The sequence below is a fragment of the Streptomyces sp. NPDC006739 genome (assembly GCF_042869815.1).
Classification (GTDB): domain Bacteria; phylum Actinomycetota; class Actinomycetes; order Streptomycetales; family Streptomycetaceae; genus Streptomyces.
This window is the reverse complement of the sequence record NZ_JBIAGM010000007.1, coordinates 1-113,701: the sequence shown is the minus strand read 5'-3', so window position 1 is coordinate 113,701 and position 113,701 is coordinate 1. Positions and strand designations below refer to the sequence as shown.

Below are 113,701 nucleotides of genomic sequence, written 5' to 3'. Positions count from 1 at the left end.
GGACCTCGACCGAGTGTGCCGCCAGCGCGATGGCGGCTCCCAGGCCGGCCAGCCCGAGGCCCGCCAGGTACACCTTCTTCCGGCCGTGTACGTCGCCGAAGACCCCGGCGGTCAGGATGAGAGCGGCCATGGGGAGCACGAAGGCCGAGGACACCCAGGCCAGTTGGGAGGTCGAGGCGTGCAGGGCGCGCTGGATGGCGGGCAGGCTCACCGACACGGTGGTCACGGGCAGATAGGCCACGAACACCCCGAGGCAGGCCATGAAGAGCGTGGCCCCCCGCCTTTCCCGTGGCGCGTTCACCGGTGGCGTGACGTTCACAGAGCTCTCCCTCGTGGCACGGTGTTGCCGCACTCGACCTGACCGACGACACCTTCCGGTCACACCGCCGCCCGATCCAGCCACAGCCTGCGGATCCCGGAAATCCGACATCAGGACCGTCTGTGGGCCGGATTTCCGACAGTGGGACGGACATCCGTGCTGTCGTAGGCCGTGCACAGCGGTATGTGCCCGGACATTGCGGGCGTCTCCACCGCCATGGCGGCACCGACCGGCTTTCATCCGGCGCACGAGCCGCTACGCTGCCAACAGCCCCCGCTCGAAACGTTGTTCAAGAATCCCGGGACTTGAGGAACCCGCAGGCTGTGAAGTCCCTCTGTAGGAGTGACGCCGTGCAGTGCCCGCGTCCTCGGCCGTCCCGACGCCGAAGGCGGGCGGAGGGGAAGGACGGAACGTGCGTAACCGGGAGACGGCGGAAGCCGTGCCCAGGGACGGGGCGCGGATCGGCCGGATCGGCCGCTATCCGCTGCGATGGCACCACGCGCTGCTGACGCTGTGGACGGCCGTCTGGTTCTTCGTGGCCGAACGCCATGGGGCCGTGTCCTGGCACTACCTTCGGCACGGGCAGGAGCTGCTGTTCAGCCGGGAGGCCGGCGGCGGTCTCGCGCTCTACGCCAACCACCCCGAACTGCAGATCGGCCCGGTCAGCTTCCTGGTCGCCGGGCTGTTCGCACCGTTCCCGCTCGAGGTGGGCGAGAAACTCGCCGACGCGTTCATGTCCGGTCTGGGCATGTACATGCTGGTCTTGGTCGGACGTGCCGCCGCCGACCACTACCGGGGCACCGGCCTCAACCACCGTCGCCTGCAGCAGCGCGTGCTGATCGCCGGGTCGGCCTTCATCCCCATGTGGGTGGAGGTCTCGGTCCGTTTCGCGCACCTCGACGACGTCCTGGCACTGTTCTTCACCACGCTCGCCGTGCGTGCGCTGGTCCGCGGCAACGCCACCGCCGTGGGCGTCTTCCTGGCCCTGGCGGTGGACTCCAAGCCCTGGGCGGTCGGCTTCCTGCCGCTCCTGCTGGCACTGCCGCGTCCGGCGCGCCTGCGCTCCGCCGCCTGGGTCTTCGGACTGGTGGCCGCCGCCTGGCTGCCCTTCTACCTCACCCACCTGCAGACGTTCGCCGCCGCCCGCTTCACCATCCCCAACCAGCCCGCGTCCTCCCTGCGCTGGTTCGGGGTGAACGATCCGTCCACCCCCGCGTGGGACCGGCCGGCCCAGATGTCCCTCGGCATGGCCCTGGGAGCGCTGGCCGTACGCCGGAACCGCTGGCCGGCGGTCGTCCTGCTCGCCGCCGACGCCCGCATCGTGCTGGACCCGAGCGTGTACACGTACTACAACGCCTCGGTACTCCTCGGCACCCTGATCTGGGACTCCATCGGCCAGCGCCGGCTGGTCCCGTGGGTCAGCTGGATCGCCCTGATCTCCCTGTACGGCAGCGCCCTGTTCATCCCCTCCGACTCCACCCGGGGCGTCATCCGCCTCGCCTTCGCGGTGGGCTCCGCCGCCTACGTCCTGTGGTCGCCCCAACGCACGCCCCGCAACAAGCGCGGCGGCAGCCAGCGACCGGAGGATCCGCCGCCGTTCCCGGAGCGGGGCGAGTGGGACACCATGCGGCTGCCCCGCCAGCGGCCGGCACCCGCGCCGGGGCTGCCCACGCCGGACCACCCCTGACACTCAGCCGGTGGTCGGCCCCTTCCGGAAGCGGGCGGCCCGCCTCGCGCCGGACGGGGCGTGCCGTGGCGGGGCGTGCCGTGGCGGGGCGCGCCGTGGCGGGGCGCGCCGTGGCGGGGCGCGCCGTGGCGGGGCGCGCCGTGGCGGGGCGCGCCGTGGCGGGGCGCGCCGTGGCGGGGCGTGCCGTGGCGGGCTAGGCGCACGCCTGCCACTGCTTGGGGGACATGCCGTAGGTGTCGCGGAACACCCGGCTGAAATGCGACGCGCTGCGAAAACCCCAGCGCCGTGCCACGGCCGCCACGGTCAGTCCGCGGTGTGACGTGCGGCCCAGATCGTGCCGGCAGAGTTCCAGCCTGCGCTGTCGCACCCACTGGCTCACCGTGGTGCCCTCGCTCTCGAAGAGCTTGTGCAGGTGGCGGACGGAGATGTGGTGGGCGACCGCGATCGACCGGGGTGAGAGGTCCGGATCCATCAGGTGCTCGTCGACGAAGGCCCGGATCCGGGCGGGCAGCCCCGTGCCCGCCCCCGACGCGTCGGTAGCCGTACGGCCGGTCTCCCGGGTCTCCCCGGTCTGTCCGCTCTCGCGGGTCTCTTCCGCCAGGAGTTCCATGACCAGCACGGCGAGCATGTCCACCGCGCCCTGTGCCAGCCGGTCGCCGGTCCTCGGCCCGTGGAACTCCTCCTCGGCGGCGAGCGCGGACAGCAGCACCGAGACCAGTGCGCCCACGCCCGTGTCGCCGCGCACCAAGACCCCCGCGAGACGGCGCAGATCGGAGTCCGGCACGCCCAGGCGGCGTTTGGACACACGGAAGACCGTCACCTCGCGGTCATCGTCGGACCGGACCCCCTGGGGCCGGTCGGGGTCGCAGAAGACCAGGTCGCCGGGCGCAGGTGAGACCTCGGTCCCGTGCCCCGGGATCGCGGCCGTTGCGCGCACGTGCAGGCTCAGATAGAGGAACTCCGGGTGGCCCTCGTCCGGAAGCCGGGAGAGTACGCGCAGGGCACGGGTGTCGGTGGAGATGCTGCCGCTCCTCCTGTGCGGGACCTGCCGCCGAGGGCGGCCTGACTCCCCGCACCCTGCCAAGCGGTCGGCCCAGGACGCATCAGTATGTTGACGGTCCTTCTCCGGCCAGAGCGTCCCGGAGGAACCGGCCGCCCTGTCTGATCGCCGCCACCGTCGGCGGGCTGTCCCGCAGCGGGCCGAGGGACGCGAAGTCGTGCACCGTCCCCAGGTAGCGGGCGGCGACCACCGGGACTCCGGCCCGGCGCAGCAGTCGGGCGTACTGCTCGCCCTCGTCCCGTACGACGTCCGCCTCCGCCGTCACGATCAGCGCGGGCGGCAGCCCCGCGAGGTCGGCCGTGGTCGCCCGCAGCGGCGCTGCCGTGGGCTCGGCCAGTTCGCGGGCCTCGTCGCTGTACTGGTGCCAGTACCAGTCCACGGCCTCCCCGGTCAGCAGGTAGCCGGAGTCGAACTCGTCCCGTGAGGGGGTGTCGGCGTGCGGGTCGGTCATCGGGTAGTACAGCAGCTGGGCACGGATGCGCGGGCCGCCGCGCTGTTTGGCCATCATGGTGAGCGCCGTGGCCATGGTCGCGCCGGCGCAGTCGCCCGCCAGGGCCAGTCTGCGGCCGTCCAGGTCCAGGGCCTCGGCCTCCTCGCACACGGACGTCAGGACGGCGTACGACTCCTCCAGCGCGACCGGGTAGCGGGCCTCGGGGGTGCGGGTGTACTCGGGCACCACGAAGGCGGCGCCGCTCACGGCCGTCAGGTCGTGAATCAGGCGGGCGTGGGTCCGGGCGTCGCCCAGCATCCACCGTCCGCCGTGCAGGTACACGACAACCGGAAGGGGGCCGGCCGGCCGGGCCGGCCGGAACAACCAGAAGCCGACGAGCCCACGAGGGCCCACGGGCGCCACCCGGAACTCGGCCTCCAGGGTGAAGTCGTCGGCCGTGTGGCCCTGGATCTCCAGCAGCGCCTCCCGTCCGTCGGCCGGCCCGAGCTGGTGCAGATACGGCGGCGCGGCGGAGGCGTCGACGAGCCGGCGCACGAGGGCATCGAGGACGACGGCGGGGCGGCTCGGCTCGCCCCTGCCTCTTGCGGGGTCGGAATTCAACGGCTCACGTGTCCTTCCATCGGCACGGTCGATCACAGTTCGTCGAACAGATCGCGAAGCTGGTTGCGGCTGCTGATCCCCAGCTTCGGATACACGTTGTAGAGGTGCGAGCTGATGGTGCGCGGGGAGAGCATCAGCTGCTCCGCGATCTCCCTGTTGCGCAGTCCTCGGGCCGCGAGCCTGACGATCTGGCGCTGCTGGGCGGTCAGTTCCGCCAGCGGGTCGGCCGGGGCGGGGGTGGCTGCCACGCCGCTCGCCCGCAGTTCGGCGCGGGCCTGCTCGGCCAGGCCGGACGCCCCGAGCCGGGTGAACGACTCCAGCGCGGTGGCCAGCAGGGGGCGTGCCTCCAGGGGGCGTCGACGTCTGCGCAGCCACTGCGCGTAGTGGAGCCTTGCCTGGGCCCGGGCCAGGGGCCACTGATCTCCGACCGGGTTGACCGTGGCGAGCCGGAAGTGGTGCTCGGCGTCCTTGGGTTCGCCGACCAGAGCGGCGGCGTGGTGCATCAGCAGTGTCATCCGGGTCGTCGGCCGCGGCCCCACAACGGCGCGCACCGCCGGCAGGACGTGTGCCGCCTCGTCCTGTCGGCCCGTCCGCTGGGCGGCGGCGGCCAGATCCGCGATCGACCGGGGGGACAGGAAGTAGTGCACGGGTGTGCCGTCGTCGTCGAAGAGCGACCGGAACTGCCGGAAGGCGGTGTCGAAGTCGCCGGCCGACGCGGCGGCGGCACCGGCGGCCCTGAGGATGCGTGCGTGCGTGGCGCGGTTCTCCTCCAGGGCGACCGCCGTCCAGGCCGGGTCGGCCGTCAGGCCGGCGGTGCCGCCGCGCAGGGCCCGGAGGGTCACCCGCAGCGCCTCGACGTCGATCTGCACGTGCCTCAGCGCGTGGACCGCCGCCAGCGCCGCGATCCGCTCCAGGTGCTCGTCGGCCTCCGCCCACCGGCCGGTGTCGATCAGCGCCGCCGCCATCGCCGTGAGCGTCGGCGCGGCCGGCCCCATGGCGCCGTATGCCCTGAGCAGCGCGTACACCTGGCGGAACGTTTCCACGCAGAGGTCGGACTCGTCGGCGTACCAGGCCAGTCCGCCGATGGCGAGGGTCCGGGTCATCCCGGCCATGCCGGTCGCCGGCTGCGGCGTGCCGGGGTTTCGGCGCAGGTCCCGCAACAGCTCGGCGGCGCCGGTCGGCCGGACCGCGGCGAGGGTGACGGCCCGCACGGCGGCCCAGCTGTCGCTCGTCGCCAACTCGGAGTAGGGCGTGGGCCTCGTGTCGCGGTAGCCGTCCCCCGCCTCGTCCAGCAGGCCGGCGACCGGCCGCCGGACCTCGGGCAGACCCGACTGGTACGCGACTGCCCCCAGCGCGCTGACCAGGGCGAACATCGTCATTCCGGAGGTGGGAGGGGTCGGCTCGACGGCGCTCGTCAGCACGCGGAAGCCCTGACGCTGGTAACCGGAGAGCGACAGGGCCATGCCGGCGCCGCAGGCCGCCATGCCCAGCAGGTCCCGGTCCTCGGTCAGCGCGGTGACCTTGTCGTACAGCTCGCTGACCCAGGAGGGGTCGGCGGCGTTGGTGGCGGCGTGCAGCGCCTTCACGTACCTACGGGCCCGGTCGGCGGTCGCGGGGCTGCACTCGGCGGAGCGTTGCAGGGCCTGGGCCGCCGCGTGGAAGCCGCCGCGCCGCTCGGCGAGTTCGGCGGTGTCCTCCAGGGCCGCCGCCACGGACTCGTCGTGTCCCACACAGGCGGCGGCCAGGTGCCAGGCGCGTCGGGCCGGGTCGTCCGTGAGGGCCGCCGCCAGATCCCGGTGCGCCTGTTGCCGCAGGTGGGCGGGTGCCGCGTGGTAGGAGCCGGTGCGGGCCAGCGGATGCCGGAAGAGCACCCGGCCGTCCATGACGGCCACCAGGCCGGCCTCCTCGGCCGGGGCCCAGGCCGAGAGATCGGGCCCCGCGCCGGCGGCGGTCATGATCGTGGCGAGGTCCTCGTGCTGCGACGCCGCCGCGTACAGGATCAGCCGCCGGGTCGTCGGCGGCAGGCCGCGCAGCCGGGCGGCGTACATCTCCTGGATGCGCTCCGTCCTCGGCGACTCGCCGCCCGGTGACGCGTCCGCACCGTCCGCTCCGGGCGTGCGGCACAGTTCGATGATGGCCAGCGGGTTTCCGCCGGCCTGCCGCAGCACTTCGATCCTGCTCCGGCCGGTGGGCGCGTGCGGCTGGGCGTCGGCGAGTTCGGCCGCGGCTCGTTCGGTCAACGGCCCCAGCAGCACCGTCGGCAGGTCCGCCGGGACGCCGGCGGGGGCCGTGTGCCCGCGGGCGGTCAACAGCGCGGACATGTCCTGGGCGGTGATCCGGCGCAGTACGAAGGCCAGCACGTCGAGGGAGTCCCGGTCGACGTGCTGCACGTCGTCCAGGGTGAGCAGGAGGCGCCGCCGGTCCGCGACCTCGCCCAGCAGCGTCAGGACGGCCATGCGCAGCAGTGTGGGGTGGGCCGGTTCCCCGGCCGGAGCGATGCCGAAAGCCGTCTCGAGTGCCGTGCGCAGATGGCCGGGCAGCCCGGTTGCCCGGGGCAGCACGGGAAGGAGCAACTGGTGCAGGGAGGCGAAGGACTGCCGTGACTCGGCCTGGGTGCCCTGGGACGCCAGGACGAGCGTGCCTGCGTCCCTCGCGTGGCCGGCGGCGACCGCCAGCAGACTCGACTTGCCCGTCCCCGCCTCGCCGAGCAGGAGCAGCGTCGGTGGTTCGGCGCGGCCCTCGACGACCGCCAGGAGACGGGCGGCCTCCGCCTGACGGCCCACCAGGCCGCCGGGGTCACGCCTCATGCCGCCGCTCCCCCCTTGCCGTGTGCACCGTGTACGCCTTGCCAGGTGCGCGCGCCCTGCCCAGCACAGTGCGAGGCGGATGGCCCCATCCTGTCATCCGCCTCAGCGGTCGTTCCGGCGTACCGGCGAGTCCGCCGCCGGGTCTGGTCGTTACTTGCCCAGGAACGCGAGGAGCGCGGTGTTGACTTCCTCCGCGTGGGTCCACAGCAGGCCGTGCGGGGCGCCTTCGATCTCCACGTAGTCGGCGGACGGGAGGGCCTTGTGGAACGGCCGCGCGGTTCCCTCGACGGGCAGGATCCGGTCCCCGGTACCGTGCAGGATCAGGGCGGGCACGTCGATGGCCGGGATGTCGGCGCGGAAGTCGGTGTACCAGGTGGACGGCGCGGCCGCCGCGGCGAAGAAGCCACCGCTCGCCGCGACGTTCCAGCTGTTGCGGACCGCCTCCTCGCTGATCCTGGTGCCGAGGTTCTCGTCGAGGTTGTAGAAGTCCTTGTAGAAGTCGGTGTAGTACGCGTACCGGTCGGCCTTGACGGCCGCGACCACGCCGTCGAAGAACTCCTTGGGCGCGACCCCGTCCGGGTTGTCGTCGGTCTTGAGCAGGCAAGGCTCCAGGGAGGCCAGGAAGGCGACCTTCGAGACGCGGGCGGAGCCGTGGGCGGACACGTACCGGGCGACCTCGCCGGTGCCCATGGAGAAGCCGACCAGGACGGCGTCCCGCAGGTCGAGGGTCTCCATCACGGTGTTGAGATCGGCCGCGAAGGTGTCGTAGTCGAACCCGGTCGTCGGCCGGCTGGACTGCCCGAAACCGCGGCGGTCGTAGGTGATCACCCGGTAGCCCGCGTCGAGCAGTACGGCGCTCTGCCGCTCCCAGGAGTGGCCGTCGAGCGGGAAGCCGTGGATGAGCACGACCGGCTGCCCGGTTCCGTGGTCCTCGTAGTAGAGGTCGATGGAGGTCGAGTTTTCCTGACCCACGGTGATGTACGGCAAGGATGGTTCCTTAGTTCGCAGTGACTGGCGTGCGCGGCCCGATGCCCGGGGCGTCACGCGTTGGGACGACGGTAGGGAGAGACCCGCCCCGCCTGTTGTCCGAGAGCGCACCTCTTCTTGACGCGAAGTGCCAGAAGCCCGACGCCGTGAGGGGCCATCGGCCAGGCGACCGGCGCCGGTTTCCGGCACATCGTCCGGGCTGCCGACGCCGTACCCCGCCGGCGTCGCACGACGGGTGGCCGGCCAGCTCTTCGGCACGGACGGCTCCTGGTGGGGCGGGGCGGGCCGGGAGATCTGGATCGCGGTCGCCGTCACCGTCGTGGTCGGCTTCGGGGTGCTGTTCTCGGGTGTGGTCAGCTCCGTGCTCGCCGGGGCGTCGACCGCGCTGCTGCTGGCCCTCGTCCTGCCGGTGACCACGCCCGCTCCCCTGGCCCGGCTGCCCGAGCGGCTGGCCGGCGCGGGCCTCGCCGCGGCGGTGGCGACGGTCGCGGTCCTGGTGCTGTGGCCGCGTCCCACCGCCGACCCGCTCAGCTCCCCGGCCGCACGGTCTGCCGGGCGGCAGCGGCGCAACTGCTCGCCGACGCGTCCTTCCTGGCGGACGCCGAGGGCGGCGAGAGCACCGGTGGGACGGGCGTCCGCGCCTTCCGGCGGACCGCCCACGAGGCCACCGCCGCGGCGGTGGCCCCGCGCGCCGCGTTCGACGCCACTCCGTACCGGCCCACCGGGCTGTCCACCGGCTCGCGTGCCCTCGTCCGGCTGGTCGACGAGCTGACCTGGCTCAGCGACGTCGTGGCCGACAGTTCCGTGCCGACGGACGGTGACCGTCCCCGCTGCGATCCCGGGGCCCCGGAGGGACCGTGGAAAAACACCTCGCCCTCGTCAACATTGATAACAACGATGCTCAAGATGACCTGTCGAGATCCGATGTATGCGGAACCGGTGGGCCGTCGGCCAACGCCGTGAGGAGGCCTTCCGCCAGACGTTCCACCACATGCTCCGCCGCCTCTTCGGGTGGTGTCGCGGCGCGGATGACGGCCCGCAGCTGGGATCCCGGGAAGGTGTCGGCGTACGCCTGGCCGTCGTCCGTGGCATACGCGTGCGCCAGCGCGGGGCCGAGTGCCTCGGCGTGGGCCTCGGCGAAGGCGGTCGCGTTGGCGTCGCTGCTCAGCCGTGCGTACGCGTGGCCGTACGCCTCGGCGTCGGCCGGCGAGAAGCCGTTGGCGAGGGCGTGGTCACGGGCGTTCAGGTGCGCTTCGGTGTACGCGCCCGCCCGGTCGTAGGCGGCGCCGTAGACACGGAGCAGGGCCGGGGCGAGCACGGCGCTCCAGGTCTCCCCGGCCACCGGTGTGCCCAGGGCCGCCGTACGGTGCAGGTCGCCGAGGGGTTCGAAGGCGCCGGGGTCGTCGTCCCGCACCTGCTCGGCGAGGAGCGGCAGGACGGTACGGCAGTGCCAGGTGTGGAGTACGGCCAGGCCGGCCACCGGCGCCCGGGTGCCGAGCAGACCGTACAGGCGGCGGGCCCAGTCGTCCCCGGCGTCCGGTGGCAGCCGCTCGTGGAGGGCGGCGGCGAGGTCCCCGAGCCAGGCCGGCGTGGGCGGGGCGGCGGGGCACGCCTCCGGGTCGGCGGCCGTGGTCGTCGTTGTCGTGGGCGTCATTGTCGTGGTCGTGGTCGTGGTCGTGCGGCGGGTCACCGGGGCGCCTTCGTTTCCGTCGCGGCCGACGGGATCAGGCCTGCAACCGGCTGCCGTTGACGGCCACGCGGCGGCCGTGCCGGGTGTGCGGGAAGTAGTCCCAGATGGCGTGGTGCTGCACGCTGCGGTTGTCCCAGAACACCAGGGTGCGCGGCTGCCAGCGGACCCGGCAGTGCAGCAGCGGGGTACGGGCTATGTGCCCGTACAGCATGCCGAGCAGGGCGTCGCTCTCGGCGCGGGACAGCTGGGTGATGTGCGAGGTGTAGGGGGCGTTGACGAACAGCAGCCGCCGGCCGGTCTGCGGGTGCCGGACCACGACGGGGTGTTCGGTGCGCGGGACGTCGTACTCGGGCGGCGGGGTCTGCCCGGCGGCCGTCCAGGGCAGGGCACCGTCATGGAGGGCGGTCAGTCCGTGCAGAAACTCCCTCATCGCCGGGGAGAGCAGGTCGTAGGCGAGATGCATGTTCGCGAACAGGGTGTCTCCGCCGCCCCCTTCCGGGACCGTCGTGAGGTACAGCATCGACCCGAGGGAGGGTTCGGCGTCCGCGGTGCCGTCGGCGTGCCAGCCGTTGCCGGCGACCTCCCGTGACTCCCCGGTCGCCTTGATCTCCAGGATGTGCGGGTCGGATCCCTCGGCGGCGAGCGCGACGGGGTGCAGTTCGCCGAAGACGCCCGCGAACCGCTTGTGTTCCTCGGGGGTGATGTCCTGGTCGCGGAAGACCAGGACGTGGTGGGTGTGGAAGGCGTGGGTGAGTTCCTTCTCCTGCTGGGGAGTCAGTTCCCTGGACAGGTCCAGGCCCGAGACCTCGGCGCCCAGCAGCGGGGTGATCGGGGTGACGGTGATGGTGTCGTAGGGCTCGGCGGGCCGGGTGGTGAGCCGTTCGACGGCCTGCAGTGCGTAGTCCTCCATGAGGGGCCTCCTTGGTTGGGGTGGAACGGGGGGCTGGTGGAGCCGGCGGAGCGGTTGGGCTACGGATCACAGTCCGCGGTCGAGGAGTTCGGCCACCACCAGGCGGCCGAAGGCGAGGTTTCCGTGGATGGTGTCGTCGGTCTGGCTGAAGGCGGGCCGTTGCAGACCCGAGGCGTCGGTGACCCGGGCGCGCAGGTCGACGATCTCGACACCGCGCGCGGCGAGTTCGGCCCGGATCACCTCCTGGGCGGCGAAGAAGACCTGCGCGTCGGACATGCCGGGCACCCGCTGCGGGGGCAGGGGGGCCAGCACCCGCAGGCCGAGGGCGGCCGTGTGGTCGTAGAAGGCGAGGGCTCCGCGGACGGTGGCCCTGACGAGGCCGGCGAAGAGGCCGCTGCGCAGGAACTCCTCCGGGAGGGTGCCGTGGGTGTCGCGGTGGACGTCCCAGTTCTGGCGGGTGGCGACCGTGTGGGCGCTCAGGCCGAAGGTGCACACCAGCGGCACCGGCAGCCCGGCGAGCGCGGCCACCTCCAGGGCGTCGAGGAACTCCCGGTACAGCCGCTGCGCTTCGGGGCTACGGAAGGTGATCTCCCCGTTCCCAGTGCTTTCGGTGCCTCCGGTGCCTCCGGTGCCTCTGGTGCCTTCGGTGCCTCCGGTGCCTCCGGTGTCGAAGAACGGCCCGAGGAAGTCGCGGCCCGAGCCCACCGGACCGCCCACGAAGGGCAGGTCGGCGGCCTGGGCGGCCCGTCCCACACAGCCGGCGTGGGAGTCACCGAGCAGGAGGAAGCGGGCGGTGGTCCGGGTGCGGGTTGTAGTAGTCGAGCACGGCGTCGTCACACCAGTGGTCCTCTCCGCCGGCGACGAGGGTCGGGTGGGCGGCCGGTGCCACCGGGGCGGACCGGCCGTGCAGGGCGTCGAAGAAGTGCCGCATCACGAAGGCGACCCCGTCGGGGCTGACGGTGCGCAGGTTGGGTTCGTAGAAGGCGGCCCGGTAGGGGAAGCCGGTGACGATCTCGTACGACGGGAAGTAGTCGACCTGTTCGCACTCGTCGGCGAGCTGTCCCGCCGCCGCGCGCAGCACCGACTTGGAGTGGGTCGTGGCGACCAGGGCGTGGCGTGCGGTGGCGGTGGCGGTGAGCGGCACCGGTGACACCGTCAGGACGGTCCGCAGCCGGGAGTTGACGCCCCGCGCCATGTCGAGCACCGCCGCCAGATCACGCCGCACCTGTGCCACCGTGTGGTTGTGCAGGACGTGCCGGTCCGGGTCATAGGTACCGCGGACGGTGCCGGGGCACATCGGCAGTACGGTGCCGTACCGGATGTCGTGCCAGGCCTCGGTCAGGCCGAGGGTGAAGACGAGGACGTCGGCCTTGGCGAGGGCGGTACGGATGGCGGCGAGGGTGGTCTCGCGGGCCTGTGCCAGTGCGTCGGGCGAGCCGAAGCCGTTCGGTTCCACGGTGGGCCGGTAGGGGTCGTGGCAGCGTCCGTCCTGCTGCCAGATCTCCTCGGGCGGCTTCTCCTCGCCGAGAGCCCAGGCCACCCACTGGCGCAGCGCCGCCGCGGTGTAGACGTTCCCGGTGCGGAAGGAGAAACGGCCGTAGCCGCGGGCCGAGCGCTCGGCCGGGCTCAGCCCGGGCGGGGCCGGCTCCGCGTCGTACCAGTGCATGCCCTCCTCCAGCAGGGCCCGGCCGATGTGGCGGGCGAAGCAGGAGCCGGCGGTGATGACCGGGTCGTCCGGCCCGATCGCGAACTTCGGCGTCCACAGGTCCGCGATGTCCAGCGCGTCGGGTTCGGCGACCGCGGTGCGCCAGAAGGACCGCGCGGGCAGCCGCGTGTACGGGTGCTGCACGAGGGTGACCTCCTCAGGACTGCCGGGCGGGACTGGGCACACGCTGTTGGACGGCCCCGGAGGGGCGGGGCCGGCCGGACGCGCGGGCGTCGGCGAGGTCGTCCGCCAGGGCGGCGGCGATCCGCTGGACGTGGGGCGCCGCGACGAGTTCGTAGTGGGTGGCGTCGACGCGGTGCACCGGGAAGGGCGGGGGCAGATGGGCGTCCCAGGCGTCGGGCGCGGTCGGCTCCGGGGCCAGGACGGCCGGGTCGTCGACGGGTCGCTCGGCGAGCCACACGGCGGCGGGCGTCCGGGTGAGCCGGGGCAGCCGGTGTTCGGCCATGGCGGCGAGGTTGGCGCGGCAGCAGCGCGCCAGGCGTTCGGCGTAGCTGCGGCCCGGCTCGGTGAGGCGGTCGGCGCCGTTGCCGCTCAGTTCGCGGGCGAAGACCGCGTCGACCTGCCGCTCGTCATAGGCGGCGAGCCGGGCCCCGGCGCCGGGCGGGGGCGGGTCGAGGAGGTACAGGGCGTGCGCGGGCCGGTCGTCCCGTTCGGCGAGGGCCGCCATCGACAGGGCCGTCCAGGCCCCGAACGACCAGCCCGCCAGGCGCAGTCGGCAGCCCGGGGCGGGGAACGCGTCGCGTACCGCTGCCAGGTAGTGGGCGGCACGGTCGGCGATCGACCGGGCCGGCGGTCCCGGGTCGCGCAGCGCCGGGTCGGCGATCAGACAGACCGTCAGGTCGCCGGGCAGCGCCGAGACCAGCGGCCGGTAGGCCTGGATGTCGCCGCCGACCGGATGGACCAGGCACAGCACGTCCCGCCCCGGTCCGCGCTGCCACACCTCGACGTCCACGGTGACGGCGCCCGCGGAGGGCGCGGTGCCGGTGCCGAGGTGACCGAGGATCTCGGCGAGGCTCACGCGATGGCTGAGCCGGGACAGGTCGATGTCGGTGCCGTACCGGCGTTTCACCTCCTCCAGGAGTTCGAGGACGGTCAGCGAGTCCGCGCCCAGGTCGTACAGCGATGCCGTGGGGTGGACGGCGTCCACGCCGAGCAGGTCCCCCACGACCGTGGCGAGGTCTGTGGCGAGGTCGGGGGCGGGGCCGGTGGCTACCGGGGCCGGGGCCGGGGCCGGGGCCGGGACGGGCCGGGAGGCGGGCTCCTGTGCCGGCTCGTAGAAGTAGCCGGCCTCCGGCAGCGGCGTCGTGCTGACCATCAGGTGCGGCAACTGCAGGTGCAGAGCCCGTTCGAACACGTCCGCGCCGTCCTCGGGGGTGAGCGCGACCGTCAGGTGTTCCTGGTGGCGGGTGTCGGCGCCCAGGGCGTGCCGCGCCATGCCGACGTCCCGCCAGACGTCCCAGCCGATGCTCATCCGGACGGTCGGGTCGTCCGCGCCGGGGGGCGCGTAGTGGGCGAAGGCGTCCAGGCAGGCGTTGGCGGCCGCGTAGTCGTACTGGCCGACGCCGCCGTAGTGGGCCGACATCGACGAGCAGTAGAGGACATGGCCGGGACGGTGCTCGGCGATCAGCCGCTCGGCCAGCAGGGCGCCGCGCAGCTTGGCCGTCGTGGCCCGGCGGGCGGTGGCGGTGTCCCGTCCCGCGAGGAGCCCGCCCGCGGCCGTTCCCACGGCGTGCACGATCGCGGTCAGGCCGTCGAGGTGCGGGGCCAGCCGCTCGGCGATGTCGTGGGGATCCTCGGTGGCGAGGTCGGCGGGGACCAGGGTGACGCGGTCCGGGTACGCCCGGAGTGCCTCCGGTGTCCCGGTTCCCCGGGCGACCAGGACCACGCGGTTGCCGGGGTGGTGCAGCAGCAGGCGTGCGGCCAGGGTGCTGCCGATTCCGCCGGTGCCGCCGAGGACGAGGTGGATTCCGGGTGCGGCCGGCCGGGTCGGGGGTGCGGCGTCGGTTGCGGGTACCGGGTGGACGACGCGGTGCCACCAGAAGCCGTCGCGCAGGGCGAGCGCGGGTTCGGTGAGGCCGTCGTCGAGCAGCAGCTCGGGCAGGTGCGCCGCCCAGGCGGCGGGGTCGGGGCCGGGCAGATCGGCCCAGCGCGGTCGTACGCCGAGTTCCTGCCGGGGGGTGGAGACCGCCGCGGCCAGCAGAGCCGCCTCGGGCCTGTGGACGGTTCCGGTGACCGGTTGCGCCTGGTGGGACAGCAGCCACAGGCGCGGCCGGGTCTCCTCCGGGAGGTCGGCGAGCGCCCTGCTCAGGGCGGCGACCGTGTCGAGGCAGGCCCACTGGGCGCTCTCCAGCGTGGCCGTGCCGACGCTGCCGGTCAGGGTCAGCGGCAGCGCGTGCAGCCAGTCGACTCCGGCGCCCGCCGCGTCGGCGACCACCAGCGCCAGGAGCGCCGAGAGGTGCTCGGGGTCGCCGGGATCAGCCTCGTACCGGTCGTCGTCGAGCCGGGTGAAGGTGCTCCCGGTCCGCACCCGCACCACCCGGGCGTAGTGGAGCTCCAGGAACCGCCACGCGTCGGCGGGCCGGTCGGCCCCGGTGACGACCACCGCGGTACGGCGCGGCTCGGGGGTGGCGGTGCGGGCCCGGCGCAGGCGCGTCCATTGCGGCTGGTGCAGCCATTGGGTGGCCGGCAGCCGTCGCGGGCGGTCGGTGCGGGTCCGTACCTGCGGTCGGGGCGCGCGGGGAAAGTCGTACTCGGCGGTGTCGAAGGCGGGCGGCGGGAAGTCCCAGGGGGCGGGTGCGGGGCCCTCGGGCCAGACGAGGGTGTGTCCGGCCGTCCAGGCCTCGGCGAGCACGTGCGGATCGCGGCCGGACACCGGGAGTCGGGGTTGTCCGGGCGATGGTGTCGTCGCGGTGGCCGAGCGCAGCCAGGCCACGGCCGACGCGGCGTCCGGGCAGACCGCCGCCGCCCGGTGGGCGAGGGTGGGACGGCCCGCCTGCAGATGGCGCAGCACCTGCGGATAGCACTCGGGGTGGGCGCTCAGGTAGTCGGCGATGCGGTGGCCGTCGGCGCGCAGGGCGGCGGCGGAGTGCGCGGACAGGACCAGGCACGGCACCGGCTGCGGCGCGGTGGCGGCCCCGGCGGGCGCGGTGTCCGGTCGTTCCAGCAGCAGATGGGCGTTGGTGCCGCCGATGCCGAAGCTGCTGACGGCGGCCACCCGTGGCACGTCCCGCGGCCATGGCTCGGCCTCGGCCGGTATCCGGAACGGTCCGTCGTCGATCTCCGGGTTGAGCCGGTCGAAGTCCGCGGTGGGCGGGACGGTCCCGTGGTGTACGGCGAGCGCGGCCCGCACCAGGCCGACGACGCCGGCGGCGGCGCCCAGGTGCCCGATCTGGCTCTTCACGGAGGACAGCGCCACGCGCGCGTCGTCCGCCAGCCCGTAGGCCTGGCGCAGCGCCGCCGCCTCCACCGGATCCCCGAGACGGGTGCCGGTGCCGTGCGCCTCGACGTATCCGAGGTCGGCGCCGTCGCGGCCGCTGCGCCGCAGGGCGGCGCGGATCGCGGCGCGTTGCCCGGCGAGCGCGGGCGCGCTGTAACCGAGCTTGTCGGAGCCGTCGTTGTTGAGGCCCGAGCCCGTGATGACGGCGTAGACGGTGTTCCCGTCCCGGCGGGCGGCCGAGAGGGGCTTGAGGACGACCGTGCCGCTGCCGCTGGCTCCGACGGTGCCGGCGGCGTCCGCGCTGAAGGGGCGGCAGTGCCCGTCCGGGGAGAAGATGTGCTGCGGCCGGTAGGTGTATCCGTCGCTCAGTGTGGTGTCGACGAGAACGCCGCCGACCAGCATGACGTCCGCGTCGCCCTGCCGCAGCAGGCCGGTGGCGACGTGTACGGCGACGAGGGAGCTGGAGCACGCCGACTGCACGGTGAAGGCGGGGCCGGTGAGCCCGAGGTGGTAGGCGGCCTTGGTGGCCAGGAAGTCCTTCTCGTGGTGGAGGGCCAGCCGGAAGGCGTCGGGCAGCGCGGCGGGGTCGGCGTCGCGCAGCATGCTCTGGAAGTAGGTGTTCTCACCGCAGGCGGCGAGGAGTCCCACCCGGTGGGTGGCCGGGTCGCCGATTCCGGCGTGGGCGAGTGCCTCGACGCAGTTCATCAGCAGGTGCCGTTGCTGGGGGTCCATCAGCCGGGCGTCGTGCGGACTGATCGTGAAGCGTCCGGGGTCGAAGTGGAGCGGGCCGCGCAGTTGGCTGCGGGCCCCGACCCGGCCGTCGGTGGCGGGGAAGTGCTCGATGCCGCGGCGGCCGGAGGTGACCAGGTCCCAGAACCCGGCCAGGTCGTCGGCGCCCGGGAGCCGTACGGCCATGCCGATGACGGCGATGGGCTCCTCGCGGCGCGGGTCTTCCGGTCGTGGCGCCGGTACGGCGTGCCCGGTCGCCGCCCGGTCGGGCACCGGGGACGCGGGCGGGGCCGGGCTGTCGGCGTCACGCCTCTCCAGGAGGCGGCTCAGGGCACGCAGGGTGACGTGCTCGAACAAGTCCGGTACGGCGAACGGCAGATCGCCCTCGCCGGCGCACCTGAGCTGGAAGCGCATCAGGTCGAGGCTCGTGGCGCCCGCGTCGAAGAACCGCTGCTCCACGGTGATCGCCTTGCCGGTCACCGACTCGAACAGCGCGGTCAGCCGTCCCTCGAGCGGCGAGAGGGCCGCTGTCGGCGATGCGGCCCGGCGCAGGTCGTTGCCGGGTGCGGTGAGCGCCGCCCGGCGGTCCAGCTTGCCGCTCGGGGTGCGCGGCAGCGTGGTCAGCCGGCGGAAGCGGCCGATGCGCACGTAGGCGGGCAGCAGACGGGAGAGCCGGTCCGTGAGGTCCGCGGGATCGGGGTCCTCGCCCCGGCACTCCAGGCAGGCCACCAGGTGGCCGTCCGCCACCGCCGCGACCGCGTTGGTGACGCCGGGGCACCGCAGCAGGGCGGCCTCGACCTGCCCCAGTTCCAGCCGGTGCCCGCCCAGTTTGACCTGGGTGTCGTCGCGGCCGGCGTAGTGCAGCAGGCCCTGGATGTCGAAGTAGGCCAGGTCGCCGGTGCGGTAGAGGGTCCCCAGCTCCGGGTCGTCGGTGAAGCGTTCGCGGTGCGCCTGGTCGCCGCCGAGGTAGCAGCGGGCTGCCATGGGGCCGCCGATCAGCAGTTCGCCGGTGACGCCGGGCGGAACGGGGTGGCCGCCCGGATCGACGACGCGCAGGACGGCGTTCGCCACCGGGTGGCCGATGGCCGGGCGCAGCGGCCAGGCGGCGGGGTCGCCGTGCAGGGCGAGGGCGCTGACGACATGGGTCTCGGTGGGACCGTAGTGGTTGAACAGCCGGGCACCGGGGAGATGGGCGAACCAGCGGCGGATGGCGTCGGTGCACACCAACTGCTCCCCAGCGGTGACCACTTCGCGCAGCCTGGACGGGTACCGGCCGCCGCGCACGCCGTGCTCGGCGAGCAGCTGCAGGGCCACGTACGGCAGGAAGATCCGTTCGGTTCCCCCGGCCTCCAACTGCTCCAGCAGGAGCGGCATGTCCTGCCGCCAGTCGGGGCGCAGCAGGCGCAGCAGGCCGCCCGAGCACAGGGTGGTGAGGATCTCCTGGAAGGAGACGTCGAAGGACAGCATGGAGAACTGCTGGGTGACTGCGGGCGCGCCGAGGCCGCCGTCGGTCCGCTGCCAGGTCAGCAGGTTGCACAGGGTGCTGTCGGGGACCTGGACGCCCTTGGGGGTGCCGGTGGAGCCGGAGGTGAACAGGGTGTAGAGCGGTCGCAGGCCCTGGTGTGCGGGGGTGGCCGGGGTGGGTGTGGGCGCGTCGGTGAGGGTGACGGTGTGCCGGGGCAGGGACGGTGGCGCGATCGCGTCGAGGAGGTCGTCGTCCCCCGCTGCCAGCAGCACGCACAGCGGGGCGGTCTGCTCGAGCACGTGCCGCAGCAGGAGCGTGGGGTAGGCGGGGTCGAGGGGGACGAGGGTCAGGTTGAGGCGGGCCGCCGCCAGCAGGGCCACCACGTGCTCGACGGAGGGCTGGAGGTAGAGCGCCACGGCCGCCGGGGCGGCGGGATCGGAGGGCAGCGGGTGCCGGGTGCGCAGCGCGGTGGCCAACTGGGCGGCCTGTGCGTCGAGTTCGGCGTAGGTCAGGGTGGAGGTGCCGTCGGTGACGGCCGGTGCGTCGGGGGTGCGTGTCACCTGCCGGGCGAAGCCCTCGGCGACGGTGGCGAAGTCGGGTGTCCGCGCGGGGCCCCGGCCGGGGTCGGGCAGGCCCCGGCGGTAGGGGCCGACCAGGTCGTGCAGGGTGATGTCGCCGCCGTCCGTCAGCTGGTCGAGTGCCTGGCGGAAGAGACGGGCCGCGGCCTCGGCACGCTCGGCGCCGATGTCGTCGCGGTACTCCCACAGGCAGTCGAAGCCGGATTCGTGCTCCACCACCGACAGCGTCAGGGCACACTTCGCGCCGGACGGGGCCGTCCACACCGGCCGCACCGCGCAGCCCGGCAGACGCAGCGCCGAGAACTCGGTGTTCTCCAGCACGAACAGGAAGTCGAACAACGGGGTCCGCTCGCGCAGGGCGGGGTCCGCGAGGACGTCGGCGAGGGCCACCTCCTGCTCCTCCAGTACGGCACGGACGGCGTCGGAGTGCGTGGCGAGGTGGGTGTCCAGCGATGCGTGCGGCCGCATCGGCAGGTCCAGGAGGACCGTGTTGGCGAACATGCCGACGGTGTCGGCGAACTCGGGCCGGGGCCGGTTCGCCACGGGCGTCGCCACCAGCGGGCGGCTCTGGCCGGTCACGCCGTACACGCTCGCGGCGAACGCGGACACCAGCAGCTGGAACCTCGTCAGTCCGCGCCGCGCGGCGTGCCGGTCAAGGGCGGCCCGGCGGACCAGGTCGAGCGAGGTGTGCAGCAGCCGCACGCGGCGGCGGTCCGCGCCCTCGGGGGCCGGCAGCGGGGGTGAGGACGGTTCGCCCTCACGGCCGTAGTGCGAGCGCAGTCGCGCGCGACGGCGTGCGTAGGCGGGGCTCGCGTGCCAGTCGCGCTGCCAGCGGGCGAAGTCCAGCGGCGTGGTGGACGGCGGGGCGCCGGCCAGGGCCCGCCCGTCGCGTACGGCGGCGTAGGCGTCGGTGAGGTCGCTGAAGAGGAGGTTGAGGGACCAGCCGTCCACGGCGACGTGGTGCAGGTGCAGCAGGAGCAGTCCGCCGTCGTCGCGGGCCACCCAGGCGGCCCGCAGCATCCGCGCGTCCCCGAGGTCGAAGCGGTGGTCGAAGAAGCGGTCGGCGGTGTCCTGCCAGTCCTCGCCGGCCCGGGCTTCGAAGGGTTCCCACGGGTCGTAGGGGCCGTCGGTGCGCTGGAGCAGGCCGTGCGGGGCCGGGACCAGCCGGGTGCGCAGAGCGGCGTGGCGCTCCACCACCGTGCGCAGCGCGCCCCGCAGGGCCGCCGAGTCCACCGGGCCCTCGATCCGGAAGGCGAGCGGCACGGCGTAGGAGCGGTCGTCGGGGTCGCGCTGGTGCAGCAGCCACAGGCGTTCCTGCTCGCTGGTGGCGGGCGCGGCCGGCTCGTCGTCGCCGACGGGTACGGGCGGGTGTTCGCCGACGGTCGCGGCCGGGGCGTGGACGGCGTCCGCGAGAGTGCCGAAGTCGGCCCTGAGCACCAGGTCCTGGGGCAGGTCGACGGCGTAGCGGCTGAGGATCTCGAAGCGGAAGCGCAGTGCCTTCAGCGAGTCGCCGCCGCTCGGGATCCAGCGGTCCTCGGGGCGCAGGCCGGTGACGGCGAGGATGTCCTCGGCGACCTCCAGGACGCGCCGACGCTCGCCGCTGAGGTGCGCCTGGTGGCGGTGCGTGGGCCGCCACGGGGTGCCGGCGTCGCGCAGAAGGGCGGCCTGGTCGACCTTGCCGTTGGCGTTCAGCGGCAGCTCGGCGACCAGGTAGCTGTGGTGCGGGCGCATGTACGGCGGCAGGGCGGCGGCGAGATGGCGGTCGTAGGCGTCGAAGTCGAGGGCGGGGCCGGGGCGGGCGTCGGTGTCGGAGTCGGTGTCGGTGTCGGGTGGGAGCTCGTCGCCCAGGACGAGGAAGGCCAGCAGTTCGTTGTGGCCGGCCTCGTCGCGGCGGGTGCACACATGTGCCTGGCGTACGGCGGGCTGCGCCAGGATCTGCCGTTCCACCTCGCCCGGTTCGATGCGGAAGCCGCGCACCTTGACCTGGCGGTCGGCCCGGCCGACGTAGCTCACGCGGCCCTCGGCGTCCCGTCGCACCAGGTCGCCGGTGCGGTACCAGCGGCGTTCGCCGCCCTGGTCCGCCAGCGTGACGAAGGCACGCTCCGTCTGCTCGGGCAGGTTGCGGTAACCGCGGGCCAACGCGGGCCCGGACAGCAGCAGTTCGGCGACCTCGCCGGGCTCCGCGGCGCGGCCGTCCGCGGTGCGCAGCAGCACCCCGGTGCCCGGCAGCGCGGTGCCGAGGGGAACGGTGTCACCGGCGAAGTCCCGGGGGATGGGGTGGCACAGGGCGAAGGTGGTGGCCTCCGTCGGCCCGTAGACGTTGTGCAGGACGGTGCGGGAGCCCGGGTTGGCCTCGTACCAGCGGCGGATGAGCCGCGCGTTGAGCGGTTCGCCGCCGACCAGGACCTGCTCGGTGGTGGCGAAGCAGTCGGGTACCTTCTCGACGACGGCGTGGAACAGGGCGGCCGTGATGAACAGGGTGTCCACCCGGCCCTCGCGCAGCGTGTCGGCGAGCTTGCGCGGGCTGTGCACCTCGGTGTCGTCGAGGACGACGCACACGCCGCCGGTCAGCAGCGGAACCCACACCTCGAAGCTCAGCGCGTCGAACGCCGGGTTGGACAACGAGGCGTAGCGGGCGCCGGGCCGCAGGCCGAGATAGCCGGGCCCGGCCAGTCGCAGCACTCCTTCGTCGGTGACCTCGACGCCCTTGGGCCGGCCCGTGCTGCCGGAGGTGTAGAAGACGAAGCCCGTGCCGGTGTCACCGACGGGCTCCGGCGCGTCGGCGAGCCGGTCCGGTCCGTCGACGGGTCGCCCGCCGACCGGTCGCCCGTCACCAGGGCCTTCCGGGCTCAGCAGCCGGTCCGCCTCCAACGCGTATACGTGGGCGGGCAGTTGGGGCCGGTACTCGCCGTCGTGGACTACGGCGACGGCGCCGGAGTCGTCGAGGATGTGCCGCTGTCGTGCGGGCGGACTGAGCCGGTCGAGGGGGACGACGGTGGCTCCGGCGCGGCGGATGCCGAGCATGACGCAGACCAGGCGCCAGGAGCGGGGCAGGCAGACGGCGACCGCCTGGCCGGGACGCACTCCGTTCGCGCGCAGCCGGGCGGCCACCCGGCCGCCGGCCGCTTCCAGTTCGGCGTAATCGAGCAGCCGTGTGCCGTCCTCGACCGCCGGGGCGGACGGGGTACGGCGGGTCTGGTCCAGGACGGCGGCGGCCAGCGGGGACACGCTGGTGCCGGCCGGTTCCGAAGTCCCGGCCGGTCGCCGGGAGTCGCCGTGGGCGGGTCGGAGGTCCATCACGCCTCCCGGGCCGGCGTGGTGACGGCGGTGGCGTCCGAGGGGCGCGGCGGCAGGCCGTGACGGGCGAGTTCGGCGCTGAGCAGGGCGCCGACGTGGGCCGCTTCGGCTCCCTCCAGGATCTCCCAGTGGTCGCACTCCATCGTCTCGACGCGGAAGTCACCGAGCGCACGGCGTCGCCAGAAGGCGCGGACCTCCTCGTGGAAGGGGGTGTCGGTGCCGTCCGGCACGGCCTGGGCGAGGACCAGACGCGCCGGGGAGGCGGCGGGAACGTGCTCCCGGGCCGTGAGGCGGTTGTGGTTGTAGAGGCGGAAGTAGCGCTCGACCTGCGCTTCGTCGATGCCGGGGTACATCCCGTTGAACCTCACGAGTTTGTCGCGGAACTCGGCCTCGTCCACGGCGGTGATCGCCGTTCGCGCGGACGCGTCGTCGGTGGCCTGGGTGTCGAGGAGGACGACGCTGACGTCACGGCGTCCGGCGGCGGCGAGGAGACGTCCCATCTCGTGGGCGACGAGACCGCCGTAGGACAGGCCGGTGAGGACCAGCGGTCCCTCGCCGAGCGGTTCGAGGAGGCGCAGGTACGTCTCGGCCATGGCCTCGACGGTCGGCAGGACCTCCTCGCCGGGGTTCACACCCGGCGACTGGATGCCGTACAGGCCGACCCGCTCGGGCAGGAAACCGGCCAGCGGCAGGTAGCAGAAGGCGGTGCCGCCGCCCGGGTGGACGCAGACCACCCGCGGTCCCCGGCCGGCGCGGAACTCGATGACACTGCCCGGGGCGCGGGGGGCGCCGTCCTCGCGCAGCAGCGCGGCGAGCGACTCGATGGTGGGCCGCAGCATGACCTCGGCCACCGGAAACGGCCGGTCGAAGGCCTCGGTGACGGCGTGGGCCAGTTTGATGGCCGACAGGGAGGTACCGCCGATGTCGAAGAAGTTGTCGCTGATCCCGATGTCCGGGTGGAGCAGGATCCGGTGCCAGATCCGGTACAGGGCGTGTTCGACGTGGTCGCGCGGGCTGGCGGTGTTGACCTGGGTGGAGGTCTGCTCGTGGGCGAGGCGCAGCAGCGCCGCGCGGTCGAGTTTGCCACTGCGGTTGAGCGGCAGCGCCTCCAGATCGACGAAGACGGCCGGGATCATGTAGTCGGGGAGCCGGCGGGCGAGCGCGCCGCGCCAGTCGTGGGCGGTGCGGGCCGGTGCCGCGCCCCGGCCGACGCCCGCCACCAGACGGGGCTGGCCCGCCGCGTCGCGGTCGGCGAGCACCACGGCCTCGCGGACTCCGGGCACCGCCATGAGCGCCGCCTCGACCTCCGCAGGTTCGATGCGGAAGCCGCGGAGTTTGACCTGGTCGTCCGCGCGCCCCACATAGTGGGCGGCGCCGTCCGGCTGCCGCCGGGCGAGGTCTCCGGTGCGGTAGATCCGTTCGCCGGGCACGAACGGGTCCGGCAGGAAGCGCTCCTTGGTCAGGTCGGGCCGGCCCAGATAGCCGCGGGCCAGGGAGGCTCCGCCGAGGTAGACCTCGCCCACCACACCGGGCGGGACGGGCTGCATCCGGCCGTCGAGCACGTACAGGCGGGTGCCGGGCAGCGGGCGCCCGATGGGGCACGGCCGCTCCAGCGGAGCGGGATCGTAGTGGGCGGTGCTGTACAGGGTGGCCTCCGTGGGACCGTAGCCGAAGCAGATCCGCAGGCCGGGCAGGTGCTGGGTCATGCGGTGCAGGGCGGCTTCGGTGAGCGACTCGACCCCGGTCAGGAGCTTGCGCAGCGGCAGCCCGCGCAGCCGCCGGGCGGGGTCCTCGTCGATCCATCTCACGTACGCGGGCGGCAGGAACGCCTGCGTCACCCGGTGCTCGCGCATCCAGGCCAGCAGCGCGTCGGGGTCGCCGCGCAGGTCCTCGGGGACGATGTGCAGCACGCCGCCGGTGGTCAGGGGCAGGAGCAGTTCGTGGATCGAGGCGTCGAACCCGATGCTGGACCAGGCGGAGCCGGCCTCGCCGGGGGCCGCGTCCATGCGGGCGTGCCACGCGCCGAAGAGGTTGAGGACGCTGCGGTGTTCCACGGCGACGCCCTTGGGCCGTCCGGTGGAGCCGGATGTGAAGATCACATAGGCCAGCCGGTCCGGGGAGTGGCCGACGTCGGCGGGCGGCTGCTCCCGCTCGGTCGCCTCCGCCTCCACCACGTCGAGGCCGAGCCAGCCCTCGGCGCGGTCGACGGGGTCGTGGTCGCTCAGTACGAGGGGGCAGCCGGCGTCCTCGACCATGCCGACGAGGCGTTCGAGGGGCTGTCCGGGGTCGAGCGGCAGATAGGCGGCGCCCGCCTTGAGGATGCCCAGGATGCCCACGGGCAGCTCGCAGGAGCGTCTCGCGTGCAGTCCCACGACATCACCGGGGCGGACGGACCGGGCGACGAGTGCGTGAGCGAGCCGGTTGGCACGGCGTTCGAGCGTCGCGTAGTCCAACGAGCGGTCCCGGTCGACGACGGCGGTCTGCCCGGGGCGCTCGCGGACCTGCGCCTCGAAGAGTCCGACGAGTCCTTCGGCGGAGCGCAGGGCCAGGGAGAGGGGGTCGGCGAGGCGGTGGGGCGAGGCGGGGTCGCCGGTGGATCCCGGACCGGTCGGCATCACCGCTCCGGCCGGCTCCGTGGCGTCCCCGTCCCGTATCAGGCGTCGGCGTTCTTCCTGGTCCATCAGTTCCAGGGTCCGGATGTCGCGGTCGGGGTGCCGGGCCATGTCGGTGAGCAGGCACCGGAGATGGTCCGTCCACCGCTGGGCCGTGGCGGGGTCGAGGAGGGCCGTCGCGTAGTCCAGGTGCCCGGTGATACGGCCCTCGGACTCGGTGACCGACACGGCGAGGTCGAACTTGGCCGGGGCGTGGGCGATCGGGAGCGGCCGGGCCTCCACGCCGGGCAGGTGCAGCACGTCCCGCCGGTCGGGCACCCAGGCCAGCATGGTCTGGAACAAAGGCGTGTGGGAGGCGCTGCGGGGCGGGTTGACCAGTTCCACGATGCGCTCGAAGGGCAGGTCCTGGTGGGTGAGGGCGTCCCGGACGACGGCCCGGGTACGGGCGAGGGCCTCGGCCGCGGTGAGGGACCCGGCCAGATCGACGCGCAGCGGCAGCGAGTTGACGAGGAAGCCGATGAGACCGGACGCTCCCGGGCCGCGCCGGTTGGCGACCGGACTGCCGACAACGATGTCTTCCTGCCCCGAGAGACGGGACAGCAGGATCGCCCAGCCGGTCAGGACGGCCACGAAGAGGGTCGCGCCGTGCTGCCGTGCCAGGCCGCGCAGGGCGGTCGTGACCTCGGCGTCCAGCGCGAACCCGACCCGTCCGCCGTCGAACCGCTGCTCCGCCGGCCGCGGCCGGTCGGTCGGCAGTTCCAGGACCGGCGGCGCGTCACGCAGCGCCTGCCCCCAGTAATCCTCCTGGGCAGCGAGGGCACCGCCGAGGACGGCTTCCCGCTGGGCCCGCGCGTGATCCCCGTACTGCGTCGGCAGGTCCCGCAGCGGGTTGGCTCCGCCGGTCAGTAACGCCTCGTAGAGCAGGCCGGCTTCCTTCATCATGACGTTCATCGAGGCGCCGTCGTAAATACTGTGATGGAACGTCAGCAGCAGCACATGGCGCCCGGGGGCCGTGGCCAGCAGCCGGCCCCGGCCGAGCGGCCCGGTCGCCAGGTCGAACGGGCGCTCCGCTTCGTCGAGTTGCCGGGCGGCCACGCGTGCGTCGGGATCGGCGACTGCGGTGAGGTCCTCGAAGGTCAGGGAAAAGCCCGCTCCCGGCGGGTCGATGTGCTGACACACCCCCTCCTCGCCCGCCACCAACCGTGTCCTCAGGGCTTCGTGACGGTCGGTCAGCGCGTCGAAGGTGCGTGACAGCACGTCCCGGTCGAGCGGGCCGGCGAGCGAGAAGGCGATGGTCTCGTTGTACGTGGCGTTCGCGCCCCGCAGTTGACTGAGGAACCACAGTCGCTGCTGGGCGAACGAGGCGGGGATGGCACGTGAAGTGGGGACAGGGTGGGGGGTGCTCTGCACCGGCAGTACCTGGCCTTCCCGTCGGTGTGGAACTGGGGAGCATCGGTGCGTGGCAGTCCGGGATCACCGAACTGCCAAGGGTCCAGGAGATTCGTCCGCGGATGTGCCGCGTGGGTTTATGGAAACGCCTCGAATGGGGCGGCCGATATCGACGCGGTCCTCGCATTCGAGAGAACAGAAAAGCGCTCGGTCAATTACCTGGTGTGGTCAATTACCTGGTGACAACGTTCTCTTACGTGCTCCGGAGCCCCATCGGGGCCTCCGTGACACGTCTGTGATCATCAATCACCCGCTCCGAACAAGTCAACACTTGACTTTCCCCGGCCCATGCCGCAGGGACCCCGGAATTCCGATGGGCCATCGCCACATGCCCCCATTCGAGCCGCATGCCCAGGAGAATCCGCTGAACATCCCTTATGGGAAGAAAAGACGGCGCTACGGTCGACGGCATGGACGGTGATCGCGGAAGGTGGGGCCGGTGTCTGCTCGGCGGGGCGGTGTTCGCCGTCTGCATGACCGGCACCACGTTGCCTACGCCCCTCTACGGCCTCTATCAGGAGAAGTTCGGGTTCTCCGAGCTGACGGTGACCGTCGTCTACGCCGTGTACGCCTTCGGGGTCATCGGCGTCCTGCTGGCGGCCGGCGACGCCTCGGACGTCGTGGGCAGGCGGCCGGTGCTGCTGGCGGGCCTCGGCATGGCGGCGGCGAGCGCGGTCTGCTTCCTGTGCGCGGCCGGGCTGGGCTGGCTGTACGCGGGGCGGCTGCTGTCGGGGCTGTCGGCCGGTCTGTTCACCGGGGCCGCCACCGCGTACGTGATGGATCTGGCACCGCCCGGCGGCGGCTCCCGGGCCACGTTCGTCGCGACGGCCGCCAACATGGGCGGTCTGGGCTGCGGTCCGCTGCTCGCCGGACTGCTCGCGCAGTACGCGGCCTGGCCGCTGCGTCTGCCGTTCGCCGTGCACCTCGTCCTGGTGGCGGGTTCGGCCGCCGTGGTGGTGCGGCTTCCGGAGACCGTACGGCAGCCGCGGCCGCTGAGCGCCGTACGGCCGCGACGGCCCGGCCTGCCCCGGCAGGTGCGGGCGGTGTTCGCGCCCGCCGCGATCGCCTCGTTCGTCGGGTTCGCGCTGTTCGGCGTGTTCACCTCGGTCAGCCCGGCGTTCCTCGCCCAGTCCGTGCACGTGGACAACCGGGCCGTGAGCGGGCTCGTCGTCGCGCTGGCCTTCTTCTCCTCGACCGCCGGACAGCTCGCCGCCGGCCGGATCGGCGTGACGCGGTCACTGCCGTGGGGCTGCGCCGCGCTGTTCGCGGGGCTGGCACTGCTCGCGGGCGCCCTGCGGTGGGACCTGCTGCCCCTGGTGGTACTGAGCGCGCTCGTCGGCGGGTTCGGGCAGGGGCTGGCGTTTCGCGGGGCGCTGTCCGCGGTGGCCGGGGCGTCCCCCGCCGACCGGCGCGCGGCGGTGATCTCCACCCTGTTCGTGGTGGCGTACGGGGGTATCTCGGTGCCGGTGATCGGGGTGGGGCTCCTGACCGGCCCGCTCGGTCTGGAGGGTGCGGGGCTGGCGTTCATCGTGTGCATGGCCGCCCTGGTCTCGGCCGCGGCCGTCTACCTGGTGCGGCGGCCGGTGCGGGCGAGGGCGTGAGGGGTACGAGCCCCCAGGGATCACGCCCTCGCCGCGGGTGACCGTCCGCCGGGACGGCCCCGACCGCGTCAGCCGGTGGCGCAGTTCGCCCCGTTGAGGGTGAAGGCGGTCGGGGCGGTGTTCGTGGAGCCCCTGTTCGCGATGAAGCCGACGGTGACCGAGCCGCCGGCGGGTATGCCGGTGGTGTAGGAGGCCGGAGTGACGCTCACCGAGCCGCCGTTCTGCTGCGGGGTGCCGCCCCACATGTTCGTGACGGTCTGGCCGTCGGCGAAGGCGAAGGCGAGCGTCCAGCCGTTGACGGCGGTGGTGCCGCCGTTGCCGATGGTCAGCTCGCCCTGGAAGCCACCGGGCCACTCCCCCACCACGCGGTACCCGACGGAGCAGGTCGCGGTGGCGCCCTTGGCCGTGGTGACGGTCACCGTGGCGGAGCGGGACGAGCGGTTGCCGGCCGCGTCACGGGCGTGGACGGCGAAGGTGTACGCGGTGTCGGCGGTCAGACCGGTCACGGTGACGGAGTTGGTGGTGGAGGTGGCGACCCTGCTCTCGGAGCCCTGGTCGACCCGGACGAGGTCGTAGCCGGCCACACCGACGTCGTCGGTCGCGGCCGTCCAGGTGAGGGTGGCGGAGGAGGCGGTCACGGACGTGGCGCTCGGGGTGCCCGGCGTGCTCGGCGCCTGGCTGTCGGTCGAGCCTGCGCCGCCGTAGACGGTGGCTTCCTTGGCGGTCCGCGCGATGCCGTCGGCGCCGTCGAAGACCCGCTGTCCCCACGAACTGAGCCGAGTGGGATCGAAGTCCGACGCCAGGTCGAGGACCGGATCGGTGTTGCCGCTCCAAGACCAGGCGAGGTAGCCGAGTCCGAGCTGATCGGCGCTCGCCATCATGGTGTCCTCGTCCGGGTCGCCGTACTGGTCGGCGGGGCCGCCGAACTCGCCGATGACGAGGGGCAGTTTCGCGTCGACGAAGGTGTGCAGATAGTCGGTGACCTTCTGGGCGGTGTTGAAGACGCTGTACATGTGGATCGAGAAGAGCAGGTTCCCGGTGGGGTCGGCGGCGTACACCGACCGGGCGTTGTCGCGCATGACGCCCTGCCAGTCCTGACCCCAGTTGGGCGCGTCCACCATCAGGGTGTGGTCGAGTCCGGCGGCGCGCAGTTTCCTGACGGCCGCGATCGTCGGGTCGGTCCAGCCGGCCGGGTTCGTGTTGCCCCACGGCTCGTTGCCGAGGTTGATGACGACGTACCTCTCCTGACCGGCGAGCACGTCCTTCAGGCCGATCCAGTAGTCGGCCGCCTCGTCGAGGGTGCCGGCCGCGCTGTCCTCGCCGTAGCCGGTGGTGTCGTGCACCTCCAGGACACAGATGAGCCGGTCGGCCTTGCACTGGGCGATGACGTCTGCCACGTCCGCCGCGCTGTTCGCGGCCCAGCGGTGGCCGTCGGCCAGCACCACCCGCACCGTGTTGGCGCCCAGCGCCTTGATGTCGGCCAGCGACTGCCTGGTCCGGCCCGGGTACCAGGTGTGGGCGGCGTTGACACCGCGCATCACGAAGTCGCTGCCGTCGCCCTCCACCAGACGCCCGTCGTTGATGTGAAGGCCGGTGGCCGACGCCCTGGGCGACTGCGCGTGGGCGACGGAGGGGAACAGCGCACCGACGAGGACGAGCCCGAGCAGGCTCGCCAGCGCGGTCAGCAGACGGGCCGGCGGGCGCTTTCGTGTCGTGCTTCTCGTTGTTCTCACTGCGGCTCCAGGGTGAGCGCCGAAAAGGTGCGGGAAGGTGAAGCTGCAACGGATGGGAGCGCTCCCATGAACTCATTATGTCAAGGACGCGTCAAGTAGGGGGTGAAGTCCGGCTCGCGGCGCGTGGCCCTGCGGCGCACCGGGCCACCCCGGGCATACCATCGGTCCGGCAACGATGCCCACTCCCAGGGGAGTTGACGGTGCACGGATCGCATGGTTCAAGGGTCCTGCGAGGCGCCGCCGCGATCGCGGCGGCCCTCCTCCTGTGTGCCGGGTTCGCCCCGGCCGCGTCCGCCGCCGGCCGGGGCGGGGTCAACCCGGTCGCCGTCCGGCTCGACACCTACTGGACACCGGCCCGCATGGCGGCGGCCCTGCCCGCCGACACCGCCAAGGGCGTCGAAGCCGCGCCGTCGGCCGCCCCCGCCGTGGACGGGCCACGGCCGGGCGAGTACATCCCGCCCAGCACAAGCTTCGACGGAATGCCGCAGGCCGGCACCTTCTTCTGGACCGACGCCACCGGAACCGGGCGCACCTGCAGTGGCTCGGTGGTCCGCAGTCCCGGCCATGACCTGGTGCTCAGCGCGGGCCACTGCCTGAAGGCCTACTCGGGCACCTCGCCGCGCCGCGACCTGGCCTTCGTGCCGCAGTACCACGACGGGCTCAAGCCCTTCGGGATCTTCCCGGTCCGCGACAACGGCGTGTACGTCCCGCAGCAGTACTACGACCTGGGTGAACACGCGGGCGCCGCCTACGACTTCGGCTTCGCCGTCACCGAACCCAACGAGGACGGCACCCTGCTCCAGGACGCCACCGGCGGGGTACGGCTGCTCACCGGGACGGGGTACTACCACGCCCCGGTGCGGATGATCGGCTACCCCTCGGGAGCGGCGAAGCCGCTGGAGTGCTGGAGCTGGACCACCCGGTGGGACAGCGACGACCCCGCCGACCCGGGCACGTTCCCGCGCATCGCCTGCGACGGCTTCGTGGGCGGGACCAGCGGCGGCCCGCTGCTGGTGCCCTGGCCGGGCGGCTGGGCGGTGATCGGCGTCATCGGCGGCTACCACACCGGGGGCGACACCCCGCAGATCTCCTACAGCGCCTACTTCGGCTCGGCCACCCGCGCCCTCTACTACGACGCGGTCACCGGCGCTACGCCCGCGGGCCCCGGCGGATCGGGCCAGAACTGACGGACGCGTCGGGTGGCGCGGGCCGGTGAGTCACCAGGGCAGCGGGCCGTTGACGTCGAAGTAGCCGCCGGTCGGACCGTCGGGGCCGATCTGCGCCATGCGCACCACGACCTCGGCACCCTGCTCGACCGTCTGCGTGCCCGTGTTGCCGTTGAGGTCCGTCCTGGTGAAGCCGGGCTCGACGGAGTTGATCCGCATGGCAGGGAAAGCCTTCGCGTACTGCACGGTGAGCATGTTCACCGCGGTCTTGGACGTCGGGTAGGCGACGCCCGGATAGAAGTGAGCGAAGTGGTCCGGGTCGGAGAGGTTGGTCAGCGATGCCAGGCCGCTGCTGACGTTGACCACGACCGGAGTGGCCGAGCGCTGCAGCAGTGGCAGGAAGGCGCGGGTGACACGGACGAGACCAAAGACGTTCGTCTCGAAGGTGTTCCGCATCTGGTCGGCCGTCACGGTCGCGGCCGTGGGCACGCCGTTGTCCTCGTCCCTGGTCTCGATCCCGGCGTTGTTGATCAGGACGTCGAGGCCGCCGTCGGCCTCCACGGTCTTGGCCGCCGCCTCGACGGTCGTGTCGTCGGTGACGTCGAGGAGGACGAACCGCGCGCCCAGCCGCTCGGCGGCCCGGCGTCCCCGCGCGGCGTCCCGGGCGCCCACGTAGACGGTGTGACCCGCGGCGATGAGCCGGCGGGCGGTCTCGTGACCGATGCCCTTGTTGGCTCCGGTGATCAGTATCACCCTCGGGGTCATCGGGGTCATCGGGGTCATCGCCGTTTTCGCGGCCGTCGTGGTGTCCGTGTTCTCCGTGTTCTCCGTGGTCTTTGTTGTCTTCGCCGTCTTCGTTGTCGTCATGCCGCCAGACTCCGGCGTGGCGGCACGATCAGCCAGGAGACCCTTCTTCCTGGGACCACGGGTACCAGGAAGAAGCGCCGCCGACGGTGTTCACTGGGGGCATGACGGCGACGGAACTCGGACGGTCCCTGCGGCGCTGGCGCGATCGGGTCTCCCCCGGAGCGGCCGGACTGCCCGTCGGCGGCGCGCGGCGCGCGGCCGGGCTGCGTCGCGAGGAGCTGGCACTGCTGGCCGGGATCTCGGTCGACTACGTCACCCGTCTCGAACAGGGCCGGGCGGCCAACCCCTCCGGTCAGGTCGTCGAGGCCCTGGCCCGGGCGCTCAGGCTGTCGGCGGACGAGCGGGCGTATCTGTTCCGGCTGGCCGGACTGGTCCCGCCGGGCCCCGAGATGGTGCCCGGGTACATCACGCCCAGCGTCCAGCGGCTGCTGGACCGGCTGGTGGACACCCCCGTCGGCGTCTCCGACGCGGCCATGACGCTGCTGCTGGCCAATCCGATGCACGCGGCGCTGATGGGCGACCTGTCCGGTCGGCGCGGCTTCGAACGCAACGGCGTGTGGCGCAACTTCCTCGGCGCGCCCACCCGGGTCAGGCACACCCCGGAGGAACGGCGCGCCTTCGAGGTCGGCATGGTCGCCGAGCTGCGCGCGACCGCCGCCCGCTACCCGTCCGACCGCCAACTCGTACGCATGATCGCGGAGTTGCGCGCCCACAGCGAGCGGTTCGCCCAACTGTGGGACGCGGGTGTCGTCGGCCGGCTGGAGGCCTCGCGCAAGACCATCGACCATCCGCAGGTGGGCCTGCTCACGCTGGACTGCGATGCGCTCCTGGTGGAGGGCAGCGACCTGCACATCCTCGTCTACTCGGCCGAACCGGGCACCGAGGCCGCCGAGAAGCTGGAGCTGATCTCGGTGCTCGGCACCCAGAGCCTGGTCGAGTGACGGCCGGCGAGGCCCGGCCCGGCCCGGCAGCGTGCATCCGGCAGGCGGCCGAAGCACCGGTCCGTGCACCGGTCCGTCTCCTCAGGACGCCGAGTCCTTCGTCCCCTTCGCCTCCTCGTAGGCCTCGACGGGGGTCATCCGCACGCCGTTCAGCTTCACGGTCTTGTAAGGGCTGACCTTCGCACAGCCCTTGGCCTTGTCGGCGGTCTGGGCGTGGGCGTTCGACACGGCGGCGTGCGTGTCCGCGGGTGCGGCGGAGGACGCGCCGCCGGAGAAGGTCGTTCCACTGGGCCAGTCGGCGCCGATGACGAGGGTGAGTCCGCTCGTGCTGCCCTGCGTGAGGTGCGAGGCGGGAAGTCCGAGGGCGGCGGCCACCGTTCCGGCCTCCGCCTTCTGGCCGGGGCCGTAGCTGAGCGTGGTGGTCGTCGCCTGCTGTGGGGCGTTGGCCGTGGTGGTGCCGGAGCCGAAGCCCTTGGCGATGAGCGCGGAGGCGACGGCCGAGGCTCGTCCACCGGTGGCGGTGCCGTTCTCGACCCGTACGGCGATCTGCGCGGCCGGCACCGAGGCCGGCGCGGACGTCGGCGCGGACGGGGCGGCGGCTGCCTTCTTCCCCCCGCCTCCCGCGCTCAGCGACTGGTCCTGGGCGATGGCGGCGAACAGCGACTTCGCGGTGGCCGCGGGGACGAGACGGTCGGAGTTCTGCGGATCGGGCGCGGTCTGCATGGTGGTGAACGTCGTCCGGTTGGCCGGGACCTTGTTCAGGTCGTCCGCCAGACCGACGAGCTTGCCGACGCTGCCCAGGCCGGTGTCCACGGTCAGCGCCTTGGTGGCCGCGTCGGCCAGCGAGTAGACCTTGGTCGGATCGGCCAGCGTGCCCGCGCTCTTGAACTTGCGGATCAGGGCACTGAGGAATATGTGCTGCGAGAGGGTCCGGCCCAGGTCACTGCCGTCGCCGAAGCCGTGCCGGGAACGCACGAACTCCAGCGCCGCGTCGCCCTGGAGGGTGTGGGTGCCCTTGGCCAGCTTCAGGTGCGAGTAGGTGTCGTAGACGTTGTCGCTGACGCACACCGACACCCCGCCCACGGCGTCGGACATCTTCACCACGCCGGAGAAGTCGAGCATCAGGAAGTGGTCGATGGGTATCCCGGTGAGCCGGTGGACGGTGGAGACCTGGCAGGCGGCACCGTACTGCAGCGCGCTGTTGATCTGCCCGTAGTAGCCGGACGTCGACTGACCGCTGTCCGGGTCCTTGCAGGCGGGGATCTGGGTCATGGTGTCGCGGGGCACGCTCATCACCGTGGCGTTGGAGCGGTCGGCGGAGACGTGCAGGACCATCTCCACGTCCGCGTTGTGCCCGGCCGACGAACTCGCCGCGCCGCAGCCCCCGCCGAGCTTGCAGTCGGCCGCGTTGTTCCGTCCGTCGGAACCGATCACCAGGATGTTGATCGGCGTACGGCCGAAGGAATCCGCCTTCTCCTGGCCCCCGTCACCGATGGCGACGCTCTTGATGTTGCCGTTCAGGTGCTCGTAGAGCCAGGCGCCGGCCCCCGCAGTGACCAGGATCAGGGCCGAGACGGTGAGCAGGGCGGTACGGGCCAGTCGTCTGCGCCGGGTGAACGGCTTGGCCCTGCGGCCCGAGCGGCGTCCCTGAGTCCGCGTCGCCTGCCGTGCCGCCGCCCGGCCGCCCGGTGCGGGGACGGACGCGGCGTCGGCCGCCACGCGCTGGCGCGGCACAGAAGAGGAACGTTTATGCGTGGCCGCCTGTCCGGGAGTCTCGCCCCGGGGGTCGCTCATCTCCCACTCCCTACGCTGTCGCCGGCGCCAACCGCCGGCACGACGACCAGGCAGCAGGGAAACGACCCGTACGCCGGGACGCGCCCTTCGGTTGGATGATTGCGCAATATAACAACTGTTGCTGAGACGGCCGTAAACCTCAGGTGCCCCAAGGGCCGCAGCGGCCGCCGTTCCCTTGCGAAACGGAAGCCCCGCCCGTGGCAGGCCGATGCGCCGCGCGAACCTGAGGCGCTCGGGCCCGGGTGCGGGCCGAGCACGAAGAACGGCAGCGGTCACCATGTCGGTCACCGCCACCGTGGTCAGCGCCCCGAGCGCCGGGTATGCCCAGCCGCTCGTGGCGGGCGCCGGGCCCCGCTCAGCGGACGGTGCTGTCCTCCGAGACCGGGCGGGCCGAGGCGGTGTCGCCCGGGGCGCCCTGGATGACGCGCGCGGCCGCCGCTTCGGCGGGGGACGCGGCCTCGGACGAGGACGCGCTGTCGGCCTGGGCGGTGGGAGTCTGCCCGGCTCCGTCCTCCTTCATGGCCTTGGCCTCGCTCTTGAGGATGCGCATGGACTTACCCAGCGCGCGGGCGCTGTCCGGCAGCTTCTTCGACCCGAACAGCACGATGATGACGATCGCCAGAACCAGCAGGTGCCAGGGTTCCAGTCCGTTGCGCAGCATCGCGCCCACCCTTCCTTCGCCATGCGGCGCTGCCCGCTCGGCGCGGGTCGCCGTCATTCATGATTGCTACGTTGCGCAACTGTACAACCGCGCGGGCCCGAAGTGGGCCGGCCGAGGGGTATGAAGCTACGGCCTGAGAGACAAAAAGCGTATGGCCTACGACATAAGAAGGCCATGAGCTGAGAGGTAACTGAGAGGTTGCTGTGCCAGCCTGACGCGCCCCAGACCTCCTCAGGAGCGCCTCGATGAGTTTGATCAACGGCCTGCCCGCCCATGTCCTGCTGGTTCATGTGGTGGTCGTGCTGATACCCCTGACCGCGTTGGCCCTGGTGGCCGCCGCGCTGTGGCCGCGCGCCGCCCGGCGGCTGGGTGTGCTGCTGCCGCTGCTGGCCTTCGTCGCCCTGGTCAGCGTGCCGCTCACCACCCAGGCGGGCGAGTGGCTGGAACGGCATGTGGAGGACTCCGCCCTGGTGCGCCGGCACACCGACCTGGGCGACGGGCTGCTGCCCTGGGCGCTGGGTCTGTTCGTACTGGCGGCGGTGGTGTGGTGGGCCGCCCGACGGGGTCCGGTGGAACCGGGACAGGGTGGCGGGCGCTGGTCCGCCCTTCCGGTACGGATCGTCCTCGGCGTGCTGTCGCTGGCCGTCGCGGCGGGAGCGGTCGTCGACGTGTACCGGATCGGCGACTCCGGAGCGAAGGCCGCCTGGCACGACGCCTACTCCAAGACGGCACAGGGGTCACAGGGCGGCTCCTGACCCACCGCGGCCTCCGCACGGCCGGCTTCTCCGGCCTGGGCGCGACCATGCGCCCGGGCCGTCCGGCCGGTCACTTGCCCGGCGGCTCCGCCCTCTCCCGGCCCCCGCCGCACCGTGCGCCGCCCGTCCCGGGCCGAAGGGCCCCTCGCCGGGCCCGAGCAACCCGCGGTGCCGACGTGGTCCCGCTGCCGCCGGCAGGTCCCTGTGCTCAGCCCCTGCCCCCGCTGAAGTTCCGCCACTCCGGTCCGACCCGCTTCCACTCCTCGTCCCATTCGGCCAGCCGTCGCCGGACGAGCCCGGTGCGGACCAGCCATCCGCCGGCCCAGACCGCCGTGCCGGCCAGGGAGGCGACGAGGACACCGGTCAGCACCGCCTGCAGTGCCGCCTCCCCCTCCCCGGCCGGATGGGGAACCACCTGGCCGGTGCGGTCCGTCCACACCGTCAGCCGGGTGCCGACCGGGACTCCCGGCAGGACCTTCGCCCGGCCCTGGTGCACGGAGCCGTCCGCGTCCGTCCAGCGCACGGTGGCCCACACCCGGCCGTCGTCGTACCCGGTCCCGGCCGGCGCGGTCCTCTGCGCGCCGTCGGCCAGCACGGCGGACACGGCGTGCACCTGGGCCCGCCGCGCGTCGAACGCCGAGTCGGTGACCTGCCCCGCGAGCACACCCGCGAAGGCTCCGCCGAGGAGGGCGAGGACCCAGGCGGCGAGCACGACCCAGGCCTCCACGATGTCGCTGTGCCGCCTGAGCGGGTTGCGCCGCCATCGCCACAGCCCCAGGCGGGTCGGTGTCCCGCTCGTGGTGGGAGGTGTCTTCGGCATCGTCGCCGCCTCCTCTCGCAGGCCGTCGGCAGGCCGTCAGGCGCGAGCCGGCCGCTTCGGGTCCGGTCGGCGCCCCGGTCCGCGCGAGCGGAACGGCGATCGGCACGTGCACGGTGTCCTGGACGCGGCCGTCAAGCGTGACCACTCCATCGTGCACCTCCACCGGCGCCCGCGCCGCCCGCGCGCCGTACCGCTTCCACGACGACACTGATTCGGCGCCTCCCTCGTCGGCAGCGGGATGCGCCACTCCAGTCTCGCGCCGCCGCCGTCCGGCCCGGACACCTGGAGGTGCCCGCCCAGTCGCTCCGCCCGCTCGGCCATGTTGCGCAGCCCGCTGCGCCGGCCGCCGGGCGGGATCCCGACGCCGTCGTCCCGGACCGTCAGGCAGGCGGTGCGGCCGTCGGTCGTCAGGGCCACCTCCGCCCGCCCGGCGTGCGCGTGCCGGGCGATGTCGGTGAGCGCCTCGGAGAGGACGGCCACGACGTGCTCGGCGACTTCCCGCGGCCCATCGGTGTCCGGCAGACCCTCATGCGCAGGCTCGGCCAGCTCCCTCGCGATCGCGGCCTGCGCGGCGAAACCCTGGAGCATCTCGGTCTCCCGCTGCGAGAACGCCGGCCGGCCGACCTCGCGCGCCGGCAGGACCACGCCGCGGGTGCCGCCCTCCCCGGTGCCGATGGGGACGGCGACGGCGGGGCCGAGTCCGCCGAAGCGCGGGGGTTTCGGGGAGATCCGTGCGTCGTGGGCGACATCGTCGCTGGTCACCGGGGCGGCGGCGGTGTACGCCAGACCCATCAGGCTCTCCTGCACGGGCAGCACCAGCCCCTGGTGTGCCTCCGAGTCCACACCGACGGCGATCTCGACGGTGAGCGCCTTCGTCTCCTCCATGGGGATGGCGACCGCCGCCAGCGCCGAACCCGCGATCTCCCGGGCCCTTTCGGCGATCAGGCCCAGGGCCGTGGAACGCTCGCTGCCCGACATCAGGCTGTGGGTGATCTCCGCGTTCGCCCGCAGCCAGCGTTCGCGCAGCCGGGAGTCCTCGTACAGGCGCGCGTTGTCGATGGCCACGCCGGCGGCCACGGCCAGCGTCGCGAGGACCGACTCGTCCTCCTCGTCGAACCCCGCCCCGCCCCGCGGCGTACCCGCCGATCCTGCGGGCGGCCTCCGGCCTCCTCACACCGGTGCCGGGCGGCCGCGTTCGGGCCGATCGGCCCTACCGCGCGACCCGGGGCCCTGCTTCGCTCGTCCCATGTCCGAGAACCACACGCGGGCGGTTCCCTCCGTTGCGCAGGACATGGCCGACGGCGCGACCGTGGTGGCCCTGCACGGCGACATCGATCTGCTGGCCGTGATCGCGCTGGTACAACGGCTCGACGCGCTCACCGCGTACCCCCAACCCGATCTGGTGCTGGACCTGCGGTCGGTCGCCTTCATCGACTGCGCCGGCCTGGGGCTGCTGTGCCGGGCGCGCAACCGGGTACTGGCCCGGCGGGGCCGGCTGCGGCTCATCGCCACCAGCGCGGGCTTCCTGCGCATGCTGCGGGCGACGGGCCTGTGGGGCGTCTTCGAGGTGCATCCGCGGCTCCCCTGACGCACCGGCGGGGCGCACCGGTGGGCGTGCCCCGACCGACGTGCGGAAAGCCTTGCCCTAGGATCCGATGCCCATGGGGGGATCCGATGGTGGCCGGTGGCGTCCGGCCCGTACCGTTGTCGCGGTTTCGGTCACGGTGGTCGCGCTGGCCGCGCTGTCCTTCACGCTCCTGGTCCTTCCGGGGCTTGTGGTCGACCATGACCTCGCCGGTGCACGGCTCGCCGCCGCCGACCGGCTGAACGCCGTGAACAACGTGCGCACCACGCTGCTTCAGACGATCGGTGGCGCGGTCGTGCTGTTCGGCGCCTATGCGACCTGGCGTCAACTGCGCGTCAGCCAGGACGGGTTGACCGCCACCCGGGAAGGCCACGTCACCGATCGCTTCAGCCGGGCCGTGGAACAGCTCGGCGCCGACAAGCTGGACGTGCGGATCGGCGGCATCTACGCGTTGTGGAGGATCGCCGACCATTCCGACCGCGACCACGAAGCAGTCGTCTCGATCATGGCGGCCTACCTCCGGACGCACCTGCCCTGGCCGCCGCTGGAGCCAGGAGCCCCGGCCGCGGATACTCCCGTCAACTCGGTGCGCCCCCTGGAGACCCGGGCCGCGGACGCTCAGACGGCGCTCACCTGCCTCGGAGTCCTCGGCAAGGAACGGGCCCCCGGCTGGCTCAACATCAGCTTCACCGACCTGCGCCGCGCCGACTGCGACGGACTGTGGCTGACCGGTGTCAACCTCGACGGCACATGCCTGGAAGCCGCGAGCGTGTACCAGGTCAACCTCGGCGGAGCCTCACTGATCACCGCCAACCTGCGGCACGCCGAACTCGGCACCTCCGTACTCCACCGGACCCGTTGTGTCGAAGCCGATCTGCGTGGCGCCCGCATGGTCAGGGCCGACCTGCGCGAAGCGGACTTCTCCCGTGCGGACCTGCGAGAGGCGAACCTGCGCAAAACCCGCGCCATGGGCGCCGTGTTCCTGCACGCGGACCTGCGAATGGCCGACCTCCGGGGCTGTGACCTCACTGGTGCCGACCTGCGCCGGGCGAACCTGGAAGGCGCGCTGGGGAGCGACCTCACCGTGTGGCCGGCCGGCTTCGACGCCGGGGCCGCGGGTGTTGTCGTCACCGAGGACCCCGGTGCCGAACCGGACATCCTGCTGCCGGCCGCCGCGATCACGGCTCCGGTTCCTGCCCTGCGATCGGACCTGACGCCCGATCCGACGAACTGACTCCGTCGGGGGCGCGGCAACGGGAGGCGCTGCGGCTCGCGGACGACGGGCCTGGTCACGGGGCCCCGTCCCCCGTCCGCTGTGCGTCGTCCCTCGTCAGTCGAGGTGGTGAACCGGCCGGGTCTCGGCACGGCGTCGTTCGAAGCGGTTGCGGGGCACGGCCGACGTCGGCGTACGCGCGAGTCCGGCAACGGCGCGCCACACCGCCCCAGCTCTGATGGAACTCTCAGTTCAGGGGCGGTCGGCCGGCCGCGGCGAGCGGCGCGCCCGCCTCGACGAGCGGTACGGCGCCTCAGGTCACCGGATCGAGGAAGGTCAGCACCGAGGCGTCCTCCTCGATCAGCGGGGTGAGCGCGGCGTTGAACGGCCCGCCGTACGGAGCCTTCAGGTGGGCCTGGAAGGCGTCCTCGTCCCGGTACACCTCGAAGATCCAGTAGGCGCGCGGGTGGGCCGCCTTGGTGTAGACGTCGAAGGCGAGGTTGCCGTCCTCCTCGCGCACCTTCTCGGCGTAGTCCAGCAGCAGGCGGGCCACCTCGTCCTCCGCGCCCTCACGGGCGGTGAACTCGGCGAGCAGGGTCTTGTTCACGGTGTGGTGTCCTTCGTGAGCGCTTCTCGGTGAGGAGAGGCCGACGATGTCATCGTTGACATCGAGTGGCCCGATCATGGGGCAGTTACGGGCCGCACGTCAACGGCCGGGATGCCGGCCGCCCCCAGGGGCGGCTCAGCCGGCCGTCATACCGGGTCGGCCGCGACGAGCTGTGTCACCTGGCTCTGCCACGGCGGGTTGGGACCCGCGACCGAGCAGGTCAGGGCGGCGACATGGGCGGCGAAGCGGCAGGCCTCCGCGACGTCGTCGAGGCGCAGTCCGGTCAGCCGGCCGCCGAGGAGGCCGCGGGCGCCGAGGTGGTGCAGCAGTCCGGCGGTGAAGGAGTCCCCGGCCCCGACCGTGTCGACGACCCTCGTCGGCACGGCGGGCACCCGCACCCGTTCACCGTCCAGCGAGGCCAGGGCGCCGCCGGCGCCGCGCGTGATCACGACGAGCCGCGCACCGGCCGCGTGCCAGACGTCGCACGCCTGCTCGGGCGAGGTGTCCGGCAGCAGGAGCTCCAGGTCGTCCTCGCTCAGACGCAGCACGTCGGCGAGGGCGCACCAGTGCGCCAGCCGGGCGCGGTAGACCTCGGGGTGGACGAGCAGCGGCCGGACGTTGGGGTCGATGCTGACGGTCGCGTGCGGGGCGGCCGCCGCCAGGAAGTCCTCCACCACCGCCGCGCCGGGTTCCCGGACCAGCGCCAGGGAGCCGGTGTGCACACAGGCGGTGCCGGACAGGTCGACCTGTGCCAGCTCGCCGGCCGTCCACTGCCAGTCGGCGGTGTTCTGGGCGTGGAAGGAGAACGCGGCCTGCCCATGGGCGTCCAGTTCCGCCACGGCCAGCGTGCTGGGCTCGGCGGCCCGCACAGCGTGGGACAGGTCCACTCCCGACGCCTCCAGGTGGGCGCGGAACAGGCGGCCGAACACATCGCCGGACAGCCGCGCGAGGAAGCGGGCCGGGGTGCCGAGCCGGGCCAGCGCCACCGCCGTGTTCGCGGGTCCGCCACCGGGCAGCACGCGCAGGGCGAGTTCGTTCGAGGCGTTCGCGGGTTCGGTGAACGCGTCCGCGACGCACTCGCCGAGGACGGTGATCTGACGCGGGCTCATGGGCTGCTCTTCTCTGACGGACGGACGGGCAGGGGCCGGGCGCGTCGCGAGGGGCCGTCGGACGGCCGCGCGGGTGGGTGGCCGGGCGTTGCCGATTTGTGACGGGCGCAGGGCATTGACGTTTCCGGGAGACGGAGTCCATCATCCTCGCCATGCAGTGTCAACGATGACATAAGTCAACGATGACATCCCGGGACGGCATGCTCCGATGCCGGCCACGCCGCTCGTAATCCCGCAGGAGTCGTTCATGCCTCGCACCCCTCGTCTGCCCCTCGCCCTCCTCAGGGTCGCCGCTTGCACGGGCGTCGCCGCCCTCACCCTGACGGCCTGCGGATCCGGCTCCGGATCGGGTTCCTCCAGCACCGGTTCGGGCAGCATCAAGGTCGGTCTGATCACCAAGACCGACACCAACCCGTTCTTCGTGAAGATGAAGGAGGGCGCGGAGAAGGCCGCCAAGGCGGACGGCGCCCAACTGGTGACGGCCGCGGGCAAGTTCGACGGTGACAACGCCGGTCAGGTGACGGCCATCGAGAACATGGTCGCCTCCGGCGTGAAGGGCATCCTGATCACCCCGAGCGACTCCAAGGCCATCGTGCCCGCGGTCGCCAAGGCCCGTGCCAAGGGCGTCCTGGTGATCGCCCTGGACACGCCGACCGAGCCGCAGAGCGCGGTCGACGCCCTCTTCGCCACCAACAACTTCAACGCCGGCCAGCTGATCGGCGAGTACGCCAAGGCCGCCATGAAGGGCAAGACCGCGAAGATAGCCACCCTCGACCTGGCGCCCGGCGTCTCGGTGGGCGTGCAGCGGCACAACGGCTTCCTGAAGGGCTTCGGTGCCACCGACAAGGACGTCGTGTGCGCCCAGGACACCGGTGGCGACCAGGCCAAGGGCCAGACCGCGATGGAGAACTGCCTGCAGAAGTCGCCCGACATCAACCTCCTCTACACGATCAACGAACCGGCCGCCCTCGGCGCGTACACCGCGCTGAAGGCCAAGGGCCGGGAGAAGGACGTGCTGATCGTCTCCGTCGACGGCGGCTGCACCGGCACCCAGGCCGTCAAGGACGGCAAGATCGCCGCCACGTCCCAGCAGTACCCGCTGAAGATGGCCGCCGAGGGCGTCAAGGCCGTCGTCACGTACGCCAAGGACGGCAAGAAGGCGTCCGGTTACACCGACACCGGCGTCAACCTGATCACCGACAAGGCGCAGGCCGGCGTCACGTCCAAGGACACCGGCTTCGGCCTGCAGAACTGCTGGGGCTGAGCCGCCCCGCAGGACCGTACGACACCGCCTCTTCCTTGAGCGGGGCGGCCGGCCCCTCCTCCCCGACCCGGGACGGCCGCCCTCTCGTCCTCTTGTTCTCCGGCACCGACGGACAAGACTTCTGTCTTCCGACAAGGACTTCGCATGACAGCCACGACCACGCCGTACGCCGAGCTCAAAGCGCCGACCACGGCCCGCAGACTGCTCACGGCACCGACCACCGGCCCGCTGGTCGCCCTTCTTCTGGCCTGTGCCTTCTTCTCCCTCTCGACCGACCAGTTCCTCACCGGCGGGAACTTCTCGCTGATCGTGCAGCAGGTCATGGTCGTCGGCACCCTCGCCATCGGACAGACCCTGATCATCCTCACGGCCGGCATCGACCTGTCGTGCGGCGCCGTGATGGCGTTCGGCAGCATCGTGATCGCCAAGATGGCCGCCCAGGGTTCCCTGCCGCCGCTCCTCGCCATCGCCCTGGGCCTGGTCGTCTGCGGCGGCTTCGGGCTGCTCAACGGATTCCTGGTGCAGAAAGTCCCGCTGCCGCCGTTCATCGTCACCCTCGGCATGCTCAACGTGGCCTTCGCGCTGACCCACATCTACTCCAACGAGCAGACCATCACCAGCCTGCCCGGCCCGCTGACCGCCCTCGGGCAGACCTTCCCGCTCGGCCACACCGACATCACCTACGGCTCCCTGGTCACCATCGCGCTGTTCCTGCTGCTCGCCTACTCGCTGAGCAGCACCGGCTGGGGCCGGCACGTCTACGCACTCGGCAACAGCCAGGAAGCGGCGCGGCTGAACGGCATCCGCACCTCCCGGCTGACCATCGGCATCTACACCGTGGCCGGCGTCCTCTACGGCATCGCCGCCCTGCTGCTGATCTCCCGCACCGGGGTCGGTGACCCGCAGGCCGGGCAGACCGAGAACCTCGACAGCATCACCGCCGTGGTCCTCGGCGGCACCAGCCTCTTCGGCGGACGCGGTTCGGTGCTGGGCACCTTCATCGGCGTCCTCATCGTGGGCGTCTTCCGCAACGGTCTGCAGCTCATGGGTGTCGCCTCCATCTACCAGACCCTGATCACCGGTGTCCTGGTGATCCTCGCGGTGACCGTCGACCAGATCTCCCGGAAGAAGGCACGATGACCGCCACCTCCTCCCCCGCCCCCGTGCTGCAGGCCCGTGGCCTGGTCAAGCGCTACGGCCAGGTCACCGCCATCGACGGCGCCGACTTCGATCTGCTGCCCGGTGAGGTCCTCGCCGTCATCGGCGACAACGGGGCCGGAAAGACCAGCCTCATCAAGGCGTTGACCGGCGCGATCGTCCCCGACGCGGGCGAGATCCGGCTGAACGGCGAGGCGATCACCTTCTCCGGTCCGCAGAGCGCCCGCGCGCACGGCATCGAGACGGTCTACCAGGACCTCGCGGTGGCCGCCTCCATGGACATCGCCTCGAACGTGTTCCTCGGACGCGAACTGCGCCGCCCCGGAGTCCTCGGCAGCGTCTTCCGGATGCTGGACAAGAAGCGCATGCGCCAGGAGGCCGCCGAACACATGGCCGACCTCAAGATCGGCCTGCGTTCGCTGACCCAGTCGGTCGAGACGCTCTCCGGCGGACAGCGGCAGGCCGTCGCGGTCGCCCGGTCCGTCGCCTGGGCCCGCTCCGTCGTCGTCATGGACGAACCCACCGCCGCCCTCGGCGTGAAGGAGTCCGGCCAGGTGCTGGACCTCATCCGCCGCGTCCGCGACAAGGGCATGCCGGTCGTCCTGATCAGCCACAACATGCCGCACGTCTTCGAGATCGCCGACCGGATCCACGTCCACCGGCTGGGCAGGCGGGCGGCGCTCATCAAGCCGTCCGACTACTCCATGGCGGAGGTCGTCGCCATCATGACCGGCGCGCTCGCCGTGGACGAGGCCGGAGATACTGTCGTAGCGGATTCCGAGGCGGCCAAGGCCGCCGGGGTCCAGGCCAACTGACGACACGACTGAAGCACTCACAGGTTCCGGCCGAGGCCGCGGCCGGAACCGACGAGCACAGGAGACCGTTCCTCCATGGCAGCCAGCCGCCGCCCCACCCTGGCCGACGTCGCCCGCGAAGTGGGCGTGAGCGCCAAGACCGTCTCCCGCGTCCTCAACGAGGACGGACCCGCCTCGGCCCGGACCCGCGAACAGGTCCTCGCCGCCGTGGCCAAGCTCGGCTTCCAGCCGAACCTCATGGCCCGCAACATCCGCGTCGGCGGACCCGACACCACCATCGGACTGGTCATCCCGGACCTCGGCAACCCCTTCTTCGGAGCGGTGGCCAGCAGCATCGAGGACACGGTCCGCGACCGCGGCCTGACCCTGCTCATGGGCTCCTCCGCCGACGACCCGGGCCGCGAGCGGGCCCTGACGGACAAGTTCCTGGCCCGGCGGGTCAGCGTCCTGATGGTCGTGCCGTCCGTCGGCGCCGACCACTCGCACCTCAAGCCGCACCGCGCCGCGGGCCTGCCGGTCGTCTTCCTCGACCGTCCGGGGGTGGGCCTGGCCACCGACAGCGTCGTCAGCTCCAACCGCGCGGGCGCCCACGACGGCGTCGCCCATCTGATCGCGCACCACCACCGCCGCATCGGGTTCATCGGTGACCTTCCCACCAGGCTCTACACCCGCCGCGAGCGTCTGGCGGGCTATCGCGCGGCCCTCCAGGAGGCGGGCCTGCCCTCGGACCGCTCCCTGATCACCAACGCCCACGACCAGCACGGGGCCTCCGCCGCCACCGCCCAGCTGCTGGGCCTGGCGGATCCGCCCACCGCCCTGTTCGCCGGCAACAACATCGTCGCGCTGGGCATAGTGACCGAACTCGCCCGCAGCGGACGCAAGGACGTCGCGGTCGTCGCCTTCGACGACGTGGCCCTCGCGGAGGCGCTCGAACCGGCCCTGACGGTCGTCGCCCAGGACCCCGAGGAGATCGGCCGGACGGCGGCGACCACCGCCCTGGCACGCCTGGACGGCGACACCTCCCGCGCCCGCACCAGCACCGTCCCCACACGTCTGATCGTCCGGGGCTCGGGCGAACGCCCCGCCCCGGCGCCGCAGGAGGCCACTCAGTACTAAAAGAAGGGAAACGCTCGCGAAACAATGAGGCGGGACTCTTCCCTCGAAACAGCCCCTGCGGGAAGAGGGAAGCATCGTGACGGACATCGTCGAACAAGAGAAGCCGACGGCAGCGGGCGGCCGGACCTACAACGGGTGGGCGAAGAACGACACCCTGGAGGACTACTCGCTGCGCTACGCGCCCAAGTCCTTCCGCCGCTGGACGCCCTACGTGGTCGCCACCACCGCGCTGGGCGGCATCGCCTACCTGGCCGACTTCGCCATCGGCGGATCGATCGCGATCTCCAACGGCTTCTCCAGCGCGATGGTCGCGATCCTCACGGCGGCGGTCGTCATCTTCCTCACCGGTATACCGATCTCGTACTACTCGGCGAAGTACTCCATCGACATGGACCTGCTGACCCGGGGAGCGGGCTTCGGCTATCTCGGCTCGACGCTCACCTCTGTCATCTACGCCAGCTTCACCTTCATCTTCTTCGCCCTCGAAGGCTCCATCATGGCCCAGGCCCTGGACCTGGGCCTGCACATCCCCCTCGCCGTCGGCTACCTCCTCTGCTCACTGATCATCCTGCCGCTGGTGATCTACGGGATGACCGCCCTGTCGAAGATGCAGGTGTGGACCCAGCCCGTCTGGCTGGTGCTGATGGTCGCGCCGTTCGTGTCCGTCGCGATCCAGGAGCCGCACAAGTTCTCGCAGTTCACGCATTTCGCGGGCAACTCACCGACCGGTTCGGGCATCAGCATGCTCGGGGTGGGCGCGGGCGCCGGTGTGGCGCTGTCGCTGATCGCGCAGATCGGTGAGCAGGTCGACTACCTGCGCTTCATGCCCGACAAGACCCCCGAGAACGCCCGGAAGTGGTGGGGCGCGGTGCTGAGCGCCGGCCCCGGCTGGGTGGTCCTCGGCGCGGCGAAGCAGATCGGCGGGGCGTTCCTCGCCTTCTACATCGCCGGCAGTGTGGGCCTGGCCAAGGCCAACGAGCCCATCCAGCAGTACGTGCACGGTTTCAAGACGTTCGCCGCGCCGGTCGCGCTGGGTCTGGCCACCTTCTTCGTGATCCTGTCCCAGATAAAGATCAACTCGACCAACGCGTACTCGGGTTCGCTGTCCTGGTCGAACTTCTTCTCCCGGCTGACGCACCGTCATCCCGGTCGCGTGGTCTACATCTTCCTCAACGTCGGTATCGCCCTGGCCCTGATGGAGGGCGGTGTCTTCGGCTTCCTCAACACGGTGCTCGGCTTCTACTCCAACGTGGCCATCGCCTGGATCGGCGCGGTCGTCGCCGACCTGGTCGTCAACAAGCCGCTGAAGCTCAGCCCGTCGTACATCGAGTTCAAGCGGGCGCACCTGTACCACTTCAACCCGGTCGGCTTCGGCTCGATGCTGATCGCGTCGGCGGTCTCGATCGCCGCGTACTTCGAGGCGTTCGGCGCCTACGGCAAGGCGTACTCCCCCTTCATCGCGCTGTTCCTGGCGATGGTGCTCTCGCCGTTGTTCGCGGTGCTCACCAAGGGCAGGTACTACATCGCCCGCGTCGACGACCTCACCGAACCGCTGCTCGGCGCGGACGGCCTGCCCTCGGCGGCCGTCCTGACCTGCTCGGTGTGCGCGACCGGGTTCGAGCGCCCCGACATGGCCAACTGCCCCTTCCACCAGGGCGCGGTGTGCTCGCTGTGCTGCAGCCTGGAGAAGGACTGCCACGACTCGTGCAAGAGCGCTGCGGCCGCCGGTCCGGTCGACGTCCCCATGCCCACCGTGCGCACGGCCGGCTGACCCCCGGCCCCCGCCCTCTCCTCGCGCCACCCGGCCCGCGTCCTGTGACGCGGGCCGGTCTCATTGAGCCGATGCCGGGCCGTACCCTACTCAGCAGCCCCGTTAACTGCGATGATGTTTGTCGTATACGGCGTTCCGTAATAGTGAATGCGAGTAGGAATCATGGTGCAGTCCGTTCAGCGCGCGGCCCACATCCTGCGGGAGCTGGCGGCCTCGGGACGCCTCGGCGTCACCGACCTCGCCGAGCGGCTCGGCGTCTCCAAACCCGCCGTGTACGCGCTGCTGCGCAGCCTGGAGGCCGAGGGGCTGGTGCGCCAGGACAAGGACAACCGCAAGTACCTCCTGGGGTCGGCGCTGCTGCGCCTGGGCAACGCCTACCTGGAGACGCACGAGTTGCGTTCGCGTTCGGTGCCGTGGGCGGAGACCCTCGCGGAGCGCACCGGTGAGGCGGTGTGGGTCGCGGTGCTCGACGACGACCGGTACGCGCTCGTCGTGCACCACGCCTTCCGGCAGGGCAGCGGGGCGCAGATCCTGGAGCTGGGCGCGAGCATTCCGTGGAACACCAGCGCGCTCGGCAAGGCCCTCGTCGCGTTCCTGCCGAAGCTGCGTCAGAAGGAGCTGCTGGAGGGCGACCTGGCCCAGCTGACGGGCCAGAGTCTGGTGGATCCGGTCGGGCTGGCGGACCAGCTGGAGGAGACCCGGCAGCTCGGGTACGCGCTGGACGACCAGGAGAGCGCGCTGGGCGAGGCCGCCATCGCCTCGCCGGTGTTCGACCGGGCGGGCAGCCCGGCGGGCGCCATCGGCGTCGTCGGTCCCGTCGAGCGGCTGCTGACCGAACCGGCCCGGCAGCGGCACGCGGTGGCCGTACGGGAGGTGGCCACCCTGCTCTCCCGCGAGCTGGGGGCCGGCCGGGGTGTCGCCTGGCGCGTCTCCGACTGACGTCCCGGGCGCGGCACGTGAAAGCCCCGCGCCGGATCCCGGGGATCCGGCGCGGGGCTTCGCCTCGAAGGCCGAAAGGGCGTCAGCCCTGCGCGCCGAGCAGGCGCACGACGTCCACGACCCGGTGCGAGAAGCCGGACTCGTTGTCGTACCAGCCGAAGACCTTCACATGGCGGCCCTCGCCCGTGACCGTGGTCAGCTGGGAGTCGAAGACGCAGGACGCCGGGTCGCCGACGATGTCGGTGGAGACGAGCGGGGCGTCCGTGTACCGCAGGACTCCGGCCAGCGGCCCGGCCGCCGCCTCGGCGAAGAGCTGGTTGACCTCTTCGGCCGTGGTCGGCCGTCCCACGTACGCCGACAGGTCGGTCAGCGAGCCGACCGGTACCGGCACGCGCAGCGACAGGCCCGCGAGCCGGCCGTTCAGCTCGGGCAGGACCAGGCCGATGGCGGTGGCCGCGCCGGTCGACGTGGGCACGATGTTGAGCGCGGCGGAGCGGGCCCGGCGGGGGTCCCGGTGCGGGCCGTCCTGGAGGTTCTGGTCCTGGGTGTAGGCGTGCACTGTGGTCATCAACCCGTGCTCCACACCGAGCCCTTCGTGCAGCACCTTGACGAGGGGCGCCAGGCAGTTGGTGGTGCAGGAGGCGTTGGAGACGATGTGGTGCACCGCCGGGTCGTAGCTCGTGTGGTTGATGCCGTACGCGAGGGTGAGGTCCTCGTTCTTGGCGGGTGCCGAGATGAGGACCTTGCGGGCGCCGGCCTCGATGTGCGCGGCGGCCTTCTTGGCGTCGGTGAAGATACCGGTCGACTCCACGACCACGTCGACGCCCAGTTCGGCCCACGGGAGCCTGCCGGGGTCGCGCTCCGCGTAGACGGCGATCTTACGGCCGTCCACCACGAGGGAGTCGCCCTCGGCGGCCACCTCGGCGGCCAGGCGGCCCATGGTGCTGTCGTAGCTGAGCAGATGGGCGAGTGTGTCGGCGCCGGTGAGGTCGTTCACCGCCACGATCTCCAAGTCGGCTCCCTCGGCGAGCGCGGCCCGCAGGAAGCCGCGGCCGATGCGGCCGAACCCGTTGATGGCGACCTTGGTGCTCATGTGTCTTCCTTCTCTTGGCCGTGTGCCGGTGACGTGGTTACTTGCGTGCCGTGAGCAGGACGCCGGCTCCGCCGAGGACGAGGCCGACGATGGCCGAGGTGCTCAGCGTCTGGCCGATGACCACCCAGGCCAGCAGGGCGGTGACGGCCGGCGTGAGGAAGAAGAGCGTGCCCACGCGGGTCGCGTCCTGCTTCTTGAGCATGAAGTTGAGCAGCAGGAACGTACCCACCGAGTTGATCAGCACGATCCAGGCCAGCGAGCCGCCGAATCCGGTCCAGTTGGTGACCTTCGGGTTCTCCAGGGTGAGGGTCATCACCAGCATCACCGGCGCGCTGGCGAGGAAGTGCACCGCGGTGCTGCTGCGCACGTCCGCGCCCTTGGTGAAGCGCTTCTGGTAGACCGTACCCACACTCAGCCCGAGCAGGCCCACGAAGGACAGCACGATGGCGGTGGTGGAGAAGTGCAGGGCGCCGGCCACCGCGAGCGCCACACCGGCGCCGCCGACGGCGAAGCCGAGCCACTGCTGCCGGCTGATCTTCTCGCCCGCGAAGAATCCCGCCAGCAGGGCGATGAGTACGGGGTTGAATCCCTGGATCAGGGCGACGACACCGCCGGGCAGGCCCGCCCCGATGGCCGTGTAGAAGGCGCCGAACTGCACCGCCTGCATCAGCAGACCGGTGACGATCACATGTGCCAGCAGCCGCCCCTTGGGCCACGGCGCCTTGGTCACCAGCGCGACGCCGGTGAGCAGGACGCCCGCGAGCGCGAAGCGGGAGAAGGTGAGCAGGAGCGGCGGTGCGGCGTCGGTGCCGATCACCGCGGCGATGAACGCGCTGCTCCACAGGACCACGAAGACGGACGGGATCATCGCGGAGGCCCACGCCGGGGTCTCGGCTCGCTCCGCCGGAGTCGACGGCACTAAGGCCTCCCGCTCGGCGAGTTTCAGGTCGTCGCGTTCCATCACAGGGACCCCTCACTCAGAAGTAACCAGTCAATCAGGTTATGTAGATACCCTACAGAGCTCCCGGGCAACCGGTCAATGCGGTTACCCTTGGCGTATGGACTTCGCATTCGTCAGCGGCAGCGCGGCCCTTGACTTCGTCGGTACGGTGCAAGGCCGGCGCGACGGGGCACTGGACCTGCTCACCACTCCCACCGACCTCTCCGACTGGGCCGTCGCCTCGGGCATGCTCGACGCGCCGACCCCCGCCACCCGGGCGGACCTCAGGACCGCCGTCCACCTGCGCGAGGCGGCCTACCGGCTGGTGCTCGCCTCGGCCGCCGGATCGCTCTTCGACCCCGAGGACTGCGCCCTCGTCAACCGCGCCGCGGCCCGCACCCCGGTCCGCCCCGAGCTGCGGCCGGACGGCACGGTCGCCCGGCACGGCACCATCGCCTCCGTGCTCTCGGCGCTGGCCCGCGACACCGTCGTGCTGCTCACCGAACCGCCCGGCCAGGTCAAGGAGTGCGCGGCCGCGCACTGCACCCGCCTGTACGTCGACCGGTCCCATCGCGGCTCGCGACGCTGGTGCGACATGGCGCGCTGCGGCAACCGCGCCAAGGCGGCGGGCTACCGCTCCCGGCACGCCTGACCGGTCACTCCACCTGGACCGGCCGCTCCCAGACCACCAGACCGACGCACCCCTTGGGACTGCGCGGCGCGTGCACGCTGTCCGGCGGCATGACGAGCAGACTGCCGGCCGGATAGGTGCCGTCGTCCGTCTCCAGCTCACCGCTGAGCACGAGGATCAGCTCGTAGCCGGGGTGCCGGTGGGCGGGGGCCTGGGCGCCCGGCAGATAGCGCATGACCGCCGCCGCCGGGCCGTCCTCACCGGTCTCCCGCACGGTGTAGAGCGGGTGCATCTCGGCGTCGGAGCGCCCGTCGGACCGGACCGGCCGGAAGACCAGTTCCCGCTCGGTGAAGGACGCGCCGGGTATCCCGGTGAACAGGGTGGGCAGCAGTTCGGCCACGGCGGCCGCGGCCTGGGGGGTCGTGGTCATGGTGTTCCCTTCGGTTCGGTGTCGTAGGGGGTGGGCGGAGGCGGCGGTCCGGTTCAGTCGCCGACCCGGCCGGCCACGCCGTCCACCCAGCGGTCCGCGAAGCCGTCCGCGGTGGCCCGGTCCCGGAAGGCGTAGGTCTTCAGCAGCCAGCGCGAGCGGGACCGTTCGGGGTCGTTGACCTCGATCAGCTCCCGGCTGTGCAGGCCGTTCTGGTTGGCGAAGACCAGCAGGTCGCCCTCGAGGATGCGATGGCGCTTCTTCTCCGCCCGGGTGAGCGCGTTCTTCAGTTCGATCAGCGCGTCCTTGGCCGCGCCCGGGGCGTCCGGGGCGACGGTGGTGTGCGTGTCCAGGTAGCGGATGCCGTAGTCCCCCTGGAAGACGGCGTGCTTCTCCGAGAGGCCCAGGTCGCGGTTGTTGTCCCGGGAGACCACGTCGAAGGGGGTGACGAAGTGCCGCTCGCCCAGGAGGCGCAGGGTGTCCGCGGGCAGCGCGGCGCGCAGGGTGCGGGCCTCCACCAGACTGGTGCAGGTGTACTCCTGCACCGGGCAGCGCATGCCCAGCAGACTGATGTAGTCGGCGCGCACGGGATGGGCGGTGCGGTCGTTGTGGTACACCAGCTCGCCGTCGCTGTAACCGGTCTGCTGCCCGTGGTACCTGCTGATGGAGTAGACGTCGGTGAAGAAGTCCCCGCGGAACCGGGTCGCGTAGGACATCAGCGGGGTCCGGGTCAGCTGGGCCATGAGTTCCAGGAACCCCTCGCCGACGAAGGTCCGCTTGCGGGCGTACTTGTCCGCCTGCGGGTCGTCGTGCCCCAGCTCGGGCAGGTCCTTGTCCACCGGGCAGTTGCGCAGGACGTGGGTGTCCGAGACGCCCCGCTCGCGCTCCTCCCGGATCCGCTCCGCCGCCTCGGCCAGCGAGGCGGGCACCCGGCCGTCGGCGGCCCGTCGTACGGCCGTGGAGAACGCCCGGTAGTCGGCGTACGGGCTGGTGTCGACGGCTTCGAGCGCGCCGTACAGCTCGTCCCTCTCCCGGTCGCCGATCACGTGAAACGGCTGCATCGCCCTACGCCTTCCCTTCGATGTCGTCGGCCGTGCCGGCCGTGCCGTCCTCGGTCCGTCCCAACGCCTCGTCCACCGTGGTGACTTCGGCGGTGCGGCGGATCAGGGTCAGCGCCGCCTCGTGCAGTTCGGGGCCGGAGGTGGCGGTGGCGTCCTCCAGCACCTCCACGCGGAAGTCCCGGTCGTGTGCCTCGCGGGCGGTGGAGAGGATGACGAGGTCCGTGGTCACCCCCGTCAGCAGCAGCGTGTCGACGCCGTAGGAGCGCAGGATCAGCTCCAGGTGCGTGCCGAGGAACGGGTTGACCCGGCGTTTGGCGACGACCGGCTCATCGGCGGCCGGCTTGACGGCCTCGTGCACCTCGGTCCCCCAGGTCCCCAGGATCAGCCGGTCGCCGTCGGCCGCCTCGGTGAACAGGGGTGACGTCGGGGGCCAGTCGGCCAGCCCCGGCGAGAAGCCGACCACCACGTACACCACCGGCACACCGGTCCGGCGGGCGCGCTCGACGGCGCGCCGGGCGTGCTCCAGCACCCCCCTGCTCTCGATCTGGCCGAGGCAGACGTCGGTGTACCTGCCCTCGGGGTGGGCGACCTCGTTGATCAGGTCGAGGACCAGCAGGGCGGGCCGGCGGGTCATGCCGCGCTCCTCGTCCGGGGCAGCAGCGGCCGGCGGGCCCGCTCGTGCGCGCTGATCTCCGCTTCGTGGGCGAGGGTGTCGGCGATGACGTCGGCGCCGCGCAGCAGCCGCTGCCGGGCGCCCGGGTGCACGCGGAACTCCTCGGTCCGGTCGGCGTACCGCACCTGCTGCCGCTCCAGGTCCACGGTCACGGGTGTGGTCGGGTCGGCCTCGGTCAGCTCCCACAGCCGTTCCACGGCCTCGGCCGGCAGTTGGACCGGCAGCAGGCCGCGCATGAGGGCGTTCTCGCGGAAGATGTCCCCGAAGCGCGGGGCGAGCACGGCGCGGAATCCGGATTTCTGCAGTGCCCAGACGGCGGACTCCCGGGAGGAGCCGGTGCCGAACTCGTTGCCCGCGACGAGCACGGTCGCGCCCTGGTACTGGGGCAGGTTGGCCGCGAACGAGGGATCGTCGCGCCAGTCCGCGAACAGCCCGTTGCCGTGTCCGGTGAGGCTGAAGTAGGGGACGTAGCGGGCGGGGATGATCTGGTCGGTGTCGACGTCGCTGCGCCGCAGCGGCAGGGCCGTACCGGTGTGCACGGTGAACTGGATCATGGTCTTCGCGGGTCTCCCGGAGAGGTCGTGGTCGGCGGTCTGCGGTCGTGGGGCCGCGGGGGCGCGGGTCGCTACAGGTCTGCGGGGGCGGTGATCCGGCCGGTGACGGCGCTGGCCGCCGCCACCGCCGGGGAGGCGATGTGGGTGCGTGAGCGCTTGCCCTGCCGGCCCTCGAAGTTGCGGTTGCTGGTGGACACGGCGCGCTGTCCGGGCCGCAGCCGGTCCTCGTTGAGGCCGCAGCACATCGAGCAGCCCGCGATGGGCCGGAAGTCCGCGCCGGCGCCGGTGAAGACCCGGTCGAGTCCCTCGGCCACGGCCTGGCGGTGCACGGCGGCGGAACCGGGCACGACGAGCATGCGCACCCCGTCGGCGACCCGGTGGCCGCGCAGCACCTCGGCCGCCGCGCGCAGGTCCTCGATACGGCCGTTGGTGCAGGAGCCGACGAAGACGGTGTCGATCCCGATGTCCTGGATCCGGCTGCCCGGGCGCAGGTCCATGTAGGTCAGCGCGCGTTCGGCGGCGGCGCGTTCGGCGGGGGCGGCGAAGTCGTCCGGGTCCGGCACCCTGGCGTCGACGGGCGCGCTCTGCGCCGGGTTGGTCCCCCAGGAGACGTACGGCCGCACCATCGAGGCGTCGAGGGTCACCTCCTTGTCGAACCTCGCGTCCGGGTCGGTGCGCAGGGACTGCCAGTACGCCCTCTCCGCGTCGAAGTCGGCACCCTCGGGCATGCCGGGGCGGGTGCGCAGATAGGCGTAGGTGGTGTCGTCGGGGCCGACGAGGCCGGCCTTGGAGCCCGCCTCCACCGACATGTTGCACAGCGTCATCCGGCCTTCCATGGACAGCGCCTCGACCGCCGGGCCCCGGTACTCGATGACGTGGCCCTGGCCGCCGCCGGTGCCGATGCGCGCGATCAGCGCCATCACCAGGTCCTTGGGGGTGGCGTCGGCCGGCAGGGCGCCCGTGACGGTGACCGCCATGTCCTTGGGTCGGCGCGTCCACAGGGTCTGGGTCGCCAGGACGTGTTCGACCTGGCTGGTGCCGATGCCGAACGCGAGGGCCCCGAACGCGCCCAGGGTGGTGGTGTGCGAGTCGCAGCACACCACCGTCATCCCGGGCCGGACCAGACCCTGTTCCGGCCCGATGACGTGCACGATGCCGTGTCCGTCGTCCCCGCGCCGCCGCACCGGGATACCGAAGGCGGCACAGTTCTCCCGCAGTTGGGCGGCCTGGCGGCGGCCCGCCGGGTCGCCGAACCCGTCGCCCAGGGAGGTGGTGGGCACGTTGTGGTCCTCGGTGCCCAGGGTCAGGTCGGGACGGCGCACGGCACGCCCCTCGGCCCGCAGGCCGTCGAATGCCCGGGGGGTGTTCACCTCGTGGAGCAGGTGCAGGTCGACATAGAGCAGGTCGTCGCCCCCGGCTCCGCCCCGGTGGACCGAGTGACCGGCCCACACCTTCTGCGCAAGCGTTGATCCCATGTCCGGAAGGCTCCTGCACACGGTCCGCCCGCCGCATCGGCCGATGGTGGAGGCCTCCTCTCCCGGTGCACGGCGCTCCTCCATCGGGGCAACCGGGACGTGTCCGGGCCCGGAGTCCTCCCTCGGCGGAAGACGGGCCGGCCGAGGCGGCCCAGGATGGGCGCGCGTTTCGCCTCTGTCCGGCCCTGCCACCAGCACCTGCGGAGTGGACCTTGAACCGACATCCCGTCAGCCGGCGCCCCCGATGCGCCGGGACACCGCCCGCCACCGTGCGCCCCGCCCCGGCGGGCGCCCCGCCGGCACCACCGGTGCCGCTCCTGCGCGGCTCCACCCAGGTGGACGCGGACGATCCGCGCCCGATCGTGCGGGCGACCGCCGAACCGCTCCAGCGGCGTCCGCACGGCGCCGCCGCACTCCGTCCCGGCCCGGCGGCCGGCACCGCCGTCGGCACCACCCGCCCCGAAGGAGCCTGACCTTGTCCTCGACGTACCCTCCCCCGCCCCCTGTGGACGAGACCGACGCAGCACTGCCGGGGGAACTCGAGGCGTGGCCGCACACGACCGCGCACCAGCAGCCCCGGTGGAGCGACCCGCTGCGGGCGGCGACCGTCCGGGCCGAACTGGCCCGGATGCCCGGCCTGGTGACCTGGCAGGAGGTGGAGGTGCTGCGGATGCTGCTGGCCCGGGCCGCCACCGGGGAGTACCAGGTGATCCAGGCCGGCGACTGCGCCGAGGACCCCGCCGAGTGCACGTCGTCGGCGGTGGCCCGCAAGGCCGGGCTCCTCGACGCGCTGGCCGGGATCATGACGGTGAACACCGGCAAGCCGGTCATCCGGATCGGCCGGCTGGCCGGACAGTTCGCCAAGCCGCGCAGTTCCCCGACCGAACGGGTCGACGGCGTCGAGCTCCCCGTGTACCGGGGGCATCTGGTGAACGGCCCGGAACCGGATCCGCGGGCCCGGCAGCCGCGTGCCGAGCGGATGCTGGACTGCTACCGGGCGGCGCGTCGCACCACCGCGTTCCTGCGCGGGCGCACGAGCGGCTGGGACGCGCCGACCGGGGCGTCGGTGTGGACCAGCCACGAGGCCCTGGTGCTCGACTACGAGCTGCCCTTCGTGCGGCGCACGCCCGCCGGGCAGATGGTCCTGACCTCCACGCATCTGCCGTGGATCGGTGAGCGCACCCGTCAGCCGGACGCGGCGCACGCCCGGATCCTCGCCCAGGTCGCCAACCCGCTGGCCTGCAAGGTGGGGCCGGACACCGGGCCCGACGACCTGCTGCGCCTGTGCGAGCTGCTGGACCCGGACCGCGAGCCCGGCCGGCTCACCCTGATCTCCCGGATGGGTACGGCCCGGGTGGCGTCGGCGCTGCCCGGCCTGGTCGGGGCGGTGCGCGCGGCCGGGCACCCGGCGGCCTGGCTGTGCGACCCGATGCACGGCAACACGCTCATGGCCGGCTCGGGCCACAAGACCCGGATCGTGTCGATGCTGATCGAGGAGGTGGTGGGTTTCCAGGAGGCCGTCCGGGGGGCCGGCGCGGTGGCCGCGGGGCTGCATCTGGAGACGACGCCGGACCCGGTGACCGAGTGCGCCTGGGGGGCCGAGGACGTGGACCGGGTGGCGGAACGCTACACCTCGCTGTGCGATCCACGGCTCAATCCGACGCAGGCGTTCACCGTCGCGGGCGCCTGGGGCGCGCCCAGTACGCCGGATCCAAAACAGAGTTAGTTATTGCTGAACTCGGTTCCGGAATATTAGTCTTTCGTAGGGTCCCCTTACCGGGTCCAGGTCGCAGACTCTGACGAAGGGCGTACACCATGTCTCTGGAGCGTGATCTCTTCGGTGTCTTACAGGCTCCCGATGACAGGGCACGTGTGCTGGTCGCCGACCACGACCCCATTTCGCGGCACGTCCTGACCCGAGTCCTCGCCGCCTCGGGCCAGTTGGACGTGGTCGGCAATGTGAACAACCACCAGCCGATCCGTCAGTGGCCCCTCGACCAGGTCGACGTGGTCGTCCTCGCGGTCGCGGCCCGCGAGGACGCCACCGGGCTGATCCGGCATCTGAAGGCGCGACAGGTGCGGGTGCTGGTGATCGGCACCGGCTGGACGCAGCGGCGTCTCGACGCGGCCTTCACGGCCGGTGCGACCGGCTGCCTGGTGAAGACGGTCCGGGTCTCCGGACTCGCCGCGGCGATCCGCGCGGTGATGTCCGGACACTCGGTGCTGTCGCCGGAGCTGCACTCGCTGTACGCCCGCCGGACGCCCGCCGCGCCCAGTCCGGCGCCGGCCGGCTCCGAGCACATGCTGCACTCGCTCACCTCGCGGGAGCGGGAGGTGCTGTGGAGCCTGGCGGCGGGCATGTCGACGGCCGAGACCGCGGTGCGGCTGAGAGTGTCGCCCGCCACCGTCAAGAGTCATGTCTCGCACGTGCTGACCAAGTTGGGCGCCCGCAACCGGCTGGAGGCGGTGCTGCTGTTCCAGCGGGCGTGGGGGGTGGACGGCGGGGAAGCCCTTCCCGGCCTGCCCCGGACCGCCTGAGGAACGCCGGACGCCGGCCGTTCCTCCGGGGATCCCCCGGGGGAAGGGCCGGCGTCCGGCGTGTCCCGTCAGTTCCCCCGCGCCCCCGCGTCCGCCGCCCACCCCCCGGCCAGCCGTGTCAGGCGCTCGGCGGCGGCCTCCAGCACCTCCCGGGACGCGGCGAACGACAGTCGTACGTACCCCTCGCCGCCCGGACCGAAAGCGGAGCCCGGGGCGACGGTGACGGCGGCCTCGTCCAGCAGCCGCTGGGCGAAGGCGGCCGACGTGAGACCCGTGCCCCGGACGTCGGCGAACGCGTAGAACGCGCCTTCGGGCAGGGCACAGGTGACGCCGGGCAGGGCGTTGAGCGCCGCGACCGTCATCTCCCGGCGGACCGCGTACTCCTTCAGCATGGCGGCGACGTCGTCGGCCGTCCGGGTCAGCGCCGCCACTCCCGCGCGTTGCACGAAGGAGGTGGCACAACTGACCGTGTGTTCCTGGACCTTGAGGGCCTGGGCGATCAGCGGCTCGGGGCCGGCCAGGTAACCGAGCCGCCAGCCCGTCATCGCGTACGCCTTGGAGAAGCCGTTGACGGTCAGCGTGCGCTCGGCCGCGCCGGGCAGGCTCGCCAGGCTCAGATGGGCGCCGCCGTCGTACACGATCTTCTCGTAGATCTCGTCCACCACGAGCGCGAGGTCGTGCTCGACCGCGAACGCCACGATCTCCTCGGCCTCCTCGCGGTCCAGCACGTGCCCGGTCGGGTTGGCCGGGGTGTTGACGAGCAGGACCCGGGTGCGGCCGGTGACCCGCTCCTCCAGCATCCGCCGGGACATCCGGAAGCCGTCGTCCGCCCGGAGTTCGGCGGCCACCGCGCGGGCGCCGATCAGCCCTGCCATCGCCGGGTAGCTGACCCAGGCGGGGGTGGGCACGATCACCTCGTCGCCCGGGTCGAGCAGCGTCATCAGCGCGGTGAACAGGGCCTGCTTGGCCGAGGGGGTGACGATGACGCCCCGCTCCGGGTCGACCGCGACCCCGTTCTCCGCGGCCAGCTTGCCGGCGACGGCCTCCAGGAGTTCGGGGACCCCGCGGCTCGGGGTGTAGTGGGTTTCGCCGTCACGCAGCGCGGTGACGGCCGCGGTGACGACGGGCGAGGGGGTGGCGAAGTCGGGTTCCCCGCCGCTGAGGTCCAGCACCTCGACACCCTCGCGCCGAAGCCGCTGGACCGTCTCCAGCAGGGCGACGGTCGCGGACCGCTCTACGCCCGCGAACCGCTGTGCCACGCGCACGCTCATCCTGCCTGCCTCTCTGGCGATCGTTCGCCGGTCGCTTCCCCGCCCGGACCGACCAGTTCGGGGGTGCGCGCCGGGGGTGTCCCGGCCCGTGTGACCGCGCGCAGGGCGTGCGCGGCGATGGCGTCGGCGTCGTGCACGAAGTCGCTCCACATCCCCGGCCTGCTGCTGCCGACCTGCATGAACCACCGGGTGTGCTCGGTGGGGATGCCGAGGACGTACAGGCCGTCGTCGGCGACGCCCGCGCCGTCGACGGGATGGAACGGGCTGCGTGTCACGGCGACCCCGCCCGTGTCGTAGACCTCGCCGCCGACGCCGTTGACGTAGCTCGCCCACACACCGCGCCCGCGCAGACGCGCGGTCAGCGGGCTGAGGTCACGGCGCAGGTCGGGCTCGGGGACCCGGGCGTCGATCAGCGTGGTGACCTCGACGGCGGAGCGGGGCACCTGGGGCGAGGAGACCAGGAAGCGGCCGGCCGCGGGATCGGTGTCGAACCGGGTGGCGGGTCCGACGACGCGCAGCAGTCCGCACTCGACGAGGGCGAGGACCTGCCGCAGTCGCACGCGCGGCGGTCCCGCCGCGAGGAACGACGCCCTCGGCACGTACCAGCCGAGGAAGTCCTCGCGTTGCGAGCGCGCGGTCAGTCCCGAGAAGTCGACCAGGTCGCGGATGACCCAGCGGGTGTCCCGCATGACGTCCAGCGCGGCCTTCAGGGGTGAGTCGACGTTCCCCTCGGCGGCGTGCGCCAGGTCCCGCTCGATCTCGGCGCGCAGCGCCCGTCCGAAGTCCGCCGGGCCGGTGAAGGCGCGGTGCGCGAACGGCCGGGCCAGCGCGTCGAGGTCGAGGGCCGACGGGGAGCGCAGGCCAAACCGTTCGGCGGCGGCCGTGACATCGGGCGTGCCGCGCTCGGCGGCGGCCACCACGTGCGCGTGGAACTGCCGGGCGACGTCGTCGCCGAGGTCGCGTCGCAGGGCCGTGCCGTGGTGGACCAGCTCGATCTCCGCCCGCAGCCAGGGGAAGACGTCGCCCTTGAAGTCGAGCGGCCCGCGCGGGGCGTGCGCGCGCACCCGGTCGGGGGTGAACAGCGCGGGACGGTAGGAGTAGCGGGGAGGCTTCTGGTTGCGGCCCCGGGCGGGCAGTGGCATCCCGCTGCGGGAGCCGGCCACGATCACGGGTTCGGCGCCGCTGGGGTGGTAGGCGAGGGTGCCGTCCGCACGCTCGGCGAAGCGGCCTCCCCGGCCCAGGGTGAGGGCGGCCATCACGTCGTAGAACGACAGACCGAGGCCGATGACGCCCGTGTGCGAGGCGGGCGCGATGTCGTCCAGGGGCATGTCGGCGGCGGACTGGCCCTGGATGTACGTCAGTCGGGGGCGGGCTCGGGCGAAGCCGGCCAGTTCCCGTTCGCGGCCGGCGGGCGCGTTGCGGGAGTGGCCCGTGGTGAGCACGACCCGGTCGACGTCGAGCCGCTCACCCCCGGCCAGGGCGATCCGGTAGCGGTCCGCGACGCGTACGACGTCATCGACGCGCGCCGTGACACAGCGCAGCCGTACGCCGGGCGGCAGTGCGGCCCGCACGGTGGCGAGCACGGAGCGCAGGTAGCGGCCGTACTGCCGGCGCGGCGCGTAGGCGTCGGGGCCGGGGTAGTCGCCGACGGACTGCCACCACTGCCCGAACGAGGGGCCGGCCCCGGCGCGGGCCGGGCCGCCGTCGGGCTCCCCGGAATAGGCGGAGCACTGGCCGGCCACGGTGTTCATCAGGAACCAGTCGGGCTGGTCGGTCCGGTAGACCTGGCCGGCGCCGGGTTCCACCGCGTCGATCAGGAGGAGCCCGACGTCGAGGGGCCCGGGGTGTTCGGCGAGGCGGGCGACGAGCCGTTCGAGCACCATCATGCCCCTGGGGCCGCCGCCGATCACGGCGATGCGTGTCCCGCTCATGCGGCCGTCCTCTCCCCGTCGACCGCGCGGTCGACGATGTACGGATAACTGCCGAGCAGGTGCAGCGAGTCGACGCCGTGGCGCATGGCGGCGACCGCCGCGGCCAGCGCGGGGTGTTCGATGTGCTGGTCGACCTCGACCAGGAAGTGGTGGCGCCCGTGCGCCGTCTGCCGGGGCCAGGACTGGATCCAGGTGATGGCCACCTGCCGCGCGCTCAGCTCACCGAGGACCCCGGTGAGCACACCGGGGGCGGAGCGGTCGGAGGTGACCAGCAGTGCGGTGCGGTCGCTGCCGGTGGGCCGTCCTTCGTGGTCCTCGGAGCCGGTGCGGCGCAGGGACACGAAACGGGTCATGGCGTCACGCCGGGTGCCGATGTCCGAGGCCAGCACGGTCAGTCCGTAGCGTGCGGCGGTCTCGGGGGCGGCGATCGCCGCGTCGACGTCCCTTCCCGTCGTCCCTCCCCTCACCCATCCCGTCGTCCCTCCCGTCGGCTGCCCCGGTTCCGGTCGTGCGACGGCCCGGGCGGCCGCCGCGGTGGAGGCGGCCGGGACCAGCTCCGCCCGCGGCAGATGCCGCTGCACCCACGGCCGGCACTGGCCGTGCGCGTGCGGGTGGCTGATCACCCGGCGTACGTCGGACAGGGCCGCGCCGGGGGGAGCCATGAGGGCGAAGGTGACGCCGATCGCCACCTGGGCGTCGATCTCGATGTGCCCTGCGTGCGCGACGAGTTCGCCGAGGGTGACGGGCACCATGCCGCTGACGGAGTTCTCCAGGGGGACCACCGCCCGGTCGGACCGGCCGGACACGAGCGCCTCGACCGCGGCGGGGACGCTCGGGAACGGCACGGCCTGCCGGGCCAGGGCCCCCGCGAGCCGCCGCACGGCGGACTCGGTGAAGGTGCCCTCGGGGCCGAGATACGAGTACTTCATCGGCCCGCGGTCACCATCGCCCGCTCGCCGAGTTCCCGCGCGAGCCGGTCCCGTACGACGGAGAGGTCCTCGCAGTCGCCCTGGTCGCGCTCGGCGATGTGCACGCGGTACAGCTCGTCCAGTTCCGTGTCGTCGACCTTCGCGTCGAGTTGCTCCAGCAGATGGCGCAGCACCGTGCGCCCGGAGTGGCGGCCGATGAGCAGCGAGCGCTCACGGCCGAACCGCGCCGGTTCGACGTACTCGTAGGTGCTCGGGTCGCTGAGCATGCCCTGCTGGTGGATGCCGGCGGCGGTGCCGAAGACGTACTTGCCGAAGACGGGTTTGTTCCGGGGCTCCTCCAGGCGGATGACCCGGCGCAGCCGGTTGTAGGCCGCGTACATGGCGTCCAGGCGGATGTCGCAGGTCAGGCCGAGCACATCGGTCTTGTACGCGAGGACCGCGGCGATCTCCTCCAGGGAGGTGTTGCCGGCGCGCTCGCCGATGCCGCCGAGGGCGACCTGGACCTCGTCGGCGCCGGCCGCGAGTCCGGCCAGGGTGTTGGCGGTGGCCAGGCCGAAGTCGTTGTGGCAGTGGGTGGAGACCTTGATGGGCGGCGGCGCCCACCTGCGGATCTTGCCGATGAGCGTGCCGAACTCCGCGGGCGTGTGGCACCCGGTCGTGTCGGCCAGGATGATGCAGGTGGCACCCGCGTCCACGGCGGCCTCGGTCAGCGCGCGCAGCAGGGCGTCCTCGCCCCGGCTGGCGTCCTCGATGCCGACGGCGATGTCCTCGACGCCCAGCGACACGGCGAACTTGACCGTGTCCACGACCTCCTGCACCGCCGCGTGCCGGGTGATGCCCCGCTTGTGGGTCAGATGGATCTGGCTGCCGGTGGCCACCATCTGCACCTGGTGGTTGTGGGTTCCGCCGGCTTCCACGGCCAGCTCGACGTCCCGGGGATGGGTCCGGGAGAAGGTGGCGAACCGGGTTCCGGACAGATGGGTGGCGATCAGCCGGGTCGCCTCGAAGTCGCTCGGGGAGGAGGCGGGAAAGCCCGCCTCCACGCAGTCCACGCCCAACCCGGCGATCAGCTGGGCCAGTTCCAGCTTCTGGTCGGGATTCATCGCGTTGCCCGGCGCCTGTTCGCCGTCGCGCAACGTGGTGTCGAAGAAGGTCACACGACGAGGTGTCACGTGCTCGTTCACATCTCCCCCAAGCAGCTGGAAATCGTCCGGACACGTCATCCGGACAGCCACCGATCCTCGGGATCCGGCCGGGGCGGCGTCATCCGCCGATGGAGGAGCGCCGGGGCGGCCACCCCGCCCGAAGAACCACTCCCCCGCCTTTGGTGGAGCCGGCGTCCACCGACGGGCGAGCGCGTGCTGCCGCCTCCTCCGCAGGCCGATGCGCGGGGCGGGCCGGTCCCGCAGAGTCGGGTGCGCTGAGCGCCGTACCGCGAGGCCGCCCCGGGCAGGGGCCGTAGCCCGTACGGCCCTCGTGCGGGGGCCGCGTCAACGCGCGCCACCGACCGCGCCGCGGGTGCTGGCCGGCCGCGCTGGTGGGCGACTGACCGGCCGTGGCGCGGGCAGTCACCGAGGCCTGCGGCACGGCCGCATGCCGAACCGTCTCGCACACGCCTTGACCAAGGGGTACGATCCGCCCCCAACACGGCCCTGGCGCCAACGAGAGGTGACAGTCATGTCCGAAGTCCAGTCGCAGACCGCAGGCATCAAGGTTCAGTACGCCGAACAGGTCGCCGCCGACCTTGAGCGCAACGTCAAGGAACAGGAGCGGATCGCCGCCGAACTGGCGCTCCTGGAGGAGCAGTTGGCCGCGTTGCGGCAGGACCAGTCGGTGCTGCTCGGCGTGCAGCAGGTCCTCGGCAGCGGCGGCGGCGCCGGCCTCGGCGACGCCGGTACGGCGACCGTCCCCGCTCCGCGCGCGACGCCGGCCGCGACGCGCCGGAAGAAGGCGGACGCCGCGCCGTCGAAGCCCAGGAAGGCCGCGGCGAAGAAGGCCCCCGCGAAGAAGGCGAGCGCCAAGAAGGAGGTGACCTCCGCGAAGGAGGTGACTGCCGCGAAGGAGGTGACTGCCGAGAAGGAGGTGACTGCCGAGAAGGAGGCGAGCCCCAAGAAGGAGGCGAGCCCCAAGAAGGAGAGTGCCCAGCCCACTCTCGTCGACGTGGTCCGTCAGCATCTGTCCCAGCAGTCGGAGCCCCGCTCCGCCGCCGAGATCGGCGCGGCCGTCGCCCAGGCCCACCCCGAGCGCAGCGTCAAGACCACGGTGATCCGTTCCACCGTGGAGGGCCTGGTCGCCAAGGGGCTGGCGGAGCGGACCAAGCAGGGCAGTTCCGTCTTCTACAGCGCGACGGCGAACAAGCCGGAACCCGAGCAGGCGCCGGCCGAACCCGCGAGCTGACGGGCGGACCCGGAACAGGAAGTCGTAACCGCCCCACCCGGTGGTGACCGCGGTGCGCGTGCCGAACGGCGTGGGGGCGGAGCGTCTGCCCGGCGGCAGCCGGACACGACCCGTGCTGTCACGCGCCGGCAGGTCGGGCCCGCCGCCACCGGTGCGGTCCGCGCCGCCGGACGGTTTGGCGCCCCGGTGTGCGGGCCTCCACGGCCCGACCCGGTCCCATCGAGGCCTTCATCGCACCTGACGGACCGTCAAGTGCGTGTCAGTGACTGGTCAGTACCTCCGAATACGCTCCGGGAAAGAGCGCTCTCAACGCCCCGGCAGCCGACAGGCCTCATCCACAGGTCGCGCCCGGATTGTGCGAGACGGGTACGGGGAGGCTCGCGGACTCTCTCCACCCCACGAGGACGACCATGCCTGACAACGCCATACAGGACATCTCCTGGCCGCTGACCCGTACCTGCCCGATGGCGCCCCCGGCCGCCTATGCCGAACTGCGCCAGGGGCCGCCCCGCAAGGTCAACCTGCCGGACGGCGGCTGGGCCTGGCTGGTGACCAAGTACGAGGACGTGCGCCAGGCGCTGATGGACCCCCGCTTCAGTTCCGACGACACCAAGCCGGGCTTCCGCGGGCGCATCCAGCTGCCGCCGGACCGGAACATGAACTCCTTCTGGCGGATGGACGAGCCGGAGCACGGCAAGCAGCGCCACATGGTGATGACCGAGTTCACCGCCCGGCGCATCAAGGAGCTGCGGCCCAGGATCCAGGAGCTGGTCGACGATCTGCTCGACAAGCTGGAGCGGCTCCCTCGCCCGCTGGACCTGTTCACCGAGTTCTGCCTGCCGCTGCCGACCCTGGTGATAGCGCGGCTGCTGGGAGTCCCGGAGAGCGACTACCTCACCTTCTCGGAGCAGAGCAGGCTCTGTCTCGCCCTGGACGCGCCGGACAAGGCACTGGCCGCCTACCAGGACATGACGGCCTACCTGCACCGCCTGTGCGAGGAGAAGGAGCGCGAGCCGAAGGACGACCTGATCAGCCGACTGATCACGGACCACGTCCTGACCGGGGAACTGGCCCGCGAGGACCTGGTACCGCTGGTGCGGCTCGTGCTGATCGCGGGGTACGAGACCACCACCAACCAGATCGCGCTGAGCGTGCTCAGCCTGCTCACCGACGCCGAACTGCGCGCGACGCTGCGGGACGACCCGGAGAAGATCCTCCCGTTCATCGAGGAGTCACTGCGTTTCTGGTCCGTCTCGCACGACAACATCCTGCGTCTCGTGGACACGGACATGGAGTTCGGCGGCGCGCGGATGCACAAGGGTGAGGCCGTGATCGTGGCGATCCCGTCCGCCAACCACGATCCGTCGGTGTACGACGAGCCCAGCCGGTTCGACATCAGCCGCGACACGCAGAAGCACGTGGCCTTCGGTCACGGCACGCACCTGTGCCCGGGCGCTCCGCTGGCGCGCCGGGAGATCGAGATGGCCATCACCTCGCTGTTCGCGCGGTTCCCCGACATCCGTCTGGTCGGCGACCCGGAGAAGCTGTCCTTCCGCGACCTCAGCCTCGTCTACGGCCTCAACGAACTGCCCGTCACCTGGTAGACCGAGGCGGGCGACGGGCGAGCGCCTGACGCGTGAGCGGGCCGCACACCCCACGCGTCAGGCGCTCGCCGCGCCGGTCGGTCCTACGGGTATTCGCAGTAGACGGGGCTGGTGTTGGTCTCCACCGGCACGCCCGGGACGGGGCCGTCGTTGGAGCCGCCGCTGACGTACACGGCGCTCACCCAGCCGAGCCAGCCCTGCGGGGAGACGATCTCGACCCAGTAGTGGTTGTAGTAGGAGCCGTCGGACACGCGGTCGCCCCACCTCTGGCAGTACGCGTACACGTCGACGTTGGACAGCCGCTCGGTGGTGGCCACGTCACAGGTGGTGCTGGCGCACTGTCGCACCCGCACCTGACTGGCCCAGATGTGCACGGTGTTGCTCGACGCCGCGGCCTGGGCGGGCCCCGGTGCGAGACCGACCAGGGCGACGAGGCCGAGCACGGCGGCCAGCAGGACCCGCACCGGGAGCGGGCGGGTCATGATCTTCGTGGGCACAGGTGATGCCCCTCTCTTCCTCGGGATGTCGATCACGTCGTGGATGTCGTTCGCGTCGTGGATGTCGTTCGCGTCGTGGATGTCGTTCGCGTCGTGGATGTCGTCAGCGGCAGTCGCCGTCGGTGGGGAGGGCGGGGACGGGCTGGTCGTTGTCGCCGCCGCGCACGTACACCGCGCTGATCCAGCCGATGGGGCCGCCCGCGTTGACCTGGACCCACCAGTCGTTGCGGTACGGGCCGTCCGTCACCTCGCTGCCGGTGCGCTGGCAGAACGCCGTGACCCACCGCCTGCCGATCTGCGCCCCGCTGATCGGCGGACAGTCGGCGGACACCTGCGGGCAGTCCCGGACGTTCACCCCGGTCGCCCACACGTAGACACTCGTGTCGGTGGCCGACGCCCGGGCCGAACCCGAGCACAGCAGGGGCAGTGCCACGGCGGTCGCGACGACACCGGCCGGGACCGCGCGGCGCAGCGCGCGCGTCGTCGTACGAAGGTCGCTCGTCATGGTTCTCCTCATCGACGGGCAGCGGGTGCGCCCTGTCGATGCTGGGACGTGCCGGGCGGCCCCTTCGTATGACCGCCGCGCCCACGGATTTCCGCCGAGGTGACCCCCCGCGCGCCCCGGGTCAGTTGGGGGTGAGCGGGAGGTCGTCCGTGTAGGCGTTGACGGGCTGGGCGACGCTCTCGGTGTGCCGCGCGTCCAGGGCCGCCGCGGCGGCCCTGGTGCCCAGCGCGCCCTGGGGGTGCCAGGTTCCGGTGACGGCCACCCAGCTGTTGGCGGGCGGGCTGTCCGTCCCGTAGACCCGGACCTTGACCGACTGGGAGTCCGCCGCGCAGCAGGTGAAGATGATCCGGGTCAGGTACCAGCCGCCGTCCTGCCCCGACGGGGTGACGAAGCCGGTCATGGTGACGGTGCGGCCCCTGATCGCGCGGGTACGGTCCTGCTGGACCCGGGCGGTGAAGCCGGTCAGGGTCATCGGCAGGGGCGAGGCGGCGGGCAGCGGATCGAACCGTTTCTCCGCCTTGACGGCCTTGGTGGCGGCGCGCGCGGCCGTGTAGGCGCCGAGCGCCGGCGGTGCGTGGAAGAGCAGGCTGAGGGCGGGCAGGAACAGCAGCCAGGCGACGCGCGGGACGGCCGAGTGGTCGTGGCCGTGCGCGTGGCCGCCGTGCTCCTCGCCGTGCCCCCGCTCCAGCACGGCGCCGGCCAGTCCGAGGAGCAGCAGCAGGACCCCCGAGGCGACGAGTGCCGGTCGCAGCCCCTGCTTCACATAGCGCAGGTAGAGGTCGCTGAAGAGGGCGGCGTGCAGCAGGCCCAGTCCGGTCAGGACCAGGAGCAGCGCCTGGACGGGGCGTCTCACAGCAGGGCTCCTCCGATCAGGGCGCTGCAGGCGACGGCCACCACGGTCGTCGCCGTGGAGAAGCGGAGCGCGAAGGCGCGGCCGAAGGTGCCCGCCTGGAGGGCGATCAGCTTCAGGTCGACCATCGGGCCGACCACCATGAAGGCGAGCCGGGCGGTGGGTGAGAACCCGGTGAGCGAGGCGGCGACGAAGGCGTCGGCCTCCGAGCAGACGGCGAGCAGGACGGCGAGCGCGGCCAGGACGAGGACGGAGAGCCAGGGTGAGCCGGAGAAGGTGTCGAGGACCGACCGGGGTACGGCCACGTTGAAGGTGGCCGCGGCCGTGGCGCCCAGCACCAGGAAGCCCCCGGCGTTCAGGAAGTCGTGCCGGAAGGCCCCCTGGAACTCCCGCCAGCGGCTGTGCTCGGGCCGGTGCCCGGTGTGCCGCACGGTGGGGCGCAGCCACTCCGCGCGCCCGAGCCAGAGCCAGAGCCAGCCCATCACGGCGGCGGTGACGAGCGAGGCGAGCAGCCGGGCGGCGACCATGGCCGGGTTGCCGGGGAACGCGACGGCGGTCGCGGTCAGCACGATCGGGTTGATCGCGGGGGCCGACAGCAGGAAGGCGAACGCGGCGGCCGGGGTGACACCGCGCCGGATCAGACTGTCCGCGACCGGCACGGAGGCGCACTCGCAGCCCGGCAGGACGGCTCCGGCCACCCCGGCGACCGGGACGGCGAGCGCGGGGTGTCTGGGCAGCACCCTGGTGAACAGGTCGGCCGGCACGAAGGCGTTGATCGCCCCGGACAAGGCCGTGCCCAGCAGCAGGAACGGCAGCGCCTGGACGGTGATGGCCAGGCAGACCGTGCGCCAGGCCGCGACCGCCGGCTGGTCGACCCACTGACCGCCGGCCAGCACGAGCACGGACACGGCGCCGACGGCGGTCGCGGCCGCCATCACCAGCCGCCACGGCGCGGTACGGCGCCCGGACGGGTCCGCGCAGACGACGGCCGCCCCGCTCACCACACCAAGCGACTCATCCGTTTTTCGCATTTTTGCTCCGGATGTCGGATCGTGTGGCGAAGATAAGCCAAGGGCACGGGGCGGGGCGCGCGTACACGCCGTCACCATGCGATGTCGTCCAGCAGGGCCGCCGGATCCGGTTCCCGGGCGCCGCCCAGTGACTGCTCGGCCCAGATCACCTTGCCGTTCGCCGTGTAGCGGGTGCCCCACTGCTCCGCGAACCGGGAGACCAGGAACAGACCACGGCCGCCTTCGTCGGTGGTGGCCGCCCGCCGCAGCCGGGGCGAGGTGTTGCTGCCGTCCGACACCTCGCAGACCAGGGTGCGGCCCAGCAGGATCCGGACGCCGACGGGTGGGGCGCCGTAGCGGATGGCGTTGGTGAGCAGTTCGCTGAGGATCAGTTCCGTGGCGAACGACGACTCCTCCAGCCCCCAGTCACCCAGGCGGCGGCCGACCTCCGTGCGCACTCGCGAGACCGCCATCACGTCGGACGGCACCTCCCAGGTGGCGACCTTGGACGGATCGAGCAGCCGGGTGCGGGCCACCAGCAGCGCCACGTCGTCCCCGGGACGCTCCGGCAGCATCGTCTCCACCAGGGCCCGGCACGTGTCCTCCGGTGTCCGGCCGGAGTGCGCCACGGCGGAGCGGAGCATCTCCAGGCCCTCGTCGATGTCCCGGCCGCGGTCCTCGACCAGACCGTCGGTGAACAGGACGAGCCGGCTGCCCTCCGGCAGGTCCACCTCGGTCGTCTCGAACGGGTGGCCGCCCACCCCGAGCGGCGGTGACAGGGGCGGCTCCGTGAGGGTCACCCGCCCGCCGGGATCGACCACGACGGGTGCGACGTGCCCGGCACGGGACAGGGTGCAGCGACCGCCGACCGGGTCGTAGATCGCGTACAGACAGGTGGCACCGGTGACCTGCGCGCTGTCGTCGTCGCTCGCCGTCTGGGTGTCGAGATGGCTCACCATCTCGTCCAGGTGGCCGAGCAGTTCGTCCGGGGGCAGGTCGAGGGAGGAGAAGTTCAGCACCGCCGTCCGCAGCCGGCCCATGGTCACCGCCGCGTGCAGCCCGTGCCCGACCACGTCGCCGACCACCAGCGCCACCCGGAAGCCGGGCAGCGGGATGACGTCGAACCAGTCGCCGCCCACACCGGACTGCGCCGGCAGATACCGCCAGGCCATCTCCAGCGCGTCCTGGTCCGGCAGGTCGCGCGGCAGCAGACTGCGCTGCAGCGTCACGGCCATCGCGTGCTCGCGGGCGTAGCGGCGGGCGTTGTCGATGGCGACCGCCGCCCGGGCCACCAGTTCCTCGGCGACCGCGACGTCCTCCTCCTCGTACCTCGGCGAGCCGCTGCAGCGCCAGAAGTCGACCATGCCGAGCACCACGCCCCGCGCCCGCAGCGGCACCGCGATCAGCGAGTGGATGCCGTACTCCAGCACCCGTCGCGCCCCCTGCGGGTCCTGGGCCCGCCAGTCCTGGGCCGCGTGCAGGTCCGGGACCAGCACCGCCTTGCCGCGTTGCAGCGCCGCCGCCATCGGTGTGTCGGCCACCACGAACTGGATCAGGTCACCGACCGGCTGCAGCGGGTCTCCCGGCTCCGCCCCGTGCAGCGCGGTGCGCCGCATCCGCTTGACGGCGCCCGTGGGCTCCTCGCCGCGCAGCACGGCGTCGAGCAGTTCCACGGTGACGACGTCGGCCATGCGGGGGACCGTGACCTCGGCGAGTTCCTCGGCGGTGCGCCGTACGTCGAGCGTGGTGCCGATGCGTACGCCCGCCTCGTACAGGAGCGTCAGGCGGCCGCGGGCCGTCCGGGCGCGGCCGGAGAGCGCCGTCAGTTCCGTGGTGTCGCGGAAGCTGGCCACCAGGCCCGGCGGGCCGCCGTACGGCCCGGTGAGCCGGGTGCTGACCGCCAGCAGCCGGTCCCCGGCCGGGAAGACCTGGTCCGACACGGCCTCGCTGGACGCCAGCAGCCGCGCCAGGTCCTGCGCCAGGCCCAGCTCGCCGACATGCCGCTGGTCGGCGTCGGCCGGGAGGTCCAGCAGCCGGCGCGCCTCGTCGTTGGCGAGCAGCAGCCGCCCGTCGTCGCCGACGATCAGCACGCCCTCGCGCACCGCGTGCAGCACGGCGTCGTGGTGCTCGTACATCCGGGTCATCTCGGCCGGTCCGAGCCCGTGGGTCTGCCGGCGCAGCCGCCGGCTGACCAGGGCGGTACCGCCGGTGGCCAGGGCGAGCGCCAGCCCCGCGGACCCCAGCACCACCGGCAGCTGCCGGTTGAGCATGTGCCCCACGGTCTCCACCTGGATCCCGGCGCTGACCATGCCGACCACCCGGCGGCTCGGGTCCAGCACGGGTACGACCGCGCGTACCGCGTTGCCGGGCCGGCCGTGGAAGGTCTCGGTGAACGCCTCGCCCGCCGCCGCCCGGCCGACGCCCTGCGCCTTGGTGCCGATCAGGCGCGGTACCGGATCGGTGAGCCGCACCCCGTCCGGGCTCAGCACGGTGATGAAGTCGACGCCGGCGGCGCGCCGCGCGTTCTGTGCCGCCGGCTGCAGCAGCGCCGTCGGATGGGGCGAGCGCAGGGCGAGCGCGGTGCCGGGCGCGTGCGCGAACGCCTCCGCGGTGGCCAGTGAGCGGTTGGTCGCGGCCTGCTCGCCGTCGTAGCGCCCCTGGAGCACCAGGGCGGTCGTGGCCGCCAGGACGAGCACCAGCACGATGACGACCTGCAGCAGGAACACCTGGGCGGCGAGCGTGCGCAGGCTCAGGGCCGGCGCGAGGTGACGCCCGGGTTCTTCCGGGCGTCCTCGACGACGGGACGGATCACGTGACCACCGGTGACCGAGCGGTGGCACCGCTTCGGTCCGGGACCGGCGGGAACGTCCGATCATGCTCCCAGTTCTAGCATTGCGTTTCCCCCGGATGCGACCGGTATGCCCCGCTTGGTACCCCGAGGCCCGCCGACGCGCCGCCCCGCTTATAGGACATATCACTTTGAATCATGTGTCATTCAGTCATGCATGCACTTACGCGGCGCACCTTGCTCAGTGCCTCGATCGCAGCCACCGGCCTCGGAGCCCTGACCGCCTGCTCCGGGTCCGGTTCGCACACGGGGCCCGGACGCCACCCGGGCTCGGGAGCCGAGGGCGGGAGCGGCGGCGGCTTCGTCCCCAGGGGCCCCGGGGGATTCGTGCACCCCTCCGGGCCCCAGGTGATCGCCGCCGAGAGGAAACGCGGCACCGGCCCCCTGCGCAGCTTCACGCTCACCGCGGCCGAGACGCGGATCGACCTGGGCGGACGGACCGTCAGGACCTGGGCGTACGGCGACTCGCTGCCGGGCAGGGAGGTCCGGGTGAACGCGGGCGACCTCCTCGACATCACCCTGGCCAACCACCTGCCCGTGGAGACGACCATGCACGCGCACGGGGTGCGCATGCGCTGCGACATGGACGGCGTACCGGATCTGACACAGAAGTCCGTCCGCCCCGGCGAGCGGTTCGGCTACCGCTTCGCCGTGGCGCACCCGGGCACGTACGTGCTGCACTCGCACGTGGGCCTGCAGCCCGACCGCGGCCTGTACGCCCCGCTGATCATCCAGGACCCCAGGGAACCGCTGGCGTACGACAAGGAGTGGGTCCTCGTCCTGGACGACTGGCTGGACGGCGTCGGCGGCTCCACGCCCGACGGCGTGCTGACGCAGCTGCGGGGCGGCAAGGCCGCGCCGATGGCCATGGGCACGGGGCACGGCGGCGCCCCGTCAACCGGGCCCTCCCGGATGCTGCACGGGGGCCGCAGCCGCATGCTGCACAGCGAGGGCGGCAGCGTCGCCTACCCGTACTACCTGGTCAACGGCCGGGTGCCCGCCGCGCCGTCGGTCTTCCGCGCCCGCCCCGGCGACCGCATCCGGCTGCGCATCATCAACGCCGGCTCCGAGACCGCGTTCCGGGTGGCGCTGGGCGGTCACACGATGACGGTGACGCACACCGACGGCTACCCCGTCGAGCACACCAAGACCGACACACTGCTGGTGGGCATGGCCGAACGCTACGACGTGCTGGTCACCGCCCAGGACGGCGTGTTCCCGCTGGTCGCCCTCGCCGAGGGCAAGAACGGCCAGGCACTCGCCCTGCTGCGCACCGGCAAGGGCAAGTCCGTCCCGGCGCCGGACGTGCGCCCGGACGAGCTGGACGGGGAGTGCGTCCCCGCCCGGCGCCTCGTACCGCAGGAGCAGGTGGCGCTCGGCGAGCGGCACGCCGACCGCGAGATGCGCATCCGGCTCACCGGCGGCATGCGGAAGTTCGACTGGGGCTTCGACCACCGGCCGTACTCCGTCGAGCAGCGCCACCCGGTCCGGGAGGGCGAACGGGTCCGGCTGACCCTCATCAACGCGACGGACATGTGGCACCCCCTGCATCTGCACGGCCACACCTTCGCCCTGAACGGCCTCGACTCGGTCGGCACCCGCAAGGACACCGCGCTGGTCCTGCCGCACCGCAAACTCGTCATCGACTTCATCGCCGACAACCCCGGCCTGTGGATGCTGCACTGCCACAACCAGTACCACTCCGAGTCCGGCATGATGACGGTCGTCGGCTACCGCACATGAGGAACCGCACGTGAGGGCGTCACCCCCGCGGGAACGGGCGACGGCCGGACCGCCTTGCCTGCGCGCGGCGCGCGGCGCAGTCTGGTCCTATGGGTGCACCCCACGGCCCCACGCTCATCGCGTCCGTACAGCGGGCCCTTCGTCTGCTGGAGGCGGTGAGCGCGCACGAGAACGGCGCGCCGGCCAAACAGCTGGCGCGGGAGACGGGCCTGCCCCTGGCCACGGCCTACCACCTGCTGCGGACGCTGTCCCACGACGGCTACGTACGGAAACTCGACGACGGCGGATTCGTCCTCGGCGACAAGGTGCAGGCACTGCACACCGCGGGCCGCGACCAGGCACTGCTCAGCCGGGTCCGTCCCACGCTCGCCGCGCTGCGGGACGAACTGGCGACCGCCACCTACCTCACCTTCTACGAGGACGGCGAGATCCGGGTGGCCGAGATCGTCGACGGCCCCAGGACACCCCGGGCCGATCTGTGGGTCGGGTTCGAGGACGCCGGGCACGCCACCGCGCTGGGCAAGTCGGTGCTGCGGGAACTGGACGACGACGCCCGCCGGGACTACCTCAGCCGGCACACCCTCGCCGATCTCACCCCGCGCACCATCACCAGCTCCCCGGAGCTGCTCCGGCGGGTGGACGCGTCCCCCGTGGCGCCGGCCGTCACGGACCTGGAGGAGTACGCTCTGGGCACCGTGTGCGTGGCCGTACCCGTCTACTGCGGGGACACGCTCGGCTCGCTCGGTGTCTCGCTGCCGGCGGACCGGCTCGCGCGCATCGAGGAGATCCGGGCGCGGCTGATCCCGACGGCCGACCGGGTGACCCGGGCCCTGTCGCTCACTATCTGAAATCCGTCTCCTTGTGACAGCCCCGCCTATTCCGTTTCCTGGATAAAACGGACATGCCGAACGTGCACCGCGCACACAGGTGAGGATTGCGGACAAGACATGAGTCAGGCCCGAGACCGGAGAGGCGCCGCCGCACGGCTGGCCGCCGGTACGCCCGTACTGCCCGTGCTGCTCGTCTGCGTCGTGGTGATCGTCGGCCTCCTCGGCGCGGCGGGGATGATCTGGCTGCCGCTGCTCACGGCCGGCCCCGCGCTCGCCGCGGCCACCAACGGGCCGCGCGGAGTCCTCCGGGTCGGTCTGCTCGCCGTGGTGCTGGGCGCGGTGCTCGGAGCCCGCGACGGCGTCCCGGGCCACGAACTGGCGGCCGCACTGTCCGCCCTGGTGGCCGTCACTCTGCCGAGCGCCCTGGCCAGCGCCCTGCGCGGGCGCCGCGAGCGGGTCCTGGCGGCCGTCCGCTCGGTCGCGGAGGCCGCCCAGCACGCGCTGCTCAAGCCCGTACCGGCGCGGGTCGGCCCGTTCCAGGTGGCGGTCCGTTACAGCGCCGCCGCGGCCGAGGCCCGGATCGGCGGGGACCTCTACGCGCTGGTGCCCACGCCGTACGGGGTACGGCTGATCGTCGGCGACGTGCGCGGCAAGGGCCTGCCCGCGGTGGGGACCGCGGCGCTGGTGCTCGGTGTCTTCCGCGAGGCCGCCTACGACGAGCCCGACCTGCTCGCGGTGGTGGACCGGATCGAGCGGAGCCTGGCCCGCAACCTCGGCAGCGACGACTTCGTCACCGCCGTGGTCGCCGGCTACCCGCGGCCGGGGCACATGGAAGTGGTCAACTGCGGACACGCGCCGCCGCTGCTGGTCCGCGCGTCCGGGAGCATCGTGGCGGTGGAGTCCACCCGGGCGGCCCCGCCCCTCGGCCTGCGCGCCCTGTCGGGCGAGGTCCCCGGCCTCCAGGTGCTGCCCTTCGCCGACGGTGACCAACTGCTGCTCTACACCGACGGCGTCACCGAGGCCCGGGACCACGGACGGCGGTTCTACCCCCTGGCCGAGGGCCTGGCACGCCATGTGTCCGACGAACCGGCCCGCACCCTCGGGGCGCTCCACAACGAACTCCTGGCGCACGTGGGCGGACGGCTGCACGACGACGCGGCGCTGCTCCTGCTGCGCAAACCGGCGCCGGACAACGCTCCCGAGGGCCGCCCGGACGCCCCCGAGGGGGCGGCGGAGCTGGAGCCCTGCACGCTCACGCCACGACGAGATCCGCCCATCGGGTGACTCCGCCGGCGTGCACACGGCTGCCGTAGCGGGTGGCCAGCGCGTGCACGATCTGCTCGCCCCGGCCGTGTTCGTCCGGGTCGATGCCCTCGGGCGACCGGCCGGCCGGAAGCGCGGGTCCCGCGTCGGTGACCTCGACGCGCAGGACGCCGACCGTGTCGCCCCGGACCCAGGTCAGCCTCAGCTCCGCCGGGGGCAGGGCGTGGATCATCGCGTTGGTCAGCAGTTCGGAGACCACCAGCAGCGAGTCCTCGACGATGTGCGCGGGTACGTCCCAGTCGCCGAGGACGACCCCCGCGCGTCGCCGCAGGGCCGGGACGGCCCCGGCGACGGGCGGCAGCCGACAGACGTGTTCGACCGCCTCCTGGACCGTCGTGTTGAGCTGTACCGTCATCTGCTCTCCTCCGGTGAGCGCTGCCGGCCGGGTGCCGGACCTCAGCGCGCACTGCCGGGCTTCAGAGGACATTAGGGAGTAAAGGGAGCGGGGTCAACGAATCGTGGTCGGCATTGCCGAACGCCGCGGTCGATGGCCGGGGGAACACCGCCCACCAGCCGCTCACCTGCGGGAAGACCGCAGGGAAAGCGGTCACGGCGCGGCGGTAATAGGCTCGCTTCATGGCCGGCCCAGTCCAGTCGATCGAACGGGCGGCGGCGATCCTGCGTCTGCTCGCCGGCGGGCCGCGTCGGCTCGGACTCGGTGAGGTCGCGGCCTCGCTCGGGCTGGCGAAGGGCACCGCACACGGCATTCTGCGCACCCTGCAGCACGTGGACTTCGTCGAGCAGGACGCGGCGACCGGCAAGTACCAGCTCGGAGCCGCGCTGCTGCACCTCGGCACCAGCTATCTCGACGTCAACGAACTGCGCTCGCGCTCCATCAACTGGGCCGACGCCCTGGCCGCCCGCAGCGGTGAGGCGGTCCGGCTGGGCACGCCCCTGGAGGGGCGGGTCCTCGTCGTCCACCATGTGTTCCGGCCCGACGACACGCTCCAGACCCTGGACGTGGGCTCGCTGCTGCCCCTGCACGCCTCCTCCCTCGGCAAGGTGCTGCTGGCCTTCGGCACCGCGCCGTTCGAGTCGGCCCTGGAGTCGGGCCTGGAGGCGTACACCCGGCACACCCTGGTCGTCCCCGAGCAGCTCACCCGGGCACTGGGCGAGGTCCGGGAACTCGGGTGGGCGGCGGAGGTCCAGGAGATGAGCATGGGCGAGGCGGGCGTGTCCGCGCCGATCCGGGGGCACGGGGGCCTGGTGGTCGGCGCCATCGGGCTGTCCGGGCCGGTCGAGAGGATCTGTGACGGTCAGGGCCACCCCCGGCCGGCCCTGATCACCCTGCTGCGGGAGGCCGCACGGGCGATCTCCAGGGACTTGGGGGCGACGCGCTGGTGACCCCGCCGCCCGCTCCCCCGTCGGAAGGCAGACCCGGTCATGGTTGAACGGTATGTAATGTCCATCGATCAGGGCACCAACTCCACCCGATGCATCCTGTTCGACCATCACGGGCGGATGGTGTCGGTCGCCCAGAAGGAGCACCAGCAGCATTTCCCGAGGCCGGGCTGGGTGGAGCACGACGCGGTGGAGATCTGGCGCAATCTGCGGCGCGTGGTGCCCGAGGCACTGTCCGAGGCCGGGGCCGGCGCGGACGACGTCGCCGCCGTCGGGGTGGCCAACCAGCGGGAGACGACGGTGCTCTGGGACCGGCGGACGGGCGAGCCGCTGGGCCGGGCGATCGTCTGGCAGGACACCCGCACCGCGCCGCTCGTGGAGGACTACAGACAGCGGCCCGGAGACGAGTTCTTCGTCGAACGCTGCGGCCTCGCCCCGTCCACCTACTTCTCGGCGCTGCGGATCCGCTGGCTGTTCGACCACGTCAGCGGCCTGGAAGAACGCGCCCACGACGGCGAGGTGCTGTTCGGCACCATGGAGAGCTGGCTGATCTGGAACCTGACCGGCGGCACGGACGGCGGCCTGCACATCACCGACCCGACCAACGCCAGCCGCACCATGCTGATGAACATCCGCACGCTCACCTGGGACGAGGAGCTGCTGGCCTTCTTCGGGGTGCCCCGCCCGATGCTGCCCGAGATCCGCTCCTCCGCCGAGACCTACGGCGCCGCCCGTGACGTCCTGCCCGGCATCCGGATCGCCGCCGCCCTCGGTGACCAGCAGGCCGCCCTGTTCGGCCAGACGTGCTTCTCCCCCGGCGAGGCGAAGTGCACGTACGGGACGGGCAGCTTTCTGCTCCTCAACACCGGCACCGACGTCGTGCGCTCCCGGCACGGACTGCTCACCACCGTCGCCTACAAGATCGGAGACCAGACGCCGGTCTACGCGCTGGAGGGCTCGATCGCGGTCACCGGCTCCCTGGTCCAGTGGTTCCGCGACCGGCTGGGGCTGATCAGCAGCGCCCCGGAGATCGAGACCCTGGCACGGACGGTGGAGGACAACGGCGGCTGCTACATCGTCCCCGCCTTCTCCGGTCTGTTCGCCCCCCGCTGGCGCAGCGACGCCCGCGGGGTCATCGTCGGCCTCACCTCCTACATCACCAAGGGCCACCTGGCGCGGGCCGTACTGGAGGCCACCGGCTGGCAGACGCGCGAGGTCGTGGACGCGATGAACGCCGACTCCTCGGTGCCGCTGAAACAGCTCAAGGTGGACGGCGGCATGACGTCGGACAACCTGCTCATGCAGTTCGTGGCCGATGTGCTCGACGTGCCGGTGGTGCGGCCCATGGTCGCCGAGACCGTCTCCCTCGGGGCGGCCTACGCCGCCGGGCTCGCCGCCGGCTACTGGCCGGACCTGGAGGTCCTGCGCGGCAACTGGCACCGGGCGGCCCAGTGGCTGCCGGACATGGACCCCGAGCGGCGGGAGTCGGAGTACGACAACTGGCGGGAGGCCGTCGAGCGGTCGCTGGGATGGATCAGGCAGCCCCGGGCGGACGCGGGCTGAGCGGGACGCCGGTGTCGCGCGCCCGCGCCCGCCACGGGCTCAGAACGCGGTGTGCGTGAACCAGCGGTCCAGTACGTCGAGTTCACCCGAGACCTCGAAGGCGCTCCCCTGGTACGACCGCCGCCCGTAGAGCAGCAGCAGGAGGTCCGCCGCCTGCCCCCGCACCGCCGCCCGCGGCTCGGCCGCCGCACCGCCGTCGGCCGTCGGCGCCACCAGGCCGAAGCCGTCCGGCTCCAGCCGCACCCGCCACTCCTCGCCGTCCCCTCCGTCCGGGTCCGCGCACCGGAACGCGATGGTCTCGCCGTCTCCGTTGAGCTTCGACACGGCCGGCGCGAACAGGCCCGCGTACGGCAGGTTGACCAGGAACTCGTCCACCCCGTCAGCGGCCAGCTCGGGGTCGACGGCCGACTCCCGGCCCACGGCGTGCTCCGCGTCCACCCGGTGCACCAGCGTCTCGAACAGCATCCGGCGGGCCCAGAACCGCGCGTGCCCGTCCTCGCCCCACACCCACATCGCCGCCTCGGGGTCGGTGGCCCGCAGTACGGCCGCCACCTCGGGCACCCCGGCCGCCACCCAGTCCGCGTACTCCCCCGCCCGCTCCGGCAGACCCAGCTCCACGTCCCTGCTGCGCGGCGGCTCCTGCACCAGCCCGGTCAGCAGCTTGCCGAACCAGCGCTGCAGCGAACCCACGTGCCGGGCCAGGTCGGCCAGCGTCCAGTCGGGGCAGGAGGGCACGGGCGTCTCCGGGTCCGCGCCGTCCACCACCTCCGCGAAACGCAGGGTCTCCCGCTCGATCGCCCGCTGGTAGGTGCCGTAGGGAAGGGGGTGCTCCGCCCGGCCCGTCGTCTCCATCTGCTGCCTGCCCTTCGGGCCTCGTCGCCGACCTTGTCAGGGTCAGTGTGGACGCTGGAGTCCACTCGAAGGCAAATCCATGCACCATGAAGATGTCCGTGCGCCGTCCGGTCGGGCCGAGCCCCGCCTCGGCCCTGCGCTGTGGGCACAGTACCGGTGCGCTCGCGGGCAAGTCGCCGTGGTGTTTCGCTCTTAGCGTGCGGTTCGACGCAACCGACGACCACACGCGACATTCCGGGAGAACGCCATGTCCGAGACCAACGAGCCGGTCAAGCCGGTCCTCGAACCCGCCGCGCAGGCCTTCGTCGAAGCCACCGCCAACCCGCCGTACCTGTTCGACCTCACGCCCGCCGAGGGCCGCAAGGCGGTCGACGAGGTGCAGTCGGGCGAGATCGAGAAGCCGCCGGCCGACGAGGAGTGGGTCACCGTCCCGGGCGGTCCGACGGGCAGTGTCCGGGCGCGCGTCGTCAGGCCGGCCGGCGCCCAGGGCACCCTGCCGGTGATCCTCTACATCCACGGCGCGGGCTGGGTGTTCGGCAACGCCCACACGCACGACCGGCTGGTGCGCGAACTCGCCGTCGGCGCGGGCGCCGCCGTGGTATTCCCCGAGTACGACCTCTCCCCCGAGGTCCGCTACCCGGTCGCCATCGAGCAGAACTACACGGTCGCGAGGTGGGTCGTCGAGCAGGGCGCCGCCAAGGGCCTGGACGCCTCCCGGCTGGCGGTGGCCGGCGACTCCGTCGGCGGCAACATGACCGCCGCGCTGACCCTGATGGCCAAGGAGCGCGGCGACGTCCCGCTGGTCCAGCAGGTGCTCTTCTACCCGGTCACCGACGCCAACTTCGACACCGGCTCCTACCACCAGTTCGCCGAGGGCTACTTCCTGCGCCGCGACGGCATGCGGTGGTTCTGGGACCAGTACACGACCGACGAGGTCGAACGCGCCCACATCACCGCCTCCCCGCTGCGGGCCAGCGTCGAGCAGCTGGCCGGGCTGCCCCCGGCGCTGGTCGTCACCGGCGAGGCGGACGTGCTGCGCGACGAGGGCGAGGCGTACGCGAACAAGCTGCGCGAGGCCGGGGTCGCGGTCACCGCGGTGCGTTTCCAGGGGATCATCCACGACTTCGTGATGCTCAACGCGCTGCGCGGGACCCACGCCGCCGAGGCGGCGATCACCCTGGCCGTCGACACGCTGCGCACCGCGCTGCACGGGAACTGAGCGCCATGGCCCGGCGAGGGATCAGCCCGCTACCGAGATCCCGGCCGGCCGGACGGCGGCGGGGATCTCCTGTTCGGCCCAGATGATCTTTCCGTCGGCGGTGTGGCGCGCGCCCCAGCGGTGGGCGAGCTGGGCCACCAGGAAGAGCCCGCGGCCGCCCTCGTCCGTGCTGCGGGCATGCCTGAGCCGCGGGGCGGTGCCGCTGGCGTCGGCGACCTCGCAGGTCAGCCGGGCGTCGCGGAGCAGCCGCAGCCGGATGGGTGGCTCGGCGTAGCGGACGGCGTTGGTGACCAGCTCGCTCACGATGAGTTCGGTCGTCATGGCCAGTTCACCGAGGCCCCAGTCGGCCACCTGGCGGGTGGCGCGGGCGCGGAGGTCGGCGACCGCGGCCGGATCGGGAGGCACGTCCCAGGAGATGACGGCGTCGGCCGCGAGGGAGTGGGCGCGCGTCAGCAGCAGGGCGATGTCGTCGGGCTGGGGCACCGGCACGAGCTGCCGCACGGCCGAGGCGCACAGGGCCGTGAGGTCCTCCTCGCCCCCGGCCAGCAGCCGTCCGAGCCGGGCCATGCCCCGCTCCATGTCGCGGTCGGTGCCCTCGATGAGTCCGTCGGTGTAGAGCCCGAACAGGCTGTTCTCGGCCAGCTCGATCTCGGTGGCCTCGAAGGACATGCCGCCCAGCCCGAGCGGCGGTCCGGCGGGGATCTCCGGGAAGTAGGCGTGTCCGTCCGGTGCGACGACGACGGGCGGCGGATGTCCGGCCCGGGCCATCGAGCAACGCCGGGTGACCGGGTCGTAGACGGCGTACAGACAGGTCGCGCCGATGAAGGTGGCCGTGCTCCGGGCGGCCCCGCCCCGGCCGGTCTCCTCGTCGCCCAGCCGCAGCACGAGGTCGTCCAGGTGGGCGAGCAGTTCGTCGGGGGGCATCTCCATCTCGGCGAGGGCCTGCACCGCCGTACGCAGCCGTCCCATGCTCGCCGCCGCGGTGATGCCGTGTCCCACCACGTCGCCGACGACCAGGCCCACCCGGGCTCCGGACAACGGGATCACGTCGAACCAGTCGCCGCCGACCCCGCCCGTCGGGTCCGCCGGCCGGTAGGAGGAGACCACCTCCAGTGCCGTGCCGCCCGTCAGGGCGTGCGGCAGCAGGCTGCGCTGCAGGGTGACCGCCGCCGTGTGCTCGCGGGTGTAGCGGCGGGCGTTGTCGACGCACACCGCCGCCCGGGCCACCAGTTCCCGGGCCAGCAGGACGTCGTCGGGTCCGAAGGGGACCGGGTTGAGCGAGCGCGCGAACGTGGTGAGGCCGAGGGTCGTGTTGCGTGCCCGCATCGGCGCGGAGATGAGGGAGTGCAGGCCGAACTCGCGGATGCGGGCGGCGCGGGCGGGCTGGTGGGTCACCCACACGTCGTCGGCCGGGTCGAGGACCGGGATGAGGATCGGCTCGCCGTCGGTGAGCAGGCTCGCGTCGTGGTGCGGGGGGAGGAAGTCGACTCTCTCGCCGACCCGGGCGACCGCCTCGGGGCAGCCCTCGCGCACCGAACTCAGACCGGCGCGCCGCATCACCGGCCTGGCGGGCGCCGGCCCCGCGTCGGTCAGCCATGTCCCGTGGCCCTCGCTGCTGAGGACGGGCTCCAGCAGGTCGACGATGACGAAGTCGGCGAAGCGCGGGACCGCGAAGTCGGCCAGTTCCTGGGCCGTGCGCAGCACGTCCAGGGTCGTACCGATCCTGGTGCCGGCCTCGTTGACCAGCGCCAGCAGCCGGCGGGCGGCCCACCGCTCGGTGACGTCCAGGACCATGTAGCAGACCCCGGTGACCGCGTCGTCGGCGTCCACCAGCGGGAAGAAGGAGGTGGAATACGCGTGGTGGCGGTGCGGGTCCGCCCAGCTCCATCCCAGGTACTCGTAGTCGGTCACCGGCACCCCCGTCGCCAGGACCTTGCGCATCAGCCCCTCCAGGGCGTCCGCCTGCAGTCCGGGCAGCAGCTCGCTCAGCCGGCGCCCGAGCCGCTGCTCACGGGGCACGCCGCCGAAACGTTCCAGGGTGTCGTTGAGCCACACATAGCGCAGGTCCAGGTCCATGACGGCCATGCCGACCGGTGAGCGGGTGAGGAACCCGTCCAGCACGGACTGGCCCACGGCCTGCCGCTGCTTGCGCTCGCGGGCCGACACCAGGAAGCACTCGCCCGCGCCGATCCGGAAGGACGCCGAGACCCGCAGGTCCACTTCGACGGGCCGGCCGTCACGGTGCCGTACCGGGATGAGCCCGCTCCAGCCCATCCCGGCCCGGCACCGCTCGGCGATGCCGGTCACCCGCACCGGGTCCCCGGGCATGGCCAGCAGGCGCGCGGCGGAGCCGCCGACCACCTCCGGAGCGGAGTAGCCGAGGAGCGCCTCGGCCGCCCGGGTCCAGCCGACCACCTCGCCGTGCGCCGAGATCACCGCTGCCGCGTCGCTGGACGCGTCGAAGAGATCACGCGGTCCCACGGGCGAGGGCGCGTCGGCACCCTCTCGCGCAGATTCCATCTCTTCCTTCCTCTACACCACCATGTTCCTGCTTGTCCGCCCGGTCCGCACGGGACCCGTCGGGCCCGGGGTTGGGCCGGGCGGAGCGCAGGGGGCAGCATGGAGGTACCGGTCGACGGCGCTTCGGCGTGCGGCCGCGGCTGGAGGTGGATCTGGGATGGCAGTGGATTCCTTCCGGGCCGGCAACGAGGAGCACGACCCCGGCCGGCCCCGCCCCACCGGCCTGCTGGACATGCTGAGCGTGGCCGCCGTGGCCCTGGACGCCAACGGGCGGATCGTCTTCTGGACCCCGCAGGCCGAGGACCTCTTCGGCTACGCCGCCGAGGAAGCGCTCGGCAGGCCCGCGGCGCGTCTGCTCATCCACCCCGAACATCTGCAGGCCGTGGTGAGTCTGTTCACCGAGGTGATGTCGACCGGCCGGGGCTGGGCCGGCGCCTTCCCCATCCGGCACAAGGACGGCACCACCCGCCTGATGGAGTTCCGCACCATGCGCCTGCTGGACGACCTCGGGGACGTCTACGCGCTGGGCATCGCCGCCGACCACACCCTGCTGCAACGGGTGGAGACCGACCTGGCCCTGTGCGAGCGGCTGATCAACCAGTCCCCGATCGGTCTGGCCCTGATGGACCCCGACCTGCGGTACGTGCTGGTCAACCCGGCGCTGGAGCGGATCGACGGCATCCCGGCCGAGGACCACGTCGGCCGTCATCTGCGCGAGACGCTGCCCTTCCCGGACGTGGACACGGTCGAGTCCGCGCTGCGCCAGGTGCTCACCACCGGCACGCCCCTGCTCGACCAGTACCACGTGGGCCGCCCCCCGGCCGACCCCGACCACGAGCACGCCTGGTCGCTGTCCTTCTACCGGCTGGAGGATCCCGGCGGCCGGGTCCTGGGCGCGGCCGCCTCGGTCGTCGACGTCACCGAGCGGCACCGGGCGGCCGCGGAGGCCGACCGGGCCCGGCGGCGGCTGGCCCTGATCGCCGACGCCTCCACCCGGGTCGGCACCACCCTGGAGGTGGAGCAGACCGCCCGCGAACTCGCCGACATCGCCGCGCCGGTGCTCGCCGACGTGGTCGCCGTGGACGTCCTCGACTCCGCGCTGGCCTGCCGTCGTATGCGCAGACCGGACAACGGTCCGGAGCTGTTCCGCGCGCTCGCCCTCAAGGCGGCCCACCCCACCGTGGCGCTGGGCGCCGCCGACCCGCCCGGTGACCTCGCCGCCTACGAGGGGGACCGCCTGGTCACCCTGTGCGTCCACACCGGCCGCCCGGTCCTCGTCGAGCACGTCGGTGAACGCGATCTGCCGCGCATCGCCCGGGACGCGGAGGCCGGCGCGCTGCTGGCCCGGGCCGGCGTCCACTCCTATCTGGCCGTGCCGCTGATCGCCCACGGCGAGGTGCTCGGTGCCCTCGACCTCAAGCGCACCCGCAATCCGGTGCCGTTCGACGAGGACGACGTCATCCTGGCCGGCGAGCTGGCCGGACGGGCGGCCGTGGCCATCGACAACGCCCGCTGGTTCCAGAGCGTGCGCAACACCGCGCTCACCCTCCAGCGCAGCCTGCTGCCCGACCACTCGCCGCACCACACCGGTCTGCAACTCGCCTCCCGCTACCAGCCCGCGCAGGCCACCAGCGAGGTCGGCGGCGACTGGTACGACGTCATCCCGCTCGACGACGAGAAGACCGCCCTGGTGGTCGGCGACGTCATGGGCAACGGCATCGACGCCGCCGCCACCATGGGCCGGCTGCGCACCGCCACCTGCGCCTACGCCGAGCTGGACCTCGCCCCCGGCGCGGTGCTCCAGCACCTGGACCGGATCACCTGCGAGCTGGAGCACTACATCGTCACCTGCGTCTACCTGGTGTACGACCCGCACAGCGGGCAGTGCCGCATAGCCAACGCGGGTCACATGCCGCCCGCCCTGGCGCGCCCCGGTGGCCCGCCCGCCCTCCTGGAGCTGCCGGCCGGGGCCCCGCTCGGTGTCGGCGGCGTCGAGTTCGAGGAGGTCACCGTCGACCTGGCACCCGGCGACCTGCTGGTCCTGTACACGGACGGCCTGGTCGAGTCCCGGCGCCAGCCCATCGACGACCGTCTCGACGTCCTGCTCGGCTTCCTCGACGACCCCGGCAGGCCCCTGGAGGAGATCTGCGATCTCCTGCTGTACGGGCTGCGCCATCCCGACGACCACGACGACGTGGCCCTTCTCGTGGCCCGCGCGTTGTAGGGCCGGTCCGGCGGTCCGGCATCGGCTTGGTGACCGGCCCGCGGTGGTGCGACGCTGGTGGAGGGGTCTTCGAGGAGCGGAACCTGGAGGGCCGATGGGACGGGATGTTCCGGCGCTCGTCTTCACCCGCGAGGACCGCCGCCGGTACCGGATCAAGATGCAGGAGTGTCTCGACGCGTTCGCGCAGATGCTGCGCGAGTCACGGTTCGAGTCGGAGCGTCCCCAGGTCGGGCTGGAGATCGAGCTGAACCTGGTGGACGGCCGTGCGGAGCCGGCGATGCGCAACCTCGACGTGCTGGAGGCGATCGCGGATCCCGCCTGGTCCACCGAGCTGGGCCGGTTCAACCTGGAGATCAATGTTCCGCCCCGCCGGCTGACGGCGGGCGGCCCGGACGCCTGGGAGTCGGAGATCCGCTCCGCGCTGAACCACGCCGACCGGCGCGCCAGGTCGGTCGGCGCCCGTCTGATCATGATAGGCACCCTGCCCACGCTGCGGGAGGAGGACGTCGGGGAGGCGGCGCTCTCGGAGAACCCGCGCTACCGGCTGCTCAACGACCAGGTGTTCGCGGCCCGGGGCGAGGACCTGCGCATCGAGGTGGACGGCGTGGACCGGCTGCGCACCTACGCGGACACGATCACTCCGGAGGCGGCCTGCACCAGCACCCAGTTCCACCTCCAGGTGTCCCCGGAGAGCTTCCCCGGCTACTGGAACGCGGCGCAGGCCATCGCCGGGGTCCAGGTGGCGCTGGCGGCCAACTCGCCTTTCCTGTTCGGCAAGGAGCTGTGGCACGAGACCCGTATCCCGCTGTTCGAGCAGGCCACCGACACCCGCCCGCAGGAGATCAAGGTGCAGGGGGTACGGCCCCGGGTGTGGTTCGGCGAGCGGTGGATCAACAGCGTCTTCGACCTCTTCGAGGAGAACCTGCGCTACTTCCCCGCGCTGCTGCCGCTGTGCGACGAACAGGACCCCGCCGAGACGCTGGACCGCGGGGACACCCCCGAACTGGGCGAACTGACGCTGCACAACGGCACCATCTACCGCTGGAACCGGCCGGTCTACGCCGTCGCCCACGACCGGCCGCATGTGCGGGTGGAGAACCGGGTGCTGCCCGCCGGGCCGACCGTCGCCGACACCCTCGCCAACGGTGCCTTCTACTACGGCCTCACCCGCGCGCTGGTGGACGAGGACCGGCCGGTGTGGTCCCGGATGTCGTTCTCCGCGGCCGAGGACAACCTGCACGCGGCGGCGCGCGGCGGCATCGAGGCGCTGCTGTACTGGCCGGGGATGGGTGAGGTGCCGGCGTCCGAACTGGTCCTGCGCCGACTGCTGCCGCTCGCCCACCGCGGTCTGGAGCGCTCCGGCATGGACGAGGCCTGGCGGGAGCCGCTGCTCGGCATCATCGAACAGCGCTGTGTCGCGGGCCGCAACGGAGCCGTCTGGCAGAAGGAGATGTTCCACCGCGTCGACGGCTCCACCCGGTCCGGCCGGCACGAGGCGCTGCGGCGCATGACGCAGCTCTACATCGAGTACATGCACCTCAACGCCCCGGTGCACACCTGGCCGGTCGACTGACGGCCAGCAGGCCCGGCGCCAGCACACTTGACGGTATGACACGGATGACACGGATTCCCGCGCCCCCGGCGGCCCCGGTCGGTCGCCGTGCCGTTCTGTGGGCCCTGGCGGGGGTCGCGCTGGGTGCGGCGGGCTGCTCGGGCGGTACGGCGCCGGCGGCGCCCCCCGCCACCCCCGTCCGGGGCACGGACGCCTCCCCGACGCCGTCGGCCGCCCTGCCCCGCACCACCGGGTGGCACCCCACGGCCTCCGAGGTCGATCCAGAGGTGAAGCTGCGGGCCGTCCGGCTCGTGGAGGCGATCGGCGCCTGGCCGGCCGGCCACGGCGGCCGGGCCGCGGCCCGGTCCAGGGTGGCGGCGCTCGGTCTGCCGGCGGCGCTCGCGGACCAGGCCGGACCGCTGCTCCCCCAGGCGGACCAGGCGGCACTGCAGGTCGTCGACGCCCAGTACGGCGGTATCCTGGCCGACTCGGCCAGCGTGCTGGTGGTGTGCCGGCAGTGGACCCGGCACGGCGGCACGGTCACGGCGGGCGGTACGACGGTCGACGTACGGCTCTCCCGCCCGGCGCACGGCTGGACGGTGGACGCCCTGCATCCCGCGCACCCGGGGCCGGCCGCCGGTTCACTCGATCCGGACCTGCGGCGGGCCCTGTCGGACGACCGGATCGTCCTGCCGCCGGCGGCGCGGGCGGACCTGCGCAGCGGCACCGTGCACGCCGACGTGGCGAAGGCGATGCTGGCGCTGGCGGGGCCGTACCGGGTGGACGTGAGCGTGGTCCGCTCCGGGCATCCGCTGCACGTCTTCGGCACGGGCCGGCTCAGCGACCATCCGCGCGGCCGGGCCTTCGACGTGTGGCGGATCGACGGCCGGGCGGTGGTCGACCCGTCCACGCCCCGGAGTCTGATCGAGCGCTTCATGCGGGACGCGGCCGCGGCCGGTTCCTACAACGTCGGCGGCCCGGTGCTCCTGGGAGGCGGCGGCCCCGGCCAGTTCTTCAGCGATGCCACCCACCACGACCACGTGCACGTCGGCTTCACCGCCTGACGCCGGCGGCGGCCCTCAGGCGATCAGTGCCCGGCCCGGGTCGAGGCGGTCCAGCAGTTCGGGGCGGTGCAGGTCGGCCACCGGTGCGAGGAGGTCGGGGTGGCGCAGGAGCGCCGCGGCGCCGCGGTCCGCGTCGTCCGGGGCGAGCAGGCGCCGGAACTCGACCGGCGTGATCGCGAGGTGTTCACCGTCGCCGAGCGCCTCCACGGCCAGCACGGCCAGCTCCGGGTCGCTCAGCAGCGCGGCCGCCCAGCTGGCGACGACCTCGTCCACCCAGGTGCGCCACGCCCACTCCTCGGCGCCCTCTGCGCCGGTTCGGTCCGCTCCGGCGATCCAGTCGAGGCGGTCGGCGCCGCCGGGGCCCGCCATGACGACCAGTGCGGCGTCGACCCGGGTCGGATAGCGCAGCCATGCCGCGACGGTGACGGCCTGCCGTGCCTGCGCCTCGCACAGGGCGGAGGCCAGCGCGCCGCCGCAGGGCGGATAGCCGGCCGTCAGCCACTGGGCCGTGGCGGCGATGAGCGGGGAGAGATCTGCGAGCACGACGAAAACGGTAGCCGCGGGTCCGCCGCCGAAGATGCCGGGGAGAATTACGTCATATGTGGTTTCGGCCACGTTCCACGTTCGCCGATCGTATTTCCCGCCTTGGGGTTATTCCGCCCCTTGGCGATTCCGTGGCGGCCGTGTGCGGATCATGTAATCGCCGGTGCCGGGCCCGGCACGGGCTTGCGGTGATATCCGTAGTGCAGTAACTAGATGAATCATGAATTTGTTCAGCCGCGGTACCACCCTTCGCCGCTCGGCGCCCCCCACGGCGCCCCCGGGCCCCGCCGGGAGGCCGGCTTCCGCACAGGGAATGCCGGATCCCGCCCTGGCGGCGCTGACCGGGGAGTGGATGATCGACCCGGCGCACAGCCGGATCGGTTTCTCCGTCCGGCACGCCATGGTGACCACCGTGCGCGGGGCCTTCACGGACTACCAGAGCCGGCTCTACTTCGACGGCCGTGACCCCGCGGGCTCGAAGGCCGAGATCGTGCTGTCCACCGCGAGCGTGGACACCGGGGTGGAACAGCGCGACGCCCATCTCGTCGGCCGGGACTTCCTGGACGCGGCCACCTACCCGCGCATGCGTTTCACCAGCACCGCCGTCCGACTGGCGGACGGCGACGTCTACCGCATGTCCGGTGATCTCACCATCAAGAACGCCACCCGCCCCGTCGTCCTGGAACTCACCTACATCGGACATGTCACCGATCCGTTCGGTTATGAACGGGTCGGATTCGACGGGACGACCACGATCAATCGTTCCGAATGGGGTCTGACGTACAACTCGAGACTGGCCGAGGGCGGTGCCATGGTGAGCGAGAAGGTGCGCCTCCAATTCGACATCGCCGCCATCCGCGCTCAGTAGCCGGAGCCCAGTGCCCGGGTGGTGTAGGCGCATTCGGTGTAGATATAGCCGGACTGGAGCGAGACGGTGTCCGAGGCGGGTGTCGTGGTGCTGTCGCCGTGCGGTTTGTGCACGAAGTAGGTGGTGCCGACGGGGAGGTCGAGCGTGCGCCTCGGGTAGTCCCGGCCGCTGTCCGCGCAGGGCTTGAAGCCCTTGATGAGCGTGTCGGCGAGGGTGTACGACTTGCAGTCGCCGCATCCCTTGAGGGTGAAGCTGCCGGTGACGGGGCCGGTGTAGAGGACGGTGATGTCGTCGGGGCTGTCGTTCTCGACGGTGACGGAGATGCTGCCGCCGGAGTCGGTGGTGGGCAGCTTCTTGCCGGCGGCCGGGAGCGTCTGCGCCACCTCGGCGGCTATGGCGACCTTCTTCGCGCGGGCCACGTTCCCGTCGCCCTTGTTGCCGGCCGCGAATTCCTCCATGGTCTTCTGGGCCGCGGCGAAGTCACCGCGGTGGTATTCGTCGATTCCGCAGGCGTACTCCCCCGAGTCGCCGCTGCGGCCCGCCTGGTCGGCGGCCTTCCCGAGGTCGGCGGCCGCGTCGCCCGCCGTGCGGGCGAGGTCGGTGATCCGGCTGTCGAGGTCGCGCAGGTCCGCCACGGCCGTGCAGGGTGCGCCGCCGTCGACGGCCTTGCGCGCCTTCTGCACCGCCGCGTCGACGGCTGGTACGACCTTCCCGGCCGGCTCGGAGCGGGGGAAGGTGGTCAGCAGGTCGCCGAACCTGGTGACCCAGTCGGCGCCGCCGCCGGCCAGGCCGGCCGCCCCGCACTCGTACAGGGAGGTGGCCAGCCGGTCGTCGGGCCACCGGGTCAGCGTGCCCAGCTGCTCCTTCGGCATGGTGCGGGGCACCGTGCGCAGGTAGGTCAGCGGCTCGATCGCCGCGCAGTAGTCCTGGTGGCCGTAGGCCGCGCCGACCGTCGCGTAGTAGGTCTTCATACGGTCGGGGACCTGTCGGGCGGCGCGGGAGCCGGAGTGGTCGACCGCGAGGTCCCGGTACACCTCCAGGGCCGTCCGGTAGTCCGGCCGGGCGGTTTCGAACCGCTCGCGGCCGGCGGCCGTCACGAGGTCGTCGGCCCGGTGGAGCCGGTCCAGGAGGGCTCGCTGCACCGCTTCCTCGTGCGCGCCGTCGTACCAGACGACGCCGCCCGCCGGTACGGCGAGGAGCAGCACGCCCAGCAGGAGCGCCGTCGGCGCGCTGCCCGGCCGGGCCAGCCGGGTGCGCAGGCCGACGACCGCGCCGTGCGCCGCCGCGAGCAGCAGGAACGCGCCGTAGGCGACGAGGGCGGCCGCCGGGACGCCGTCGGCGTCCGCGGGCAGCGCCACGAACAGCAGGACGATGGTCGCGGCCCAGCAGGCGGCCGCCGGCACCCATCTTCGGACGAGCGCGTACCCGATCCCCAGACCGCTCAGATTGAGCAGGGCGACGGCCGCCGCCCGCAGCCGGTCGGGCGGTGCGGGCGGCGGACTCGTGGGCATCGGCGGTACGACGAACCCCCCGGGCATGCCATACGGATCGACGGACATGACGGCTCCCCCCTCAACAGCGCATCCATGTCTGCGGGTTGGCAGTGTACGGCCAGGTATGTGCACGGTAAATGCGGCGTGACGGCCTCGCACGGATGCATATTGTGCACTTTCTTGACGGTGGTCGCGTATGCGCCTAAGTTCGCGGTGTCCGTCGGTCCGACCGCCCACCGGGCCGCCGGGCGGCGGCCGTACCCTTGCCACCGTGGAGGACGACGACATCCTGGAGAACCCGGACGGCCCGCAGCCGCGCCCCCAGTCACTCATGCTCGCCTTCTTCGGCAACCACGTCCTGGACGAGGGGGAGCTGTGCGTCTACTCGGGCAGCATCATCGACGTGCTCGGCCGGGTCGGGGTCGGTGAGCAGGCCGTACGGTCGACGCTGACCCGCATGGTCGGCCGGGGTCTGCTGCGGCGTCAGCGCGAGGGCCGCAGAATGTACTTCGGGCTGACCGCGCAGGCCGTACGCGTCCTGGAGGACGGCCGGATCCGTGTCTGGCAGCAGGGCGCGGTCAACGACGACTGGGACGGCGACTGGACCCTGCTGGGCTTCTCGCTCCCCGAGTCCCGGCAGCGCCAGCGGCACGACCTGCGCTCGCGGCTGACCTGGTCCGGGTTCGGAGCCCTGTACAGCGGACTGTGGATCGCCCCCGGGAGCGTCGACGTGGCGGGCATCGTCGCCGAACTCGGGCTCTCCGCCCATGTCAAGATCTTCCACGCCCGGGCCGACGGAGCCACCGACATCGAGGTGATGATCCGCGACACCTGGGACCTGGAGAGCATCGCCGCCCGCTACGTCTCCTTCGACAAGCGCTGGACCACCCAGCTCGGCGCCGGCTCCGGGGCCGACCCGATCGGGACCCGGCTGCGGCTGGTCAGCGAATGGCTGTGGACCATCCGGACGGACCCCCGGCTGCCCGCCCGCCACCTGCCGCGCGCCTGGCCGGCCCGCGCCGCCCAGGAGACGTTCCGGCGCGTCGCCGAGCAGACCGCGGCACCCGCCGAGCGGATGGCCCGCGAACTGCTGGAGACTGCTCCGCTGCGGGAATGAGCGTCATGCAAGTATGCTCTCATAAGGAGAGTGCGCTGATAGCATGGCGCGCATGGCGACCACATCGACGGACACCGGCCGCAGCAACCAGAAGAAGCGGACGCGCGCGGCGATCGTCGAGGCCGCCCGCGCGCTCATCGGCACCGGTGACGACCTGACCATGCCGGCCGTCGCCCGCGCGGCGCTGGTCTCCGAGGCCACCGCCTACCGCTACTTCCCCGACCTGCCGTCCCTGATCAGTGAGGCACTGGCCGGCGCCTGGCCCGCCCCCGCCGACGCGCTGCGCCCCGTGGCGGACTCCCCCGACCCCGTGGCTCGCGTCGCCTTCGCCTGCGAGTTCCTGCTCCGGGGCATCCTCGCCCGCCAGGGTTCGGTACGCGCCATGATCGCCGCCACCGTCACCCGCCCCGAGACGGCGGCCACCCGGCCCGGCATCCGCTTCGGGCTCATCGACCACGCCCTCCTGCCCCTGGCGGACACCCTCGGGGCGACCGATCCGGACGCCTTCGCCCAGCTGAAGCGGGACCTGGTGGTGGTCGTCGGCGCGGAGGCCCTGTTCACCCTCACCGACCTGTGCGGACTCGACCCCGAGGCCGCCGTCACCAGCGCCGTGCGCACGGCGGCCACGCTCACCGAGGCGGCCGTTCGCGCGGACCGGCAACGGACGGATTGAGCCCTGCCCTCGGGGGCGCCCACGTGGAGAGTTCCGTGATTGCCCCGATGCCTCGCGGCCGGTGATCAGGAAGTGTTGCCATGGCCCGTCGGCGTTCGCCGGCCGGGTCGGAGAGGGGTGGCGCGTATGGCTTTTCCGAGGAACACCCCGCTGCTGAAGTGGACGGTGCGGGTGCTGTGCACCGTACTGGCCATGGCAGCGAGTGCCCTGCTGACCGCCGGCTCGTTCGGCATCGCCTACGGCGCGGCAAGCACCCCCGACTGGTGGGCCTCCGTCATCGTCGTCCTGGGTGCCCTGGCCGCGCTCGCCTGTCTGCTCGGCCTGCCCGGGGTCCTCCTCGCGTCGTCGCGGCCCCTCGGGAAGCTCGACTTCGTGGTCGCGGCCTGCGTCGTGCTGACCACCGTCACGTTCTACGTCGCGCTGCACTGGCAGGCGCTGCACGACCGGGGCCGCGTCGAGCAGGCGGTCGTCACCTCCGTGCGCTACGAGGCCAGCTCACCCATGGACGGCGGCTCATGGGTGGCCAGGCTTTCCGACCTGTCCGGCCACCGGCTGAACGGCACACTGGGCGGACACCACCTCCACGCGGGCGACCGTCTCACCGTGACCGTCGACCCCGAGGGCCGGTTTCCGGTGCAGCGCGGGTCCCGGCCCGAGGCCCCCCGGAACTGGTGGCGGCTGTCCGCCCTGCTGGCGGCCTTCCAGGCCCTGCTCAGCTGCCCGCTGGGCTTCTCCGCGGCCCGCCAGAACGAACGGTCCTGGTTCCGCCGAGTCCCCCCACGATGGCCCGAAGCGGCCTGACGGGCGACGGCCCCCGCCGGATCGGTCAGGAATCGAGAAGCGCCGACCCCTGAGCCGCATCTAGCCTGACGTGACGACGGCGCCGCCCAGGAGATGGAGACACGATGAGCATGGCCACCAGGACGGAATCGCGGTCGTCCGCGCCGCACACCGCCGACACCCACGATCTGATCCGGGTGCACGGCGCGCGCGAGAACAACCTCAAGGACGTCAGCGTCGAGATCCCCAAACGCCGGCTGACGGTGTTCACCGGGGTCTCCGGCTCGGGCAAGAGCTCGCTGGTGTTCGACACGATCGCCGCGGAGTCGCAGCGGCTGATCAACGAGACCTACAGCGCGTTCGTGCAGGGCTTCATGCCGACCCTGGCGCGCCCCGACGTCGACGTACTGGACGGCCTGACGACCGCGATCACCGTCGACCAGCAGCGGATGGGCGCCGACCCCCGCTCCACCGTGGGCACCGCCACCGACGCCAACGCGATGCTGCGCATCCTGTTCAGCCGGCTCGGCCGGCCGCACATCGGATCGCCCAAGGCGTTCTCCTTCAACATCGCCTCGATCAGCGGAGCGGGCGCGGTCACGGTCGAACGCGGCGGACAGACCGTGAAGGAGCGGCGCAGCTTCAGCATCGTCGGCGGCATGTGTCCGCGCTGCGAGGGCCGGGGCACGGTCTCCGACATCGACCTCACCCAGCTCTACGACGACTCCAAGTCCCTGTCCGAGGGCGCGCTCACCATCCCCGGCTACAAGCCGGGCGGCTGGAACTACCGGCTCTACACCGAGTCGGGCTTCTTCGACCCGGACAAGCCGGTCCGCGCGTTCACGGACCGGGAGCTGCGGGACTTCCTGCACCGCGAGCCGACCAGGATGAAGATCGCGGGTATCAACATGACCTACGAGGGTCTGGTCCCGCGGATCCAGAAGTCGATGCTGGCCAAGGACCGGGAGGCGATGCAGCCGCACATCCGGGAGTTCGTGGACCGGGCGGTCGCCTTCACCACGTGCCCCGAGTGCGACGGCACCCGGCTCAGTGAGGGGGCCCGCTCGTCGAAGATCGACGGGATCAGCATCGCCGACGCGTGCGCGATGCAGGTCAGCGACCTGGCCCAGTGGGTCCGCGGTCTCGACGAACCGTCGGTGGCGCCGCTGCTGACGGCGCTCGGCGAGACGCTCGACGCGTTCGTGGAGATCGGGCTGGGCTATCTCTCGCTCGACCGGCCCTCGGGCACCCTCTCGGGCGGCGAGGCGCAGCGCACCAAGATGATCCGTCACCTCGGCTCCCCGCTCACCGATGTCACCTACGTCTTCGACGAGCCGACCACGGGCCTGCACCCCCATGACATCCAGCGGATGAACGAGCTGCTGCTGCGGCTGCGCGACAAGGGCAACACGGTGCTCGTCGTGGAGCACAAGCCGCAGACCATCGCGATAGCCGACCATGTCGTGGACCTCGGCCCGGGCGCCGGCACGGCGGGCGGCACCGTCTGCTTCGAGGGCACCGTGGCGGGGCTGCGGGCCGGCGACACCGTCACCGGACGCCACCTCGACGACCGGGCCTCGCTCAAGGAGACGGTGCGCGAACCGGCCGGGACGCTGGAGATCCGCGGCGCCTCCTCCCACAACCTGCGGAAGGTGGACGTCGACATCCCGCTCGGGGTGCTCTGTGTGGTCACCGGCGTGGCGGGCTCGGGAAAGAGTTCGCTCGTGCACGGGTCGATCCCGGCCGGGGCGGGTGTGGTGTCGGTCGACCAGGGCGCGATCCGCGGGTCCCGACGGAGCAACCCGGCGACGTACACCGGACTGCTGGAGCCGATCCGCAAGGCGTTCGCCAAGGCCAACGGTGTGAAGCCGGCGCTGTTCAGCGCCAACTCCGAGGGCGCCTGCCCGAACTGCAACGGCGCCGGCGTCGTCTACACCGACCTGGCGATGATGGCCGGCGTCGCCACCACCTGCGAGGAGTGCGAGGGCAAGCGGTTCGACGCGTCGGTGCTGGAATACCGTCTCGGCGGCCGTGACATCACCGAGGTGCTCGCGATGCCGGTGACCGAGGCCGAGGAGTTCTTCCGGTCCGGCGAGGCGCACACGCCGGCCGCGCACCGCATCCTGACCCGGCTCGCCGACGTCGGGCTCGGCTACCTCGCCCTCGGCCAGCCGCTCACCACGCTGTCCGGCGGCGAACGCCAGCGGCTGAAGCTGGCCACCCACATGGCCGACAAGGGCGGCGTCTACGTCCTGGACGAGCCGACCGCCGGTCTTCACCTCGCCGACGTCGAGCAGTTGCTCGGTCTGCTGGACCGGCTCGTCGACTCCGGCAAGTCGGTCATCGTCGTCGAGCACCACCCGGCGGTCATGGCGCACGCCGACTGGATCGTCGACCTCGGCCCCGGCGCCGGTCACGACGGCGGCCGGATCGTCTTCGAGGGCACGCCCGCCGACCTGGTCGCCGCCCGCTCCACACTCACCGGGGAGCACCTCGCGGCCTACGTCGGCCGCTGAGAGGGGGGTGGGGTCAGCCGGGGGTGTTCGGGCGGGCGAGGCCGATGTCGTAGGCGAAGATGACCGCCTGGATGCGGTCGCGGGCCCCCACCTTGGCCAGGACGCGGCCGACGTACGTCTTGACCGTGGACTCCGACAGGACCAGGCGCTCGGCGATCTCGCCGTTGGTCCAGCCCTGGCCGATGGCGACCAGGATGTCGTGTTCGCGTTCGGTCAGGGACCGCACGCGCGGGTCGTCGGCCGGTTCGCGGTTCGGTGGGACGGCGGGCAGGTGCTGGGCGTAGGCGTCCAGCAGGCGGCGGGTCAGGGCCGGGGCGATGACGGCGTCGCCGGCCGCGACCGCGCGGATTCCGGCGAGGAGTTCCTCCGGGTGGGCGTCCTTGAGGAGGAAGCCGCTGGCTCCGGCGCGCAGCGCTTCGTGCGCGTACTCGTCGAGGTCGAAGGTGGTGAGGATGAGGACGCGGGAGCGGCCGCCGGCGGCGACGATGCGGCGGGTGGCCTCGATGCCGTCCACGCCGGGCATCCGGACGTCCATGAGGATCACGTCCGGGCGCATCTCGGCGGCCTTGCGGACGGCCTCGCCGCCGTGCTCGGCCTCGCCGACGACCTCGGTGCCGGGTGCGCTCTCCAGGAGCATGCGGAAGCCGAAGCGCTGCAGGGGCTGGTCGTCCACGATGAGTACGGTGGTCATGCCGCACCGCCCATGCCGGTCAGGCCCGCGAGGCCGGCGAGCGGGGTGAGGTCGAGCGTGGCCCGCACGGTCCATCCTCCGGCCGGGGCGGGGCCCGCGGTGACGGTCCCGTTGTAGAGGGCGACGCGTTCCTTCATGCCGGTGAGCCCGTGTCCCGCCTCCGGGGGCGGTCCGGACCTGGCCGGCGTTCCGTCCGGTCCGGTGTCGTGCACGTCGATGCGCGCCCAGGTGCCGTCGACGGTGACCGACAACCGGATCCGGGTGTCGTGACCGCCGTGCTTGAGGGCGTTGGTGAGGGCCTCCTGGACGATGCGGTAGATGGTCAGCTGGACCCCGCGGTCCAGGGTGTCCAGCTCGCCGGCGCTGCGGTAGACGACCCTCGGTCCGGCGGAGCGGATGCGGGCGCACAGGGCGTCGATGTCCGTGAGGCCGGGCTGGGGGCTGAGCTGGGGTGCCTGGGTCTGCTCGCGCAGCACGCCGAGGGTGCGCCGGAGTTCGCCCAGGGCCCGGCGTCCGGTGTCACCGATCATGAGCAGTGCCTGTTTGCCGCGTTCGGGGGCGGTGTCGGCCGCGTAGGCGCCGCCGTCGGCGAGGGTGATGATGACGGAGAGGTTGTGGCCGACGATGTCGTGCATCTCGCGGGCCACCCGGGCGCGTTCGGTGGCCACGGCGAGCCGGCCGCGCTGGTCGCGCTCGATCTCCAGGCGGGCCGCCCGGTCGCGCAGCCCGGCGAGCTGGGCGCGCCGGATCCGCACCGCGAGGCCCAGCGCGACGGCGGCGATGACGGTGGTGCTCAGGAAGAACAGGACGTCCACGAGGGACAGGTTCGCCCGCATCCGGACCGCGAGCAGTGCCAGGCCGCCGGCGGTCACGGCGCTGGCGGCGGGCAGATGGCGCAGCCGGCCGTGCAGCGCCAGGCTGTAGAGGGCGATCAGTACGGCCATGCCGGCGCGCAGCCAGGCGCCCAGGGCGCACTGGACCAGGAAGACCGCGGCGATCAGCGCGAAGGCGAGGGAGGGCTTGCGGCGCCGCCACAGCAGCGGGAGCACCTGTCCGGCCTGCAGCGCGATCGTGCCCGCGAGCGACAGATGGGTGAAGGCGAGGGCGAGTTCGTGCCGTTCGCGGTGGTGGGGCACCAGGTCGGGCACGCACAGCAGCGCGACCATGAGCAGGACCAGCGCCGTGTCCAGCAGCCACGGCCGGTCCCGGTCGGCCTGCCGGAAGCGCTGGCCGAGCCGGGACACCCTGCCGACCAGGGGATGGTTCCAGACGGGGTCGGTGCCCGTCAGGGAGGTCTCCGCCGGCAGGACGGTGTCGTCGCTGCTCATGGCACTCATGGCTGTCACCTGCTCATCGTGGCTGACGGCGGCCGGGCGGTGCGCACCGGACCCGGCCGGATGCGCACCGCCCGCGCTGGACAGAGCCTGCCAGGTCGCCGTATCAGGCGTCGGTACGCACCAGACGGTACGCGGCGCCCGCCAGGGCCAGCACGGTCCAGCCGAGGAAGACCAGCAGTCCGGCGGTGGGCGAGAGGGCCGTCGAGTCGTGGGTCAGGGCGAACATCGACTCACCGGCGTTGCTGGGCAGGTACTTGCTGATGTCGTCCTGCCAGGAGCTGGGCAGCAGCGAGACCAGGCCGGGCACCAGCATCAGCGAGGCGACCAGGACGGCGATGCCGCCGGCGACCGAGCGCAGCAGGGCGCCCAGGGCGACGCCGATCACGGCGACCAGGCCGAGGTAGAGGCCGGCGCCGAGCAGGGCGCGGATCACCCCGGAGTGGGAGATCGACATGGCGGCGGGTGTGCCGGAGACCACGTGGCTGCCGATCGGGAAGGCGACGAAGACGCCGACGGTGGCGACGACCAGGGCGACCAGGCCGAACACCGCCGCCTTCGACCACAGCACCGGCAGGCGGCGCGGTACGGCGGCGAGGGTGGAGCGGATCATGCCGGTGGAGTACTCGCCCGCGGTGACCAGGACGCCGAGGACGCCCAGGGCCAGCTGGGCGAAGTTGGTGCCGAACAACGAGAGGCTGAGCGCGCTGGCGTGGGCGTCGTCGGGACGCAGCTGCCGGCCGGAGGTGATCTCCGAGTGGTAGTGCACGGTGGCGATGACACCGAAGGCGATGAGGAACAGCAGGCCGAGGCCCAGGGTGATCCAGGTGGAGCGCAGCGACCACAGCTTGGCCCACTCCGAGCGCAGCACCCGACGCCCGGTGACCTTGTAGTCGGGCCGGGGCCGCGACGGGGCCGGGGCGGGTGCGGAGCTCTCGGTCACGGTGGTCGTACTCATGCGGCGCTCCCGGGGGTCTCGAGGGTGGTGGTGCCGTGGTATTCGACGGCATCGCTGGTCAGGTCCATGAACGCCTGTTCCAGGGAGACGGTCTTGGAGCTGAGTTCGAACAGCGCGATGCGGTGCTCGGCGGCCTTGAGGCCGATCTCGCGCGCCGACAGGCCCGTCACCTGCAGTTCCTCGGATCCGACCGCGCCGGTGATCTCGACACCCGGACCGGACAGGACCTCGCGCAGCCGGGCCGCCTGATCGGAGGCGACGGTGACGGTGTCACCGCCGGCCTGGCGGACCAGGTCCTGCACGGTGGTGTCGGCCAGCAGCCGTCCGCGGCCGACGACGATCAGGTGGTCGGCGACCAGCGCCATCTCGCTCATCAGGTGCGAGGAGACGAAGACGGTACGGCCCTCGGAGGCGAGCTGGGTGAGCAGGTTGCGGATCCACAGCACGCCCTCGGGGTCCAGCCCGTTGACGGGCTCGTCGAGCATGAGGGTGGCCGGGTCGCCCAGCAGGGCGGCGGCGATGCCCAGCCGCTGTCCCATGCCCAGGGAGAAGGCCCCGGCGCGCCGCTTGGCCACCGACTGCAGGCCGGTCAGCTCGATGACCTCCTCGACCCGGCGGCGCGGGATGCCGTGGGTGTGTGCCTGCGCCATCAGGTGGTCGAAGGCGGAGCGGCCCGGGTGGATGGACTTGGCTTCCAGCAGGGCGCCGACCTCCTGGAGCGGCGCGGTGTGCTCGGCGTAGTGCCTGCCGTTGACGGTGACGTTGCCGCTGGTGGGGGCGTCCAGTCCGACGATCATGCGCATGGTGGTGGACTTGCCCGCGCCGTTGGGGCCGAGGAAGCCGGTCACGGTGCCCGGTTTGACGACGAAGTCCAGGTGGTCGACCGCGGTCTTCTCGCCGTACCGCTTCGTCAGCTGTTGCGCCTCGATCATCGCCGCTCCCTCGCGTCGGTCTCCCGGACCCTGTGTCCGTCACCTGCAACGCTAGGAGCCGCGCGGCCGAAAACGGTGGTACCCCGGGGGTCAATGGCGCGGCCGGGTCGTACCGCGGTACCACTCGGCGCCCCCCGATCGGCCGTTCGTCGCGCGGACGGGTGTCCAGCGTGTGCGCGGCGGACGGGCCCGGTGGAGGCTGGATCTCGTGCGGTGCGAAGGGGCTGTGCCCTGTCGTCGATCTCCCGTCGTCCGCGTGCCGGGCGTGGCGGGGCGGGCGGGAGGGTGACGGCCGGGCCGAGGGGCGGCGAGGGGCCGGTGGAGGCGGCTCTCGACGAGTTGTACGGCGTACCGCCCTCCGATTTCGTCACCCGCCGGGCGGAACTCGCCGCCGCCGCGAGGACGGCCGGCCGGGCCGAGGACGCCCGCCGGATCCGGGCGGCCCGCCGCCCCACGCTGGCGGCCTGGGCCGCGAACCTGCTGCTGCGCGCCCGGCCGGAGGAGAGCCGGCGGTTCCTGGAGCTGGGCCGGGCGTTGCGCGAGGCCTACCAGGAGCTGGACGCCGCCGGCATCCGTGAGCTGTCCGCGCGGCGGCGCGGCGTCGTCTCCACCCTGTCCCGGCAGGCCGCCCGGCTCGCCTCCGACACCGGACACCCGCTGTCGGAGGCCGGACGGCGGGAGGTGGAGGCGACCTTGCTCGCCGTTCTCGCCGACGAGGACGCGGCCGAAGCGTGGGCCACCGGCCGTCTGAGGGCCGCGCTCACCCCGCCGGCGGCGTTCCCGCCGGCGACGGCCACCCCGCGCGGACCGGCCCGGCGCGCCGCGCCTGCCCCGGCTCCGGCCCCGCCCGAGGACGACCTCGCCGAACGGCGCCGGCAGCGGCTGGAGCGACTCGACGAGGCGCGCCGGGGCGCCGAGGAGGCCGAACGACGACTGGGCGAGCGGCGGGAGGACCTCACGGAAGCCGAGACCTCCCTGCGGCAGACGCGTGATCAGCACGACGAGGCACGGCAGCGGGTGGCCGAGGCGCGGGAGCGGCTGGAGCGGGCGCGGGAAGAACTGCGGCAGGCCGAGGGAGCACAGCGGGACGCCCAGGGAGCACAGCGGGACGCCGAGAAGCGGTGCCACACGGCCGCGAGCGCGCTCTCCCGGGCCGAGCAGGAGGCCCGTCGGGCGACGCGGGAGGTGACACGCCTGACCGCGCACGACGGCACATAGCCGCGAGGCACGCGTGGGGGGGCGGACTTGTGTCATCGCCGAGTGCAGACGCCGTCCGGCGGCGGGGAACTCCCGTTGGGCAGCGAACACCCGGATTTGTCGCTACGTTCTGACATGTTCGCAACACTCTCCTCCTCGACCCCACAGGAGGCACTCCCCCATGCGCAGAATCCTCGCCTGTCTGGCGGCCGCCGCATCGGCCCTGGGCGGGCTCACGGCCGCCGCCACCCCGGCCACGGCCGCCGGCTCGGGCAGCTTCAGTGTGCTCACCTACAACGTCGCCGGGCTCCCGCAGTCGCTGTCCAGCGCCACGACACCCCGTGACACCAGCACCACCGAGATCGGCAGACGCATCGCCCCGTACGACATCGTCAACGTGGAGGAGGACTTCAACTACCACGCCTACCTGTACTCCACCGACACCCACCCCTACCGCACCGCCACCAGCGGCGGCGCGGGCATCGGCAGCGGACTCAACACCGTCTCCGACTACGCCTGGGACGGGGACGACTTCGAGCGCGTCCACTGGAACGACTGCCAGGTGGACTCGGGTGACTGCCTCACCCCCAAGGGCTTCACGTTCATGCGTGAGCGCCTGGCCGAGGGCGTGTACGTCGACTTCTACAACCTGCACACCAACGCGGGCACCAACCCCGGCGACCTCACCGCGCGCGCGGCCAACCTCAGCCAGCTGACGTCCTTCATCTCCACCCACTCGGCGGGCAACGCGGTCGTGGTGATGGGCGACACCAACACCCGGTACACCCGCTCCGCCGACACCATCGCCGAGTTCGCCGCCGCCAACGGGCTGACCGACGCCTGGGTGAAGCTGATCCGCGGGGGCACCCCGCCGGCCAAGGGCAGCGACCCGCTGGTGTGCGACCAGAGCGGGGCCACCGTGCCCAACACCTGCGAGGTCGTCGACAAGGTCCTCTACCGCGGCAGCAAACTGGTCGGCCTCGAGGCGACCTCGTACGACAACGAGCACGCCGAGTTCCTCACCTCCGACGGTCTCATGCTCTCCGACCACGACCCGGTCACCGTCGGCTTCACCTGGTCGCAGAACCCCGACTTCCGGCTCAGCGACCAGTTCGGCGGCCCGCACGGCGACTACTACCAGGACCTGCCCGGCGTCCCGGCCGGCGCCCGGGCCACCGCGATCTCCCTGCGCGCCGGATCCCGCGTCGACCAGGTGGGCATCACCCTGGACAACGGCACCACCCTCACCCACGGCGGCACCGGCGGCACCGCCTCCTCGCTCACCCTGGGCAGCGGCGAGTACGTGACCACCGCCGTCCTGTGCGAGGGACAGCAGGGCGGCCACAGTCGGATCTTCTCCGCCAAGTTCACCACCAACCTGGGCAACACCCTGGCCGGTGGCACCACCACGTCCGACTGCGTGACCCGCACGGCACCGTCCGGCTGGCAGATCGCCGGCTTCCACGGGCGCGCGGGCGACGAACTCGACAAGGTCGGCTTCATCTACACCGAGCGCTGACACCGAGCGCTGACACCGAGCCGGGCCGAGCACCGGCTCAGCGTTCCTGTCGGCGGGACGCGGGGCCGGTGGGCCCGGCGTTCTCGGTGGCGGCCCAGGCGACGAGCAGACGCGGTGCGTCGTGCTCGGGCGTGCCGTGGGCGGCGCTGTAGGCGGTGAGGGTCAGGCCGGGCCGGGCCGGCCGGGCAGTTCCCCGGCGTCGAAGTGGAGCGTGAGGACACCGACGGCGGGATGCCGGAAGGACTTTCGGCCGGTGTGGTGCAGGCGCACGTTGTGCTCGGCCCAGGCGGTACGGAACTCCTCGCTCCGCGTGACGAGTCCACCGATGAGACCGGTCGGCCCGGGATCGTGCGGGGCACGGCCGGCCTCGGTGCGCAGCAGGGCGACGGTGGTGTGCACCGACTGCTCCCAGTCGGGGAAGAAGTCACGGCCGCGCGGGTCGGGGAACTGGAAGTGGGCGATGTTGACCGTCTTCGTGGTGCCGTCCGGGTGGAGAGGTGAGTACAGGGCGCGGATGGGCGGGCCGAGCGCGCCGGACGACCTCGAACTCGGCCATCGCACCCAGGAATGGCTTGCCTCCGGCGACGACCCCCGGTCCCTGACCACCGGCGGGTACTGGTACCACGGCGAGCGGCTGCGGCCGCACCGCGCCGTCCACGACGAGGCGTTCCAGGACCGCCTCCTGGAGGCGCTGGCCATGGAGACCGGCACCGCGCTGTGAAGGCGCTCACGGCGGCCACACGCCACCAACCGCGCTGCTGCCCCTGTTGTCTTCCGCCGGCGGCCTGGGCGCGCCATCGCGGGCGCGCTGCCCCTGGCCGGGGCGACGGGGCTCAGTGACAAGGGCGGATGCCCGGGCCGGTGAGCCGGGCGCGCGGGCACGTCAATGCGGGTGATGCCTGGGCCACCGTTCGCCTGACGGGGCATGCATGAGGATCTCGGCCGTATCCGGTCGAGTCGGCGGAGACGACGTGCTGGAGGCGAGAGTGATGAACGTACGAGCCGATCAGGCCGACCCCCACACCCTGAGGGTCCCGGTCCTCATTGTCGGCGGCTCCCTGGTCGGCCTGTCGACCTCGCTGTTCCTGGGCCGGCTGGGGGTGCGGCACACGCTGGTGGAGCGGCACGCCGGCACCTCCATCCACCCGCGCGGCCGGGGCAACAACGTCCGCACGATGGAGCTGTTCCGGGTGGCCGGGGCCGAGCCGGCCATCCACGAGGCCGCAGCCACGCTGGCCGGCAACCACGGCATCCTGCAGACGCCCACCCTGGCCGGCGACGCGGGCGAGTGGCTGTTCCGGGAGATCGACCCGGGTGGCGGACTGGCCCGCTTCAGCCCCAGCTCCTGGTGCCTGTGCAGCCAGAACGACCTGGAGCCGGTCCTGCTCGACCAGGCGACGAAACTCGGCGGCGATCTGCGCTACGGCACCGAGATGATGTCGTTCGAACAGGACCCCACCGGCGTCACCGCGGTGGTCAAGAGCCGCCGTACGGGTGAACACACCACCGTCCGCGCGGACTACCTGGTCGCCGCCGACGGCCCCCGCAGCCCCGTCAGGGAACAGCTGGGCATCGGCCAGAGCGGGCCCGGCGACCTGTTCCACAACGTCAGCATCACCTTCCGCTCGCTGCGCCTGGCCGACGTCGTGGGCGACCGCCGCTTCATCGTCTGCTATCTGACCAGCCCGGACGCCGACGGCGCCCTGCTGCCGGTGGACAACCGCGAGCACTGGGTCTTCCACGCCCCCTGGCACCCCGAACACGGCGAAACGCTGGAGGAGTTCACCGACGAGCGGTGCGCGGAGCACATCCGGCGCGCGGTCGGGGTCGACGGTCTCGACGTCGAGATCACCGGCCGGGCGCCCTGGCACGCCGCCCAGCGGGTGGCCCGCAGCTACCGCACCGGACGCGTCCTGCTGGCCGGTGACTCGGCCCACGAGATGTCCCCCACCGGCGCCTTCGGTTCCAACACCGGCATCCAGGACGCGCACAACGTCGCCTGGAAGCTGGCCGCAGTGCTCGGCGGCTGGGCCGGCGAACGGCTGCTGGACAGCTACGACGCGGAGCGCCGCCCGGTGGCGGAGGCGACCAGCGCCCGGGCCGCCGTACGGTCGGCCGAACACAGCCACCCCGGTTTCGCCGTGCCGCCGGGCGCGGGCGGCGGCCCCCAGCGCGGCATCCTCAACGTGGCGCTCGGCTACCGCTACCGGCACGGCGCCGTCGTGGGCGCCGACCCCACCGCCCCGGTCGTCCCCGAGTCCCTGGAGCTGACCGGCGAACCGGGCAGCAGGGCGCCCCACTTGTGGGTACGGGACGGCGACGAGCGGGTCTCCACCCTGGACCTCTACGAGCGGTCCCCGGTCCTCCTCACCGACGCCGGTGACCCGAGCGGATGGCACGCGGCCGCCGCCCGGCTCGCCCGGGAGATGTCCCTCCCGCTCAGGTCGTACCGGGTGGGCACCGGCCCCGGGGCCGACCTCGTGCCGGAAGGGGCCGGGCAGGAGGCGGACTGGGCGGAGCGGCACGGCACGACACGCGGGGGCGCCGTACTGGTTCGCCCGGACGGGTTCGTCGCCTGGCGGGCGCCGGGTCCCGACCCGGATGCCGTGTCGACCCTGCGTCAGGTCCTGACCGAGGTGCTGGCGCTGGCCTGACCTTCGCAAACCCGGCGGCGGCGCGCGTACCCCCGTACGCCGCCGCCCAGCCGTGCCCACCGGCCTGGGCCGGCGGGCGGGCAACTGCCGGGAGCGGGGCCGTCACCCGCGTAGTTCATACGAGTCGCGCGCCTGCGGGCACGGGCACAGGATCGAGGAACGCTGACGTCGCGTCACCGCGGCCGACGTTCACCTCTGCCCCGTGAAGGAGATGTGCGCAGGATGACCACCACGTCCGAACGTGCTTCAGGTCCGCTGACGCGACAGGTGTCGCAACGTGTCTCCCAGTCCGTGTTCGACGGCTCCCGGCTCCGGGTCGTCCTTCTGGTGGACGTCTACGACGGAGCCCAGCAGCAGTTCCTGGAGGCGTACGAGAACCTCTGCAACCAGGTCGCCTCCGTCCCCGGCCACGTCAGCGACCAGCTGTGCCAGTCCATCGAGAACCCCTCCCACTGGCTGATCACCAGCGAGTGGGAGAGCGCCCCGCCGTTCCTCGCCTGGGTGAACAGCGAGGAGCACGTGCGGATGGTCGAGCCGCTGCACAGCTGCGTCCGGGACACCAGGTCGCTGCGCTACCACGTGGTGCGCGAGACCGGCGGTCCGGCCGCGGACGCCGCGCCCGGCAAGCGCCGTCTGCAGACCTCGCCCCGGATCGGCGACGGTGTGATCCGGCACGCGCTCACCTTCACCGTGAAGCCCGGCAGCGAGGAGACGGTCGCCGAGATCCTCGCCGGGTACGCCTCGCCCGAGCCACGCGTCGACGACCACACCCGGCTGTGCCGCACCTCGCTGTTCATGCACGGCAACCGGGTGGTACGGGCCATCGAGGTACGCGGCGACCTGCTCTCCGCGTTGCGCCACGTCGCCCGGCAGCCCGAGGTACGGGCCGTCGAGGAGGCCATCAACCCCTATCTCGAGCAGCACCGCGACCTCGACGACCCGGAGTCGGCCCGCGTCTTCTTCACCCGGGCCGCGCTGCCCGCCGTGCACCATGTGACGGCGGCCGAAGAAGACGCGCGGGCCGAGCGGCACGCCCTGTACTACCCGGCCCGGCCCGGTCAGGGCATGCGGCTGGCCGAGTTCCTCGCCCGGCAGGACGAGGCGGCGGCCGACGATCCGCGCAGCCCGGTGCTGCGCAGCACGATCTTCCAGCGCGACGACGTCGTGGTGCGGCTGATCGACGTGCGCGGCGGACTCGACGCCGGCGCCCCCGAACTGCTCCTCGGCCTCACCGACGCGGCGCAGGCGGCCGAGCTGACGACGGGCCTGGACGGTTCCGCCGCCGGGGCCGGCGCCGCGAAGGCCGGTGACCTGGCGCGCTTCCTGGCGCACGCCCGGATGAACCTCGTCACCGACCGCCGCTCGCCCGAGGCCTGATGAACCGCCAGCACACGGGCCGCGCCGGCCATGACCCCCATGTCGATGCAGCAGATGATCGGAGGAACGTCGTGATCAAATCCCGGCCCAGGATCGTGGATCTCAGCGAGGTCGAGCCCAACGTCCGGCGCGGTGGTGATCTGCGCGCCATGCTCACCCCGGCCACGGTCGGCTCCACCAGCGGCTTCATGGGCGTGGCCATCGTGCAGCCCGGTGACCGCATCGGTGAGCACTACCACCCGTACTCCGAGGAGTTCGTGTACGTCGTGTGCGGGCAGCTGGAGGTGGACCTGGACGGCGAGCCGCACCCGCTGCGGCCCGAGCAGGGCCTCATGATCCCCGCCCACGTACGCCACCGCTTCCGCAATGTCGGCAAGGTGGAGGCCCGCATCGTCTTCCACCTCGGTCCGCTCGCCCCGAGCCCGCCGCTCGGCCATGTGGACACCGAGGAGACCGACGCCGTACCGGTCGGTGCCAACGCGGCGGGCGCCGCCGAGGGCCGGGCCGCCGAACGCCGGCAGGTTCCTTCATGACCAGACGAGTGGCGGTCACCGGAATAGGCATCGTCGCACCCGGCGGCATCGGGGTACCGGCGTTCTGGGAGCTGCTGTCGGGCGGGCGTACGGCGACGCGGGCCATCTCGCTGTTCGACCCGGCCGGTCTGCGGTCACGGATAGCCGCCGAGTGCGACTTCGATCCGGCGGCCCACGGGCTGGACGCGGAGCAGGTCGCGCGCTGCGACCGGTACATCCAGTTCGCCCTGGTCGCCGGGGACGAGGCGGTGCGCGACGCCGGCCTCGACCTGACCCGGGAGGACCCCTGGCGGGTGGGGGTCTCCCTGGGCACCGCGGTCGGCGGTACCACCCGCCTCGAACACGACTACGTCCTCGTCAGCCATCGCGGGCAGCGCTGGGACGTGGACCACCGGGAGGCGGACCCGCACCTGCACCGGGCGTTCTCGCCCAGCACGCTGGCCTCGACGGTGGCGGAGCGGTTCGGGGCGCGCGGGCCGGTGCAGACCGTGTCCACGGGGTGCACCTCGGGGCTCGACGCGGTCGGGTACGCCTTCCACACGATCGAGGAGGGCCGGGCCGACGTGTGCGTGGCCGGTGCCTCGGACTCGCCGATATCACCGATCACCATGGCGTGCTTCGACGCGATCAAGGCGACCTCGCCCAACAACGACGACCCCGCGCACGCCTCCCGCCCCTTCGACGCCGACCGTGACGGGTTCGTCATGGGCGAGGGCGGAGCGGTCCTCGTCCTGGAGGAGCTGGAGCACGCCAGGGCCCGCGGGGCCCACGTGTACTGCGAGATCAGCGGCTACGCCACCTTCGGCAACGCCTACCACATGACGGGTCTGACCCGTGAGGGTCTGGAGATGGCCCGCGCCATCGAGGTCGCCCTGGACCACGCCCGGCTCGACCGGACAGCCATCGACTACGTCAACGCCCACGGGTCGGGCACCCAGCAGAACGACCGGCACGAGACCGCCGCGGTGAAGCGGGCCCTGGGCTCGCACGCCTACGACACGCCGATGAGTTCCATCAAGTCGATGGTGGGCCACTCACTGGGCGCGATCGGTGCGATAGAGGTCGTCGCCTGCGTACTGGCCCTGGCCCGCCAGGTCGTCCCACCGACCGCCAACTACGAGACCCCCGATCCCGAGTGCGACCTGGACTACGTACCGCGCGTCGCCCGGGAACGGCGGCTCGACAGCGTGCTCTCGGTGGGCAGCGGGTTCGGCGGCTTCCAGTCCGCGGTGATCCTGAACCGGCCGAGGGAGAGGACACGATGAGATGAGCGCACCGCATCCCAGGCGGGCGGCCGTCACCGGAATCGGCGTGATCGCGCCCAACGGAGCTAGCACGGAGACCTTCTGGAAGTCCACCGCGGAGGGCATCAGCGTCCTGGACCGGGTCACCCGCGAGGGCTGCGAGGACCTGCCGCTACGGGTGGCCGGCGAGGTCCGCGACTTCGACCCGGCGGCGGCGGTCGAGGAGCGCCTGATCGTGCAGACCGACCGGTTCACGCACTTCGCGATGGCCGCCGCCGATCTCGCGCTGGCCGACGCCCGCCTCGGCCAGACCGACACCGACGGCTCGCCGTTCTCCGTGGGCGTGGTCACCGCGGCCGGATCGGGCGGCGGCGAGTTCGGACAGCGGGAGCTGCAGCAGCTGTGGGGAAAGGGCAGCCGTTTCGTCGGGCCGTACCAGTCCATCGCCTGGTTCTACGCGGCCAGCACCGGCCAGATCTCCATCCGCCGCGGTCTCAAGGGCCCCTGCTCGGTGGTCGCCGCCGACGAGGCCGGCGGCCTGGACGCCGTGGCCCACGCGGCCCGGGCCGTGCGGCGCGGTACGGACGTGATCGTGGCCGGGTCGACCGAGGCGCCCCTGGCTCCCTACTCGGTGGTGTGTCAGCTCGGCTACCCGGAGCTGAGCACCGTCGAGGACCCGGCCCGCGCCTACCGTCCGTTCACGGCCGCGGCCTGCGGTTTCGTGCCGGCCGAGGGCGGCGCCATGCTCGTCGTGGAGGACGAGACCTCGGCCCGGGAGCGGGGTGTGGCCGTACGGGCCACGGTCGCCGGACACGCGGCGACGTTCACCGGCGCCTCCCGCTGGGAGGAGTCCCGGGAGGGCCTCGCCCAGGCCATCCGCGGCGCGCTGAAGGAGGCCGGCTGCGCACCGGAGGAGATCGACGTGGTCTTCGCCGATGCCCTGGGTGTGCCCGCGGCGGACCGTGCCGAGGCACTGGCCATCGCCGATGCCCTCGGCGCGCACGGCACCCGGGTGCCCGTCACGGCACCCAAGACCGGTATCGGCCGGGGCTACTGCGCGGCGCCCCTGCTGGACACCGCGGCGGCCGTGCTCGCGATGGAGCACGACCTGATCCCACCGACCCCCAACGTGTTCGACATCTGCCACGACCTCGACCTGGTCACCGGCCGGGCGCGGGCCGCCCGGCCGCGCACGGCGCTGGTCCTGAGCCGGGGACTGATGGGGTCGAACTCGGCGCTGGTGCTGCGGCACGGCGCCGCCGACGAAAGGAGATGACATCGATGAGTGACCGCATCACCGTGGAGGAGCTGGCCGAACTCATGAAGAAGGCCGCCGGGATCACCGTCCCCGCGCCGGAACTCCAGCAGCGGTGCGACTCCGGCTTCGACACCCTCGGCATCGACTCGCTCGGCCTGCTCGGCATCGTCGGCGAGCTGGAGAACCGGCACGGTGCGCCGATGCCGCCGGACGCGGAGCGGTGCAAGACCCCCCGGCAGTTCCTCGACCTCGTCAACAGCGCACTTCCCGCGGGAGCCTGACATGGCCGGACACACCCAGAACGAGATCACCATCGCCGCCCCCGTCGACCTGGTCTGGGACATGACCAACGACGTGGCGAACTGGCCGCGGCTGTTCACCGAGTACGCCGCCGCCGAGATCCTCTCCCAGGAGGGGAACCGGACGAAGTTCCGGCTCACCATGCACCCGGACGAGAACGGCACCGTGTGGAGCTGGGTCTCGGAGCGGGAGACCGACCGTCCCTCGCTGACCGTCAAGGCACGCCGGGTCGAGACGGGTCCCTTCGCCTTCATGAACATCCACTGGCGGTACGAGGAGGTACCGGCCGGCACCCGGATGGTCTGGACGCAGGACTTCGAGATGAAGCCCGAGGCGCCGGTCGACGACGACTGGATGACCGACAACATCAACCGCAACTCCAAGATCCAGATGGGTCTGATCCGGGACAAGATCGAGAAGGCCGCCGCCGGGCACCGGCCCGAGCCCGTCCTGACCACCGACTGAACCGACGCCAGGTCAGCCACGACGGCCACCACAGCCACGACAGACAGGACAGGCCATGCACCAAGCCCTGATCGTCGCCCGGATGGCGCCGGGTTCGGCCCAGGACATCTCGAAGATCTTCGAGGAGTCCGACCGCGGGGAACTGCCCCACCTGGTCGGCGTCACCCGGCGCAGCCTCTTCCAGTTCGGTGACGTGTATATGCACCTCATCGAGGCCGAGCGGGATCCCGGCCCCGCCATCGCCAAGGTGGCCGGGCACCCCGAGTTCAGGGGCGTCAGCGAGCGGCTGTCGGCGTACGTGAGTGCGTACGACCCCGCGACCTGGCGCTCACCGAAGGACGCCATGGCCCGCCGCTTCTACCTGTGGGAGCGGGACGCCGGCGTCTGAACCGCCCACTCGGCCACCGGCCGCCGGGCCCGCGATGTCGCGGGCCCGGCGGCCGGTGGTGTGCGCCGTACCGCCGGGTCAGCTCGGGACGGTGCAGTCGAACGCGTGCAGGTAGGGGTTGACCGGGCGGATGTCCCGGACGGTCAGGCCCGCCTCGGTCAGCCGGCCGACCATGCTGTCGGTGGTGTGCTTGGCCCCGCCGACGTTGAGCAGCAGCATCAGGTCCATGGCGGTGCTGAACCGCATCGACGGGGTGTCGTCGACGAGGTTCTCGATGACCACGACCCGGGTGCCGGGCCCGCCCGCGTCGATGACGTTGCGCAGCGTGCGGGCGGTGCTCTCGTCGTCCCACTCCAGGATGTTCTTGATGATGTACACATCGGCCTGGACCGGGACGGCGACCCGGCAGTCCCCGGGGACGACGCGCATCCGGTCCGCGAGCGCGCCGCCCTCCCGCAGCCGTGGGTCGGCGTTCTCCACCACCCTCGGCAGATCGAGCAGGGTGCCCTGCATCGCCGGGTACTTCTCCAGCAGGCTCGCCACCACATGCCCCTGGCCGCCGCCGATGTCGGCCACCGACTTGCTACCCGACAGGTCGAGGAACTCCGCCACGTCCCGCGCCGACTGCATGCTGGAGGTGGTCATGGCCCGGTTGAAGACGTCGGCCGATTCGGGGGCGTCCTCGTTGAGGTAGACGAAGAACTCCTTGCCGTAGAGGTCCTCCACGACGTTGCGGCCGGTGCGTACGGCCTCGTCCAGCCTGGGCCAGGCGTCCCAGGTCCACGGCTCGGTGCACCACAGGGTGATGGCGCGCAGGCTGTGCGGGTCGTCCTCGCGCAGCAGCCGGGAGACATCGGTGTGCGCGAACGTGCCGTCCTCGCGCTCGGTGAAGACGCCGTAGCAGGACAGTGCGCGCAGCAGCCGGCGCAGCGGCCGGGGTTCGGCCTTGACGGCTGCCGCGAGGTCCGCCACGGCCATCGGGCTGTCGCCGAGGACGTCGGCGACGCCCAGCCGGGCGGCTGCCCGCAGGGCGGCGGCACACGCCGCCCCGAAGGCGAGTTCCCTCAGCCGCATGGACGGGGGTGGGGCGGTCGGTGCGGACGTCATGTGCCGCCTTCCTTCCTTCGTTGGACCACGGGTGGTTGCGGCCGGCCGGTCAGCACAGGCCCGCGGGCGTGGACGCCCGGCAGGAGTTGCGCTGGAAGGTGTTGCTGCCCTTGTTGGTCTCGGTGTTGACGATGTCGGCCGGGGCGTTGCCCCGCAGCGCGTTGTCCTGGATCCGGTTCCGCTCGCTGGTCACACCGACGAAGCTCTTGAACAGGACGATGCCGCCGGACAGCGGGGAGCTGCCGACGTTGTCCTTGATCGTGTTCCCGGTCACCAGGACGTCCTCGGTGCCGGTCAGGACGATGCCGGAGCCCTGGATGGCGGGGAGCCGGTCGGTCTTCGGGCAGGACTTGTTGTTGTGCTCGACGTAGTTGTCGCGCACCGTCAGGGCGCCGGCCTTGGGCTTGTTCTCGTCGCCGACGAGGAACACGGCGGCGCAGTTGCCGGTCAGGCGGTTGCTCGCGACGGTCAGGTCCCGCAGGCGGCGGACGGTGACACCGATGCGGTTGCCCTGCAGCCAGTTGCGCTCGATCAGGGTTCCCCGGGTGTCGGCGGCGCCCTGCTCCTCGTTGATGGTGTTGGCGAGGAACAGACCCGCGTCGCCGTTGTCCTGGGCGCTGTTGTCGCGCAGCACGCTGCGCACGGAGCGCTCCTGGGCGATGCCCCACACGGCGTTGCGCACCGCGTTGACACGGCGCACGGTGAGCCCGTCGGTGGCCATGCCGAAGACGCCGGCCCGGGCGAAGCCGGTCACCGTCAGGTTGGCGACGGTGACGCCCTCGACGTCCTGCTCCTTGGTCCCGAGCACGCAGATGCCGTTGCCGGCCTCGGCGCAGGAGACGGACTTCTTCGTGCCGGCGGTCTGCGTCGTGCTCGGGGTCTGCGCCGTGGTGGCGGCGTCGGCTCCCGGTTCGATCACCGTGCCCGGGCCCATGCCGCTCAGGGTCAGTCTGGGCGTCTTCACGGTGACGCTCTCGTGGTAGACGCCGGGGCTCACGAGGACGGTGTCTCCGGACTGGGCGGCGTCCACGGCCTTCTGGATCGATTCCCCCGGAGCGACCAGGTGGATCCGGTGACCGGTGACCGGCGGGGCGGCCCCGAGCCCGGTTCCGATGATCGCTGCGGTGCAGGCCAGGTACGCGATACGGCATTTCCTCATATTCCGCACGTTATGACCGAAAAGGTCGTGGACCTGCCCGATGGTCCATCCGGCGGCGTGTCACGGGGCCCGGCCCCCGTGAGGGCGGGCGCATGCTGCGCCTAGGATGATCCCGATGCACCGCCACGAGCAGCACCCCGCCCGACCGCCCCTGCGGCGGTGGCGTGCGCTGCTCGTGCTGGGGCTGCTGGCGGGGCTGCTGGGCATGCACGCGCTGGCCCCCGGCGGCATGCTCGACGACCACACCGGTGTCCGGCAGCACATCACGGCCGCGGCGGGGACCGCCGCCGACGACTGCCGGGGGGACGGCTGTGGCGGTCACCCGCACCACGCCGACGCGACCTGCGCGGCGGCCTCGGTGAGCGGTGGTCCGGCTCTGCCCGCCCTGCTTCCCGACCCCGCGGCCGCCCCCGTACCGGCCGGCTCGGCGTGCTCGCGTCCGGCCGCGACCCCGGACGGCGCCCGCGCCCCGCCCTCGCTGGCGGAACTCCAGCTCCTGCGGATCTAGACACCGCCCGCACCGCGCCCCCGCTCGACGACGCGGTGCGCCTCGGCACGCCCAGATCCCTCTTTCGCAGCACAGGAGTTCCAGCATGCGCAACACCCGTACCGTGACTCGCCGCGCCGCCCTCGCGGCCACCACCGCCGCCGCCGCGCTCGTCCTCGCCGCCTGCGGCGGCGGCAGCAGCGACAACGCCGGCGGCGGGCACGAAGCCCACGGCTCCGTGCCGTCGACGTCGAGCGCGGGCACCGCCGCCGGCGCGCACAACGCCCAGGACGTCTCCTTCGCCCAGGGCATGATCCCCCACCACCGGCAGGCGCTGGAGATGGCCGGTCTGGCGGCGAAGAGGGCCTCCTCCGCCCAGGTGAAGGACCTCGCCGCACGGATCGAGAAGGCCCAGGGTCCGGAGATCCGGACGATGACCGGCTGGCTGAAGTCCTGGAACGAGCGGGTCCCGGCCGCGGGCGGCTCGATGGACTCGATGCCCGGGATGGACCACTCCTCCCCCTCCTCCCCCTCCTCCCCCTCGTCCGCTCCCGCCACCCCGGGCATGAATGGCATGACCGGGATGACCGGGATGACCGGGATGATGGACCCGGGGGACATGGACAAGCTGGAGAAGGCGTCCGGCAAGGAGTTCGACACCATGTTCCTGACCATGATGATCGAGCACCACCAGGGCGCCGTCGAGATGGCCACCACGGAGAAGAGCAAGGGCAGGTATCAGCCCGCGACGGCTCTGTCCGACGCCATCATCACCGGGCAGACCGCCGAGATCGCCGAGATGAACAAGCTCCTCGGCAAGGGCTGACACATCAGGCGGCTCTACCGTCTTGATCGGGTTGATCGAGCCATTCGTAGGGTTGGGTCGCCCAGGGGTGCTGGGTGTGGCTATCAGGCGGCTGCCGTC

93 protein-coding genes and 1 pseudogene (1 of these 94 cut by a window edge) are annotated in these 113,701 nt (G+C 72.6%); 47 read left to right on the top strand and 47 right to left on the bottom strand.

The annotated features are described in order from the left end of the window. Nucleotides 1-262, bottom strand: the beginning of a protein-coding gene (locus ACFYMM_RS16605; protein ID WP_388387342.1) for an MFS transporter. 2,156 nt of this gene lie to the left of the window's left edge; only the first 262 of its 2,418 coding nucleotides appear in the window; the start codon lies at nt 260-262; its stop codon lies off the left edge, out of view. A gap of 469 nt (nt 263-731) precedes the next feature. Between ACFYMM_RS16605 and ACFYMM_RS16600 the strand changes: the two genes are divergently transcribed. Further along, nucleotides 732-2,006 carry a hypothetical protein gene (locus tag ACFYMM_RS16600; protein ID WP_388386904.1) on the top strand — a complete coding sequence of 425 codons (1,275 nt, stop codon included), beginning with the start codon at nt 732-734 and terminating at the stop codon, nt 2,004-2,006. A gap of 193 nt (nt 2,007-2,199) precedes the next feature. Here the strand turns inward: ACFYMM_RS16600 and ACFYMM_RS16595 are convergent, their stop codons facing one another. The 4 genes from ACFYMM_RS16595 to ACFYMM_RS16580 all read right to left on the bottom strand — a co-directional run bounded on the left by ACFYMM_RS16595 (nt 2,200) and on the right by ACFYMM_RS16580 (nt 7,911). Further along, nucleotides 2,200-3,090 (bottom strand): helix-turn-helix domain-containing protein, encoded by an 891-nt coding sequence (locus tag ACFYMM_RS16595; RefSeq protein ID WP_388386902.1) that lies wholly within the window; start codon nt 3,088-3,090, stop codon nt 2,200-2,202. Nucleotides 3,091-3,109: 19 nt separating this feature from the next. Next, entirely contained in the window at nt 3,110-4,117 is a 1,008-nt protein-coding gene (locus ACFYMM_RS16590) for an alpha/beta hydrolase (protein WP_388386900.1), read from the bottom strand. A gap of 32 nt (nt 4,118-4,149) precedes the next feature. Beyond that, nucleotides 4,150-6,924 (bottom strand): helix-turn-helix transcriptional regulator, encoded by a 2,775-nt coding sequence (locus ACFYMM_RS16585; protein WP_388386898.1) that lies wholly within the window; start codon nt 6,922-6,924, stop codon nt 4,150-4,152. Between the two features lie 150 nt (nt 6,925-7,074). After that, the gene (locus tag ACFYMM_RS16580) at nt 7,075-7,911 is read right to left on the bottom strand and encodes an alpha/beta fold hydrolase (protein ID WP_388386896.1); all 837 of its coding nucleotides are present in this window, start codon (nt 7,909-7,911) and stop codon (nt 7,075-7,077) included. A 235-nt stretch (nt 7,912-8,146) separates the two neighbouring features. Here ACFYMM_RS16580 and ACFYMM_RS16575 point away from each other — a divergent pair, with 235 nt between their 5' ends. Next, the gene (locus ACFYMM_RS16575; protein WP_388386894.1) at nt 8,147-8,683 is read left to right on the top strand and encodes a hypothetical protein; all 537 of its coding nucleotides are present in this window, start codon (nt 8,147-8,149) and stop codon (nt 8,681-8,683) included. 129 nt (nt 8,684-8,812) lie between these two features. Here the strand turns inward: ACFYMM_RS16575 and ACFYMM_RS16570 are convergent, their stop codons facing one another. The 6 genes from ACFYMM_RS16570 to ACFYMM_RS16545 all read right to left on the bottom strand — a co-directional run bounded on the left by ACFYMM_RS16570 (nt 8,813) and on the right by ACFYMM_RS16545 (nt 25,770). Further along, a complete protein-coding gene (locus ACFYMM_RS16570) occupies nt 8,813-9,565 on the bottom strand; it encodes a hypothetical protein (RefSeq protein WP_388386892.1) in 753 nt (250 codons plus the stop codon). 70 nt (nt 9,566-9,635) lie between these two features. Beyond that, nucleotides 9,636-10,511, bottom strand: a complete 876-nt coding sequence (locus ACFYMM_RS16565) for a TauD/TfdA dioxygenase family protein (protein ID WP_388386890.1) — start codon at nt 10,509-10,511, stop codon at nt 9,636-9,638. Between the two features lie 66 nt (nt 10,512-10,577). Continuing rightward, nucleotides 10,578-11,348: a hypothetical protein gene (locus ACFYMM_RS16560; RefSeq protein WP_388386888.1), complete on the bottom strand. Its 771-nt coding sequence runs from the start codon at nt 11,346-11,348 to the stop codon at nt 10,578-10,580. After that, the gene (locus ACFYMM_RS16555) at nt 11,281-12,360 is read right to left on the bottom strand and encodes a GSCFA domain-containing protein (RefSeq protein WP_388386885.1); all 1,080 of its coding nucleotides are present in this window, start codon (nt 12,358-12,360) and stop codon (nt 11,281-11,283) included. The genes ACFYMM_RS16560 and ACFYMM_RS16555 overlap by 68 nt, the downstream gene beginning before the upstream one ends. Before the next feature lie 13 nt (nt 12,361-12,373). After that, complete coding sequence (locus ACFYMM_RS16550; protein WP_388386883.1) at nt 12,374-21,742, bottom strand: amino acid adenylation domain-containing protein; 9,369 nt, start codon at nt 21,740-21,742, stop codon at nt 12,374-12,376. Further along, complete coding sequence (locus ACFYMM_RS16545; protein WP_388387340.1) at nt 21,742-25,770, bottom strand: amino acid adenylation domain-containing protein; 4,029 nt, start codon at nt 25,768-25,770, stop codon at nt 21,742-21,744. The genes ACFYMM_RS16550 and ACFYMM_RS16545 overlap by 1 nt, the downstream gene beginning before the upstream one ends. A 443-nt stretch (nt 25,771-26,213) precedes the next feature. Between ACFYMM_RS16545 and ACFYMM_RS16540 the strand changes: the two genes are divergently transcribed. Next, nucleotides 26,214-27,404, top strand: a complete 1,191-nt coding sequence (locus ACFYMM_RS16540; protein ID WP_388386881.1) for an MFS transporter — start codon at nt 26,214-26,216, stop codon at nt 27,402-27,404. Between the two features lie 68 nt (nt 27,405-27,472). Here the strand turns inward: ACFYMM_RS16540 and ACFYMM_RS16535 are convergent, their stop codons facing one another. Continuing rightward, entirely contained in the window at nt 27,473-29,137 is a 1,665-nt protein-coding gene (locus ACFYMM_RS16535) for a cellulase family glycosylhydrolase (RefSeq protein ID WP_388386879.1), read from the bottom strand. 200 nt (nt 29,138-29,337) lie between these two features. Here ACFYMM_RS16535 and ACFYMM_RS16530 point away from each other — a divergent pair, with 200 nt between their 5' ends. Continuing rightward, a complete protein-coding gene (locus ACFYMM_RS16530; RefSeq protein WP_388386877.1) occupies nt 29,338-30,324 on the top strand; it encodes a trypsin-like serine peptidase in 987 nt (328 codons plus the stop codon). A gap of 30 nt (nt 30,325-30,354) precedes the next feature. Here the strand turns inward: ACFYMM_RS16530 and ACFYMM_RS16525 are convergent, their stop codons facing one another. Then, nucleotides 30,355-31,068, bottom strand: a complete 714-nt coding sequence (locus ACFYMM_RS16525; RefSeq protein ID WP_388387338.1) for an SDR family NAD(P)-dependent oxidoreductase — start codon at nt 31,066-31,068, stop codon at nt 30,355-30,357. 203 nt (nt 31,069-31,271) lie between these two features. Between ACFYMM_RS16525 and ACFYMM_RS16520 the strand changes: the two genes are divergently transcribed. Continuing rightward, a complete protein-coding gene (locus tag ACFYMM_RS16520) occupies nt 31,272-32,111 on the top strand; it encodes a helix-turn-helix transcriptional regulator (protein ID WP_388386875.1) in 840 nt (279 codons plus the stop codon). Nucleotides 32,112-32,192: 81 nt separating this feature from the next. Here ACFYMM_RS16520 and ACFYMM_RS16515 read toward each other — a convergent pair whose 3' ends face one another. Then, nucleotides 32,193-33,905, bottom strand: a complete 1,713-nt coding sequence (locus ACFYMM_RS16515) for an LCP family protein (protein WP_388386873.1) — start codon at nt 33,903-33,905, stop codon at nt 32,193-32,195. 355 nt (nt 33,906-34,260) lie between these two features. Continuing rightward, entirely contained in the window at nt 34,261-34,566 is a 306-nt protein-coding gene (tatA, locus tag ACFYMM_RS16510; RefSeq protein ID WP_388387336.1) for a Sec-independent protein translocase subunit TatA, read from the bottom strand. 245 nt (nt 34,567-34,811) lie between these two features. Between tatA and ACFYMM_RS16505 the strand changes: the two genes are divergently transcribed. Next, entirely contained in the window at nt 34,812-35,321 is a 510-nt protein-coding gene (locus ACFYMM_RS16505; RefSeq protein ID WP_388386871.1) for a DUF2231 domain-containing protein, read from the top strand. Nucleotides 35,322-35,529: 208 nt separating this feature from the next. On the opposite strand, the gene ACFYMM_RS16500 is transcribed toward ACFYMM_RS16505, so the two are convergent. Then, complete coding sequence (locus tag ACFYMM_RS16500) at nt 35,530-36,141, bottom strand: hypothetical protein (protein WP_388386869.1); 612 nt, start codon at nt 36,139-36,141, stop codon at nt 35,530-35,532. A gap of 228 nt (nt 36,142-36,369) precedes the next feature. Continuing rightward, a pseudogene (locus ACFYMM_RS16495) lies at nt 36,370-37,272 on the bottom strand (GAF domain-containing protein); the annotation flags it as partial. Between the two features lie 115 nt (nt 37,273-37,387). On the opposite strand from ACFYMM_RS16495, the gene ACFYMM_RS16490 reads away from it, so the two are divergent. Next, complete coding sequence (locus tag ACFYMM_RS16490; RefSeq protein WP_388386867.1) at nt 37,388-37,729, top strand: STAS domain-containing protein; 342 nt, start codon at nt 37,388-37,390, stop codon at nt 37,727-37,729. A 73-nt stretch (nt 37,730-37,802) separates the two neighbouring features. Further along, the gene (locus ACFYMM_RS16485) at nt 37,803-38,960 is read left to right on the top strand and encodes a pentapeptide repeat-containing protein (protein ID WP_388386865.1); all 1,158 of its coding nucleotides are present in this window, start codon (nt 37,803-37,805) and stop codon (nt 38,958-38,960) included. 292 nt (nt 38,961-39,252) lie between these two features. On the opposite strand, the gene ACFYMM_RS16480 is transcribed toward ACFYMM_RS16485, so the two are convergent. After that, nucleotides 39,253-39,546 carry a putative quinol monooxygenase gene (locus ACFYMM_RS16480; RefSeq protein ID WP_388386863.1) on the bottom strand — a complete coding sequence of 98 codons (294 nt, stop codon included), beginning with the start codon at nt 39,544-39,546 and terminating at the stop codon, nt 39,253-39,255. A gap of 146 nt (nt 39,547-39,692) precedes the next feature. Then, nucleotides 39,693-40,655, bottom strand: coding sequence for a carbohydrate kinase (locus ACFYMM_RS16475; protein WP_388386861.1), 963 nt, complete (start codon nt 40,653-40,655; stop codon nt 39,693-39,695). A 247-nt stretch (nt 40,656-40,902) separates the two neighbouring features. Here ACFYMM_RS16475 and ACFYMM_RS16470 point away from each other — a divergent pair, with 247 nt between their 5' ends. From ACFYMM_RS16470 to ACFYMM_RS16445, 6 genes are all read left to right on the top strand, one after another. Then, nucleotides 40,903-41,919, top strand: a complete 1,017-nt coding sequence (locus ACFYMM_RS16470) for a sugar ABC transporter substrate-binding protein (protein WP_388386859.1) — start codon at nt 40,903-40,905, stop codon at nt 41,917-41,919. A 144-nt stretch (nt 41,920-42,063) separates the two neighbouring features. Then, nucleotides 42,064-43,059 carry an ABC transporter permease gene (locus ACFYMM_RS16465; protein WP_388386857.1) on the top strand — a complete coding sequence of 332 codons (996 nt, stop codon included), beginning with the start codon at nt 42,064-42,066 and terminating at the stop codon, nt 43,057-43,059. Further along, nucleotides 43,056-43,892 carry an ATP-binding cassette domain-containing protein gene (locus ACFYMM_RS16460; protein WP_388386855.1) on the top strand — a complete coding sequence of 279 codons (837 nt, stop codon included), beginning with the start codon at nt 43,056-43,058 and terminating at the stop codon, nt 43,890-43,892. Before ACFYMM_RS16465 ends, ACFYMM_RS16460 begins: the two co-directional genes overlap by 4 nt. Nucleotides 43,893-43,967: 75 nt before the next feature. Continuing rightward, a complete protein-coding gene (locus ACFYMM_RS16455; RefSeq protein ID WP_388386853.1) occupies nt 43,968-45,008 on the top strand; it encodes a LacI family DNA-binding transcriptional regulator in 1,041 nt (346 codons plus the stop codon). Between the two features lie 76 nt (nt 45,009-45,084). Then, on the top strand, nt 45,085-46,779 hold the full coding sequence (locus ACFYMM_RS16450; RefSeq protein ID WP_388386851.1) for a purine-cytosine permease family protein: 1,695 nt from the start codon (nt 45,085-45,087) through the stop codon (nt 46,777-46,779). A 162-nt stretch (nt 46,780-46,941) separates the two neighbouring features. After that, nucleotides 46,942-47,718, top strand: coding sequence for an IclR family transcriptional regulator (locus tag ACFYMM_RS16445; protein WP_388386849.1), 777 nt, complete (start codon nt 46,942-46,944; stop codon nt 47,716-47,718). 82 nt (nt 47,719-47,800) lie between these two features. On the opposite strand, the gene gap is transcribed toward ACFYMM_RS16445, so the two are convergent. Together gap and ACFYMM_RS16435 are read right to left on the bottom strand one after the other, a co-directional pair. Continuing rightward, entirely contained in the window at nt 47,801-48,811 is a 1,011-nt protein-coding gene (gap, locus tag ACFYMM_RS16440) for a type I glyceraldehyde-3-phosphate dehydrogenase (protein ID WP_388386847.1), read from the bottom strand. Between the two features lie 37 nt (nt 48,812-48,848). Then, a complete protein-coding gene (locus ACFYMM_RS16435; protein ID WP_388386845.1) occupies nt 48,849-49,772 on the bottom strand; it encodes a DMT family transporter in 924 nt (307 codons plus the stop codon). A 97-nt stretch (nt 49,773-49,869) separates the two neighbouring features. Between ACFYMM_RS16435 and ACFYMM_RS16430 the strand changes: the two genes are divergently transcribed. Next, nucleotides 49,870-50,403 carry a CGNR zinc finger domain-containing protein gene (locus tag ACFYMM_RS16430; protein ID WP_388386842.1) on the top strand — a complete coding sequence of 178 codons (534 nt, stop codon included), beginning with the start codon at nt 49,870-49,872 and terminating at the stop codon, nt 50,401-50,403. A gap of 4 nt (nt 50,404-50,407) precedes the next feature. On the opposite strand, the gene ACFYMM_RS16425 is transcribed toward ACFYMM_RS16430, so the two are convergent. From ACFYMM_RS16425 to leuC, 5 genes are all read right to left on the bottom strand, one after another. Further along, entirely contained in the window at nt 50,408-50,812 is a 405-nt protein-coding gene (locus ACFYMM_RS16425) for a cupin domain-containing protein (RefSeq protein WP_388386840.1), read from the bottom strand. Between the two features lie 53 nt (nt 50,813-50,865). Next, nucleotides 50,866-51,870, bottom strand: coding sequence for a TauD/TfdA family dioxygenase (locus tag ACFYMM_RS16420; RefSeq protein ID WP_388386837.1), 1,005 nt, complete (start codon nt 51,868-51,870; stop codon nt 50,866-50,868). A 4-nt stretch (nt 51,871-51,874) separates the two neighbouring features. Further along, on the bottom strand, nt 51,875-52,504 hold the full coding sequence (locus tag ACFYMM_RS16415; RefSeq protein ID WP_388386835.1) for a cysteine hydrolase family protein: 630 nt from the start codon (nt 52,502-52,504) through the stop codon (nt 51,875-51,877). Then, nucleotides 52,501-53,097: a 3-isopropylmalate dehydratase small subunit gene (gene leuD / locus ACFYMM_RS16410; protein WP_388386833.1), complete on the bottom strand. Its 597-nt coding sequence runs from the start codon at nt 53,095-53,097 to the stop codon at nt 52,501-52,503. Before leuD ends, ACFYMM_RS16415 begins: the two co-directional genes overlap by 4 nt. A gap of 71 nt (nt 53,098-53,168) precedes the next feature. Beyond that, the gene (leuC, locus tag ACFYMM_RS16405) at nt 53,169-54,572 is read right to left on the bottom strand and encodes a 3-isopropylmalate dehydratase large subunit (RefSeq protein ID WP_388386831.1); all 1,404 of its coding nucleotides are present in this window, start codon (nt 54,570-54,572) and stop codon (nt 53,169-53,171) included. A gap of 212 nt (nt 54,573-54,784) precedes the next feature. Here leuC and ACFYMM_RS16400 point away from each other — a divergent pair, with 212 nt between their 5' ends. The 3 genes from ACFYMM_RS16400 to ACFYMM_RS16390 all read left to right on the top strand — a co-directional run bounded on the left by ACFYMM_RS16400 (nt 54,785) and on the right by ACFYMM_RS16390 (nt 57,110). Beyond that, nucleotides 54,785-55,045, top strand: coding sequence for a hypothetical protein (locus ACFYMM_RS16400; protein WP_388386829.1), 261 nt, complete (start codon nt 54,785-54,787; stop codon nt 55,043-55,045). A 2-nt stretch (nt 55,046-55,047) separates the two neighbouring features. Continuing rightward, a complete protein-coding gene (locus tag ACFYMM_RS16395) occupies nt 55,048-56,298 on the top strand; it encodes a 3-deoxy-7-phosphoheptulonate synthase (protein ID WP_388386827.1) in 1,251 nt (416 codons plus the stop codon). A gap of 89 nt (nt 56,299-56,387) precedes the next feature. Continuing rightward, a complete protein-coding gene (locus ACFYMM_RS16390; protein ID WP_388386825.1) occupies nt 56,388-57,110 on the top strand; it encodes a LuxR C-terminal-related transcriptional regulator in 723 nt (240 codons plus the stop codon). Nucleotides 57,111-57,178: 68 nt separating this feature from the next. On the opposite strand, the gene ACFYMM_RS16385 is transcribed toward ACFYMM_RS16390, so the two are convergent. Genes ACFYMM_RS16385 through ACFYMM_RS16370 form a run of 4 tightly spaced genes read right to left on the bottom strand, consistent with a single transcriptional unit; the run spans nt 57,179 to nt 62,398 of the window. Continuing rightward, nucleotides 57,179-58,381: a pyridoxal phosphate-dependent aminotransferase gene (locus ACFYMM_RS16385; protein WP_388386823.1), complete on the bottom strand. Its 1,203-nt coding sequence runs from the start codon at nt 58,379-58,381 to the stop codon at nt 57,179-57,181. Next, entirely contained in the window at nt 58,378-60,312 is a 1,935-nt protein-coding gene (locus tag ACFYMM_RS16380) for an FAD/NAD(P)-binding protein (protein WP_388386821.1), read from the bottom strand. The genes ACFYMM_RS16385 and ACFYMM_RS16380 overlap by 4 nt, the downstream gene beginning before the upstream one ends. Then, entirely contained in the window at nt 60,309-61,241 is a 933-nt protein-coding gene (locus ACFYMM_RS16375) for a prephenate dehydratase (protein WP_388386819.1), read from the bottom strand. The genes ACFYMM_RS16380 and ACFYMM_RS16375 overlap by 4 nt, the downstream gene beginning before the upstream one ends. Then, complete coding sequence (locus ACFYMM_RS16370) at nt 61,238-62,398, bottom strand: LeuA family protein (RefSeq protein WP_388386816.1); 1,161 nt, start codon at nt 62,396-62,398, stop codon at nt 61,238-61,240. Before ACFYMM_RS16370 ends, ACFYMM_RS16375 begins: the two co-directional genes overlap by 4 nt. Before the next feature lie 520 nt (nt 62,399-62,918). Here ACFYMM_RS16370 and ACFYMM_RS16365 point away from each other — a divergent pair. Then, nucleotides 62,919-63,638: a hypothetical protein gene (locus tag ACFYMM_RS16365; RefSeq protein WP_388386814.1), complete on the top strand. Its 720-nt coding sequence runs from the start codon at nt 62,919-62,921 to the stop codon at nt 63,636-63,638. 410 nt (nt 63,639-64,048) lie between these two features. Beyond that, on the top strand, nt 64,049-65,242 hold the full coding sequence (locus tag ACFYMM_RS16360) for a cytochrome P450 (RefSeq protein ID WP_388386812.1): 1,194 nt from the start codon (nt 64,049-64,051) through the stop codon (nt 65,240-65,242). A gap of 83 nt (nt 65,243-65,325) precedes the next feature. Here the strand turns inward: ACFYMM_RS16360 and ACFYMM_RS16355 are convergent, their stop codons facing one another. The 5 genes from ACFYMM_RS16355 to ACFYMM_RS16335 all read right to left on the bottom strand — a co-directional run bounded on the left by ACFYMM_RS16355 (nt 65,326) and on the right by ACFYMM_RS16335 (nt 70,980). Beyond that, nucleotides 65,326-65,739, bottom strand: a complete 414-nt coding sequence (locus ACFYMM_RS16355; RefSeq protein ID WP_388386810.1) for a hypothetical protein — start codon at nt 65,737-65,739, stop codon at nt 65,326-65,328. Between the two features lie 103 nt (nt 65,740-65,842). Then, entirely contained in the window at nt 65,843-66,244 is a 402-nt protein-coding gene (locus ACFYMM_RS16350; protein WP_388386808.1) for a hypothetical protein, read from the bottom strand. Between the two features lie 121 nt (nt 66,245-66,365). Next, nucleotides 66,366-67,097 (bottom strand): TIGR03943 family putative permease subunit, encoded by a 732-nt coding sequence (locus tag ACFYMM_RS16345; RefSeq protein ID WP_388386806.1) that lies wholly within the window; start codon nt 67,095-67,097, stop codon nt 66,366-66,368. Next, nucleotides 67,094-68,125 carry a permease gene (locus ACFYMM_RS16340; protein ID WP_388386804.1) on the bottom strand — a complete coding sequence of 344 codons (1,032 nt, stop codon included), beginning with the start codon at nt 68,123-68,125 and terminating at the stop codon, nt 67,094-67,096. Before ACFYMM_RS16340 ends, ACFYMM_RS16345 begins: the two co-directional genes overlap by 4 nt. Nucleotides 68,126-68,196: 71 nt before the next feature. Beyond that, nucleotides 68,197-70,980, bottom strand: a complete 2,784-nt coding sequence (locus ACFYMM_RS16335) for a SpoIIE family protein phosphatase (RefSeq protein ID WP_388386802.1) — start codon at nt 70,978-70,980, stop codon at nt 68,197-68,199. A gap of 125 nt (nt 70,981-71,105) precedes the next feature. Here ACFYMM_RS16335 and ACFYMM_RS16330 point away from each other — a divergent pair, with 125 nt between their 5' ends. The 3 genes from ACFYMM_RS16330 (at nt 71,106) to ACFYMM_RS16320 (ending at nt 74,809) form a co-directional block, all read left to right on the top strand. Continuing rightward, nucleotides 71,106-72,695, top strand: a complete 1,590-nt coding sequence (locus ACFYMM_RS16330; protein ID WP_388386800.1) for a multicopper oxidase family protein — start codon at nt 71,106-71,108, stop codon at nt 72,693-72,695. A gap of 89 nt (nt 72,696-72,784) precedes the next feature. Next, nucleotides 72,785-73,543: an IclR family transcriptional regulator gene (locus ACFYMM_RS16325; RefSeq protein ID WP_388386798.1), complete on the top strand. Its 759-nt coding sequence runs from the start codon at nt 72,785-72,787 to the stop codon at nt 73,541-73,543. 99 nt (nt 73,544-73,642) lie between these two features. Further along, on the top strand, nt 73,643-74,809 hold the full coding sequence (locus tag ACFYMM_RS16320; RefSeq protein ID WP_388386796.1) for a PP2C family protein-serine/threonine phosphatase: 1,167 nt from the start codon (nt 73,643-73,645) through the stop codon (nt 74,807-74,809). Here ACFYMM_RS16320 and ACFYMM_RS16315 read toward each other — a convergent pair. Further along, complete coding sequence (locus ACFYMM_RS16315) at nt 74,778-75,203, bottom strand: ATP-binding protein (RefSeq protein WP_388386794.1); 426 nt, start codon at nt 75,201-75,203, stop codon at nt 74,778-74,780. The genes ACFYMM_RS16320 and ACFYMM_RS16315 overlap by 32 nt on opposite strands. Before the next feature lie 221 nt (nt 75,204-75,424). On the opposite strand from ACFYMM_RS16315, the gene ACFYMM_RS16310 reads away from it, so the two are divergent. Both ACFYMM_RS16310 and glpK read left to right on the top strand, forming a co-directional pair. Beyond that, the gene (locus ACFYMM_RS16310) at nt 75,425-76,192 is read left to right on the top strand and encodes an IclR family transcriptional regulator (protein ID WP_388386792.1); all 768 of its coding nucleotides are present in this window, start codon (nt 75,425-75,427) and stop codon (nt 76,190-76,192) included. 39 nt (nt 76,193-76,231) lie between these two features. After that, nucleotides 76,232-77,752, top strand: a complete 1,521-nt coding sequence (gene glpK, locus ACFYMM_RS16305) for a glycerol kinase GlpK (RefSeq protein ID WP_388386790.1) — start codon at nt 76,232-76,234, stop codon at nt 77,750-77,752. Between the two features lie 39 nt (nt 77,753-77,791). Here the strand turns inward: glpK and ACFYMM_RS16300 are convergent, their stop codons facing one another. After that, on the bottom strand, nt 77,792-78,604 hold the full coding sequence (locus ACFYMM_RS16300; RefSeq protein WP_388386788.1) for a maleylpyruvate isomerase family mycothiol-dependent enzyme: 813 nt from the start codon (nt 78,602-78,604) through the stop codon (nt 77,792-77,794). 247 nt (nt 78,605-78,851) lie between these two features. Here ACFYMM_RS16300 and ACFYMM_RS16295 point away from each other — a divergent pair, with 247 nt between their 5' ends. Next, nucleotides 78,852-79,823, top strand: a complete 972-nt coding sequence (locus ACFYMM_RS16295) for an alpha/beta hydrolase (RefSeq protein WP_388386786.1) — start codon at nt 78,852-78,854, stop codon at nt 79,821-79,823. Between the two features lie 21 nt (nt 79,824-79,844). On the opposite strand, the gene ACFYMM_RS16290 is transcribed toward ACFYMM_RS16295, so the two are convergent. Continuing rightward, nucleotides 79,845-82,343, bottom strand: a complete 2,499-nt coding sequence (locus tag ACFYMM_RS16290; RefSeq protein WP_388386784.1) for a SpoIIE family protein phosphatase — start codon at nt 82,341-82,343, stop codon at nt 79,845-79,847. Nucleotides 82,344-82,500: 157 nt separating this feature from the next. On the opposite strand from ACFYMM_RS16290, the gene ACFYMM_RS16285 reads away from it, so the two are divergent. The 3 genes from ACFYMM_RS16285 to ACFYMM_RS16275 all read left to right on the top strand — a co-directional run bounded on the left by ACFYMM_RS16285 (nt 82,501) and on the right by ACFYMM_RS16275 (nt 87,183). Further along, nucleotides 82,501-84,567, top strand: coding sequence for a SpoIIE family protein phosphatase (locus ACFYMM_RS16285; protein WP_388386782.1), 2,067 nt, complete (start codon nt 82,501-82,503; stop codon nt 84,565-84,567). A gap of 94 nt (nt 84,568-84,661) precedes the next feature. Then, on the top strand, nt 84,662-86,140 hold the full coding sequence (locus ACFYMM_RS16280) for a glutamate--cysteine ligase (protein WP_388386779.1): 1,479 nt from the start codon (nt 84,662-84,664) through the stop codon (nt 86,138-86,140). 35 nt (nt 86,141-86,175) lie between these two features. Next, nucleotides 86,176-87,183: a hypothetical protein gene (locus tag ACFYMM_RS16275; protein WP_388386776.1), complete on the top strand. Its 1,008-nt coding sequence runs from the start codon at nt 86,176-86,178 to the stop codon at nt 87,181-87,183. A gap of 15 nt (nt 87,184-87,198) precedes the next feature. Here ACFYMM_RS16275 and ACFYMM_RS16270 read toward each other — a convergent pair whose 3' ends face one another. Beyond that, complete coding sequence (locus ACFYMM_RS16270) at nt 87,199-87,726, bottom strand: hypothetical protein (protein WP_388386774.1); 528 nt, start codon at nt 87,724-87,726, stop codon at nt 87,199-87,201. A gap of 220 nt (nt 87,727-87,946) precedes the next feature. Between ACFYMM_RS16270 and ACFYMM_RS16265 the strand changes: the two genes are divergently transcribed. Further along, entirely contained in the window at nt 87,947-88,594 is a 648-nt protein-coding gene (locus tag ACFYMM_RS16265; RefSeq protein ID WP_388386772.1) for a YceI family protein, read from the top strand. On the opposite strand, the gene ACFYMM_RS16260 is transcribed toward ACFYMM_RS16265, so the two are convergent. Beyond that, on the bottom strand, nt 88,588-90,153 hold the full coding sequence (locus ACFYMM_RS16260; protein ID WP_388386770.1) for a hypothetical protein: 1,566 nt from the start codon (nt 90,151-90,153) through the stop codon (nt 88,588-88,590). The genes ACFYMM_RS16265 and ACFYMM_RS16260 overlap by 7 nt on opposite strands. Before the next feature lie 205 nt (nt 90,154-90,358). Here ACFYMM_RS16260 and ACFYMM_RS16255 point away from each other — a divergent pair, with 205 nt between their 5' ends. The 4 genes from ACFYMM_RS16255 (at nt 90,359) to ACFYMM_RS16240 (ending at nt 95,173) form a co-directional block, all read left to right on the top strand. Then, complete coding sequence (locus tag ACFYMM_RS16255) at nt 90,359-91,204, top strand: PaaX family transcriptional regulator C-terminal domain-containing protein (protein WP_388386768.1); 846 nt, start codon at nt 90,359-90,361, stop codon at nt 91,202-91,204. A gap of 52 nt (nt 91,205-91,256) precedes the next feature. Next, nucleotides 91,257-91,877: a TetR/AcrR family transcriptional regulator gene (locus ACFYMM_RS16250; RefSeq protein ID WP_388386765.1), complete on the top strand. Its 621-nt coding sequence runs from the start codon at nt 91,257-91,259 to the stop codon at nt 91,875-91,877. A gap of 126 nt (nt 91,878-92,003) precedes the next feature. Continuing rightward, entirely contained in the window at nt 92,004-92,678 is a 675-nt protein-coding gene (locus ACFYMM_RS16245; RefSeq protein ID WP_388386763.1) for a hypothetical protein, read from the top strand. Between the two features lie 104 nt (nt 92,679-92,782). Then, entirely contained in the window at nt 92,783-95,173 is a 2,391-nt protein-coding gene (locus ACFYMM_RS16240; protein WP_388386761.1) for an ATP-binding cassette domain-containing protein, read from the top strand. 13 nt (nt 95,174-95,186) lie between these two features. Here the strand turns inward: ACFYMM_RS16240 and ACFYMM_RS16235 are convergent, their stop codons facing one another. The 4 genes from ACFYMM_RS16235 to ACFYMM_RS16220 form a co-directional block, all read right to left on the bottom strand. After that, nucleotides 95,187-95,864: a response regulator gene (locus tag ACFYMM_RS16235; protein ID WP_388386759.1), complete on the bottom strand. Its 678-nt coding sequence runs from the start codon at nt 95,862-95,864 to the stop codon at nt 95,187-95,189. Continuing rightward, nucleotides 95,861-97,192 carry a sensor histidine kinase gene (locus ACFYMM_RS16230; RefSeq protein ID WP_388387334.1) on the bottom strand — a complete coding sequence of 444 codons (1,332 nt, stop codon included), beginning with the start codon at nt 97,190-97,192 and terminating at the stop codon, nt 95,861-95,863. Before ACFYMM_RS16230 ends, ACFYMM_RS16235 begins: the two co-directional genes overlap by 4 nt. A 112-nt stretch (nt 97,193-97,304) precedes the next feature. Next, nucleotides 97,305-98,156 carry an ABC transporter permease gene (locus tag ACFYMM_RS16225; RefSeq protein ID WP_388386757.1) on the bottom strand — a complete coding sequence of 284 codons (852 nt, stop codon included), beginning with the start codon at nt 98,154-98,156 and terminating at the stop codon, nt 97,305-97,307. Further along, complete coding sequence (locus ACFYMM_RS16220; protein ID WP_388386755.1) at nt 98,153-99,088, bottom strand: ABC transporter ATP-binding protein; 936 nt, start codon at nt 99,086-99,088, stop codon at nt 98,153-98,155. The genes ACFYMM_RS16225 and ACFYMM_RS16220 overlap by 4 nt, the downstream gene beginning before the upstream one ends. A 285-nt stretch (nt 99,089-99,373) precedes the next feature. Here ACFYMM_RS16220 and ACFYMM_RS16215 point away from each other — a divergent pair, with 285 nt between their 5' ends. Next, nucleotides 99,374-100,306 (top strand): hypothetical protein, encoded by a 933-nt coding sequence (locus ACFYMM_RS16215; protein ID WP_388386753.1) that lies wholly within the window; start codon nt 99,374-99,376, stop codon nt 100,304-100,306. A gap of 160 nt (nt 100,307-100,466) precedes the next feature. After that, nucleotides 100,467-101,804 (top strand): jacalin-like lectin, encoded by a 1,338-nt coding sequence (locus ACFYMM_RS16210; RefSeq protein ID WP_388386751.1) that lies wholly within the window; start codon nt 100,467-100,469, stop codon nt 101,802-101,804. Nucleotides 101,805-101,966: 162 nt separating this feature from the next. Here the strand turns inward: ACFYMM_RS16210 and ACFYMM_RS16205 are convergent, their stop codons facing one another. Continuing rightward, complete coding sequence (locus tag ACFYMM_RS16205) at nt 101,967-102,365, bottom strand: hypothetical protein (RefSeq protein WP_388386749.1); 399 nt, start codon at nt 102,363-102,365, stop codon at nt 101,967-101,969. Between ACFYMM_RS16205 and ACFYMM_RS16200 the strand changes: the two genes are divergently transcribed. From ACFYMM_RS16200 to ACFYMM_RS16160, 9 genes are all read left to right on the top strand, one after another. Then, on the top strand, nt 102,319-102,525 hold the full coding sequence (locus tag ACFYMM_RS16200; RefSeq protein WP_388386747.1) for a hypothetical protein: 207 nt from the start codon (nt 102,319-102,321) through the stop codon (nt 102,523-102,525). The two genes, ACFYMM_RS16205 and ACFYMM_RS16200, sit on opposite strands and share 47 nt — an antisense overlap. A gap of 268 nt (nt 102,526-102,793) precedes the next feature. Then, complete coding sequence (locus ACFYMM_RS16195; protein WP_388386745.1) at nt 102,794-104,458, top strand: FAD-dependent oxidoreductase; 1,665 nt, start codon at nt 102,794-102,796, stop codon at nt 104,456-104,458. Between the two features lie 222 nt (nt 104,459-104,680). Beyond that, nucleotides 104,681-105,835, top strand: a complete 1,155-nt coding sequence (locus tag ACFYMM_RS16190) for a SchA/CurD-like domain-containing protein (RefSeq protein WP_388386743.1) — start codon at nt 104,681-104,683, stop codon at nt 105,833-105,835. A gap of 71 nt (nt 105,836-105,906) precedes the next feature. Further along, on the top strand, nt 105,907-106,368 hold the full coding sequence (locus ACFYMM_RS16185) for a cupin domain-containing protein (RefSeq protein ID WP_388386741.1): 462 nt from the start codon (nt 105,907-105,909) through the stop codon (nt 106,366-106,368). Further along, nucleotides 106,365-107,633, top strand: coding sequence for a beta-ketoacyl-[acyl-carrier-protein] synthase family protein (locus ACFYMM_RS16180; RefSeq protein ID WP_388386739.1), 1,269 nt, complete (start codon nt 106,365-106,367; stop codon nt 107,631-107,633). Before ACFYMM_RS16185 ends, ACFYMM_RS16180 begins: the two co-directional genes overlap by 4 nt. Before the next feature lies 1 nt (nt 107,634). After that, on the top strand, nt 107,635-108,888 hold the full coding sequence (locus ACFYMM_RS16175) for a beta-ketoacyl synthase N-terminal-like domain-containing protein (protein WP_388386737.1): 1,254 nt from the start codon (nt 107,635-107,637) through the stop codon (nt 108,886-108,888). A gap of 5 nt (nt 108,889-108,893) precedes the next feature. Then, nucleotides 108,894-109,151, top strand: a complete 258-nt coding sequence (locus tag ACFYMM_RS16170) for an acyl carrier protein (RefSeq protein WP_388386735.1) — start codon at nt 108,894-108,896, stop codon at nt 109,149-109,151. 1 nt (nt 109,152) lies between these two features. Next, the gene (locus tag ACFYMM_RS16165; RefSeq protein WP_388386733.1) at nt 109,153-109,635 is read left to right on the top strand and encodes an SRPBCC family protein; all 483 of its coding nucleotides are present in this window, start codon (nt 109,153-109,155) and stop codon (nt 109,633-109,635) included. A gap of 55 nt (nt 109,636-109,690) precedes the next feature. Next, nucleotides 109,691-110,023, top strand: a complete 333-nt coding sequence (locus ACFYMM_RS16160; RefSeq protein ID WP_388386731.1) for a TcmI family type II polyketide cyclase — start codon at nt 109,691-109,693, stop codon at nt 110,021-110,023. Nucleotides 110,024-110,101: 78 nt separating this feature from the next. Here ACFYMM_RS16160 and ACFYMM_RS16155 read toward each other — a convergent pair whose 3' ends face one another. Next, on the bottom strand, nt 110,102-111,130 hold the full coding sequence (locus ACFYMM_RS16155) for a methyltransferase (RefSeq protein WP_388386729.1): 1,029 nt from the start codon (nt 111,128-111,130) through the stop codon (nt 110,102-110,104). Nucleotides 111,131-111,179: 49 nt separating this feature from the next. Then, nucleotides 111,180-112,289 (bottom strand): nitrous oxide reductase family maturation protein NosD, encoded by a 1,110-nt coding sequence (locus ACFYMM_RS16150; protein WP_388386727.1) that lies wholly within the window; start codon nt 112,287-112,289, stop codon nt 111,180-111,182. Nucleotides 112,290-112,404: 115 nt separating this feature from the next. Between ACFYMM_RS16150 and ACFYMM_RS16145 the strand changes: the two genes are divergently transcribed. Beyond that, a complete protein-coding gene (locus ACFYMM_RS16145) occupies nt 112,405-112,797 on the top strand; it encodes a DUF6153 family protein (RefSeq protein WP_388386725.1) in 393 nt (130 codons plus the stop codon). A gap of 85 nt (nt 112,798-112,882) precedes the next feature. Then, nucleotides 112,883-113,602: a DUF305 domain-containing protein gene (locus ACFYMM_RS16140; protein WP_388386723.1), complete on the top strand. Its 720-nt coding sequence runs from the start codon at nt 112,883-112,885 to the stop codon at nt 113,600-113,602. Nucleotides 113,603-113,701: the final 99 nt, after the last annotated feature.

What these genes read in the sequence shown, in the direction of transcription:
- ACFYMM_RS16315 (WP_388386794.1), bottom strand. Translation starts at nt 75,203, where the DNA reads ATGACGGTACAGCTCAACACGACGGTCCAGGAGGCGGTCGAACACGTC.
- ACFYMM_RS16455 (WP_388386853.1), top strand. Translation starts at nt 43,968, where the DNA reads ATGGCAGCCAGCCGCCGCCCCACCCTGGCCGACGTCGCCCGCGAAGTG.
- ACFYMM_RS16285 (WP_388386782.1), top strand. Translation starts at nt 82,501, where the DNA reads ATGGCAGTGGATTCCTTCCGGGCCGGCAACGAGGAGCACGACCCCGGC.
- ACFYMM_RS16145 (WP_388386725.1), top strand. Translation starts at nt 112,405, where the DNA reads ATGCACCGCCACGAGCAGCACCCCGCCCGACCGCCCCTGCGGCGGTGG.
- ACFYMM_RS16385 (WP_388386823.1), bottom strand. Translation starts at nt 58,381, where the DNA reads ATGAGCGTGCGCGTGGCACAGCGGTTCGCGGGCGTAGAGCGGTCCGCG.
- ACFYMM_RS16245 (WP_388386763.1), top strand. Translation starts at nt 92,004, where the DNA reads ATGGCTTTTCCGAGGAACACCCCGCTGCTGAAGTGGACGGTGCGGGTG.
- ACFYMM_RS16220 (WP_388386755.1), bottom strand. Translation starts at nt 99,088, where the DNA reads ATGATCGAGGCGCAACAGCTGACGAAGCGGTACGGCGAGAAGACCGCG.
- ACFYMM_RS16585 (WP_388386898.1), bottom strand. Translation starts at nt 6,924, where the DNA reads ATGAGGCGTGACCCCGGCGGCCTGGTGGGCCGTCAGGCGGAGGCCGCC.
- ACFYMM_RS16335 (WP_388386802.1), bottom strand. Translation starts at nt 70,980, where the DNA reads ATGATCGGACGTTCCCGCCGGTCCCGGACCGAAGCGGTGCCACCGCTC.
- ACFYMM_RS16280 (WP_388386779.1), top strand. Translation starts at nt 84,662, where the DNA reads ATGGGACGGGATGTTCCGGCGCTCGTCTTCACCCGCGAGGACCGCCGC.
- ACFYMM_RS16420 (WP_388386837.1), bottom strand. Translation starts at nt 51,870, where the DNA reads ATGCAGCCGTTTCACGTGATCGGCGACCGGGAGAGGGACGAGCTGTAC.
- ACFYMM_RS16505 (WP_388386871.1), top strand. Translation starts at nt 34,812, where the DNA reads ATGAGTTTGATCAACGGCCTGCCCGCCCATGTCCTGCTGGTTCATGTG.
- ACFYMM_RS16340 (WP_388386804.1), bottom strand. Translation starts at nt 68,125, where the DNA reads ATGCGAAAAACGGATGAGTCGCTTGGTGTGGTGAGCGGGGCGGCCGTC.
- ACFYMM_RS16425 (WP_388386840.1), bottom strand. Translation starts at nt 50,812, where the DNA reads ATGACCACGACCCCCCAGGCCGCGGCCGCCGTGGCCGAACTGCTGCCC.
- leuD (WP_388386833.1), bottom strand. Translation starts at nt 53,097, where the DNA reads ATGATCCAGTTCACCGTGCACACCGGTACGGCCCTGCCGCTGCGGCGC.
- ACFYMM_RS16230 (WP_388387334.1), bottom strand. Translation starts at nt 97,192, where the DNA reads ATGAGCAGCGACGACACCGTCCTGCCGGCGGAGACCTCCCTGACGGGC.
- ACFYMM_RS16265 (WP_388386772.1), top strand. Translation starts at nt 87,947, where the DNA reads ATGAATTTGTTCAGCCGCGGTACCACCCTTCGCCGCTCGGCGCCCCCC.
- ACFYMM_RS16460 (WP_388386855.1), top strand. Translation starts at nt 43,056, where the DNA reads ATGACCGCCACCTCCTCCCCCGCCCCCGTGCTGCAGGCCCGTGGCCTG.
- ACFYMM_RS16310 (WP_388386792.1), top strand. Translation starts at nt 75,425, where the DNA reads ATGGCCGGCCCAGTCCAGTCGATCGAACGGGCGGCGGCGATCCTGCGT.
- ACFYMM_RS16235 (WP_388386759.1), bottom strand. Translation starts at nt 95,864, where the DNA reads ATGACCACCGTACTCATCGTGGACGACCAGCCCCTGCAGCGCTTCGGC.
- ACFYMM_RS16225 (WP_388386757.1), bottom strand. Translation starts at nt 98,156, where the DNA reads ATGAGTACGACCACCGTGACCGAGAGCTCCGCACCCGCCCCGGCCCCG.
- ACFYMM_RS16195 (WP_388386745.1), top strand. Translation starts at nt 102,794, where the DNA reads ATGAACGTACGAGCCGATCAGGCCGACCCCCACACCCTGAGGGTCCCG.
- ACFYMM_RS16520 (WP_388386875.1), top strand. Translation starts at nt 31,272, where the DNA reads ATGACGGCGACGGAACTCGGACGGTCCCTGCGGCGCTGGCGCGATCGG.
- gap (WP_388386847.1), bottom strand. Translation starts at nt 48,811, where the DNA reads ATGAGCACCAAGGTCGCCATCAACGGGTTCGGCCGCATCGGCCGCGGC.
- ACFYMM_RS16430 (WP_388386842.1), top strand. Translation starts at nt 49,870, where the DNA reads ATGGACTTCGCATTCGTCAGCGGCAGCGCGGCCCTTGACTTCGTCGGT.
- ACFYMM_RS16390 (WP_388386825.1), top strand. Translation starts at nt 56,388, where the DNA reads ATGTCTCTGGAGCGTGATCTCTTCGGTGTCTTACAGGCTCCCGATGAC.
- ACFYMM_RS16260 (WP_388386770.1), bottom strand. Translation starts at nt 90,153, where the DNA reads ATGTCCGTCGATCCGTATGGCATGCCCGGGGGGTTCGTCGTACCGCCG.
- ACFYMM_RS16150 (WP_388386727.1), bottom strand. Translation starts at nt 112,289, where the DNA reads ATGAGGAAATGCCGTATCGCGTACCTGGCCTGCACCGCAGCGATCATC.
- ACFYMM_RS16435 (WP_388386845.1), bottom strand. Translation starts at nt 49,772, where the DNA reads ATGGAACGCGACGACCTGAAACTCGCCGAGCGGGAGGCCTTAGTGCCG.
- ACFYMM_RS16175 (WP_388386737.1), top strand. Translation starts at nt 107,635, where the DNA reads ATGAGCGCACCGCATCCCAGGCGGGCGGCCGTCACCGGAATCGGCGTG.
- ACFYMM_RS16170 (WP_388386735.1), top strand. Translation starts at nt 108,894, where the DNA reads ATGAGTGACCGCATCACCGTGGAGGAGCTGGCCGAACTCATGAAGAAG.
- ACFYMM_RS16360 (WP_388386812.1), top strand. Translation starts at nt 64,049, where the DNA reads ATGCCTGACAACGCCATACAGGACATCTCCTGGCCGCTGACCCGTACC.
- ACFYMM_RS16275 (WP_388386776.1), top strand. Translation starts at nt 86,176, where the DNA reads ATGACACGGATGACACGGATTCCCGCGCCCCCGGCGGCCCCGGTCGGT.
- ACFYMM_RS16540 (WP_388386881.1), top strand. Translation starts at nt 26,214, where the DNA reads ATGGACGGTGATCGCGGAAGGTGGGGCCGGTGTCTGCTCGGCGGGGCG.
- glpK (WP_388386790.1), top strand. Translation starts at nt 76,232, where the DNA reads ATGGTTGAACGGTATGTAATGTCCATCGATCAGGGCACCAACTCCACC.
- leuC (WP_388386831.1), bottom strand. Translation starts at nt 54,572, where the DNA reads ATGGGATCAACGCTTGCGCAGAAGGTGTGGGCCGGTCACTCGGTCCAC.
- ACFYMM_RS16490 (WP_388386867.1), top strand. Translation starts at nt 37,388, where the DNA reads ATGTCCGAGAACCACACGCGGGCGGTTCCCTCCGTTGCGCAGGACATG.
- ACFYMM_RS16350 (WP_388386808.1), bottom strand. Translation starts at nt 66,244, where the DNA reads ATGACGAGCGACCTTCGTACGACGACGCGCGCGCTGCGCCGCGCGGTC.
- ACFYMM_RS16500 (WP_388386869.1), bottom strand. Translation starts at nt 36,141, where the DNA reads ATGCCGAAGACACCTCCCACCACGAGCGGGACACCGACCCGCCTGGGG.
- ACFYMM_RS16165 (WP_388386733.1), top strand. Translation starts at nt 109,153, where the DNA reads ATGGCCGGACACACCCAGAACGAGATCACCATCGCCGCCCCCGTCGAC.
- ACFYMM_RS16160 (WP_388386731.1), top strand. Translation starts at nt 109,691, where the DNA reads ATGCACCAAGCCCTGATCGTCGCCCGGATGGCGCCGGGTTCGGCCCAG.
- ACFYMM_RS16445 (WP_388386849.1), top strand. Translation starts at nt 46,942, where the DNA reads ATGGTGCAGTCCGTTCAGCGCGCGGCCCACATCCTGCGGGAGCTGGCG.
- ACFYMM_RS16470 (WP_388386859.1), top strand. Translation starts at nt 40,903, where the DNA reads ATGCCTCGCACCCCTCGTCTGCCCCTCGCCCTCCTCAGGGTCGCCGCT.
- ACFYMM_RS16240 (WP_388386761.1), top strand. Translation starts at nt 92,783, where the DNA reads ATGAGCATGGCCACCAGGACGGAATCGCGGTCGTCCGCGCCGCACACC.
- ACFYMM_RS16295 (WP_388386786.1), top strand. Translation starts at nt 78,852, where the DNA reads ATGTCCGAGACCAACGAGCCGGTCAAGCCGGTCCTCGAACCCGCCGCG.
- tatA (WP_388387336.1), bottom strand. Translation starts at nt 34,566, where the DNA reads ATGCTGCGCAACGGACTGGAACCCTGGCACCTGCTGGTTCTGGCGATC.
- ACFYMM_RS16550 (WP_388386883.1), bottom strand. Translation starts at nt 21,742, where the DNA reads ATGGACCTCCGACCCGCCCACGGCGACTCCCGGCGACCGGCCGGGACT.
- ACFYMM_RS16155 (WP_388386729.1), bottom strand. Translation starts at nt 111,130, where the DNA reads ATGACGTCCGCACCGACCGCCCCACCCCCGTCCATGCGGCTGAGGGAA.
- ACFYMM_RS16330 (WP_388386800.1), top strand. Translation starts at nt 71,106, where the DNA reads ATGCATGCACTTACGCGGCGCACCTTGCTCAGTGCCTCGATCGCAGCC.
- ACFYMM_RS16380 (WP_388386821.1), bottom strand. Translation starts at nt 60,312, where the DNA reads ATGAGCGGGACACGCATCGCCGTGATCGGCGGCGGCCCCAGGGGCATG.
- ACFYMM_RS16250 (WP_388386765.1), top strand. Translation starts at nt 91,257, where the DNA reads ATGGCGACCACATCGACGGACACCGGCCGCAGCAACCAGAAGAAGCGG.
- ACFYMM_RS16475 (WP_388386861.1), bottom strand. Translation starts at nt 40,655, where the DNA reads ATGAGCCCGCGTCAGATCACCGTCCTCGGCGAGTGCGTCGCGGACGCG.
- ACFYMM_RS16290 (WP_388386784.1), bottom strand. Translation starts at nt 82,343, where the DNA reads ATGGAATCTGCGCGAGAGGGTGCCGACGCGCCCTCGCCCGTGGGACCG.
- ACFYMM_RS16485 (WP_388386865.1), top strand. Translation starts at nt 37,803, where the DNA reads ATGGGGGGATCCGATGGTGGCCGGTGGCGTCCGGCCCGTACCGTTGTC.
- ACFYMM_RS16190 (WP_388386743.1), top strand. Translation starts at nt 104,681, where the DNA reads ATGACCACCACGTCCGAACGTGCTTCAGGTCCGCTGACGCGACAGGTG.
- ACFYMM_RS16365 (WP_388386814.1), top strand. Translation starts at nt 62,919, where the DNA reads ATGTCCGAAGTCCAGTCGCAGACCGCAGGCATCAAGGTTCAGTACGCC.
- ACFYMM_RS16465 (WP_388386857.1), top strand. Translation starts at nt 42,064, where the DNA reads ATGACAGCCACGACCACGCCGTACGCCGAGCTCAAAGCGCCGACCACG.
- ACFYMM_RS16325 (WP_388386798.1), top strand. Translation starts at nt 72,785, where the DNA reads ATGGGTGCACCCCACGGCCCCACGCTCATCGCGTCCGTACAGCGGGCC.
- ACFYMM_RS16210 (WP_388386751.1), top strand. Translation starts at nt 100,467, where the DNA reads ATGCGCAGAATCCTCGCCTGTCTGGCGGCCGCCGCATCGGCCCTGGGC.
- ACFYMM_RS16525 (WP_388387338.1), bottom strand. Translation starts at nt 31,068, where the DNA reads ATGACCCCGAGGGTGATACTGATCACCGGAGCCAACAAGGGCATCGGT.
- ACFYMM_RS16565 (WP_388386890.1), bottom strand. Translation starts at nt 10,511, where the DNA reads ATGGAGGACTACGCACTGCAGGCCGTCGAACGGCTCACCACCCGGCCC.
- ACFYMM_RS16140 (WP_388386723.1), top strand. Translation starts at nt 112,883, where the DNA reads ATGCGCAACACCCGTACCGTGACTCGCCGCGCCGCCCTCGCGGCCACC.
- ACFYMM_RS16515 (WP_388386873.1), bottom strand. Translation starts at nt 33,905, where the DNA reads ATGAGCGACCCCCGGGGCGAGACTCCCGGACAGGCGGCCACGCATAAA.
- ACFYMM_RS16180 (WP_388386739.1), top strand. Translation starts at nt 106,365, where the DNA reads ATGACCAGACGAGTGGCGGTCACCGGAATAGGCATCGTCGCACCCGGC.
- ACFYMM_RS16570 (WP_388386892.1), bottom strand. Translation starts at nt 9,565, where the DNA reads ATGACGCCCACGACAACGACGACCACGGCCGCCGACCCGGAGGCGTGC.
- ACFYMM_RS16200 (WP_388386747.1), top strand. Translation starts at nt 102,319, where the DNA reads ATGGGCGGGCCGAGCGCGCCGGACGACCTCGAACTCGGCCATCGCACC.
- ACFYMM_RS16300 (WP_388386788.1), bottom strand. Translation starts at nt 78,604, where the DNA reads ATGGAGACGACGGGCCGGGCGGAGCACCCCCTTCCCTACGGCACCTAC.
- ACFYMM_RS16415 (WP_388386835.1), bottom strand. Translation starts at nt 52,504, where the DNA reads ATGACCCGCCGGCCCGCCCTGCTGGTCCTCGACCTGATCAACGAGGTC.
- ACFYMM_RS16375 (WP_388386819.1), bottom strand. Translation starts at nt 61,241, where the DNA reads ATGAAGTACTCGTATCTCGGCCCCGAGGGCACCTTCACCGAGTCCGCC.
- ACFYMM_RS16320 (WP_388386796.1), top strand. Translation starts at nt 73,643, where the DNA reads ATGAGTCAGGCCCGAGACCGGAGAGGCGCCGCCGCACGGCTGGCCGCC.